This is a genomic window from Rhodanobacteraceae bacterium (assembly GCA_024234055.1).
In the GTDB taxonomy this organism is placed as follows: Bacteria; Pseudomonadota; Gammaproteobacteria; order Xanthomonadales; family SZUA-5; genus JADKFD01.
The window spans coordinates 1-115,343 of sequence record JACKOW010000007.1; the positions used below are offsets into that span (position 1 = coordinate 1).

The 115,343-nt window shown below is 63.8% G+C and carries 98 protein-coding genes (1 of these 98 running past the window's edge); 36 read left to right on the plus strand and 62 right to left on the minus strand.

Features of this window, described 5'->3' with window-relative positions; all coding sequences use genetic code 11:
* On the plus strand, positions 1–647 hold a 647-nt coding region (locus tag H7A19_12820), incomplete at its 5' end, for an IS630 family transposase (protein ID MCP5475709.1).
* A 107-nt stretch (positions 648–754) separates the two neighbouring features.
* On the opposite strand, the gene H7A19_12825 is transcribed toward H7A19_12820, so the two are convergent.
* The 7 genes from H7A19_12825 to H7A19_12855 form a co-directional block, all read right to left on the minus strand.
* The gene (locus H7A19_12825) at positions 755–2,458 is read right to left on the minus strand and encodes a hypothetical protein (GenBank protein ID MCP5475710.1); all 1,704 of its coding nucleotides are present in this window, start codon (positions 2,456–2,458) and stop codon (positions 755–757) included.
* 207 nt (positions 2,459–2,665) lie between these two features.
* Entirely contained in the window at positions 2,666–3,520 is an 855-nt protein-coding gene (locus H7A19_12830) for a deoxyribonuclease I (protein ID MCP5475711.1), read from the minus strand.
* 317 nt (positions 3,521–3,837) lie between these two features.
* Positions 3,838–4,500 (minus strand): GPP34 family phosphoprotein, encoded by a 663-nt coding sequence (locus H7A19_12835; protein MCP5475712.1) that lies wholly within the window; start codon positions 4,498–4,500, stop codon positions 3,838–3,840.
* Positions 4,501–4,564: 64 nt separating this feature from the next.
* Entirely contained in the window at positions 4,565–6,397 is a 1,833-nt protein-coding gene (locus tag H7A19_12840; GenBank protein MCP5475713.1) for a M2 family metallopeptidase, read from the minus strand.
* 389 nt (positions 6,398–6,786) lie between these two features.
* Positions 6,787–7,296, minus strand: a complete 510-nt coding sequence (locus H7A19_12845) for a DUF4442 domain-containing protein (GenBank protein ID MCP5475714.1) — start codon at positions 7,294–7,296, stop codon at positions 6,787–6,789.
* A 10-nt stretch (positions 7,297–7,306) separates the two neighbouring features.
* Positions 7,307–9,784, minus strand: a complete 2,478-nt coding sequence (locus H7A19_12850) for an acyl-CoA dehydrogenase (protein ID MCP5475715.1) — start codon at positions 9,782–9,784, stop codon at positions 7,307–7,309.
* Positions 9,784–10,635: an alpha/beta hydrolase gene (locus H7A19_12855; GenBank protein ID MCP5475716.1), complete on the minus strand. Its 852-nt coding sequence runs from the start codon at positions 10,633–10,635 to the stop codon at positions 9,784–9,786. Before H7A19_12855 ends, H7A19_12850 begins: the two co-directional genes overlap by 1 nt.
* Positions 10,636–10,768: 133 nt before the next feature.
* On the opposite strand from H7A19_12855, the gene H7A19_12860 reads away from it, so the two are divergent.
* The 3 genes from H7A19_12860 to H7A19_12870 all read left to right on the plus strand — a co-directional run bounded on the left by H7A19_12860 (position 10,769) and on the right by H7A19_12870 (position 13,839).
* A complete protein-coding gene (locus H7A19_12860; GenBank protein MCP5475717.1) occupies positions 10,769–11,374 on the plus strand; it encodes a TetR/AcrR family transcriptional regulator in 606 nt (201 codons plus the stop codon).
* 120 nt (positions 11,375–11,494) lie between these two features.
* On the plus strand, positions 11,495–11,938 hold the full coding sequence (locus tag H7A19_12865; protein MCP5475718.1) for a hypothetical protein: 444 nt from the start codon (positions 11,495–11,497) through the stop codon (positions 11,936–11,938).
* 158 nt (positions 11,939–12,096) lie between these two features.
* On the plus strand, positions 12,097–13,839 hold the full coding sequence (locus H7A19_12870; GenBank protein MCP5475719.1) for a phosphoenolpyruvate carboxykinase (GTP): 1,743 nt from the start codon (positions 12,097–12,099) through the stop codon (positions 13,837–13,839).
* A 319-nt stretch (positions 13,840–14,158) separates the two neighbouring features.
* On the opposite strand, the gene H7A19_12875 is transcribed toward H7A19_12870, so the two are convergent.
* Both H7A19_12875 and yhbY read right to left on the minus strand, forming a co-directional pair.
* Positions 14,159–14,533: a hypothetical protein gene (locus H7A19_12875; GenBank protein ID MCP5475720.1), complete on the minus strand. Its 375-nt coding sequence runs from the start codon at positions 14,531–14,533 to the stop codon at positions 14,159–14,161.
* 53 nt (positions 14,534–14,586) lie between these two features.
* Positions 14,587–14,880, minus strand: a complete 294-nt coding sequence (gene yhbY, locus H7A19_12880; GenBank protein MCP5475721.1) for a ribosome assembly RNA-binding protein YhbY — start codon at positions 14,878–14,880, stop codon at positions 14,587–14,589.
* Positions 14,881–14,952: 72 nt separating this feature from the next.
* On the opposite strand from yhbY, the gene rlmE reads away from it, so the two are divergent.
* The 6 genes from rlmE (at position 14,953) to H7A19_12910 (ending at position 20,993) form a co-directional block, all read left to right on the plus strand.
* Positions 14,953–15,573: a 23S rRNA (uridine(2552)-2'-O)-methyltransferase RlmE gene (gene rlmE, locus H7A19_12885; GenBank protein MCP5475722.1), complete on the plus strand. Its 621-nt coding sequence runs from the start codon at positions 14,953–14,955 to the stop codon at positions 15,571–15,573.
* 71 nt (positions 15,574–15,644) lie between these two features.
* Positions 15,645–17,546: an ATP-dependent zinc metalloprotease FtsH gene (ftsH, locus tag H7A19_12890; protein ID MCP5475723.1), complete on the plus strand. Its 1,902-nt coding sequence runs from the start codon at positions 15,645–15,647 to the stop codon at positions 17,544–17,546.
* An 84-nt stretch (positions 17,547–17,630) separates the two neighbouring features.
* Positions 17,631–18,473, plus strand: coding sequence for a dihydropteroate synthase (folP, locus tag H7A19_12895; protein ID MCP5475724.1), 843 nt, complete (start codon positions 17,631–17,633; stop codon positions 18,471–18,473).
* A gap of 111 nt (positions 18,474–18,584) precedes the next feature.
* Positions 18,585–19,946 carry a phosphoglucosamine mutase gene (glmM, locus tag H7A19_12900; protein ID MCP5475725.1) on the plus strand — a complete coding sequence of 454 codons (1,362 nt, stop codon included), beginning with the start codon at positions 18,585–18,587 and terminating at the stop codon, positions 19,944–19,946.
* A gap of 121 nt (positions 19,947–20,067) precedes the next feature.
* Positions 20,068–20,703 (plus strand): nucleotidyl transferase AbiEii/AbiGii toxin family protein, encoded by a 636-nt coding sequence (locus H7A19_12905; GenBank protein MCP5475726.1) that lies wholly within the window; start codon positions 20,068–20,070, stop codon positions 20,701–20,703.
* On the plus strand, positions 20,700–20,993 hold the full coding sequence (locus H7A19_12910; protein MCP5475727.1) for a hypothetical protein: 294 nt from the start codon (positions 20,700–20,702) through the stop codon (positions 20,991–20,993). The genes H7A19_12905 and H7A19_12910 overlap by 4 nt, the downstream gene beginning before the upstream one ends.
* Positions 20,994–21,127: 134 nt before the next feature.
* Here H7A19_12910 and H7A19_12915 read toward each other — a convergent pair whose 3' ends face one another.
* From H7A19_12915 to H7A19_12925, 3 genes are read right to left on the minus strand one after another with little or no spacing between them, the layout of a single operon-like run.
* Positions 21,128–22,333, minus strand: coding sequence for a VWA domain-containing protein (locus H7A19_12915; protein ID MCP5475728.1), 1,206 nt, complete (start codon positions 22,331–22,333; stop codon positions 21,128–21,130).
* A gap of 21 nt (positions 22,334–22,354) precedes the next feature.
* Positions 22,355–22,915 carry a hypothetical protein gene (locus H7A19_12920; GenBank protein ID MCP5475729.1) on the minus strand — a complete coding sequence of 187 codons (561 nt, stop codon included), beginning with the start codon at positions 22,913–22,915 and terminating at the stop codon, positions 22,355–22,357.
* On the minus strand, positions 22,912–23,451 hold the full coding sequence (locus H7A19_12925) for a PspA/IM30 family protein (protein MCP5475730.1): 540 nt from the start codon (positions 23,449–23,451) through the stop codon (positions 22,912–22,914). Before H7A19_12925 ends, H7A19_12920 begins: the two co-directional genes overlap by 4 nt.
* 468 nt (positions 23,452–23,919) lie before the next feature.
* Between H7A19_12925 and H7A19_12930 the strand changes: the two genes are divergently transcribed.
* On the plus strand, positions 23,920–24,624 hold the full coding sequence (locus tag H7A19_12930; GenBank protein MCP5475731.1) for a response regulator transcription factor: 705 nt from the start codon (positions 23,920–23,922) through the stop codon (positions 24,622–24,624).
* Positions 24,625–26,673, plus strand: a complete 2,049-nt coding sequence (locus H7A19_12935; protein ID MCP5475732.1) for a HAMP domain-containing histidine kinase — start codon at positions 24,625–24,627, stop codon at positions 26,671–26,673.
* Between the two features lie 198 nt (positions 26,674–26,871).
* Here H7A19_12935 and H7A19_12940 read toward each other — a convergent pair whose 3' ends face one another.
* The 5 genes from H7A19_12940 to H7A19_12960 all read right to left on the minus strand — a co-directional run bounded on the left by H7A19_12940 (position 26,872) and on the right by H7A19_12960 (position 31,293).
* Positions 26,872–27,486, minus strand: coding sequence for a DUF938 domain-containing protein (locus H7A19_12940; GenBank protein ID MCP5475733.1), 615 nt, complete (start codon positions 27,484–27,486; stop codon positions 26,872–26,874).
* Positions 27,483–28,382, minus strand: coding sequence for an acyltransferase (locus H7A19_12945; GenBank protein ID MCP5475734.1), 900 nt, complete (start codon positions 28,380–28,382; stop codon positions 27,483–27,485). Before H7A19_12945 ends, H7A19_12940 begins: the two co-directional genes overlap by 4 nt.
* Positions 28,383–28,536: 154 nt before the next feature.
* A complete protein-coding gene (locus H7A19_12950; protein ID MCP5475735.1) occupies positions 28,537–29,658 on the minus strand; it encodes a methyltransferase domain-containing protein in 1,122 nt (373 codons plus the stop codon).
* On the minus strand, positions 29,655–30,893 hold the full coding sequence (locus H7A19_12955; GenBank protein MCP5475736.1) for a TIGR03862 family flavoprotein: 1,239 nt from the start codon (positions 30,891–30,893) through the stop codon (positions 29,655–29,657). The genes H7A19_12950 and H7A19_12955 overlap by 4 nt, the downstream gene beginning before the upstream one ends.
* Positions 30,877–31,293: a VOC family protein gene (locus tag H7A19_12960; GenBank protein MCP5475737.1), complete on the minus strand. Its 417-nt coding sequence runs from the start codon at positions 31,291–31,293 to the stop codon at positions 30,877–30,879. The genes H7A19_12955 and H7A19_12960 overlap by 17 nt, the downstream gene beginning before the upstream one ends.
* Positions 31,294–31,876: 583 nt before the next feature.
* On the opposite strand from H7A19_12960, the gene H7A19_12965 reads away from it, so the two are divergent.
* The 3 genes from H7A19_12965 to H7A19_12975 all read left to right on the plus strand — a co-directional run bounded on the left by H7A19_12965 (position 31,877) and on the right by H7A19_12975 (position 35,089).
* The gene (locus H7A19_12965; GenBank protein ID MCP5475738.1) at positions 31,877–32,956 is read left to right on the plus strand and encodes a chromophore lyase CpcT/CpeT; all 1,080 of its coding nucleotides are present in this window, start codon (positions 31,877–31,879) and stop codon (positions 32,954–32,956) included.
* A gap of 58 nt (positions 32,957–33,014) precedes the next feature.
* On the plus strand, positions 33,015–34,259 hold the full coding sequence (locus tag H7A19_12970; protein MCP5475739.1) for a hypothetical protein: 1,245 nt from the start codon (positions 33,015–33,017) through the stop codon (positions 34,257–34,259).
* A 92-nt stretch (positions 34,260–34,351) separates the two neighbouring features.
* Positions 34,352–35,089, plus strand: a complete 738-nt coding sequence (locus H7A19_12975) for a DUF3011 domain-containing protein (protein ID MCP5475740.1) — start codon at positions 34,352–34,354, stop codon at positions 35,087–35,089.
* A gap of 76 nt (positions 35,090–35,165) precedes the next feature.
* Here the strand turns inward: H7A19_12975 and H7A19_12980 are convergent, their stop codons facing one another.
* The 6 genes from H7A19_12980 to H7A19_13005 all read right to left on the minus strand — a co-directional run bounded on the left by H7A19_12980 (position 35,166) and on the right by H7A19_13005 (position 41,069).
* Positions 35,166–36,041: a DMT family transporter gene (locus H7A19_12980; GenBank protein MCP5475741.1), complete on the minus strand. Its 876-nt coding sequence runs from the start codon at positions 36,039–36,041 to the stop codon at positions 35,166–35,168.
* A 35-nt stretch (positions 36,042–36,076) separates the two neighbouring features.
* Entirely contained in the window at positions 36,077–36,742 is a 666-nt protein-coding gene (locus H7A19_12985) for an SOS response-associated peptidase (protein ID MCP5475742.1), read from the minus strand.
* Positions 36,743–37,012: 270 nt separating this feature from the next.
* Positions 37,013–38,032 carry a 23S rRNA (adenine(1618)-N(6))-methyltransferase RlmF gene (gene rlmF / locus H7A19_12990; protein MCP5475743.1) on the minus strand — a complete coding sequence of 340 codons (1,020 nt, stop codon included), beginning with the start codon at positions 38,030–38,032 and terminating at the stop codon, positions 37,013–37,015.
* Positions 38,029–38,835 carry a metal ABC transporter permease gene (locus H7A19_12995; protein ID MCP5475744.1) on the minus strand — a complete coding sequence of 269 codons (807 nt, stop codon included), beginning with the start codon at positions 38,833–38,835 and terminating at the stop codon, positions 38,029–38,031. The genes rlmF and H7A19_12995 overlap by 4 nt, the downstream gene beginning before the upstream one ends.
* Positions 38,832–39,728: a zinc ABC transporter substrate-binding protein gene (locus H7A19_13000; protein MCP5475745.1), complete on the minus strand. Its 897-nt coding sequence runs from the start codon at positions 39,726–39,728 to the stop codon at positions 38,832–38,834. Before H7A19_13000 ends, H7A19_12995 begins: the two co-directional genes overlap by 4 nt.
* 12 nt (positions 39,729–39,740) lie before the next feature.
* Positions 39,741–41,069 (minus strand): hypothetical protein, encoded by a 1,329-nt coding sequence (locus H7A19_13005; protein ID MCP5475746.1) that lies wholly within the window; start codon positions 41,067–41,069, stop codon positions 39,741–39,743.
* A 365-nt stretch (positions 41,070–41,434) separates the two neighbouring features.
* Between H7A19_13005 and H7A19_13010 the strand changes: the two genes are divergently transcribed.
* Complete coding sequence (locus H7A19_13010; GenBank protein ID MCP5475747.1) at positions 41,435–45,061, plus strand: methylmalonyl-CoA mutase family protein; 3,627 nt, start codon at positions 41,435–41,437, stop codon at positions 45,059–45,061.
* Positions 45,062–45,218: 157 nt separating this feature from the next.
* Positions 45,219–46,898 carry a hypothetical protein gene (locus tag H7A19_13015; protein MCP5475748.1) on the plus strand — a complete coding sequence of 560 codons (1,680 nt, stop codon included), beginning with the start codon at positions 45,219–45,221 and terminating at the stop codon, positions 46,896–46,898.
* A gap of 276 nt (positions 46,899–47,174) precedes the next feature.
* On the opposite strand, the gene H7A19_13020 is transcribed toward H7A19_13015, so the two are convergent.
* The gene (locus H7A19_13020; GenBank protein ID MCP5475749.1) at positions 47,175–47,804 is read right to left on the minus strand and encodes a DUF2202 domain-containing protein; all 630 of its coding nucleotides are present in this window, start codon (positions 47,802–47,804) and stop codon (positions 47,175–47,177) included.
* Positions 47,805–47,878: 74 nt separating this feature from the next.
* On the opposite strand from H7A19_13020, the gene H7A19_13025 reads away from it, so the two are divergent.
* Together H7A19_13025 and H7A19_13030 are read left to right on the plus strand one after the other, a co-directional pair.
* Entirely contained in the window at positions 47,879–48,643 is a 765-nt protein-coding gene (locus H7A19_13025; protein MCP5475750.1) for a response regulator, read from the plus strand.
* Positions 48,640–49,968 carry a hypothetical protein gene (locus H7A19_13030; protein ID MCP5475751.1) on the plus strand — a complete coding sequence of 443 codons (1,329 nt, stop codon included), beginning with the start codon at positions 48,640–48,642 and terminating at the stop codon, positions 49,966–49,968. The genes H7A19_13025 and H7A19_13030 overlap by 4 nt, the downstream gene beginning before the upstream one ends.
* Positions 49,969–49,987: 19 nt before the next feature.
* Here the strand turns inward: H7A19_13030 and H7A19_13035 are convergent, their stop codons facing one another.
* From H7A19_13035 to H7A19_13060, 6 genes are all read right to left on the minus strand, one after another.
* Positions 49,988–51,505, minus strand: a complete 1,518-nt coding sequence (locus tag H7A19_13035) for a methyltransferase regulatory domain-containing protein (protein ID MCP5475752.1) — start codon at positions 51,503–51,505, stop codon at positions 49,988–49,990.
* A gap of 221 nt (positions 51,506–51,726) precedes the next feature.
* Entirely contained in the window at positions 51,727–52,860 is a 1,134-nt protein-coding gene (locus H7A19_13040) for an amidoligase family protein (GenBank protein MCP5475753.1), read from the minus strand.
* Positions 52,861–52,886: 26 nt separating this feature from the next.
* On the minus strand, positions 52,887–53,336 hold the full coding sequence (locus H7A19_13045; GenBank protein ID MCP5475754.1) for a hypothetical protein: 450 nt from the start codon (positions 53,334–53,336) through the stop codon (positions 52,887–52,889).
* Between the two features lie 152 nt (positions 53,337–53,488).
* Complete coding sequence (locus tag H7A19_13050) at positions 53,489–54,499, minus strand: hypothetical protein (GenBank protein MCP5475755.1); 1,011 nt, start codon at positions 54,497–54,499, stop codon at positions 53,489–53,491.
* A gap of 219 nt (positions 54,500–54,718) precedes the next feature.
* Positions 54,719–54,961, minus strand: a complete 243-nt coding sequence (locus tag H7A19_13055; GenBank protein MCP5475756.1) for a hypothetical protein — start codon at positions 54,959–54,961, stop codon at positions 54,719–54,721.
* An 83-nt stretch (positions 54,962–55,044) separates the two neighbouring features.
* The gene (locus tag H7A19_13060) at positions 55,045–56,643 is read right to left on the minus strand and encodes an NAD(P)/FAD-dependent oxidoreductase (GenBank protein ID MCP5475757.1); all 1,599 of its coding nucleotides are present in this window, start codon (positions 56,641–56,643) and stop codon (positions 55,045–55,047) included.
* A gap of 194 nt (positions 56,644–56,837) precedes the next feature.
* Here H7A19_13060 and H7A19_13065 point away from each other — a divergent pair, with 194 nt between their 5' ends.
* The gene (locus tag H7A19_13065; protein MCP5475758.1) at positions 56,838–58,022 is read left to right on the plus strand and encodes a PQQ-dependent sugar dehydrogenase; all 1,185 of its coding nucleotides are present in this window, start codon (positions 56,838–56,840) and stop codon (positions 58,020–58,022) included.
* Between the two features lie 189 nt (positions 58,023–58,211).
* The gene (locus tag H7A19_13070; GenBank protein MCP5475759.1) at positions 58,212–58,754 is read left to right on the plus strand and encodes a glutathione peroxidase; all 543 of its coding nucleotides are present in this window, start codon (positions 58,212–58,214) and stop codon (positions 58,752–58,754) included.
* Positions 58,755–58,839: 85 nt separating this feature from the next.
* Here H7A19_13070 and H7A19_13075 read toward each other — a convergent pair whose 3' ends face one another.
* A complete protein-coding gene (locus H7A19_13075; GenBank protein ID MCP5475760.1) occupies positions 58,840–60,366 on the minus strand; it encodes a DUF4080 domain-containing protein in 1,527 nt (508 codons plus the stop codon).
* Between the two features lie 154 nt (positions 60,367–60,520).
* Here H7A19_13075 and H7A19_13080 point away from each other — a divergent pair, with 154 nt between their 5' ends.
* Positions 60,521–62,947, plus strand: coding sequence for a response regulator (locus H7A19_13080; GenBank protein MCP5475761.1), 2,427 nt, complete (start codon positions 60,521–60,523; stop codon positions 62,945–62,947).
* Between the two features lie 4 nt (positions 62,948–62,951).
* Here H7A19_13080 and H7A19_13085 read toward each other — a convergent pair whose 3' ends face one another.
* Positions 62,952–63,503, minus strand: coding sequence for a Smr/MutS family protein (locus H7A19_13085; protein MCP5475762.1), 552 nt, complete (start codon positions 63,501–63,503; stop codon positions 62,952–62,954).
* A 76-nt stretch (positions 63,504–63,579) separates the two neighbouring features.
* On the opposite strand from H7A19_13085, the gene surE reads away from it, so the two are divergent.
* From surE to H7A19_13105, 4 genes are all read left to right on the plus strand, one after another.
* A complete protein-coding gene (surE, locus tag H7A19_13090; GenBank protein MCP5475763.1) occupies positions 63,580–64,332 on the plus strand; it encodes a 5'/3'-nucleotidase SurE in 753 nt (250 codons plus the stop codon).
* A 47-nt stretch (positions 64,333–64,379) separates the two neighbouring features.
* Positions 64,380–65,012 carry a protein-L-isoaspartate(D-aspartate) O-methyltransferase gene (locus tag H7A19_13095; GenBank protein MCP5475764.1) on the plus strand — a complete coding sequence of 211 codons (633 nt, stop codon included), beginning with the start codon at positions 64,380–64,382 and terminating at the stop codon, positions 65,010–65,012.
* 173 nt (positions 65,013–65,185) lie between these two features.
* Positions 65,186–66,091: a peptidoglycan DD-metalloendopeptidase family protein gene (locus tag H7A19_13100; protein MCP5475765.1), complete on the plus strand. Its 906-nt coding sequence runs from the start codon at positions 65,186–65,188 to the stop codon at positions 66,089–66,091.
* A gap of 570 nt (positions 66,092–66,661) precedes the next feature.
* Complete coding sequence (locus tag H7A19_13105; GenBank protein MCP5475766.1) at positions 66,662–67,603, plus strand: histone deacetylase; 942 nt, start codon at positions 66,662–66,664, stop codon at positions 67,601–67,603.
* 16 nt (positions 67,604–67,619) lie between these two features.
* Here the strand turns inward: H7A19_13105 and H7A19_13110 are convergent, their stop codons facing one another.
* The 10 genes from H7A19_13110 to H7A19_13155 form a co-directional block, all read right to left on the minus strand.
* Complete coding sequence (locus tag H7A19_13110; GenBank protein ID MCP5475767.1) at positions 67,620–68,339, minus strand: sel1 repeat family protein; 720 nt, start codon at positions 68,337–68,339, stop codon at positions 67,620–67,622.
* Between the two features lie 288 nt (positions 68,340–68,627).
* Entirely contained in the window at positions 68,628–69,758 is a 1,131-nt protein-coding gene (locus H7A19_13115; protein ID MCP5475768.1) for a peptidoglycan -binding protein, read from the minus strand.
* Complete coding sequence (locus H7A19_13120; GenBank protein MCP5475769.1) at positions 69,755–70,810, minus strand: flagellar motor protein MotA; 1,056 nt, start codon at positions 70,808–70,810, stop codon at positions 69,755–69,757. The genes H7A19_13115 and H7A19_13120 overlap by 4 nt, the downstream gene beginning before the upstream one ends.
* Positions 70,811–70,917: 107 nt before the next feature.
* Positions 70,918–71,907: a beta-propeller fold lactonase family protein gene (locus H7A19_13125; GenBank protein MCP5475770.1), complete on the minus strand. Its 990-nt coding sequence runs from the start codon at positions 71,905–71,907 to the stop codon at positions 70,918–70,920.
* Between the two features lie 255 nt (positions 71,908–72,162).
* Complete coding sequence (locus H7A19_13130) at positions 72,163–73,143, minus strand: DUF3365 domain-containing protein (protein MCP5475771.1); 981 nt, start codon at positions 73,141–73,143, stop codon at positions 72,163–72,165.
* Between the two features lie 14 nt (positions 73,144–73,157).
* A complete protein-coding gene (locus tag H7A19_13135; GenBank protein MCP5475772.1) occupies positions 73,158–73,406 on the minus strand; it encodes a hypothetical protein in 249 nt (82 codons plus the stop codon).
* A 41-nt stretch (positions 73,407–73,447) separates the two neighbouring features.
* Positions 73,448–73,576 (minus strand): cytochrome bd-I oxidase subunit CydX, encoded by a 129-nt coding sequence (cydX, locus tag H7A19_13140; GenBank protein MCP5475773.1) that lies wholly within the window; start codon positions 73,574–73,576, stop codon positions 73,448–73,450.
* Between the two features lie 15 nt (positions 73,577–73,591).
* Positions 73,592–74,731 (minus strand): cytochrome d ubiquinol oxidase subunit II, encoded by a 1,140-nt coding sequence (gene cydB / locus H7A19_13145; protein ID MCP5475774.1) that lies wholly within the window; start codon positions 74,729–74,731, stop codon positions 73,592–73,594.
* Between the two features lie 9 nt (positions 74,732–74,740).
* Positions 74,741–76,306, minus strand: coding sequence for a cytochrome ubiquinol oxidase subunit I (locus H7A19_13150; GenBank protein MCP5475775.1), 1,566 nt, complete (start codon positions 76,304–76,306; stop codon positions 74,741–74,743).
* Positions 76,296–76,472 carry a hypothetical protein gene (locus H7A19_13155; GenBank protein ID MCP5475776.1) on the minus strand — a complete coding sequence of 59 codons (177 nt, stop codon included), beginning with the start codon at positions 76,470–76,472 and terminating at the stop codon, positions 76,296–76,298. Before H7A19_13155 ends, H7A19_13150 begins: the two co-directional genes overlap by 11 nt.
* A 161-nt stretch (positions 76,473–76,633) precedes the next feature.
* Between H7A19_13155 and H7A19_13160 the strand changes: the two genes are divergently transcribed.
* Positions 76,634–77,959, plus strand: coding sequence for a sigma 54-interacting transcriptional regulator (locus H7A19_13160; GenBank protein MCP5475777.1), 1,326 nt, complete (start codon positions 76,634–76,636; stop codon positions 77,957–77,959).
* Between the two features lie 11 nt (positions 77,960–77,970).
* Here the strand turns inward: H7A19_13160 and H7A19_13165 are convergent, their stop codons facing one another.
* Positions 77,971–78,762: a hydroxyacylglutathione hydrolase gene (locus H7A19_13165; protein MCP5475778.1), complete on the minus strand. Its 792-nt coding sequence runs from the start codon at positions 78,760–78,762 to the stop codon at positions 77,971–77,973.
* 113 nt (positions 78,763–78,875) lie between these two features.
* Between H7A19_13165 and H7A19_13170 the strand changes: the two genes are divergently transcribed.
* Together H7A19_13170 and H7A19_13175 are read left to right on the plus strand one after the other, a co-directional pair.
* Positions 78,876–79,553: a response regulator transcription factor gene (locus tag H7A19_13170; protein MCP5475779.1), complete on the plus strand. Its 678-nt coding sequence runs from the start codon at positions 78,876–78,878 to the stop codon at positions 79,551–79,553.
* Entirely contained in the window at positions 79,553–80,878 is a 1,326-nt protein-coding gene (locus tag H7A19_13175) for a HAMP domain-containing histidine kinase (protein ID MCP5475780.1), read from the plus strand. Before H7A19_13170 ends, H7A19_13175 begins: the two co-directional genes overlap by 1 nt.
* Positions 80,879–80,926: 48 nt before the next feature.
* Here H7A19_13175 and H7A19_13180 read toward each other — a convergent pair whose 3' ends face one another.
* The 7 genes from H7A19_13180 to lexA all read right to left on the minus strand — a co-directional run bounded on the left by H7A19_13180 (position 80,927) and on the right by lexA (position 90,228).
* A complete protein-coding gene (locus H7A19_13180; GenBank protein ID MCP5475781.1) occupies positions 80,927–82,213 on the minus strand; it encodes a TolC family protein in 1,287 nt (428 codons plus the stop codon).
* Positions 82,210–82,524 (minus strand): DUF3240 family protein, encoded by a 315-nt coding sequence (locus H7A19_13185; protein ID MCP5475782.1) that lies wholly within the window; start codon positions 82,522–82,524, stop codon positions 82,210–82,212. The genes H7A19_13180 and H7A19_13185 overlap by 4 nt, the downstream gene beginning before the upstream one ends.
* Positions 82,521–85,586, minus strand: coding sequence for an efflux RND transporter permease subunit (locus H7A19_13190; protein ID MCP5475783.1), 3,066 nt, complete (start codon positions 85,584–85,586; stop codon positions 82,521–82,523). The genes H7A19_13185 and H7A19_13190 overlap by 4 nt, the downstream gene beginning before the upstream one ends.
* Positions 85,586–86,620, minus strand: coding sequence for an efflux RND transporter periplasmic adaptor subunit (locus H7A19_13195; protein MCP5475784.1), 1,035 nt, complete (start codon positions 86,618–86,620; stop codon positions 85,586–85,588). Before H7A19_13195 ends, H7A19_13190 begins: the two co-directional genes overlap by 1 nt.
* 313 nt (positions 86,621–86,933) lie before the next feature.
* Complete coding sequence (locus H7A19_13200) at positions 86,934–88,418, minus strand: DNA polymerase Y family protein (protein ID MCP5475785.1); 1,485 nt, start codon at positions 88,416–88,418, stop codon at positions 86,934–86,936.
* 415 nt (positions 88,419–88,833) lie between these two features.
* A complete protein-coding gene (gene imuA, locus H7A19_13205) occupies positions 88,834–89,517 on the minus strand; it encodes a translesion DNA synthesis-associated protein ImuA (protein MCP5475786.1) in 684 nt (227 codons plus the stop codon).
* A 75-nt stretch (positions 89,518–89,592) separates the two neighbouring features.
* A complete protein-coding gene (gene lexA, locus H7A19_13210; GenBank protein MCP5475787.1) occupies positions 89,593–90,228 on the minus strand; it encodes a transcriptional repressor LexA in 636 nt (211 codons plus the stop codon).
* A 282-nt stretch (positions 90,229–90,510) separates the two neighbouring features.
* On the opposite strand from lexA, the gene H7A19_13215 reads away from it, so the two are divergent.
* The 5 genes from H7A19_13215 (at position 90,511) to H7A19_13235 (ending at position 96,750) form a co-directional block, all read left to right on the plus strand.
* On the plus strand, positions 90,511–93,606 hold the full coding sequence (locus H7A19_13215) for a hypothetical protein (GenBank protein MCP5475788.1): 3,096 nt from the start codon (positions 90,511–90,513) through the stop codon (positions 93,604–93,606).
* A gap of 140 nt (positions 93,607–93,746) precedes the next feature.
* Positions 93,747–94,676 carry a hypothetical protein gene (locus H7A19_13220; protein ID MCP5475789.1) on the plus strand — a complete coding sequence of 310 codons (930 nt, stop codon included), beginning with the start codon at positions 93,747–93,749 and terminating at the stop codon, positions 94,674–94,676.
* A 17-nt stretch (positions 94,677–94,693) separates the two neighbouring features.
* The gene (locus tag H7A19_13225) at positions 94,694–94,831 is read left to right on the plus strand and encodes a hypothetical protein (protein ID MCP5475790.1); all 138 of its coding nucleotides are present in this window, start codon (positions 94,694–94,696) and stop codon (positions 94,829–94,831) included.
* 64 nt (positions 94,832–94,895) lie between these two features.
* Positions 94,896–95,729 carry an SDR family NAD(P)-dependent oxidoreductase gene (locus H7A19_13230; GenBank protein ID MCP5475791.1) on the plus strand — a complete coding sequence of 278 codons (834 nt, stop codon included), beginning with the start codon at positions 94,896–94,898 and terminating at the stop codon, positions 95,727–95,729.
* 67 nt (positions 95,730–95,796) lie between these two features.
* A complete protein-coding gene (locus tag H7A19_13235; protein MCP5475792.1) occupies positions 95,797–96,750 on the plus strand; it encodes an AraC family transcriptional regulator ligand-binding domain-containing protein in 954 nt (317 codons plus the stop codon).
* A gap of 22 nt (positions 96,751–96,772) precedes the next feature.
* Here the strand turns inward: H7A19_13235 and H7A19_13240 are convergent, their stop codons facing one another.
* The 4 genes from H7A19_13240 to H7A19_13255 all read right to left on the minus strand — a co-directional run bounded on the left by H7A19_13240 (position 96,773) and on the right by H7A19_13255 (position 103,106).
* Positions 96,773–97,690 (minus strand): GGDEF domain-containing protein, encoded by a 918-nt coding sequence (locus H7A19_13240; GenBank protein ID MCP5475793.1) that lies wholly within the window; start codon positions 97,688–97,690, stop codon positions 96,773–96,775.
* Positions 97,691–97,746: 56 nt separating this feature from the next.
* The gene (locus H7A19_13245; protein MCP5475794.1) at positions 97,747–100,458 is read right to left on the minus strand and encodes a serine/threonine protein kinase; all 2,712 of its coding nucleotides are present in this window, start codon (positions 100,456–100,458) and stop codon (positions 97,747–97,749) included.
* A gap of 66 nt (positions 100,459–100,524) precedes the next feature.
* Entirely contained in the window at positions 100,525–101,928 is a 1,404-nt protein-coding gene (locus tag H7A19_13250; protein ID MCP5475795.1) for a hypothetical protein, read from the minus strand.
* Between the two features lie 278 nt (positions 101,929–102,206).
* Positions 102,207–103,106 carry a YihY/virulence factor BrkB family protein gene (locus H7A19_13255; protein ID MCP5475796.1) on the minus strand — a complete coding sequence of 300 codons (900 nt, stop codon included), beginning with the start codon at positions 103,104–103,106 and terminating at the stop codon, positions 102,207–102,209.
* Positions 103,107–103,362: 256 nt separating this feature from the next.
* Here H7A19_13255 and H7A19_13260 point away from each other — a divergent pair, with 256 nt between their 5' ends.
* Both H7A19_13260 and sbcB read left to right on the plus strand, forming a co-directional pair.
* A complete protein-coding gene (locus tag H7A19_13260) occupies positions 103,363–105,957 on the plus strand; it encodes an EAL domain-containing protein (protein ID MCP5475797.1) in 2,595 nt (864 codons plus the stop codon).
* Between the two features lie 257 nt (positions 105,958–106,214).
* A complete protein-coding gene (gene sbcB / locus H7A19_13265) occupies positions 106,215–107,639 on the plus strand; it encodes an exodeoxyribonuclease I (GenBank protein ID MCP5475798.1) in 1,425 nt (474 codons plus the stop codon).
* A gap of 12 nt (positions 107,640–107,651) precedes the next feature.
* Here the strand turns inward: sbcB and galU are convergent, their stop codons facing one another.
* From galU to H7A19_13305, 8 genes are all read right to left on the minus strand, one after another.
* The gene (gene galU / locus H7A19_13270) at positions 107,652–108,545 is read right to left on the minus strand and encodes a UTP--glucose-1-phosphate uridylyltransferase GalU (GenBank protein ID MCP5475799.1); all 894 of its coding nucleotides are present in this window, start codon (positions 108,543–108,545) and stop codon (positions 107,652–107,654) included.
* 15 nt (positions 108,546–108,560) lie between these two features.
* On the minus strand, positions 108,561–110,450 hold the full coding sequence (locus H7A19_13275; GenBank protein MCP5475800.1) for a polysaccharide biosynthesis protein: 1,890 nt from the start codon (positions 110,448–110,450) through the stop codon (positions 108,561–108,563).
* Complete coding sequence (locus tag H7A19_13280) at positions 110,447–111,472, minus strand: glycosyl transferase family 4 (protein MCP5475801.1); 1,026 nt, start codon at positions 111,470–111,472, stop codon at positions 110,447–110,449. Before H7A19_13280 ends, H7A19_13275 begins: the two co-directional genes overlap by 4 nt.
* A gap of 7 nt (positions 111,473–111,479) precedes the next feature.
* Complete coding sequence (lapB, locus tag H7A19_13285) at positions 111,480–112,649, minus strand: lipopolysaccharide assembly protein LapB (GenBank protein MCP5475802.1); 1,170 nt, start codon at positions 112,647–112,649, stop codon at positions 111,480–111,482.
* Positions 112,650–112,655: 6 nt separating this feature from the next.
* Positions 112,656–112,895: a LapA family protein gene (locus H7A19_13290; GenBank protein ID MCP5475803.1), complete on the minus strand. Its 240-nt coding sequence runs from the start codon at positions 112,893–112,895 to the stop codon at positions 112,656–112,658.
* A gap of 14 nt (positions 112,896–112,909) precedes the next feature.
* Complete coding sequence (locus H7A19_13295; GenBank protein ID MCP5475804.1) at positions 112,910–113,233, minus strand: integration host factor subunit beta; 324 nt, start codon at positions 113,231–113,233, stop codon at positions 112,910–112,912.
* 88 nt (positions 113,234–113,321) lie between these two features.
* Positions 113,322–114,986, minus strand: a complete 1,665-nt coding sequence (rpsA, locus tag H7A19_13300) for a 30S ribosomal protein S1 (GenBank protein ID MCP5475805.1) — start codon at positions 114,984–114,986, stop codon at positions 113,322–113,324.
* A 157-nt stretch (positions 114,987–115,143) separates the two neighbouring features.
* Positions 115,144–115,343, minus strand: partial view of a (d)CMP kinase gene (locus tag H7A19_13305; GenBank protein ID MCP5475806.1) — the end only. It continues 481 nt past the right edge of the window; only the last 200 of its 681 coding nucleotides appear in the window; the start codon falls outside the window, past its right edge — the gene reads right to left on this strand; its stop codon occupies positions 115,144–115,146.

Consider the following 115,343-nt stretch of genomic DNA (forward strand, 5'->3'; position numbering starts at 1 on the left):
GGGGAATGACGCCTCAGCGTCCGATCAAGCGCGCGCTGGAGCAGCGGCCTGCGGACGTCGAGCGCTGGTTGGCGGTGGAGTACCCGCAGATCCAGGCCCGTGCGAAGGCAGAAAACGCTGAGATCTACTGGGCCGACGAGACTGCGGTGAAGCAAGATACCGCGTGGGTTCGCGGCTACCCGCCAGCCGGCAAGACCCCGGTTCTGCCGCACACAGCCCGCTGGTCGCACGTGACCATGATCTCGGCGGTGACCAACCAGGGATTGGTGCGCTTTGCCTTCTACCCCGGCGCGATCAACACCGACCGTTTCATCGACTTCATGGATCGACTGATCCAGGAAGCCGAAGGTCGCAAGGTCTTCCTGATTCTCGACAACCTGCGCGTGCATCACGCTCGACAGGTCAAGGAATGGCTTGCCGAGCGCAGCGAATGCATAGAGGCGTTCTATTTGCCGTCGTACACGCCCGAAGCCAATTCCGACGAATATCTGAACCGGGATTTGAAGGCGGTGCTGCGAAGCCAAGAACTCAAACGCACCACACACGACCTCTGGAGCGCCGCACGCGCTTTCATGGAAGTTCTGCAGCGCACCCCTGAGCGCGTTCGTGCCTCCTTCACCCATCCGTGGGCTCGCCATGCTCGCTGACTGACATAATTGGTTGCCGGGTTAATGAATGCTTTTGGGCCAGAAATCGTCTCGGGGAAACGAGTGTGTCGCAAGCTGGCGATGCAGCGCGCAGCAGGTCAACGGCCTTATTCTGACTCCTGGTCAGGGCTCAACTCGACCAGCGCGCTCGCCGATCGCAGGTCTGCGCTAATGCTCCGGTAGCCTGGCACTTCCAGTTCGAGGCTGGACTCAGTAACGCCGTTGAGGTGGATCTGGCCTTGGGGGTCGGTATCAATGGCGGAGGCGGGCAGGCCGCGGACGGGGCCGCGCAGGGAGACTGGGGCGCGCGCCAGGGGGACTCCGGCGCTGAAGACGGTGATGGTGACCGGGCGGCCGGGATCGGGGATCAGGCTGACTGGGTAGCGACCGCTGGCAGACTGAGTCTGGCTAGGCGTGGAATAGAGCAGAGACCACGGTGCTTGCAGGGCCACCAGTCGGTAGCGGCCCGGCTCCTGCAGGGATGCGGCTATGCCGTCGGCGATCGGGATGAAACGGTCAGCGGCAACGTCTGTCCATGCCCCGGACTGTTCGCGCTGGAGCACGAAGATGGGAAATGGATGGTTGCGCTGGGGGATCTTGGGAATTGCCAGTGTGCCGGTGCGGACCATCAGCCATTGCAGGGGTCGCAGTTCGATCGTCTTGTGGATCTGCCGGGACCTGAGGTTTGCGGGGGGCTCGGCGTCGGGTCTGAACTCGATGGATCTTTGATCGGGCCATCTGGGCAGCTCGTCGCTGGTCACTGGCATTTGCAGGTTGAATCGCTGAATCTTCTGGCGGTCGACGCCCTTGAAGCTCACGCTGCCGCGGGCATTGGTGGTGCGGGTCTGGTCGATCTTGCCGCCAAACCAGGTGACTTCGATATCGGGTATGGGTTGGCCCGAGCCTTCGACCACGAAATCCAGCTGCAGCTGCACCGACACGGCTTGCGCGACGGTCTGCTTGACGGGGTCGAAGCGCAATTCGGTGATGGTCCCGGCGCGAAGATCCGCGGGCAAGCGCTCGGCCTCGATGCCGTCGATCTCGAGAATGACGTCCAGTGGGCCTGGCGGCAGTGGCGCAAGGACGGCGCCGGGCACCACAGCTACCGAGCTATCGTCATAGGCGCCCAACAGCTGCGGCGCCTCACGCGCCATCAGCGATTGCCATTCGGCGCTGGCATCAAGGTCTGCCGTGCGGCGCAGCAGCACTCGGACGTCGGCATCGGGCGCGGGTTGGTGGACAATGCGCAAGCCCGCAGCCACGGTGGGAGTCACATTGACGGGATAGGCGTCGGCGCTGAAGGTGGCCAGATAAAAGTGCAGGGGGCTGGCTGATCGAGCCTGCAGCTCGTAACGATCAGCAGCTGGGATGGTGATTGGACCCACACGCACACTGCCGTCTGCGAGCCGCTCGGCCGGCAAGTCCAGCCAGCGTACGACGGTCGCGAGTTCGGCATAACTGGCTGGGCCCGCGCCTTCGGAACCGCCGTCCTTCCACGCTTGCCAGGTGCGGGCTTCGTCCGCTGAAACGTAGGCCAGACCCAGGCGCACCGAGTCGCTGCTGGCACCGATTGAGCCATCGGGCAACAGCAGGGTCTCAAAGCGAATCAGTTCCCGGGCCGGATTCGAGTCCACCGAGGAGGCGGTGTAGGGACCGAGCACGGCGTCGGCGGTGTGGATGGGCGTTGGCTGGTCTGCAGTGGCGACTGTGGTGACGGGCGTTGCAGGCGATGGGTCGCTCTCGTCTTGCAGATGCCAGACCATCAGGCTGACGAGCGCGATGGCGAGGGTGATCCAGAGTGCCTGGCGCATCAGGCGGAGGCACCGACCTGACGGACTCGGTATTCGCCAACTGCCGCGAGTGTCAGATTGCCGGTGTCTGAATTCATCGATCCTGCCGGGAAGCCGCTGCGCGGCACTCTCGGCCTGCTTTGATAATGGAAACCATGCGGAGCGGCGCACACGACCTTCCGGCCTTGCACCGCGGCTGCGTGCGGCAACCGCGGTGCACGGCGCTCGCTAGTCGGTATCGGCTGACGAATACAGCGACAGGAAGATCGGCGCGTGATCGGAAACATTGCGGAAGGCGCACATGTCGGCGATGTAATCGCGACCTGCACTCGAGAACTCGGTGACGTAGCTGCTCTGGAACCAGAAGTGGTCATAGGCGCTGGCGAAGGCGCAGCTGGTGTTGATCGAGGTCAGATCGTTGACCTTGTTGCTCACCGCCGGTGACTGGCCGATCAACGTGCTCCACCACGGAGAAGTGGCATCGCGGTTGTGATCGCCGAGCAGTATGACATCCTGATCGCTGCTGCTGCTCGACTGGATGGAACTGAAGACGGATGCGATCTGCTGAATCTCGGCCTGCCGTTCGGCGGTGGTGCCGAACACCGTGTGCCAATTGATGAAGGTGTAGTCGGCGCCGGTCTGGATATGTCGCAACTTGACGATCTGGGGCTCGCGTTCGAACTTGTCGCCGGTGTCGGTCCAGACCGAATGCGACAGGATCTGGACGCGATCGGTGCGGAAGAACACCGCGTAGCGCTCCTTGTAGCTGCTTCGGCCGATGGCAGCGGTCACGCGGTAATCCCAGGTGTAGCCGGTGACGCTGTTCAGGGCAGCAGCCAGACTGGCGGCTGCGGTGTCATACATCACTTCCTGGGCAAAGATCAGGTCGACACCATTGGATGCCGATGCGGTGGTGCCGAATTTGGTCCACGCCTGCGTGGCGTAGTCATTCCAGTCGGTTTGCCCGCTGTAACCGGCATGCAGCAGATTCCAGGAAACCACTCTCAGATAGGCGGCGGCAGACACCGTGCCCGACAACACCAGCAAACACGCCCCCAGCGTGATCCAGCGCAAGCTCTTCATGTCGTATCCCCATACGGCTCGAAGTGAGCTGGCGAAGCATGCGCTGCAGATGTGTCAGTCAAGTGAAAACATGTGTGCAACGGTGCACTGGTCGGCGATTGGTGTGCCTCGTGACAGGCCTCACGCCCATGGAAGCATGGTTCCGGAGGTTCCGCGGGCACACCGACCTGCTTCTTTTCGTAGGAGCGCCCTTGCGGCGCGACCGGCAGTGCCGAATTCCGACCGTTCTCGGTCGCGACGCGAGGTCGCTCCTACTCTGCATTTTTCGCGGCGCGAGCTCGCTCCTGCGCCGATTGAGCCCTGGCGCAAGCCCTCGCTCACATCACGTGTGGGAGTGCCTCGGCGATACCGGTAAGCAGGGCAATGGCGCTGTGGGTGTTGCTCCACTCGCGCGCCTCCGGCAGATGATGTCTGACTTCCTGGATGAGCGCGGTGGCTCGGGCGCTGGCTTCGTTGGCTTGAGCCGCGCTCAGCAGATGTCCGTTGGCGGCAGTGGCGTCACTGAGCAGCAACAAGGCCGTGCTGCGCATGGATGCACTGCGCCCGGTGGTGGCTTCCATCAGGTGCTCCATGGCTTCGTTGCGGGCGCGGATGGAACGCACCGGGTAACGGCGCTGGCCGAACAGCCAGTAGCTGCGGCGACTGCCTTCGTGCAAGAGTCCGCGAGTGATCAGGCTGTCGAGCAGTTGCAGACGCAGATCGCGCACCTCCCGGCCGATGGTGCGGATGGCATCGGCCGGATTGGCAGCCGGCGCCCGCCGCAAGGCATCGACAGACTGGCTGATCAGCCCATGGTAACTCGGCAACTCGTCGAAGATCTGCACGCCGTCTGGGTTCCAGCCTACCTGCTGGTGTACCGCCAGTTCCGCCAGCAGACAGGCCGCCAGAAAGGCCGGTCGCTGCAGGACTGCCAGACCTGGCAATGGCAGTCCGGAGCTCACATCCAGCGACAGCAGCAGAAAGTCCTCTCCGAGCAGCACAGATGATCCTCGACAGCGGTGTCAGGGCAGGGTGAGTCCTGCTCTCAGCGCTGGGAAGAATGCATCACCAGCCACAGCGTTGTCCTTCATTCTGCTGATCCAGCCAGGCTGACAGGGGTTGGAAATACTCAAGGATCGCGCTGGCATCCATCTGCTCACTACCGCTGAATTCCTTCATGGTCTGCTGCCAGGGCTGGCTGGCGCCGCGTTGCAGCAAGGCCCAGAAGCGTGCACCGGCTTCCTTGTTGTCGAAAATGGAACAATCGTACAGGGGGCCGTTGTCGCCTGCCGCGCGGCAGAGCTCACGCTGTATCTGGAACTGCAGGATATGCGCCAGAAAATAACGGGTGTAGGGCGTGTTGGCGGGTACGTGATATTTGGCGCCGGGATCGAAGCGGGTTTCATCCCTCGGCACCGGCGGCATCACGCCCTGGTAACGTTGCTTGAGCTCCCACCAGCTGCGATTGTAGTTTTCCGGCTTGATCGAGCCGTCGAACACGCCCCAACGCCACTGGTCGATGAGCTTGCCGAAGGGCAAGAAAGCAATCTTCTCCAGCGCCATCTTCATCTGGGCGTTGATGAGGGCTTCATTCGATTGTTTCGGGGCATCGATCAGGCCGATCCTGGCCAGATAGCCGGGCGTCAGCGACAGCACCACGGTATCGCCGATGGCCTCGTGAAAGCCGTCATGGGCGCCGGTCTGGAACAGCGGCGGCAGCTGCTGGTAGGCCAGGTAGTAATAGACATGACCGAGTTCGTGATAGATCGTGCGCAGATTCTCTTCGTCGGCCTCGATGCACATCTTGATTCGGACATCGCCTTTCATGTCGATGTCCCAGGCGCTGGCATGGCACTGCACGTCACGGTCGGCCGGCTTGGTCAGCATCGACTTCTGCCAGAAACTCTGCGGCAGCTCGGGCATGCCCAGCGAGGTGTAGAAACCCTCGGCCTGACGCGTGAGCTTGGCCGCGTCGTACTTCGCCTTCTGCAAGCCGCTGTTGACGTCCAGGCTGGCAACGCCGGGGTAGGGCTCGACCAGCGGATAGATGGCTGACCAGTCCTGTTGCCACATATTGCCGAGCACATGCCCGGGGATCGGGCCGGTCTTGGGCACTTCGGTATCACCGTAATGCTGGTTCAGCCGGGTGCGCACATAGCATTGCAGTGAGGTGTACAGCGGCTGCACCTGGCTCCACAGGCGCTCGGTTTCCAGCGAGAAATCCTCGGCCGACATGTCGTAGCCGCTGCGCCAGAGGTCGCCGGTGTCCTTGTATCCGTATTCCCGGGCGCCGTGATTCATCAGTTCGGCATAGCGCCGATAGTCGTCGCGCATGACCGCCGCGGTGTCGTGCCAATCGATCCAGGCCTGGCGAAGCGCGGCCGGGTCGCGGCTTTCCGCCAGCACCCGCGACAGTTCGATCAGATCGCGGCAGCTCTCCGGCTTGTCCGGATCGGGGCAGGACTTGGCAGAACCGTAGGCGGCCTCAAGGCGGGCGCCGATCGTGGTCAATTCGGCCTGCTCGGCAGCCGACGCCGGCGGCAACACCGTCTGGTTGAGCAAACGATCCAGCGACCGCTGGGTGCTGTTGTCCAGACGGGCATCGGTGTAGCGGCGGGCCTCGTCGAGCACCTTCGCCTGATAGGCCAGATCGCGCTGCTGGGCGCGCGCTGCCAGCAATTGGGTGTCGTCATTGATATAGGTGGCGGCCACCCAGCCGGCCGCACTGGATTCGCGCTGGCGCTCGAAGGCCTCGTCATTGATGCGCTGGACCATGGCTTTGGCCTCGCCGGCCAGCTTTTGCGCATCAGCGTCCGAGGGTGGAGCAGAGTTTGATTGCGCGCAGCCGCAAAGCAGTGCGATGCAGGCCGGAAGTGCCGTCCAGCGCCAATGATTCATGGTGACCTCCAGCGGACATCGATATGCAGCGGACCATGGACTCTAGCGGGGAAGAACGGGAAGGTCACGAAGGAGCAGGTCTCCGCAAGCGCATCAAAGGCCAGCAAACCATGGCCACTCGTGCATCGAATAGTGATACAAATCAGATGTATGGAGCTGATATCTGAAGTGACTTATCAGCTGCGTGTTCGAAGGTGCAACACTTCGGTACCTGCACGGTCATGGGAGTTTCCCGAAACGGGCACCACACTAGTGGCACGCTTGATGGCGCATCGGGTGCCGAATGATGGCGGCGTTCGCTGCCTTGCCTTCAAGCAGCGCTCCCGGGCGGAGACGCGGAAAAGCCCCGCTGAGCCGCTGCGCGGCGCAACGGGCTACGCGCTAAGTGATTACCCCCGCTTGGGACTCACCCACATGCTGATGTCGGCGCTGAACACCGTCTCGTTCTGGCGGTCCTTGATGACCACGCGGGCGATTTTCTCGGCCCCCTCGCTTAGTTCGCCGATATTGTCCAGTTGGGCCTCGGCGCGCATGGGTCCAAGCGCCTTCTTCAGGTAGCGCACGGTCATGCCCTTAGGAATCCAGCGCTGCTCGGCGGTCACCGCCGCGTCGGTGGCCAAACCACCGACGAATTCGGCCAGATTGCACAGGGCAATCGCATGCACGGTGCCGATATGGTTCTGCACGCTTCGACGTTGTTTGATCGAGGCGATCGCGTGTCCCGGTTCCAGCAATTCCAGCAGCGGCGAGATGCTGCTGAAATAGGGGGCCTGGAAGCAGATGGCGCGAGAGCACAGCCAGCGGCCGAAGCCGCTGTTGCCCCAGCGCCGGAACAGTCGCAGCGCCGCACTGCGAGCACCCGGGAGATGTTTGGGATTCTTCGCGGATTCGGCGCTCATCGGTACACCCTCAGGCAGCGCTGCGCAGATTGGCACGGGCACCGGCTTCGGTACGACGGCCGGCAACCAGATCGGCGGTGTCGAAATCATCGACGGCGATGATGTCGGCGGTGGCCGCGCGAGTACGTATCAGCAGATCTCGTTCGACCTCGGTGATGACGTTGTACTGCACGGCCTCGGCGAGTTGCGCCTCGGCATCCGGTGCGGTCAGCGTGCCCGCCTTGGCGGCCTTGGCCAGCTTGCGCTCGATCGGCTCGGCTTCGATGATCGATGCCAGCACGCTGTTCATCTGGCCGGCCGGGTTGTTGGCGGTGGGTGTCAGGTAGCAGAACTCGCCCAGTCGATCGCGGGCCTCGTTCGGGTACATCAGCAGGGTGGCGACGCGACGGCCCAGGCGGTCACCGGGCAAGGCTTCCAGACGCCCGATCGGGAACACCAGGGCCCGCAGCAGCCAGGCCGCCGGGCGCACCGGGAAATTGCGCAGCACGCCGTCCAGTGCCGCCTGGATGCGATGGATGCACTCGTGGAAGGCCCAGGCCAGGAAGGGACGGTCGAGTTCAGGACGGCCCTGATCTTCGAAGCGCTTGAGCATCGACGAAGCGATGTACAGATAGCTCAGCACATCGCCCAGCCGTGCCGAAATGCGCTCCTTCTGCTTGAGCTTGCCGCCGAGCAGCAGCATCGAGGTGTCGGCGACCAGCGCCAGCGCAGCGCTGTAGCGCGACAGCTTGCGGTAGTAGCGCTTGGTGTAGCTATCGCCCGGGGCAGTGCCGATGCGGCTGTGGGTCAAACCGTACAAGAACGCGCGGCAGGCATTGGACACCGCGAAACCGACATGCTTGAACAGCACGTTGTCGAACTCACTGATGCGCCGCTGCGGATCGGCCACGCTGGCCGCCTGCATCAGCTTGAGAACATAGGGATGGCAGCGTACCGCGCCCTGACCGAAGATGATCATGTTGCGGGTCAGGATGTTGGCGCCTTCCACAGTGATGCTGATCGGCGAACCCTGCCACTGACGCCCCAGATAGTTCTTCGGCCCGAGGATGATGGTCTTGCCGCCGTGGACATCCATGGCATCCTGGATGATCGAGCGACCCAGTTCGGTGGCGTGGTACTTGGCGATGGCCGAGGTGACGGCCGGCTTTTCACCCTGATCCACCGCGGCCGCGGTCATGCGGGAGACCGCGCTGACGGCGTAGGTCAGGCCGCCGATCCGCGCCAGCGCCTCTTCGATACCCTCGAAGCGCCCGATCGACATGCCGAACTGCTTGCGGATGCGGGCGTAGGCACCGGTGGCCAGCGCGGCCATGCGCACGCTGCCGGTGGAACCCGAGGGCAGCGAGATGGCGCGGCCCACCGACAGGCACTCGACCAGCATGCGCCAGCCCTGGCCAGCGTACTTGGTGCCGCCGATCAGCTGATCCAGCGGAACGAACATGTCCTTGCCACTCACCGGTCCGTTCTGGAAGGGAATGTTCAGCGGCAGATGGCGACGACCGACTTCCAGCCCCGGAGTGTTGCGCGGAACCAGCGCCAGCGAGATGCCGACGTCTTTCTTGTCACCCAGCAGGCCATCTGGGTCCAGCAGACGGAAGGCGAGGCCGATGACGCTGGCCACCGGCGCCAGAGTGATGTAACGCTTCTCGAAAGTCAGGCTGATGCCGAGCACTTCCTGACCATCGACGGTGCGCTTGCAGACCACGCCGTAGTCCGGAATCGAGGTCGCATCGGATCCGGCCCAGGGGTTGGTCAGGCCGAAGCAGGGAATCTCGCGGCCGTCGGCCAGGCGTGGCAGATAGTGCTTCTTCTGTTCGTCAGTGCCGTAATGCAGCAGCAGTTCAGCCGGGCCGAGTGAGTTCGGCACAGCCACGGTGGAACTGACCGTCGGGCTGATGCTGGAAAGCTTCTGGAGCACCACCGAATGGGCGTGCGCGGAGAAGCCAAGTCCACCGTATTCCTTGGGGATGATCATGCCGAAGAAGCGGTTGCGCTTCAGGAAATCCCACACCTGCGGCGACAGATCGTTGCGTTCGTGCGTGATTTCCCAATCGTTGATCAGTGCGCAGACTTCCTCGACCGGACCGTCCATGAAAGCCTTTTCTTCGCCGCTGAGCTGTGGCGCTGGCGCCTTGAGCAACTTGCTCCAGCGCGGGCGACCGGAGAACAGCTCTCCTTCCCAGCCCACGGTGCCGGCTTCCAGCGCTACCCTTTCGGTGTCGGAGAGCTGCGGCGCAATTCGCTGGTAGACATCCAGCATCGGCTGGCTCAGCAATTGCACTCGCAGCGGGCGGTAGTTCAGCACCACTGCAATGGCAGCGAACACCACCCAGGTCAGCCCCAGGGTCACCCAGGAGGCGCCGCTGTAGAGCGAGGCCAGTGTCAGGGCGGCGGCACTGGCCACGGTCCAGGTCTTGAGACCGGCACGGGTGAAGCCGCAGGCCAGACCGACCGCGATCAACGCGAGTAAGGGTAGGAATCCAGACATCACACTTCTCCTAGGGTGGAAACCTGCCGAGGCAACAGCCCTTGCAGGAAACGGGAAATCTCCCGAGTGAAAACATCATTGCGATCACCGACGACCATGTGCGTGGCATCGTCGATGCACACGTGTTCGGCATGCGGAACCAGTTGCAGGAATTCGCCGATGGTGTGTTTGGAGACCACGTCGCTGCGGCCGCCGCTGAGCAGCAGCACGGGTATCTGCACGCGTCTGGCCGCCGCCTGCAGTCGCGGGATGTAGCGCTCGGCTTCGGCCGCGACACGCTCCAGCAGGCGGGGGTCCCAATGCCAGCGCCAGCGGCCATCCGATTTCTGCCGCAATTGAGTACGCAGGCGCTCCGGATCGCGGCGTTCGCGGTGGGGCAGGTAACGCGCAATCTCTTCGGCGGCATGTTCGAGGCTGTCGAAACCCTCCGGATGCTGGGCCATGAACTTCAAGATCCGCCCAACGCCCTCGGATTCCCAGCGCGGCGTGACATCGACCAGCACTATGGCCTGGAACAGACTCTCCTGGCCTTCACCTTCGACCAGCAGTCCCAGCAAGCCGCCCATCGACGCGCCGATCAGGATCGGCTTTTCTGGCAAGGAGCGGGCAATGGCGGCCAGGTCCTCGGCGAAATGCTCCATTTCATAGTGACCATTCGGCGCCCAGTCGGAGTCGCCATGGCCCCGCCCGTCGATGGCCAGACCAAGCCAGCCTTCCTCGGCCAGTTGCGTGGCCGTGCCACGCCAGGCGTGTCGGTTCTGACCGAATCCATGGGCAAACAGCAAGGGCGGTGCGGACTCCTGGCCGTAGTGCTCGACGGCGAGAAACAGATCTCCTCGACCGGGATGCATCTGCACCGTCGGGGTAAGGGCGGAGCCAGTTTGCGTCATCTTGGTGCACTCCATACGGACGAGTATGTTGACGAGGCAGCCGCCTGTCAATACGCTTGCGTATGGATAGCCTTCACGTCTCTGCTACGTACCCATGACAAACGCACTGGAAAGCGCGTCGGCGGCCCCCGAACGCGCAGAAAAACAACGCCTGACGGCGCAGGACTGGGAGCTGGCCGCCCTGGAACTCATGGCCGAGGAGGGCGTCGCTGCCGTCGCGGTAGAATCGCTCGCGCGTCGTCTGGGCGTGACCAAAGGCAGCTTCTACTGGCATTTCAGCCAGCGTGACGCCCTGATCGAGGCTGCGCTGAAGCGCTGGGAAGAGACTGATACCCACAACGTGATCTCCCGGGTCGAGTCCATCGAGAACCCGGGCAAGCGCCTGCGTGAGCTGTTCCGGCTGACCAGTCGCGAGATGCGATCGCACAAGATCTACGCCGCGCTGCTGCGCGCCTCGGATCATCCGGTGGTGGCGCCGGTCATGGATCGGGTCTCCGAGGAGCGCATGGTCTATCTGGCGCGGGTGTTCCAGCAGGCAGGCATGAACGAGGAATCCTCGATGCATCGGGCTCGGCTGGCTTATTCGGCGTATATCGGTCTGTTGCAGCTGACCTTGCAGTTCCGCAGCACCCGGCTTACTCAGGAGGTCTTCGATGCCTATGTGGGACACATGATCGAGACGCTGATTCCGGCCGAGTAGGCGAGGCAGGGCGAGTCTGGCCGCCACCGGCAGTCTTCCGGAAGGTTCTCATCTCGTGCGAAAAGTCCGGTGGCTCAAGAGGTTGCGGCGTGTGTGCTGAGATTGAAGGAGTGATCGAAGATGCCGAGTCGAACTCTGGTGTATCTCGATGAATTGGTGATGGCCCATGAATGGGTCAGCAGTGATGGCCCCGTTGAGACCGCGGCTTATGTCTCACGGATAGACGGCAGCATCCATTGGCAGGGCGAAGGGGTAGAGGAGGAGTTGCCCGAGGATATCGAGGACGACACACGCTACGTCCAGGTACCGCATCGCCGCGACCTCGATCTGGGCAGCCATCTGGCCTTGCGATTTGCGGCGCAGCAGCTGCCGGATGCCGATTACGAACAGGTCAGGGCAATCTTCGGCCGGCGTGGGGCTTTCGGACGCTTCAAGGCGCTGCTGGACCATCGCGGAAAGTTGCAGCTCTGGTACGACTATCAGGATCAGGCGCTGACGGCAGCCCTCAGGGAATGGTGCGAGGACTCCGGTCTGGAACTTTCGGAAAAGCGACGCGAGCCGTAGCGCAGGCGGTCGGCCTGCGCTACCTTCTTGCTATGCGGTCACCGTTCGGCGCAGCGTGATGCGCCGAAGGTTTCATTGAATTTATTCGCCGCTGCCGCTATGTTGCCGCGCATGCGCTCGGCGCGAATTTATCAAGTCATTGATTTATCAGGAAATCTATGAGCTCTCAGCTTGCAATACTGAACCAGTGGGTTCAGGAAGTAGCCGCATTGACCGAACCGGACCAGATTCGCTGGTGTGACGGTTCCGAGTCCGAAAGGCGCGAACTGGAAGCCTTGATGGTGGAGAACGGCGATCTGCTGCCGCTGAATCCGGACACCCATCCTGACTGTTTCCTGCATCGTTCCGATCCTAGCGATGTTGCCCGCGTCGAGCACCTTACATACGTTTGCACCCGCCACGCCGATGACGCTGGCCCCAACAACAACTGGATGGCGCCGGACGAGGCGCACCAGAAGATGGATGCCCTGTTCAAGGGCTGCATGCGCGGACGCACGCTGTATGTGGTGCCTTACTGCATGGGGCCGATCGACTCTCCGTATTCGCGCTGCGGTGTAGAAATCACCGACAGTCCCTACGTGGTGGCCAACATGCGCATCATGACCCGCATGGGGGCGCCGGCGCTGGCGCGTATCGAGAGAGACGGGCGTTTCGTGCGGGGGCTGCATTCGATCGGCGAACTGGATCCGGCCCGCCGTTTCATCATGCATTTCCCACAGGAACTGATGATCCAGAGCTATGGCTCGGGCTACGGCGGCAATGCACTGCTGGGCAAGAAGTGCCACGCCCTGCGCATTGCCAGTTGGCAGGCGCGTCAGGAAGGGTGGCTGGCCGAGCACATGCTGATCGTGGGCATCGAGAATCCGGCGGGCGAAACCCATTATGTGGCCGCCGCATTTCCTTCGGCCTGCGGCAAGACCAATCTGGCCATGCTGATTCCGCCCGAGACCCACAAGGGCTGGAAGGTCTGGACCGTCGGTGATGACATCTGCTGGCTGCATCCGGGACCGGATGGGCGTCTGTACGCCATCAATCCCGAGTCAGGCTTCTTCGGCGTGGCGCCGGGCACCGGCCGCAAGACCAACCCCAACGCCGTGGCGACACTCAATCACGATGCGATCTTCACCAATGTCGCGGTGACCGAGGACAATCGCCCCTGGTGGGAAGGTCTGTCGGACGAGACCCCGGCCATCGACTGGCAGGGACGCGACTACGATCCGGCCAATGGCCCGGCGGCGCATCCCAACTCCCGCTTCACGGTGTCCATGCGCCAGTGCCCGAGCTTCACCGAACAGGCCGACAATCCGGCCGGCGTGCCGATCTCGGCGATCATCTTCGGTGGCCGGCGCGAGTCGCTGGTGCCGTTGGTCTTCGAGGCCCGCGACTGGCGTCACGGCGTGCTGGTCGGCGCCTCGATGGCCTCAGAGACCACTGCGGCAGCTACCGGTGCAGTGGGCGTGGTGCGTCGCGATTCGATGGCCATGAAACCCTTCTGTGGTTACAACTTCGCCGATTATTTCGGTCATTGGCTGTCCTTCGACGAGCGCCTGCAGAATCTGCCGCGGATCTTCCACGTCAACTGGTTCCGCAAGGGCGCCGACGGCAAGTTCCTGTGGCCGGGCTTTGGCGACAACCTGCGCGTGCTCCAGTGGATACTCGATCGCTGCGCCGGCAAGGCCGAGGCCGAGGAAACTCCCATCGGCTTCCTGCCGCGGCGCGAGGACCTGGACCTGCGGGGACTGGAGAAGCTCAACGGCGCGCTGGATACGCTGCTCACAGTCGACCGGGAAGGCTGGCGCCGCGAACTGGACGAGATCGGCGGTTATCTGGACAGTTTCGGAGACCGTGTGCCTGAGGCGCTGCGGTTCGAACAGCAGCGGGTGCGGGCGAGTCTGGGCTAGCAGGGTGCTGCCTTGGCGGGCGCCGCGCTGCGGCGCCGCCTTGTGCCGGCGTCAGATTGACAACGGCCGCGCAGGCGCGCGGCCCTCCTCAGGGCAGCGCCGCTTCACCGGCGAGCTCCAATGGCCCTGCGGGCGGACGAGTGGGCCGTCGTCCTCTGCGATAGTGCTGCAATCACAGCCTCTGGCATACAAGAACGCTTTTCTTCGCGTCCTTTCTGCTCTTCCTTTGCGTCCTTCGCGTCCTGCTTCTGCCCACGACCTGCCTCAGGGTTGGATCATCGCATCGCCCGTCGCGACGCGAGCTCGCTCCTACTATCGATCAATCCGCGTCGATCAGAAACGCCGCCAGCACCGCGCGGCCTTCGCCCAGCAGCACGTTGTAGGTGCGGGCTGCGGCAGCATTGTCCATGCACTCGATGCCGCAGCCGCGGCGCAGGATGCCGGCCTGCAGCGCGGGTGCCAGCAATCGGGCGCGCGGACCGGTGCCAAGCAGGATCACTTCCGGGCATGCATCCAGCAATTCGGACAGCGCACTCTCGTCTATGTCTTCCAGTCTCGCCGGCGTCCACGGCTGTGTGCGCCTGGCGTCAACCCAGAAACTGCGGGTTTGCCAGGTGGCGCCCATGCGCACGCGCTGGCCATCAATGCCGGTGATGGCGCGTGGACTTTCGTCGGGTTGCCACATCAGCTGCATGTGTTCGGTTCCTGGCCCAGGCTGTCAGGAGATCAAGAAGATCTGGCTGCTATTCAGGGGAATTCGATGCGCGGCTGTTCCGGATTGCGGCGGTAAATGCTCACCACGTGGCCGATCTTGTGGATGAGTTCGGCGCCGGTGGCGGCGATCATCTCGGCGATCAGCGCATCGCGAGCTTCGCGGTCTTCGGCGGTGACGCGAACCTTGATCAGTTCGTGGTGGGTCAGTGCGATCTCGACTTCCTTGAGCACGCTGGGTGCCAGGCCGCGATCCGCCACCATGACCACGGGGTTCAAGTCGTGGGCCAGACCTCGCAGGAACTTCTTCTGCGCATTTTTGAGAGCCATGACTTGTGCTCCGGGGGAATTGAGGGCGCGAAGGCTATCATGAAGCCGTTTGTCACTGGATTCAGCAAGGTCATGGGGCGCAGCAAGAGCAGCAGTCGATGGTTGAACGAGCATTTCTCCGATCCCTTCGTGCGCAAGGCGCAGACCGAAGGCATGCGCTCGCGGGCCGCCTACAAGCTGGAGGAACTGCTGGAGAAGGACTGCCTGCTGAAGCCGGGAATGGTCGTTGTCGATCTGGGATCGGCGCCCGGTGGCTGGAGTCAGGTGGCACAGGACTGGCTCAAGGGCCGCGGCCGGGTGGTGGCGCTGGATATCCTGCCCATGGATCCCTTGCCCGGCGTCGAGTTCATCCTCGGCGATTTCACGGATGATCGTGTATTGAGCGAGTTGGAAAAGTTGCTGGGCGAAGCGAAGGTGGACCTTGTGTTGTCGGACATGGCCCCCAACTTCAGCGGTGTGGCGACGGTCGACCAGGCTAGATCCATGGTGTTGGCCGAGATGGCCCTGGATTTTGCATGTGCGCATCTGCGACGCGGTGGTGCGTATCTGGTCAAGCTGTTCCAGGGAACCGAATTCGACCAGTACGTGAAAGTCTTGCGCACGAAGTTCGACAAGGTGAACCTGCGCAAACCGAAGGCTTCCCGGGATCGAAGTCGTGAGGTTTACGCGCTGGCGACAGGCTTTAAGGTCTAGTACATTCGAGGTTGGTTAACTGTAGTCGCAACTGGGTGCGACGCAGTTGAAAGGAGCGTGTTTTGAACGAAATGATGAAAAACCTGCTGCTGTGGTCTGTGATCGCACTGGTGTTGCTGGCGGTGTTCCGCAACTTCGGACCGACCACAGCACCCAGTGCCGGCCTGTCGTATTCCGAGTTCCTGGAGCGGGTCGAGCGCGAGCAGGTGGTCGAGGTCAAGATCGCTGCTGACCGCAAGATGACCGGCAAGATGCAGGACGGCAAGGCATTCGAGCTCTATGCCCCGGAAGACCCGCGCCTGGTCGAGACGCTGATCGCCAACAACGTCAAGGTCACGCAGACGCCGCCCGAGACCGGTTTCTCGCTGTTCGGGCTGTTGCTGAATCTGCTGCCAGTGCTGTTGCTGATCGGCTTCTGGATCTTTGTCATGCGCCAGATGCAGGGCGGCGGCGGTGGTCGTGGGGCCATGTCCTTCGGCAAGAGCCGGGCCCGCCTGCAGGGTGAGGATCAGGTCAAGGTTACCTTTGCCGACGTCGCCGGTGTGGACGAGGCGAAGGAAGAAGTGCACGAACTGGTCGAGTTCCTGCGCGATCCAGGCAAGTTCCAGAAGCTTGGTGGCAAGATTCCGCGCGGCGTGTTGATGGTGGGCCCGCCCGGCACCGGCAAGACGCTGCTGGCCAAGGCCATCGCCGGCGAGGCCAAGGTGCCCTTCTTCATCATCTCCGGATCCGACTTCGTCGAGATGTTCGTGGGTGTCGGCGCCAGCCGTGTGCGCGACATGTTCGAGCAGGCCAAGAAGCACGCGCCCTGCATCATCTTCATCGACGAAATCGATGCGGTCGGTCGTCATCGCGGCGCTGGCCTCGGCGGTGGTCACGACGAGCGCGAGCAGACGCTGAACCAGTTGCTGGTGGAGATGGATGGCTTCGAGGGTTCCGAGGGCATCATCGTCATCGCTGCCACCAACCGTCCCGACGTGCTTGATCCGGCGCTGCTGCGCCCGGGCCGCTTCGATCGCCAGGTGGTGGTGGGTCTGCCCGACGTCCGCGGCCGCGAACAGATTCTCAAGGTGCACATGCGCAAGGTGCCGTTGGGTGACGACGTGCGGCCCTCGGTGATCGCCCGTGGTACTCCCGGATTCTCCGGTGCTGATCTGGCCAATCTGGTCAACGAGGCTGCCTTGTTCGCAGCGCGCGACAATTCCCGCGACGTGGCGATGACCCACTTCGAGAAAGCCAAGGACAAGATCCTGATGGGCGCGGAGCGCCGCTCGATGGTCATGAGCGACGACGAAAAGCGTCTGACGGCCTATCACGAAGCCGGTCACGCCATCATCGGTCGGGTGGTGCCCGAGCATGATCCGGTCTACAAGGTCTCGATCATTCCGCGTGGCCGCGCGCTCGGTGTGACCATGTTCCTGCCGGAGGGCGATCGCTACAGCCACAGCCGTACCTGGCTGGAAAGCCAGATCTGCTCGCTTTACGGCGGTCGCCTGGCCGAGGAGTTGATCTTCGGCCACGGCAAGGTCACCACCGGTGCCTCGAACGACATCATGCGCGCCACCCAGCTGGCGCGGAACATGGTCACCAAGTGGGGCATGTCTGATCAGCTCGGGCCGCTGATGTATGGCGACGAAGAGGAAGAATTGTTCCTCGGCCGCTCGATCACCCAGACCAAGACGGTGTCGCCGGAGACGGCGGAACTGATCGACGCCGAAGTGCGGGCACTGATCGACCGCTGCTACAACACCGCCAAGACCATTCTGGTCGAGAACAACGACAAGCTGCACACCATGGCCGATGCCTTGATGAAGTATGAGACCATCGATGCCGTGCAGATCGATGCGATCATGGCCGGCAAGGACGTGCCGCCGCCATCGGACTGGACCGAGGGTGACGGCGGTGCGCCGTCGAATCCGACCAAGCCGACGGCGCCGGTCACGCCAAGTGCGACGCCAGCAGCGCAGACCTGAGCCCGACTTCGCGCAGTGTTCGAGGCGCCCAAGCCGACGCTGGATTGCCGTGGCCGACTCCTGATTCTGGATCGGCCGCGGATCATGGGCGTGCTCAACGTCACGCCCGATTCGTTTTCGGATGGCGGTCAATGGGACGATACCGGCGCGGCAATCGCCCGGGGACTGGAGCTGATCGACGCGGGAGCAGATGTCATCGACGTCGGCGGCGAATCCACCCGGCCCGGAGCGACACCGGTTGATGGGGAGGAAGAACTGCGCCGGGTCATCCCGGTCATCGAGGCGCTGGCCGCCCGCACCCAGGCCCCGATCTCGATCGACACCAGCAAGCCCGAGGTCATGCGTGCCGCCGTTGCTGCCGGTGCCGGGCTTATCAATGATGTCCGCGCCTTGCGTCAGCCTGGGGCGATCGAGGCGGCTGCCGAATCTGGTGCAGCCATCTGTCTGATGCATATGCAGGGTGAGCCCGGAAACATGCAGCAGGCGCCCAGTTACGACGACGTCTGCGCCGAAGTGCAGCGTTTTCTGACCGACCGCATTCTCGCCTGCCAGTTCGCCGGCATCGACAAGAAGCGCATCGTCGTCGATCCGGGCTTTGGGTTCGGCAAGAATCTGCAGCACAATCTGGAACTGCTGGCCCGACTGGATTCGTTCAAGGTGCTTGGATGCCCGATCCTGGCCGGGCTGTCACGCAAGCGCATGATTGCCGCACTGACCGGGCGCGAGGCCATGGATCAACGCACGGTGGGCTCGGTGGCGGCTGCACTGATCGCCGTGCAGCGCGGCGCGGCCATCGTGCGCGTTCATGATGTCGCCGCCACGCGCGACGCACTCAGCGTCTGGCAGGCAGTGGACGATGCCACGCCCGCCGCAGTGATTGCGGCGTCTCGACCATCAGCCGCCAGTCTCTGGGGTGACGACGACTGAGCCCTCTGCAGTGCCATCGCGCGTGGTCTGACTGAAGCTTGCAGATGACGACTCGATGGCAATCGGCTGGTGCCGCTTGCACAGCGTCGCCGCGTCCTCGAACATCCGCCCATGAACGAAAGACATTATTTTGGAACCGACGGCATCCGCGGACGCGTGGGTGTGGAGCCGATCACCGCCGAGTTTGCGCTGAAACTGGGTCGCGCTGCCGGCACCGTGCTGTCCCGGACCCACGAACGTCCCCGCGTACTCATCGGCAAGGACACCCGCTTGTCCGGATACATGCTGGAGTCGGCGCTGGAAGCAGGACTCGCTGCCGCGGGGGCCGATGTGGTGCTGCTCGGTCCGATGCCGACGCCGGCCGTGGCTTTTCTGACCCGCAGTCAGCGCGCCCAGGCCGGCATCGTCATCAGTGCCTCGCACAACCCCTACGAGGACAACGGCATCAAGTTCTTCTCGGCGCAGGGCGAGAAGCTCGATGATGAGGTCGAAGCAGCCATAGAGGCCGCGATCGATGCGCCGGCGCCGATGGTGTCGCCGCGAAATCTGGGCAAGGCCAGCCGTCTGGATGACGCCAACGGCCGTTATCTGGAATTTCTGAAATCGCGCCTGGATCGCCGGCTGGAATCGCTGCAGGGCCTGCGTCTGGTCATCGACTGCGCCCACGGCGCCGCCTATCGCGTCGGTCCGCGCCTGTTTGAAGAGCTGGGCTTTCATGTCACCGCCATCGGTGACGAGCCCAACGGCTTCAACATCAATGCCGGATATGGAGCCACCGATCTGACTGCGCTGCGCGCCGAAGTCACCCGCACCGGTGCGGCGCTGGGTCTGGCGGTCGATGGCGACGCCGATCGGCTGATGGCCGTCAGCGCCGATGGTCGACTGGTGGATGGCGATGACATCGTCTTCCTGCTCGCGCGTCACTGGCAGTCGCGCGGTGTGCTGCACGGGCCGGTCGTGGGCACGGTCATGACCAACCTCGGCATCGAGCTGGCGCTGAAGGAGCTGGGCATCGGCTTCGAGCGCGCAGCCGTCGGCGACCGCTATGTCCACCAACGCCTGCGCGAGACCGGCGGCATCCTCGGCGGCGAAGCCTCCGGGCACGTGATCTGCACCCACAAGGCCAGCACCGGCGATGGCCTGATGAGCGCCTTGCTGCTGCTGGAAGTGCTGGCCGACAGCCAGCGCACGCTCGGCGAGATGGCCGCTGATCTGCATCGCTTGCCGCAGCGCACGATCAATGTGCGCATCGCGGGCAATGCCAGAACCCTGCTTCAGAACCCGAACATTCTGGCTGGCAGGGCGGAGGTTGAGGCCGCGCTGGGGCAGGGCGGTCGCTTGATCCTGCGGGCCTCGGGCACCGAGCCGCTGATCCGGGTCACGGTTGAAGCCCGTGATCTGGCGGTGGTCGAGGCCCATTCGCAGCGACTGGCGGATCTGGTGAGGGTCACGGCGGAGACCACGGCGGCTTAGCAGGCGCTCGAACTGGCAGCGGACAGGCTGGGTATTCGTCGGGACAGGGCATGGTCCTTCAACGATTCTTCAAGTCGGTCTGGCTGCTAAGATTCACTGTGTACCTGGCTAGCGTGCCTTCATGTCTGCCTTGCATTTGTCCATCTTGCCGGCTGCGCAGCGTGCGCTCTGGGACGAACTAGCCGCGGTGCCGGAGCAGTTCGTGTTGTACGGTGGCACCGCGATCGCCCTGCAGTTGGGTCATCGACAGTCGGTAGATTTTGATTTCTTTGCGCGCCGCGACATCGATGCGCAGGAGCTCATCGAGCACTTGCCCTTGCTTGCCCAGTGCGAACCTTTGCAGATGGAGCCGAATACTCTGACTGTTCGCGTCTGGCGCCAGGACCCGATCCTGCTCTCCTTTTTCGGTGTGCCGCGCCTGCCCAGCCTACGCCCGCCACTGGCGGAGGAAGGTGCGCCCGTGCGCCTGGGAGATCTTCTGGAACTGGGCGGTATGAAGGCCCTTGTGATTCAAAAGCGCGCGGAGGCCAAGGACTATCTGGACGTTCATGCGCTGCTGACGCGAGCCAGGATCTCGCTGAGTGAGATGCTGGCAGCAGCGAAGGCGCTGTATGCGCCTAGCTTCACGCCTGAAATCACACTGAAGAGCCTGTGCTATTTCGAGGATGGCAATCTCGCCACCGTGCCTGAGGCGGTGCGCAGGGATCTGGCCAGGGCCGTTCGGGCCGTTGATCCGCGAAAACTCCCGGTGCTCTGATGTTCATACCCCTCAATGAGCACACGGCCAAATTGTCGCAGAAGCTGGTCTGGTTCGAGCCTCCGGGTCTCGCGCTGGCGAACCCGATTCGCTTCCTGGCGTATGCGTTTCGCTACGCCCGTTTTGAGGAAATGTCGCAGCTGCGCGAGTACCTCAGTGATGACGAACTGCGTCAGGCCTTGCGCCAGGCGCCGCCGGGCATCATCGACCCTCGGTCCTGGGCCTATTGGCATCTGATGCTGGACCTCGCCCCTCAGCCCTTGCCGGAGCGCGATCTGGGCACCCGGTAGGAAGCGGCGGCGCAGCGCGGCGCCTTCCGTGGCCATCACCTTCCTTCCGATATTTTTCTTGGACCTGTCACTATTGGCGACAAATCAATGGCTTGCACCATCGCATTGTGGAGTGCGCCGCGAAGCAGTCCTTCTCAGTGCGCCGGGGCCGCCTCGTCGTAGCTCAGGCCCTTCCTTGCCGCCTGGGCGCGGACGGCGCCGTAGATCTGGTAATCCAGCGACTGCGCCACGTCGGCGTCCTTCTTCAGTTCCTGCTCGATATAGGACTGACGCTTTTCGGCGAGTTCGGCAATCTCCTGCTTCAACGCTTCGCGGCGGCCCTGGGTCTGGGCGATAACCTTGCGTTTCTCGGCGGTCGACAGATCACGCAGTGGTTCAGGCAGTTGGGCGCTGTCGAGTCTGGCGAGATCAACGCGGCCCTGGGCGACATCCTCGACCAGTTCGTTCTCGCCGAGGAAATTCTTGCCGCCCGAAGCTGACGTATTGAAGGCGGCGCGCTGCGCCAGCGTGCTGGCTGAGCCCGAGCGACTGAGCTTGTCGGTGGCGGCCACTTTCGACGCGGCCCGTTCCTGTTCGGCAGCGTCACCATAGAACAAGCGGGTTTGATCCAGTTCCTTCGACAAGGTCGCCATGTGCTCGTCGTAGGGCGTAGTCACGGCAATGGCGTCACCGCCCTGGCCCACCTTGAAGTGCGCCCCCTGGCTGAGCTGGGCAATCTGCTGCCAGGCCAGTTCAGTCATCGGATCATTGCCCGCTTGCACCGTGTTGACGACGATGCCCCGCGCCGCTGCGGCTTTCAGGGTAACCGGAAACTTGACGTCATCGGGATAATCCATGTGCGGCTGCGCATCACCAACGAGGAAGATGGTCTGGTAAGCCTTGGGATCCTGGCTCCACTGGATCTGATGCACGGCAGCGTACAGCGCTTCGTTGACTGCCTCCGGGCCGTCGCCACCGCCGGAGGCGGCAAAGTCCATCAGACTGGCGTACATCGAGTCCAGATCCGCCGACAGATCGACCACCTGGGTGACATAGGCATCGCCGCGGTCACGGTAGGCGACCAGACCTACGCGGATCTCCGGCTGCGGCTGGGCCGAGGCCATGGACCGGGCGATGGCCCAGATGTTGTCCTTGGCCGCCTTGATCAGCCCGCTCATGCTGCCGGTGGTGTCGAGCACGAAGACCACTTCGACGATGGGTTTGGATTCCGGGATTGCCGCGATGGGTGCGATCGGGTCGATATCGGGTGCGGAAGCAGACGGTGAACTGGACATTGGCCAGGCGTAGACGACCACGGCGGTGGCCAGCAGGATGGCGGATACCAGCAGTTTGGTTTTCATGGTGATCTCCTTCAGGTGCACTCAGGAACGCAGGGACAGGCGTCGCAGCGCCGCTTCGGCGTTGCGATACGAGATATCGAAATCAACCTCGGCGGACGCCGCGGGGTGAGGTTTGAGGGGCCGGGTCATGGGCAGCAGCACCAGCAATGCCTGGATCAGGAAGTAGCTCCACAGGCTCAGGAACAGGCTGCCGCTGTGACGCGCGGTGGCGATGGCTGCAGCCAGCGCCAGCACGCAGATCAGAGCATCGATGGCGGCGGGAATCAGGCTGTTGTAACTCTGCAGCGAGCGCAGCAGCCAGATGAATCCGGTCAGCAACAGCAGCCACAGCCACAAGGCCGGGTTCAGCAGCATCAGCAATCCAGCCAGACCAAGACCGGCCAGCGTTGCCAGCCATCGACCGCTGCGCGCCGGGCTGCTGTGCAGCAGGAACAGCACATACGCCATCGTCACCGCCAACAGAGTCAGGCGAATCGATACGGACCCGCCGAGGATCATCGACAGCGTGCCGTGCAGCACCACGCCTAACACGCTGAGAGCCAGAGCCAGCAGCAGCTGCCGCCAGAAGGAAGGGGCATTCATGACGACCTCCGGGCCTGCTGCTCGCGCAGCAGCGCCAGGTCGATGTCGGCTTCGCTGATGCAGATGTCCTCAGCGCTCCAGCGGGACGATTCAACTGCAGGACTGGCGCAGTCGGTGTCGTAGAGGGCGGCCTTCTGGCGCATGGCCTCCAGACGCTGGCGCTGCTGCTCGACCAGCGGCGTTTGCTCGGCGACGTGTTCGTCCAGCCGGCACAGGCGCTGCTGCAGCATCTGGATCAGACGCTCGCCCTCCAGACGACGTCGCAGCGAGCGGCGGATCAAAGGCTGGTTGTCGGCCTGGAAACTGAGCTCGATCTCCTCATTGATCGCAACCAGCGCCTGCCGGATTTCATTGCTGCGGCTCTGGACTTGCGCGCGTTCTGCCTGCAGTTGCTTCAGCGCCAGGGTTTGTCGTGTGCAGGCCGCTTCCATCTCGCGGATGGCCTGGCGCAACTGGGCCTCAGGTTCTTCCAGTCGATCCAGCACGGCGTGGGCATCGGCCGCGAACAAGCGGGTGATTCGGTTGACGATCGCCATCGGGGCGCTCCGGTTGCGGAAGGTGCAGCCATCCTCCAGCGCCCGGCGCGCAGCGAACAGGACCGATCATGCAAACTCTGTCGCCGCGGGTTTACATGGAGTTTACGTGCGCCCATCCGAGCGGCTTGTTAGGCTGAGCGCAGATCGAACTCAGGTGGATCGCGCCACGGTGATACGGACAAGCCCAGCAGAAGCAGCGGAGCGAGCTCCGCTCTACCAGAGCCGCGGCGTACGAGGCTGTTGTAGTGCCGAGCTTGCTCGGCAGGATCTGCTTTTCGGCTTCAAGGCCAAGAGCACAAGCCCGGCAGAAGCAGCGGAGCAAGCTCCGCTCTACCAGAGCTGCGGTGTACGAGGCAGTTGTAGTGCCGAGCTTGCTCGGCAGGATCTGCGGCCTTTCGGATTCAACGCCAAGCGCACAAGTCCGGCAGAAGCAGCGGAGCAAGCTCCGCTCTACCAGAGCTGGCAGTCATGAGCCGCAAGCTGCGTATCCTGATCGTCGAGGACGAGATCGCGATTCGCAGCGGGTTGATCGACGTCTTCATCTATCACGGCTACGAGGTGGAAGCGGCAGCGGATGGAGAAGCTGGCCTGAAACAGGCGCTGGGCGGCCGATTTGATCTGATCCTGCTGGACGTGATGTTGCCGGGGCGCAATGGTTTTGACGTGCTGGCCTGCCTGCGCGAGCAGGATCGGGAGCAGCCGGTGATCATGCTGACCGCCAAGTCTGCCGATGAGGATATCGTGCACGGACTGGCGCTGGGCGCCGATGACTATGTGGCCAAGCCGTTTTCGATCGCGCAGCTGGTGTTGCGGGTGCAGGCCGTGTTGCGCCGGACTCGAGCGAAGGAGCCCGCGGACTCGCGATTGCGCCTGCGACCCGATCTCGAGGTCGATGTGCTCAATCTGTGCGCGCTCGGCAGTGACACCGAGGTGATCTTCACCCGGCGTGAAATGGAGGTGCTGCAATACCTGGCGCAGCACAGCGAGCGCCCGGTGCCGCGTGAGGAATTGCTGCACAAGGTCTGGGGTTACGCCCGGCACCTGGAGATCGAGACCCGCACCGTGGACATCCACATCGCCAGGCTGCGCCGCAAGATCGAGGTCGATCCAAAGCAGCCGCAGCAGCTGTTGACGGTGCGCAACGGCGGTTATCGTCTGTTGCTGGAGTCCTGAGTGGCACGGGCGCTCCGTTCCGGTTACACCCCGGCACGCCTGCGTGCTTTCCTGCTGCTGCTGTTTGTGGCGCTGGCGCTGCCGAGCGCGGTGCTGATCTGGCAGACACAAAAGCAGCTGCGCTGGGAGGCGCTGCACCAGTACCGGGCCTTGGCCGAAGACCTGGCAGTGCGTATCGACGCCGAGTTGCAGCGCCTGCTGGTCCAGGAAGAACAGCGCAGCGAGGGTGATTATCAGTTCCTGGTGCTGGCGGGCGATCCGGCACGATCGATGCGCGTGCAGCGCTCTCCACTGGCCGAGTTGCCCTCGACTTCATCCATTCCGGGTCTGATCGGCCATTTCCAGGTCGATGCCCAGGGTCACTTTTCCACGCCGCTGCTGCCCGACGAGCCGGGTGATGTCTCCGCGTTGGGTCTCGATGCCGAAGAAGTCGCGCAACGCACAGCCCTGCGTCAGCAGATCCTGGACGTGCTCAGTCGCAGCGAACTGGTGGTGCATGCCCGGAATCAAGCGAGTCCAGGCAAAGCTGCTGCGGCCGACCAAGACAGTCTCAGTTCCAGCAACACGGGGGCACTCGCCAAGCAGGAGCTGTACGAGCAGGAGGCGGCGCCGAAGGGCGGCGCCTATCCGGGACAGGCGGCTTTCGACAAGCTCAAGTCAGCGACTGCCCTTGCTGATCGCCAGGCCAGCAACCAGCTCGGGCGCATCGATGAGCTGCGCCTGGACCGCAGCTTTGCCGAGGCCGGCAAGAAGGATGCGGGTGGCGGCGTCGATCGGGCGCAAAGCCAGATGCTGGCCAATGCCAGTCCACGCGGCAGCCGTCGCGAAAAGAATGCGCTGATCGATGTTTCCGACCAACTCAAGCAAGGCGACATCAACGAAAGCCCAGGCCGGGTACGACTGTTCGAGAGTGAGGTCGACCCCTTTGAGTTTGGCTTGCTTGCCAGCGGTCATGGCGTGCTGTTCCGCAAGGTCTGGCGCAATGGCCAGCGCACCATCCAGGGTGTGCTGATCGATCGCAAGGCTTTCGTTGACGGCGTCATCAGCCGCAACTTCGTCGGTACCGCGCTCTGGCAGATGAGTGATCTGGTGGTCGCCTGGCAACAGGAGGTACTGCAGCTCATCCCGGGTGAAACCGCCAGCCGCAGCTACAGCCGGGCCAGTGAAGTGCGCGGGGATCTGCTCTACCAGACGCGATTGTCGGCACCGCTGGATCAGTTGCAATTGATCTGGAGCATCAAACGCCTGCCAGCTGGCCCAGGTGCCGGCATCGTCAACTGGGCCAGCGGCGTGCTGTTTCTGGTGCTTCTGAGTGGCTTTGTGCTGCTGTATCGACTTGGCCTCAGGCATTTGTTGCTGGCGCGGCAACAGCAGGATTTTGTCTCTGCCGTGAGCCACGAGCTGAAAACGCCGCTGACTTCGATACGCATGTACGCCGAAATGCTGCGCGAAGGCTGGGCCGGCGAGGACAAGAAGAAGAGCTACTACAGCTATATCCACGACGAGAGCGAACGTCTGTCGCGGCTGATTGCCAATGTGCTGCAACTGGCGCGCATGGAGCGCAATGATCTGGCGCTGGACCTGAAGCCCTTGCGGATATCCAGTCTGATCGATCTGCTGCGCTCGCGATTGCAGTCGCAGATCGAGCGATCCGGATTCGACGTGGATTACCGCATGGAACCGTCGCTGGCCGAGTCGGAGGTCAGCGTCGACGCCGATGCCCTGTGCCAGATCCTGATCAACCTGGTTGACAACGCCATCAAGTTCTCGCAGGCCGCGAGCCAGAAGCGAGTCGAAATCGGCCTGGCCGCAGAGCGTGCCGACCTGTTGATCAGCGTCCGGGATTTCGGACCGGGTATTCCGAAAGCCCAGATCAAGAAGATCTTCCAGCTGTTTTACCGCGCTGGCGATGAACTTACCCGTGAATCGCTGGGTACCGGTATCGGCCTGGCCCTGGTGCGGCAACTGGCGCGGGCGATGCAGGGCGATGTCGATGTGATCAACCGAGAGCCGGGCGCGGAATTTCGCTTGCGCTTGCCCTTGCTTTGATGCCGCCGCAGCCAGGCGCCCTTGGAGTGCGACCGGCCCCGCGAAGATTCTGTTCTGAGGAAGGGGTCGTCGCGGTGACGGTGGCGTAGCCGGTCGCGACGCGAGGTCGCTCCAACAACCCGCGGTTCATGGCCCTTGCTCAGTTTCGGGCCGACACAGGTGGCTCGCAATGACGCATCAAGAAATTGCGTTGAGGGACTACTTCGCGCTGTTCTGCCCGCGCTGCCACACCAGGCATCGGTTGTTGGCCGGCATCGCCCGATCCTCAAGCAAGCGCAGCCCGATCGCCTGCGCCAGCGCATCGACTGCCTCGAAGTCGCGGATTCCCCGGCGGGGGTCTTCGGCGCGCAGGGATAGGTCGAATTCGCGGTTGCTGTCGCTGGTAAAGGCGCCGTGGTAGTTGAAAGGGCCGTAGATCAGCAGCTTGCCATCTGCTTCCAGCGACCGGCCCAGTCCGGCGAACATCGCTTCGACCTCCGGCCAGCTCATGATGTGCAGGGTGTTGGCACTGAAGACGGCGTCGAATCGTTGGTCGGGCCATGGGCCGGCGACGTCGAGCTCCAGCGGCAGCGGCGTGTTCGGCAATGCGCCTTCTGCCAACCACAGGCGAATGCCTTCCAGGCGCTCGGCGCGGTCGGAACACTGCCAGTGCAGATGCGGCAAGGCCTGGGCGAAATGCAGCGCATGCTGACCGGTGCCACTGCCGATTTCCAGAATCCGCGCCGGATGGCCGAAGTGATCGGCCAGCACCTCCAGAATGGCGTCCCGGTTGCGTTCGGTGGCCGGTGCGTGTGGCTTGTCGGCAGGGTTCACGGTGTAGCGCCGATCATCTGCTCGATCTGCTGATCCTTCTCGGCCCAGATCTGGTTGATCCAGTGCTGGAAGCGCTCGCGCGCCGCCGGATCGTTCTCGTAACTGCAGCCCAGCAGCTCTTTGGGGAGCTCACGACGGCGCACATGCACGCGTACCCGATCGACCTTGCCGGACAAAAGGTCGACCAGCGTGGGCTTGCCATCCGGGTAGACGATGGTGATGTCGATGATGCTGTGCAGCAGTTCGCCCATGGCTTCCAGCACAAAGGCCACGCCGCCGGCCTTGGGTTTCAGCAGATGACGATAGGGCGACTGTTGGCGGCTGTGTTTTCCTTCGGTGAATCGCGTGCCTTCGACGAAATTCATCACCGATACCGGTAATTCCGAGAACTTCTCGCAGGCCTTGCGGGTGGCGGCGACGTCGGTGCCACGCAGTTCCGGGCGCCGTTCCAGCTGCTCCCGGGTCAGGCGCTTCATGAAGGGAAAATCCAGTGCCCACCACGCCAGCCCGAGGAAAGGCACCCAGATCAGCTGGCTCTTGAGAAAGAACTTGAGGAAAGGCATGCGCCGGTTGCTGAGGTACTGCAGCACCAGAATGTCGACCCAGCTCTGGTGGTTGCTGAGCACCAGATACCAGTCCTCGCGACGCAGCTGTTCGATGCCCTGGATCTGCCAGTCGGCGCGTGAGAACAGCCGGATCAGGCCGTTGTTGATCGCAATCCAGGTCTCGGCGACCGCAATCACGCCACGACCCAGCAGACGCCGCGCGGCGGCAAACGGCAGCAACAGCTTGATCAGCGCCAGTACCAGCAACACCGGTACCAGCACCAGGGTGCTGGTCAGCGCCAGCGTCGAGGTCAGGATCAGGGTCAGGGGGGCGGGCAGAAAAGACAGCATCGAAGACGGCGATTGGTCGTTGGGGAACACGAGGAGATCGCGGCCGGTGTTGGGCCTGCACCCAAGGCCGACGCGGCGACTGCACGGAGGCTACCATTGTCGCATCCGGGGTGGCGCCATTCGGGCTGGGTCTGCGAGCCTCATGCGAACCGTCTCAATCGCCGCTGGCGCGCTTCAGCATCACCACGGTCTCGAAATGCGTGGTGTGCGGGAACATGTCGAAGACCTGGGCGGTGCTGATCCGGTAGTGGCGCAGCGAGCCCAGATCCCGGGCCAGCGACTCGATGTTGCAGCTGGAATAGAGCACGGTCGCTGCGCCACTCTGGTCGATCCAGTTGGCCAGGCGTGCGCCGATGCCGCGACGCGGCGGATTGACGATGACGCAGTCCGGGGCGGTGCGCTGGGCGCCGGTCCAGTCGGTGGCGTCGGCGCAGATCCAGCGAATCTGATCTTCGCTGGCCTCGGCGGCAGCAATGGCTTCCGGCGTGGTTTCGACGCCGGTGACAGCGCGGCCGGGCGCGGCGGCATGGCGGGCGAAACCACCGACGCCGCAATACAGATCCCACACGGTTGCCGGTTCGGCTTGCGCAATCCAGTGACGCGCCTGGCGATACAGCGCTGCCGCGACTTCGGTGTTGGTCTGCAGGAAACTGCGTGGCGTCAGCTGAAAGTCGAGCTCGTTGATGCGACAACGGACCTGGGAAGTGTCGGTCAGCAGGATCTCGACGTCGCCCTCGGTCACAGCCTTGTGCTCGGGCAGCAGATTGGCCGAGACCACGCGTAGCGCCGGCAGGGCGGCCAGCAGCGCCGGCACCTGCTTGCCCAGCCTTTCCACCGCTTCGCGTGAACGCAACACGAAGCGCAACATCAGCTCGCCGGTGCCCGGGGCCTCGGTCAACAGCACATACTTGCCCTCGCCACGGCGCATCGCCAGTTCATAGGGCGGCACCCGCGCGGCGATCAGCGCCTCGCGGATCGGCACGAAGGCTTGCTGCATGGATTCGGGGTACAGCGGACACTGCATCAGATCGACGCCATGGCCACCTGGCTCCAGCAGCCCCAGCGTGGGAGCCGTGACCGAGCCACCAATGGCCATCTTGGCCTTGTTACGGAACCCGGATTCGGCACTGGGTACCGGCGGCAGCCAGGATGCAGTCGCTACTGCGCTCAGGCGGGATTGGGCCTGGGCCTGCTTGTGGGTCAGCTGTTCTGTGTAGGGCCGCGGCAATTCCGTGCACGATCGGCACAGCGCCTCGGTGTAGTAGTGACAGTTCACGCCCGCGCCGCCGCGGCGCCGGCCATGCGTCCGCTGGCAAAGCAGGCGGTCAGCAGATAGCCCCCTGTGGGCGCCTCCCAGTCGATCATTTCACCGGCGCACCAGACTTTGGGGCGTCGCCGCAGCATCAGTTCCGGTGTCAGCGCATCGAAACGCACGCCGCCTGCGCTGCTGATGGCCTCGGCCAACGGCCGCGGGCGCAGTAGCGTGATCGGTAGCCGCTTGATGGCATGACCCAGCGTCACCGGGTCGGCCAGCGCTTCCTTGCCGAGCACTTCATACAGCAGCGCTGTCTTGACCCCGTCGATGCCCAGCGTGCGCCGCAGATGCTCGCTCAGCGTGCGCTTGCCACGATCGCGGGCCAGGGCCTGGTGCACGGCATCGGCGCTGCGTTCGGGAACCAGATCGAGCAGCAGTTCGACGCTGCCATCAGCGGCAATGGCATCGCGCAGCCGGGCCGAGAGGGCGTAGATGGCGCTGCCCTCGACGCCATAGTCGGTGACAATGAACTCCCCGACGATCGCGCTCTTCCGTGGCTGACTGGCCAGGCGCACACTCACCGACTTGACCGGTTTGCCGGCGAAGCGCTCCTTCAGATGCGCGCTCCAGCCGCGTTCGAATCCGCAATTGGAGGGTTGCAGCTCAGCCACCTCGATGTCGACCTGGCGCAGCGTCTCGACCCAGGCGCCATCGGCGCCCAGTTCAGGCCAACTGCCACCACCGGTGGCCAACACCACTGCGGTGGCGTCAACCGAGATCTCGCCCTCGGCAGCAGCGATGCGCAGCTGACCCTGCTCGTTCCAACCCAGCCAGCGATGGCCGACGTGGATCTCGATACCCTTGCCGCGCAGGCGTCGAACCCAGGCGCGCAGCAACGGTCCGGCCTTGAAGTCGGCGGGAAAGACCCGACCGGAACTGCCGATCACGGTTTCATAGCCCAGATCATGCGCCCAGGCGCGCAGCGCGTCGGCGCTGAACGGCAGCAGCCAGCTGCGCACTTCAGCGGTGCCGCTGGGATAGCGCGACACAAAGTCGTCGAAGGGTTCGCTGTGAGTGAGATTGAGGCCACCCTTGCCGGCAATCAGGAATTTGCGGGCCACCGAAGGCATCTGCTCGTAGACAGCGACTTCAGCGCCGGCATCACGAGCGGTTTCCGCGGCCATCAGACCGGCCGGGCCACCGCCGATCACCACCACCTTGCGCGAGTTCATCATCGGCTTACCACTGTCCGACATTGGGCATCGAGGTCCAGGGTTCACACGGGGGCAGGGCGTCACCACGCTGCAGCAGTTCGATCGAGATCTGGTCCGGCGAGCGCACAAAGGCCATGCGCCCATCGCGCGGCGGGCGGCTGATGGTGATGCCGTGATCCATCAGGCGCTGACACAGACTGTAGATATCGTCGACGGCGTAGGCCACATGGCCGAAATTACGCGCCGAGCCGTAGTCCTCGACATCGTAGTTCCAGGTCAGTTCCAGCTGTGCATCCTCGTCTCCCGGAGCCGCCAGGTAGACCAGCGTGAAGCGGCCCTTGGGGTAGTCGGCACGGCGCACCTCACGCAATCCGAGCAGTTCGTAGAAGCGCAGCGAGGCGTCCAGATCGCGCACGCGCACCATGGTGTGCAGATATTTCATAGAGATGATCGCCAGGAGGGAATCCGGCCATGATCAGGGAAGGGGGGCGGAAACCCAAGCGCTTTCCGGAGACAGACTGCGCTATCGGCTGTTCCGTGGGATCGCCGACTTGCAGTCGGCGCTGTTGCTCTTCGCTGTTCCGGGGCCAGGAGCGGCCGAGTGCAACTCGGCGATCCCGGCGGCGATCCCGGCGGCGACCTGGGATCGCCAACTTGCAGTCGGCGCTGTTGCTCTTCGCTGTTCCGGGGCCAGGAGCGGCCGAGTGCAGCGCGGCGATCCCGGCGGCGATCCCGGCGGCGACCTGGGATCGCCGACTTGCAGTCGGCGCTGTTGCTATTCGCTGTTCCGGGGCCAGGAGCGGCCGAGTGCAACTCGGCGATCCCGGCGGCGATCCCGGCGGCGACCTGGGATCGCCGACTTGCAGTCGGCGCTGTTGCTCTTCGCTGTTCCGGGGCCAGGAGCGGCCGAGTGCAGCTCGGCGATCCCGACGGCAAGAGCAGCCGAGTACAACTCGGCGATCCCAGCGGGCGCTGGCAGTGTCATCATCAGGGCCCGGATCAAACGCCAAGGTGTATCTCTGTCGATGCCTAACGGAAAGTGGTTCCTGAGCCTGGTCGTACTGCTGGCAGGTTGCGTAACGGCGCCCATCCAGCCCAAGGCCAGCGATTTTGCTCAGGTAGAGGCGGCCTCGCCAGCGCCGGCGCCGCTGGATCTGGACGCCAACCTGGCACGACTGAGCGAGTGGTTTGCGGGCGAGTGGGACAACTTCGAACAGGTACAGCGCGATGCCGAGGCACCACGCGGTTCCGGCGTGACGCCGCACGAGCGCATCCATGCGCTGTTCCTGCCGGTGTCGGTGCCGGCCATCGGGGGCTCGGTCTTCTACGCGCGGCAGACCCTGGACGATGATCCAACCCGGGTGTTCCGCCTGCGGCTGTATCGCTTCACGGTCGATCACAAGGCCGACGCCATCCGCCTGGATCAGTACAGTTTCAATGATGAGAAGGCCTGGAACGAGGCCCACCGCTACCCGGAACGTCTGGCCACGCTGACCAGTGCCCAGCTGCGTTATGCCCCGGATTGCGCGGTGTACTTCAAGTTTGACGCCAGTGCCGACGAGTTTGTCGGCAGCACTCGCCCCGGCGCCTGCATCGTCGGGTCGGAGCGGCTGTCGAAGGCGGTCGTCGTCGAAGACCGTATCCAGCTGGGTGCGGACAAGCTCTGGATCCTGAGCACGGCGAAGGACCAGAGCGGGCGGATGATCTATGGCAACGCCGAGGGCGTGCCGCACCAGCAGCGCAAGGTTCGCTATTTCAGCGGCTGGGTGGCGATCAATACCGCCGGTGCCAACGCCAGGCCCGAAGATCGGGCATTCCACACGATCACGCCGGTGATTCTGCATAGCGAGGGCCGGCGCGCGCCGATAACCTGGGCCGACGGGCGCCGCAGCGGCTATTCGGTGCAATTGGCGCGCTTGAGCGTGGATGCCGGCAAGTCACAGGTGCTCACGCTGAAAGTGCTGGATGACGCCACCGGCTTGCCGGTGTCCTACTCGTGGTCAGACCCGGAAAGTCGGCGCATCGGCATCAGCCTGCGCTGGTTCCAGAGCGATTTTTCCGAGATCGAGGGCGATTCGCGCTTCGAACCGGTGCCAGGGTCTTGACTCCCGCTTAGCGTTTGTCCGGTTAAGCTCGATCGAATTCAACGATCGGAGCGCTCGGATGCCTTTGGGGAATCGTTTCAGTCTGCTGTTCGCCTCTGTCCTGTGCCTCGGCACCCTGCCAGCCTGGAGCGCTGATCAATCGCCGGCCGCCTGGACTCTGGGTGCCGCACGGTCGCCCTCTACACTCAGTTCTCCGGCGGCCGTGCGTGCGGTCACCGTGCATTTGCGGCAGCAGGCCTTCGACGGCACCGCCAGCGTCCTGCATCTGGATGTTTTCGGGCGCCAGTATCAGTTTGTCGATGGTCGCAAATCCGCAGCATCTCCTGAACGCTACAGCTGGACTGGACATCTGCTCGGGCAAGCCGACTTCCAGGCCCAGCTGAGCGTGCGTGATGGGGCGCTGGCCGGTCTGATCTCGCTGCCCGAAGGCGTGTTCGAACTGGTGCCGAGCGCCAGCGGTAATCTGCTGGTCGAGCTCGACCCGAAGCGCTTCCCGGAGTGCGCCGGCGGCGTCGATGCCGAGGGCGCTGTCGCTGTCGAGACAGTGGCGCCGACGCCGACCTTGCGGGCGCTTCAGGATGTGGGCGAAGAAATCAAGGTGCTGGTCATGTACACACCGGCGGCGCGCGACGCGGCCGGCGGCGTTGCCCAGATCGAGGCACAGGCCCAGGCCGCGGTGGACAACGCCAATCTGTCCTTCAGCAACAGCTCCATGCGCATGCGTTTCATCGTTGCCGGCATCGAGTTGCTGGATGGCTGGGTCGAGGGCTCGGCATCGGCGTCCACCGAACTCTCGTTGTTCCGCAACAACGCCACCGCCCAGGCTCGCCGCGATGCCCTGAATGCCGATCTGGTGAGTCTGCTCGTGGCCAATCTGCCCAGCGCCTGCGGCATCGGCTATGTGATGCGCAACGTCAGTGTAAGCTTCGCGCCCAGTGGTTATCAGCTGACCGATCGCGACTGTGCCGTGGGCAATCTGAGTTGGGCGCACGAGCATGGCCATAATGTTGGATTCGAGCACGATCCTGCAAACGGCACTTCTCCTGGAAATGCTTCCCAGCCCTGGTCCTTTGGCCACTATGTCGAGAACGGCGGCAGTTCATACCGCACGGTCATGTCCTATCAGTGTCCTGCAGGCGGCTGCACCCGCCGCCCTTATTTTTCCAATCCTGAGGTGAGTTTCAACGGTGCGCCCACCGGCATTGCCGAGCAGCGTGACAACGCCCGTACCGGCGACTTCGTCGCCGACATCGTGGCCAATTTTCGGGTCGAGGGATTCAGTTTCAGGGATGGATTCGAATGACCCGGAAACTCGCGCAGGGGCTGTCACGCTGGTTATGATGAGGCCAGGAGCGGGGTTGGGTTGACTCCGCATCGATACCCCGGGGAGGTCTTATGCGTTACTCGATCCTGCTGCTGGCCGTGATTGCGATGTCGGTTTCCATTCCCGCAGCTGCGCAAAAGTATGGCGGCGGCGGTGGCAGCGTGACCTGCGAGAGCCGCGAGGGCGGCTACCGGGAGTGCTACAGCGGCTTCCGCTCCCCGCCGGTGCTGGTGCGTCAGCTGTCGGACTCCAATTGTGTGGAGGGTCGCAGTTGGGGCCATCGACCGGGCGCGATCTGGGTCAGCCGCGGCTGTCGCGGCATTTTCGAAGAGGGCCGAGGTGGTTTCTCGGGCGGCGGTCGTGGGGGTGACGACATCATCTGTGAAAGCCGCGACAACCGTTACACCGAGTGCGCGACAGCCTTCCGCGGCCCCGTGGAACTGGTTGAGCAGTATTCCTCCAGCCAATGCGTGGAAGGCCGCAGTTGGGGCCGCATCCGTGGTGGCATCTGGGTGGATCGCGGCTGCCGCGGTCGTTTCGTCCAGTACTACGGCGGCGGTGGCGGACGTCCCGGCGGCGGACATTCGGGTGGTGGCTACTGGCAACAGTCGGGCAACTACACGGTTGAATGCGAGAGCAAGGACAACCGCTATCGCAACTGCAGCTGGGACTGGAATTCGGGCACGCCCTATCTGCTGGAACAGTATTCCCTGAGTCCCTGTGTGCGTGGTCGCAGCTGGGGCTACGATCAGCGCCGCAATACGCTGTGGGTGGACGAGGGCTGTCGGGCGCTGTTTGGTTCGCGCTAGAGGAGCGGGGGCAGGGGACGCAGCTTTTCTGCTCAGGTCTAGTTTGAGGCGCGACTCGCTCCTCGATCTGCTTCCCTCAGCGCTGGGCCGTGGTGCTGTCGCGTCCGGCCTGTTCGTCGATGGTGATGCGTCGCGCCAGTACCGCTTCACGATGGGCGATGTAGGCGGTCGAGGTAAAGATCACCAGGGCCCCGATGATGGTCCATTGGTCGACACGCTCGCCGAACAGCCACCAGGCCAGCGCAGCGACGACCGGCAACTGCAGGAAGTTGATCGACTGCAGCGCCGAGACATCGCCGAGCTGGTAGGCGCGGGTCAGCGCCCAATGCCCGGCGGTGCCGAGAAAGCCCGTGAGCACCAACCAGGGCCAGATGCTGGCGCTGGGCCAGATCCAGACTGGCACGGCCGGAATCAGCGACAGTGGCGTCATGATCAGCACCATGTAGACGACGATGGCATTGGCCGGCTCGGTGCGGGACAGAAACTTGATGCTGATGGCGGCGCTGGCAGACAGGGCGGCCGACGCCAGCGCAATCATGGCCGGGAATGAGACCGCGGCGTAGCCCGGGCGCAGGATGATCAAGGCACCCAGAAAGCCGACGATGATGGCGCTCCAGCGGCGAATGCGGACCACTTCACCCAGCACCAGCACGGCGCCGATGGTGACGAACAACGGCGTGGTGTAGCTGAGCGCAATCGCCTGTGCCAGCGGCAGATGCACCAGCGACCAGAAGCCGCAGAGCATGGCCGACAGGCCGATGACACAGCGCAGGACGTACAGCCCCAGGCGCTTGGTACGCAGGATGTGCACGCCGGCGTGCAGCAGCAACGGCAAGGCGAACAGCAGTCCAAACAGATTGCGGAAGAAGGCGATTTCGAAGGCATGCAGTTGCGCCGAGGCTTCGCGGATGGTGATCGCCATGCCGGCAAAGCACAGCGTGCTGAGCACCATCAACAGGGTGGCGCGCGTGCTGTGGGCGGCAGCCGTCACGAAGCGGCTTCCACCGGCTCGATCAGTTGCGGCGAGTTGTTGCGCACATTGCCGACGGCGCGCGACACCGGATAGGCGCGCATGCCGCCATCGGGCCAGGGGCGGATCAGCGCCTTGACCTCGGCTGGATCTCCATGGATCCAGCTCTGGTAGGCATCCTGCTGCAGGATCACCGGCATTCGCTCATGGATCGGTGCCATCAGGGCATTGGCGCTGGTGGTGAGCACGCTGCCGGTTTCCAGCACCGAACCATCGGCTGCGGTCCAGTGCTCCCAGAGCCCGGCGAAACCGAAGCAGGGATCATCCTCGGGCACGATCGCATAGGGTTGCTTGCCCTTTGCGCCGGGCTTCCACTCGTAGAATCCACTGGCCGGAACGATGCAGCGGCGATACTTGAAGGCGCCTCTGAAGGCTGGCTTTTCGGCAACGGTCTCGCCACGTGCATTGATCAGTTTCGCGCCGATCGACACGTCCTTGGCCCAATGCGGTATCAGCCCCCAGCGCAGCCAGGCCCATTCGTTGTCCTCGCCGTGCGCGCGCAGCACCAGCATCGGCTGCGTCGGCGCGATGTTGTGACTGGCGGTATAGACCGGGTACTTGTGCATGCGAAACTGCTGCGCCAGCAGTTCCGGAAGGGTGTCGAGGAAGTATCGTCCGCACATGCTCGCAGTCTATCGAGCTGTGGCGCGCGGGACATGCGCTTTCGCGGGCGGAGCGCCCGATTCCTGCGCGGATGCGGAATCCGTTCAGGCTATGTGGCAGGCGAATCCGCTGCGGCTGGCGCTCTGCGGGTCCAGACTTGTCCGGGCGCTCCTGGTCTGCTGCTGGAAAAGCGTCCAGATAGATCTGGACCTACGCGAGCTCTCCCAGCGATCGTGATTCGTAGGTCACGTTGCCCGCGCAGCGGGCTACGTGACATTGGGTGCATCGGGCTACGAGCCGCCCAGCTCGGTCCAGCGCTGCTTGCGCCAGCTGCGCGCCTGTTCCTCGCTCATGAATGTCCAGGCGAGGAAGCGGCTTTGCTTCTGTCCCTGTGCCATGGGCGTGCTGACGATCTCGCTGGCACCCAACTGGCGCAAACGGTTGCTGAGCGCAGGCAGATGCGCTGATTTCGAGACCAGACTGCTGAACCAGTACACCCGGGTCGCCAGTTCCAGGCTCTCGTCGCTCATCCGCTGAATGAAGCCCAATTCGCCGCCGGGGCACCACAACTCATGTCCTTGACCGCCGAAATTCAGCTTCGGACGCTGGAACACTCGCCCCGATGGGGCCGGGCGATCCTGCAATTGGCGCCACTTGCGAGCACTTTCCTCGGCCACAGCCTTGGCCGATGGATGAAAAGGTGGGTTGCACATCACCAGGTCAAAGCACTCGTCTGCGCCGACCACACCGCGAAACACCCGCTGACGATCGAGTTGTTGGCGCAACTCGATGTGTGCCGAGAGAGCGGGGTTGACCCGGAGTATGGCTGCGGCAGCCCTCAGTGCATCGGCGTCGACATCAGAGGCGACAAAGCTCCAGCCGTACTCACAGTGCCCGAGCAGGGGATAGATGCAACTGGCGCCGGTGCCGATATCGAGTGCACGCACTCCGCTGCCACGGGGAATCTGCCCCCCGTGTCGGTGTGCCAGCAGATCGGCCAGCCCATGCACATAGTCGGCGCGACCGGGAATCGGCGGGCACAGATAGCCGGCCGGAACGGTCCAGTCGACAACCTCGTAAGCACTGCGCATCAGCGCGCTGTTCAGAGCGCGAACGGCGTGCACATCAGCGAAATCGAGGGTGATCTCACCATCGGGGCGAGTGGTCAGAAAAGGCTTGAGCGCGGGGTAGTCGGCCACCAGCCTCGGGAAATCGTAATGCCCCTGGTGGCGATTGCGCCGATGAAAGCGGTTGGAAACGCCGCCCGCGTTCGGGCGACGCCCACCACCCGCCGGCTTGCGGCGGCTCATGCCGAGTGACGGCCCGCAGCGGCGCTGGCCTGATCCCTTGGCAGCTGTCCCGACATCACGAGCAACACCCTGCCGACGATCGCGCACCCTGCGAGCGTCCACACGATCATGGCGCCGCTGGGCAAATCCAGCACCGCCGACATCGCCAGGCCGAGCACATAACCCAGAACGCCGATGCTGTAGGACATCAGCAGTCGACGACGGCCGCCTAGACCCACCGTGGCCAGCGCCGGGACGATCAGGCTGGCAAAGACCAGATAAACCCCCACCAGTTGCACCGAGGCGGTGATCGCCAGCGCGAACACGGCGTAGAAGAGCAGTCCCGAGAGGCTGCCCGTGCGCAACCAGATCACGCCCAGCAAGACCGCCGACAGCAGCACCGCGGGTATGAGCTGGCCATAACTCACCCAAAGGATCTGCCCCACGAGCAGGTCCTTGAGATGCTCGCCGCCATGCGGGTTGTTGGCCAGCAGCAGCAAACCACCGGTGGCCGCCAGCACGAACAGCGTGCCGATCAGCGGTTCCTGGTATTCGGGCCAGCGTTTCTCGGTCCAGGTCAGCAGGCCCGCGCCCGCCAGCGCTGCCAGGGCTGCAGCAGCCTGCACGCCGTAGCCGTGCTCATCAATGCCGAAATACTGCGCCCCTATGACACCCATGGCTGCGACCTGCGCCAGAGCGAGGTCAATGAAGATGATGCCGCGCGCGAGCACCTGCTGGCCCAGGGGCACGTGCGTGGACAGCACCAGCAGACCGGCCAGGAAGGCCGGTCCGAGGATGCCGATATCCAGTCCATCCCAGTTCACTTGATCGCGCCGAGCAGCAGGTCGATGGTGGAATCGTACAGGCCAAACAGATCCTTGGCCTGATCATTGCCGCCCACGGTGAAGGGCAGCACCACAGCTGGTACGCCGGTACGTTCGGACAGCCATTCGCCGGCCTTGGGGTCCTGATAGGCGGCGCTGATGATGGCCAGTGTGGATTGCGATTTGCTCAGCTCCACCAGACTCGCCAGATGGCCACTGGTCGGCGGCACGCCGGGCTTGGGTTCCAGCGCGCCGATCTGTGCCATGCCCAGCCACTGCAGCAGATAGATCCAGCTGGCGTGATTGACCACCACCTTGCGGCCTTTCAGCGGTGCCGCCTGGGCTTCCCAGCGTGAGATCGCCGCCTGCCAGCGCGTCGAGAAATCAGACAGGCGCTCGGCATAGTTGCCGGCGTGAGTGCCATCCAGCTCGGTCAGGCGCGCACTCAGCGCCTTGGCGATGGTCAGCATGCGGTAGGGATCGAGCTGCACATGCGGGTTGCCCTGCGGATGCACATCGCCGTCGGCGCGATCAAGCTGGCTGGGCTTCTCCAGGGTCTCGACCTGTTCCGCAGCCATGAAGGCACCGGCACCCGATGCCACCTTGTTGTTACCCGACTGCCGAATCAGTTGCGGCAGCCAGCCAGCCTCCAGCCCGGCTCCTGAACACACCACCAGATCGGCGCGACGCATCCGGGCGATCAGGCTGGGCTTGGCCTCGATCTGGTGCACATCCTGCAGCGCACTGGTCGCGCTCTCTACCGTGGCCAGATCACCCGCCAGTTCCTGCGTCAGCGAGGCCCATTCGGGCTCGCAGGCAAACACATTCAGTGCCTGTGCCGGAGCACTGGCTCCCAGGCCCAGCAACAACAGCGCGAACCACAGGCTTTTCATGGCGAATCCTTGTCAGAACTTGTGGGCCCCATGGGCGCCCAGACTGGTTTGATATTGCAGATAGACCGCATTGTCGGTGTCGAATGCATTGGGCTCGTCCTGGCTGAACTGCAGCCGGAACAGGCTGAATTCGCTGTTGCGCCAGGTCAGCATCAGGCTGTGCCGCACCGGATCATGATCGCTGGCCAGCGGGCCGGAATCATCGGCCCAAAGCCGATCGTAGCGATAGCCGGTATCCCAGCGCCGATTGATGCGATACACGCCCTCCATGTAGGCGCCGCTGCGCCGCCCGTGCCAGAGGTCCAGCGTCCCGGATTCCGGGTCGGCAAGGCTGCCATCGCGATCATCGCGGAAATATTCCGCGCGCAAGGTCAGTCCGCCATCCTTGAAGTTGCCCCGTGGCGCCCATTTCCAGGTGGCATCGGCAATGTAGAGCTTGCTGTCGCCGCTGAAGCCATCCTCGCTCTCCACGCTGCGGGCATCCAGCATGGAAATGCCCGCCAGCCAGGACTGTTCAGTGCCGATGTCGCCGCCCAGATGGGCAAAGGCGGTGCGCACGCCCACGCCCTGCCTGGCGGCGCCGCCAGCCGGGTAGTTGTCGCCACGCATCAGCTCGGCTCCCACTTCCAGATAGAGATCAGTAGGCGCCACCCAGCGCAGCTGCACACCATCATCGCCGTATTGGTTGGCGAGGAAAGCCTGATAGGCCAACGGGCGGTCGACGAAACCGTCGGTATGTCGGTGATGGCTGTTGAGATAGCCGATATTGGAGTAGAAGCGTCCGGCACGCAGGGTGAAGCCATTGGGCAGCGCGGTGGTGTCGATGAAAGCTTCTTCGATGCCGACTTCGGTGTCGCCATCTTCGCTGCCAAAGGCCAGCGTCAGTTGGCCGTAGAACTTGTCATCGATATTGGACGACATCGATATCTCGCTCTCGCCCAGCTTCAGGCCCTGCTCGCTGGGCCGGCCTTCGCCAACCAGCGGAAAGCCGCTGCGTTGGTAGCCTTCCGGATCCAGCGAGTGATGGCTGTAAACGCCGTTCAGAATCAGGCTGATGGCCGGATTGAAGGCGTTGCTGCTGGAACTTGCCAGTGCTGCAGGCGCGGGCTGCGGCGCGGGTTCTGGCTGGCGTTGTGAGAATCTCAGCTGCTGCAACTCGGCCATCGCCGCGGCTGCATCCGCCTGCGCCTGCGCTGCCTGGGCGCGCAGCTGTTCGGCATTGGTCTCCAGCGCCTGGATACGCGCCGCCAGTTCCTGGATGCGCGGGTCGTCCGCAGCGCTGGCGGAGTTCAGTTTGAGCGTACACAACAGTGTCAGCGACAGCAGGGAAAGTCGATTCATGTCGGGATCTTGGTTTTCCGGGGTTGGCGCGCTGATGCATTTCGCAGGCCCGCGTAGCCCGGGCACAGGAGAACGCATCGGCGATCTCGATTGATGTGTTATAACATAACATTCTGCATTGACCAGAGGTCGCTGCTCCAAACTCGGCAAGCAATTGTGATGGCACAGGTGGTGCTGCGCCGAGCGTGCCGAGGAGCTGCCCCTGGCGCTGCGAACTGCGGCGGTGAACGTGCAAGGCGGGTTCCCTTGGCACGGCGGGCGCCGTACTCTCACGTGCAGACCGCAACACGCCGTCACGTCGGCAAACAATGCATGCAAGCCCGGGCTAGAATCGGCGGCTCAGATCGCCAGATTCCGGAGCCCGCATGAGCACGCCCGCCCACCAGCAACTGCCCGCCAGTGCGAGCGCCAGCGAACAGGGACCGCTGCGCTTCGTCACTGCAGCCAGCCTGTTCGATGGCCATGACGCCGCGATCAACATCATGCGCCGGCTGATTCAGAGTCAGGGCGCCGAAGTGATCCATCTCGGACACAATCGCTCGGTCGAAGACGTGGTCCGCGCCGCGCTGCAGGAAGACGCCGATGGCATCGCCCTGTCCAGTTACCAGGGCGGCCACATGGAGTACTTCAAGTACATGGTCGACATGCTGCGCGAGCGCGGTGCCGGCCACATCCGTGTCTTTGGCGGCGGCGGCGGCACCATCACGCCCGAGGAAATTGCCGAACTCCATGCCTACGGCGTCGAGCGTGTCTATCACCCCAACGACGGCATGCAGATGGGGCTGGTGGCGATGATTGAGGATCTGGTGCGACGTACGCGCAAGGGGCGGGAGCAGCGGGGCGCGGGGCAGGGGGCACGGGGCACGGGAGAGGCAGAAGCGGCGCATCGCGAGATCGGGATCGGCCATGTGCTGTCGACCATCGAGAGCAATGGCTACAGCGAGACCGAACTGGCGAGTTTGCGCAAGCAGTGGCAGCTGGCTGGCGGCCGCGTGCCCGTCATCGGCCTCACCGGCACCGGCGGGGCCGGTAAGTCCAGTGTCACCGATGAGTTGCTGAATCGATTCCTGGCCTCGTTCCCGGAGATGCAGATCGCGGTGATCTCGGTCGATCCTACCCGCCGTCGCAGTGGCGGTGCGCTGCTGGGCGACCGCATCCGCATGAACACGCTGCGTAGCCCGCGGGTGTACATGCGCTCGATGGCCACCCGTCGTCAGAACGTGGCCACCAATGTGGTGCTCAAGGACTGCATCGCTTATCTGCGCAGTGAGGGTTTCGATCTGGTCATGGTCGAGACCGCGGGCATCGGCCAGAGCGATTCGGAAATCGTCGACATGGTCGATTTCCCGGTCTACGTGATGACCAGCGACTTCGGTGCACCCAGCCAGCTGGAAAAGATCGACATGCTCGATTTCGCCGAACTCGTAGTGCTGAACAAGTTCGACAAGCGCGGTGCCGAGGACGCACTGCGCGATGTGCGCAAGCAGTGGAAGCGCAATCGCACGGCTTTCCAGATGAAGGACGAAGACGTGCCGGTCTACCCGACCATCGCCAGTCAGTTCAATGATCCCGGTGTGTCGTGGATGTTTGTGAATCTGTGCCGCTTGTTGAAGGCGAAGATGGGGCACGGGGCAGGGGGCACGGGGCAGGGGGAAGAGCGCCCTCGCTCCATCGGCAGCGTACGCTGCGACTTCGAGCCGCGCATCGATACCTCGCTGAAAGAACCGCGGGCGACGGTGCTGATTCCTGGTGCGCAGGTGCGTTATCTGGCGGAGATTGCCGAGCAGGGCAGGGGCGTCAATCGCGGTATCGACGCTCAGGCCGAGGCGGCGGCGCGCGCCGAGAGTTTCTATCGGGTGTTGGGCGACATGGGCGATGCCCTGCGTCCGGAACCGCTGCATCTGTATCCCAACGACGCGTTGATGGCACCGGCCAGCCAACGCTCCGACACCGAGACGGTACGCAGCGATCGCAGCAGCTATCTGCTGGACGACCGGGCCCGCGACGCGGCTGCCGACGAGCACGCCATCCGCGTGCTGCGGCAGCGCTACAACGATGCCGTGCGCGCGCTCAGCAGCGATGCCATTCAGCTCTTGCAGGAATGGCCGGATCGACTCAAGTCCATCGTCGATCCGGTGACCGAATACCAGGTGCGCGACAAGGTCATCCGCGTCGAGAATTACCGCGATTCGCTGTCGCACCAGAAAATCCCGAAGATCGCCGCGCCCACCTTCAAGGACTGGTCCAGCCTGCTGCGTTTCTTGATGAAGGAAAACCTGCCGGGCGCCTATCCCTATACCGGCGGCGTGTTTCCCTATCGCCGTGTGGGTGAAGATCCCACCCGAATGTTCGCCGGCGAAGGCACGCCCGAGCGCACCAATCGGCGTTTCCATTACCTGTCGGTGGGCCAGCCGGCAGCGCGGCTGTCGACCGCTTTCGATTCAGTCACGCTGTACGGCGAAGACCCGGCGATCCGTCCCGACATCTACGGCAAGATCGGCAATTCCGGCGTGTCCATAGCCACCGTCGACGACATGAAGAAGCTCTATTCGGGCTTTGATCTGTGCGATCCGACGACCTCGGTGTCGATGACCATCAACGGCCCGGCGCCGATCATCCTGGCGATGTTCATGAACACCGCCATCGATCAGCAGGTGGAGAAATACCTGCGCGAAGACGGCCAGCGCTGGGAAGCGGCACGCGAACGTATCGCTGCGCTGTACCAGGATCGCCCGCGCCCGCAATACGCCGGCATGTTGCCCGAGGGCAATGATGGCCTGGGGCTGGGCCTGCTTGGCGTCACCGGTGATCAGGTGGTCGATGCCGAAACCTACGCCAGGATCAAGGCGCGCACGCTGAAGAGCGTGCGCGGTACGGTGCAGGCCGACATCCTGAAAGAGGATCAGGCCCAGAATACCTGCATCTTCAGCACCGAATTCGCGCTGAAGATGATGGGTGACATCCAGCAGTTCTTTGTCGACAACGCCGTGCGCAACTTCTACTCGGTGTCGATCTCCGGCTATCACATTGCCGAAGCTGGCGCCAACCCGATCAGCCAGTTGGCTTTCACACTGAGCAATGGATTCACCATCGTCGAGTACTACCTGGCGCGCGGCATGAAGGTCGACGATTTCGCGCCGAACCTGAGCTTCTTCTTCAGCAACGGCATGGACCCGGAATACACCGTGATTGGCCGCGTGGCCCGCCGTATCTGGGCTCGCGCGATGCGCGAGCGCTACGGCGCCAGCCCGCGCAGCCAGATGCTGAAGTACCACATCCAGACCTCCGGCCGTTCACTGCACGCCCAGGAGATCCAGTTCAACGACATCCGCACCACGCTGCAGGCCCTGTACGCGCTGTTCGACAACTGCAACAGCCTGCACACCAACGCCTACGACGAAGCCATCACCACGCCCACCGAAGAGTCCGTGCGCCGCGCGGTGGCCATCCAGCTGATCATCAACCGCGAGCTCGGCCTGAACTTCACCGAGAACCCCTGGCAGGGCAGTTTTGCCGTCGACTACCTCACCGATCTGGTCGAAGAAGCCGTGTACAAGGAATTCGAAGCCATCAGCGAGCGCGGCGGCGTGCTCGGTGCCATGGACACCATGTACCAGCGCGGCAAGATCCAGGAAGAATCGATGTACTACGAGCACAAGAAGCACGACGGCAGCCTGCCGCTGATCGGCGTCAACACCTATCTGCCCAAGGACCACGCCGGCGAAGTCGCCACCACCATCGAACTGATCCGCAGCACCGAAGCCGAGAAAGGCCAGCAGATCGCCAACGTCAAGGCCTTCCAGGAAGCCCGCAACGAGGTCGCGCTGCCCAATCCCGCCGAAGGCGGCAAACCCATGAAACGCCTCCAGGCGATCGCCCGCGCCCGCGAGAACCTGTTCGCAGCGCTGATGGAGGCGGTCAAGACCCACTCACTGGGGCAAATCAGCCATGCCCTGTATGACGTGGGCGGGGAGTATCGGCGGAATATGTAAGCGGGGATGAGCGCACCTCACCGCATCCTGCGCGGGCTTCTTGCAGGAGCGGGCTCTGCCCGCGAGAGTTGTTGTTTCGGCGCGACCGCGCTCGTTTCGGGCTGAACCTGTTCTGGGAGACGTTTGCGTGCTTCGACCTTGGATATTTCTTGCTCTCTTGACCCTGGGATCCAGGAGTTTCGGTTTTGGCTGGAATCCGGACCTTGATGCGAGGGAGCATTTCCCCGACGACGTCGGCTTTGTTGCGGTGCAACTGGTTTCGAACGTCGAAATCGACTGGCTCAACTTCCGTGGCTGGACGCGCCTGGGAGTGGAGCGGATCGATGGCAAATCCAAGAGCTACACCTTGCCCGTGAGGCACGAAGGGCTGAGCAGCGGACAGATATTTGTTGGCGCCTTGCCGGCTGGCGAATACCGCATGACCGAATTCTGGGGACGCGTCATGCAGGTGGGCGAAGAGAGCGAATACAAGGTCTCTGTGCCCGAGAGCCTGGGCAAGTTTCGGGTCGAGGCGGGCCGGTTCAGCGACGCGGGGGCCTTGGTTTTCCACTTTCTGCCTGACAGTGAGCGCAAGCGGGTCTGGCTCCAGTGGCAGACCACCGGTGTCATGGTTCGAGTGCCGGCGCTTCCCCCGCTGCACCCTTGGTTCGGTGCCGCATTCCCGCGACTGGCAGAAGTCCCCGCGGCGGAACACGCATTGGAGCCGATCCCCGAGTCTGGCTTTGACGCCACCGGAATCGCGGCGACGAAGCTCGAGCTACCACCGGCCTTGCGCGACGCGGCAATCACTGGCCGACCGCGCCGGCTAGCCGATGGTCAGCTGGCACTTCCGGGGCAGCTGGGGCAGCTCTGGCTGCGCAAGGGAGATGCTCACTGGACGTCCATCGATACGCCCTACAGCACCGAGATCAATGACGTGCTGGCGATTGACGGGAGTCTGCTGATCGTTGGCGATCGCGGCCTCTTGGCTCGCCGGTCTGCCGACGGCGCAGAGTGGGTGGACGAGAAGCGCATGCCGGCCAATTACGTGCTGCACTGGATCGAGCGACTGGAAGATGGCCAGATCTATGTCCTTGCCAGTTCTCAGACGCGTGCGATGTTGCTGCGCGTATCCGTGACTGATCTCAGCTGGCAGGAACTCGCGAGTTTCGGTCGGGAGGAGGGTTTTGAACCGGCGGATCTCAGGCCGGATGGAATCTTCGTCAGTCTCAATGAATATCGACAGTTGACCACCAGTCCGCTGCCCACCCGTCTCAACGTGCTCGGAAGCGATCACGGCGGCATTCGTCTCGCCATCGGGGCCAAACGCTGGCGCTTCAGATTCGAGGGCGGTCAGGTCGAAGCCATGGACAGCGGTCAACCTTTGATAACCGCATTCCAGCAGCCGAATGGTTATCTATTCGGTCTCAGCGGAAAACAGGAGGATGCCGTGTATTCCCTGGATGGCGGGAGCAGTTGGCTCAAAGTGCAACGACCTCAGCGCACCCATATCGGCGGACAGCTCTCCGAGATCTGCCCACCCTACGTGGTCGACAAGAATCGCGTGATGCTGGTTGGCCCCAAACTGACCCGCGACAGCCGCAAGCGTATCAAGGCGAGTTCGCAGCCCTATCTGCTCGAATCGACCAAACCCAAGGATCGGTTCAGCTGGAAGGCACTGAGGGTAATGCCAGCCACTTGCTACGAGCTGCTGAGCGGCATCTCCACCGATCAAGCCTTGTTCCTGCGCTGCCGAAACCAGGCCATCTTGCGCAGCGCGGATCAAGGCGAGCATTGGCACATTGACAGGCATCCCTCCGCGGGCGATCAGCCGATCGTCAATCAGAAGACGCTATGACGAGTGGCGGCCCGACCGGTCGGGCGAGACTGCCATTCCGTCAACGTCGAGTGGCGACTGTTCCTCTTCAGCGCTGGTCCGAGGGGCGTGACGCCGGCGCATCTTGTGGACTCCCTGCTCGAAAGCCGGCGCCTTGGGCTCTTGTAGCCCGAACTGCGCGTAGCGCTGTCCGGGCGATGACGCGAGGTGGCGGCAGAACGCCTGGGTGTCCGGGCATCTGCCGAGTCGTGGTTTCTGGGATCGTCCGGGTTTCTGCCACTACTTACCCGCGCCGACTCAGTTGCCGCAGCGCTCCTGCGGCGTGGACACGATGGCATCCACCTCGGTCTGCGGCAGCAACTGCGCGGAATAAGGCAGCCCTGTGGCGAGCACGATCTGTCCCGCGAAGGCGCGCAAGTGATTGCGCGAGCCGCACAGCAGGTTGCCGTAGACCCGATCAATGTCGGCGTGCTCTGAACGATCGATCGCGGCAACGATGTCGCGCATGTCGGCTTCCTCGATAAACCCGCCGACCTTCAGCGCCGTCAGTGCGCTGTTGTCGCCGAGCGCCAGCAGGTTGTCGTGCAACGCCTGTAGGCTGGAATCGGCGAACTGGCCGATTGGAGAACCAGCGACCGGGTCGGACACGCGGTAGCGCTGCAGCACCTGCAACATCGCGTCCATGTGCCGCTGCTCGGAAGCGGCGATGTTGGCGAATGGCGGGATCGCATAGCGCTCCTCACTGTGCAGGTAGATGTCGCGCGCGAGCTTCTCCTCCTGACGCATGAACACCAGGTCAGCCTGTTCCATACTGGTCAACGACGGGACCCATTGACCTCCGCCACCACCGCGGCCGGCCTCCACCGGGTGGGCAATCATGCTGAGCGTGCCAGACAACGCCAGCGCCAGAATCCATTGCCTGTTCATGATGGTCTCCTTGAATGGGGTTGAGTTCAGTGTCCAGGCAAGCTGTTGCCACCCGATTTCTGACCGGTAACAGCATGTTTCAGCTTGTTTCAGGTCAGCGTCTCGGTTCTCCTTCCGCTTACCATTCCGCCATGAGCGAAGAACTGGGCCAACGCATTCTGGTGGTTGACGACGACGCGGCGCTACGGGAACTGGTGGTGGGCTACCTCGGCAACCACGGGTACCGGGTCGATGGGGTCGGTGATGGGCGCGCGATGCGCGAATCGATGGCCCTGCATACCCCAGACCTGGTGGTGCTCGACTTGATGCTGCCGGGTGAGGATGGGCTGTCGCTGCTGCGCAGCCTGCGCGCCGGTGGCGGCCCGCCGGTGATCATGGTCTCGGCTCGCGGCGACGAAGTCGACCGCGTAGTCGGACTGGAGGTCGGCGCTGACGATTATCTCGCCAAGCCCTTCGGCCCGCGCGAACTGCTGGCGCGGGTGCGCGCGGTGCTGCGTCGCGGCGCACCGGCGGCCGCACCGGAGTCCAGTCGCTTCGGACCGTTCCGGCTGGATCGTGCCGCCCATGTGCTGCTGCGCGACGAGGTCGAAGTGCCGCTGACGACCGGCGAGTACAACCTGCTGCGGATCCTGGTCGACCACCCCAATCAGGTTCTCACGCGCGACCATCTGGTCTCGCTTTTGCGCGGCTTCGAACGCACGCCTTTCGACCGCAGCATCGACGTGCGCGTGACCCGGCTGCGACGCAAGATCGAGGAATCCCCGGAATCACCGGTGTACCTGCGCACGGCATGGGGCGAGGGCTACCTGTTCGCGCCGCGCGGAGACACGCGCCCATGAGGCGCCAGAGCCTGTTCGCGAATGTGTTGTGGACGGTTTTCGCTGGCATGTCGCTGGCGCTGGCATGCGCCGCCTGGCTGGCCTATGCGCTCGCATTGCGCCCCTTGGCTGAACGCAGCGCCGATGACCTTGCTGCGCTGCTGCTGCTTTCGGGCGAACGCTACGCCGAGCTTCCTGCGGCAGAGCGCGCCGGATGGGCGACCGAATTGCGTCAGCAGAACCAGCTGGGGATCGCCGAAGTGACCCGCCCGCTCGATGATGGGGTGCGTCATCATCCTTTTCTGAACTTGCTGCGCGAGGCCCTGCGCCTGCGCGTCGGCGCTGCACGCGTGCATGTCAGTGAGACTCTGCCGCAGCGCTTCCAGGTCGAGATTCTATTCGACCGGCAGTGGCTGCGTTTCGACTTCGGCAAGACACGCTTGCCGCAGCGTCCAGGTCGGGCCGTGCTGCTGGCGATGTGCGCGATCTTGCTGCTCAGCCTGGCGACGGCCGCCCTGCTGGCGCGGCGGCTCAGTCGACCCGTGCGCGCCCTTGCCGTGGGCGCCCGCGAGATTGGCCGGGGCGGCGCGCCCGCATCCTCGCTGCCCAGTCGTATCGAAGAGTTGCATGCCCTGGACCAGGCGATACACACCATGGCGCAGCAGATCGCAGCGCAGCGCGAGCAGGAGCTGACCCTCATGGCAGGCATCTCGCACGATCTGCGCAGTCCGCTCGCAAGGTTGTCGATGGCGCTCGGCGTGCAGCCCGGCATTGACGAAGCGGCGCGCCGGCGCATGGAGTCCGACATCGCCGGGATGAACCGTCTGATTGGCGCACAGATGGAGCTGACCCGCGCGCGCCAGGCCGAACCGACTCAACCGCTCGACTTGTGCGCGCTACTACAGGACGTCGCCGACGGCGCCGAGGCACAGCTCCCTGGCAGTGTGCGACTGCGACTGCACGCGAACGCCTGCGCTGCAACCCTGCCGCCATTGGCGCTGGAGCGGACGGTGGCAAACCTCGTTGCCAATGCACAGCTGCACGGCGGCGGCAAGCTGGATCTCGTCTGCCGTCGCTTGCGTGGTGTCCTCTGCATCGGCGTGCGCGACCGCGGCCCCGGCGTTCGAGCCGACCAGCGCGAGGCTATCTTCCGCCCCTTTCACCGCAGCGACCCAGCGCGCCAGCACTCCAGCGGCGGCAGTGGCCTGGGTCTTGCCATCGCCCGGCAGCTTGCATGCACTCATGGGTGGACCCTGGGCCTACGCCCCCGCCGCGGCGGCGGCAGCAGCTTTTGGCTATTGCTACCGCCGAAAGTCGCTCAGGGAATCTCTGAACCAGCGTCGTGAGTCGCGTTGCGAATAGGGCTCAGGTAGCGCCGAACAGATCCAGCGAGCGGTAGTACTCGTCGCCGTACTGCAGGAAGTTGCGCGCTTCGCGTTGCAAGTCAGGCAATGCCGATGGAGTGGCCGTGGGCCCGGTGCTGATCTGCAGCACGTTTTCGGCATACGAGGCCAGTGTATCGGGATTGCTGTGCCCGTTCTGCTGGGCCGCGAGGAAGAGTTGGTCGTGATAGGCGATGGCGACAGCTGCGGAATGTGCGGGCGATACAAAACCGGACAGGCGTTCGCCGGCATGCAGGCGTTTGAGCAAGGCCTTGTTCAGGGCATGCACGCGGCCTCGGGTTTCGACTTTCGGGGCCGTTGCCGGGCCGAGGTAACCGAGGCACAGCATCAGGTTAAGCGTTTCGCGGATGCTGGCCGGACTGGCGTTGGCCAGGGCAGGCAGTGCCCTCAGGGCAGCGATGGTTTGCGGGCCGCCGGCGAGTGCTGCCAGTAGCGCGTCGACCACATCATCCTCCAGGTGCAGGGCCGTGATCGGCGTGCGCACATGACGCGCACAGCTGGCGGGAGGGCGTTGCAGGGCGAGCAGGGTGGCGTCGTATTCCTGCTCGATCTCGGCGGCATTGAGTGTACGCGGGCTGCGCAGGTACACATCGCGGCGCAAGGGCGTTTGCATGGCGAAATCACGCAGCAGTTCGCGCATCCCTGAGTCTTCGGTGGCATCGATCACGGCGCGCAACTCGGGCGGTAACGACCATTGTGGAAAGTTGGAAAACAGCTTGGCAGAGGCGGCAAATTGCAGGTCGGCGCGGCCCATGTCGGCGGCGACATCGGTGCAGTAGAAGGGTGTCCAGCCGCGGGGGGCAAATTCGTGCAGCAGATAGGCGTCGCTGGCGTTCGCGATCTCGCGCAGCGCGGTGCGCGCGCCGGGGTTGTTGGCAAAGAAGGCGGCGTCGGCGGCGTCCAGTTGCCTCAGCAGATCGCGTGCCGCGTGGAAGCCTTGCAGTGCGCTGCCGCGGCTTTGCCTTTGCGCGGCTTCGCTCATCAGGCGTTGCAGCGGCGCCTTGTGGGCCCAGCCAGGCATGCAGTTGTAGGACAGGTAGACCACGCCACCGGGTTTGAGCAAACGCGCGATCAGCGCAACGATGTGGGCGCGATTGTCCGCATTGACCCAAGAGTAGACGCCGTGCAGGACAATGAAGTCCATGGGCGGCAGATCGCGCCCGCGCAGTTGGGAAAAGCTGTCCTGCACGAGTTGCAAGTTGCTGAGTCCGGCCTGATCGGCAAGCGCTTGCGCGGCGGCCACATGCGCGGGCATGAAGTCATTGCCAAAGAATCGGCCCTGCGGGTGTGCGGCGGCCAGCATGTTGAGACCGAGGCCCTGACCGAAACCGAGTTCGAGATAGGTGAAATCACGGTCAGTGTTGGGCGCGGCCAGCCCGGCCTGCAGCAGTGCCAGACGCAGATGCGCGGGCGCCATTTCGGGGAAATGGTTCACGCTGTACGGCACCTCGGTGACGTAGCCGTCAGTCCAATCATCCATGCTGATGGTGGTGTGATAGGCGTGGGGCGGCGATGGTGCCGATTTATCCACCGCCGAACAACCGGCAGGGCCTTTTCGGGGGCCGTGCAAGTCCGTGTTCGAGAGAGTGCTGGGGCACCCAGCCCGAGTAGCTTGCCGTGAACGTCGTTCTCGCGAGTATCGTCGTTCCCTCCGGCACCTTTCCCATGATCAGGATGGTCTCGGAACTGTCCGGCTACGGGTCAGCGGTCCGAGCCATCGTCTTCGGCGTGGTCGGAGGCCGCCCTTGCCAGCCAGTAGTCCCGATGCGCCGCGCTCATCGGTATTCTCTCAAGCAGAGATGCCAGCGACAGCCCGGTCCACGAAGCCGGGTTCGCTGTCGAAGTCAGGTCCGTGCAATGGCGCAGCAGTGCCGCGAACAAGCCCGCGGCGAGCAGCACAGCCTCTGGATCCAGGTACGCCGGCAGTATTCGGACCTCGAAGGTGTGCAGGGACTCGCGGCCATAGGCGATGTTCTTCAGATTGAAATCGCAGTACTTGCTCAGCCCCAGGGTGCGCAGGCGGGCCTGCGCCTCGGGCCAGGGCAGGCTGCGGAAATCGATCGCATTGACGCATGACAGCAGGGCACCGGGCCAAGTGCCGACACGCCGGAAGTGCGCGGGTGTCTTGCACAATCGACGCAATGCAGGTCCATGAGTCGACAACAGCAGCACCAGGTTTGCGATCGCCTCGGCGTTGCAGAGTGGCGCCGCGTCGAAATGCAGATGGGTGGCGCCTTCGCGGGGCACCGTGAACCCCAGACGCCTTGCAAGTTCCAGCAGCCGTGTCAGTGCGCGCGCCTGTCCTGCGCGCATCGGCGGCGTGATGAGCTCGCATCCACGCTCGCGCTCGCCAGGCAGCGGCGCCGCCAGCGCCAGCGGTGCCCCGGCGGGATCGATGAGGCGATAGACCCCATCGGGAACGGGCAGCAGTTCGGCCGCAAACACGGGCAGCACGGTTGCCAGCGCTTCTGGCAATTGCGCGGCGGGATCGACATGCCGACCGATCAGACGCAGCAGCCTGGGATCATCGCTGAGGATCCGCCACCAGCCGGGCTTGGGGGCGGCGTGCCGATGCAAATCGTGTTGCAGCGTCAAATCATCGACGCAGCGAACGACCAGATTGCCCGCGGCATCGTAGACCTCAAAGCCTTGGGTGAGGTTCTCAAAGACCCCTTGAGCCCCGACCAGGCTGGGCTCTGTATCCTGGTGCCAGATGCTGCGAACGCGGCCTGCGCAGGCGTCCGCAAGCGCCCGCGCATAGTCGGCCCGGCTGCTGCCCGGCGGCGCGATCAGCTCGATCTCGACGCCGATTTGCCAATCGATATCAGCGCTCACGATGGCGGTGGCGCAAGAGCCTTGACTCAGCGTCCGGGCGGGCCGTCGTCGTAATAGACGCCCGGGGGCGCATATCGCGCATCCCCAATTTTCACCTTGGCCAGCAGCGTTTCCCCGCGCGACGCTTTTTTGGTCAGTCCCGCTTTCGCCTCGTCCACGCTGATTTTCCAGTACTTGGCCAGGACTTCGGCGTCGTCATAGGTGAACTCGGTGTCGGCGAAGCTGCACTGCAACCCGTTGCTGCGGGCCTGATTGGCTTCCTGCATCAGGATATCGTCGTCGCCCCAGCCGAGCTTGCGACCGATCCTGCCCTTCGCGTCCTCGGTGGCTTCACCCCAGTACTGCCCCAGGACGACGGCGTCGCAATAGGTGTACACACTCCCCAGGAATCGATCGAAGTCCTCGTCCGCAAGCGCCGCTGGGATAGTGGCTGCCTGAAACAATGCGACTCCGACCGTTGCTGTCAGCTTCTTCATGCGACGGACCCCCGCGATGGTGCGCAAAGACCAGCATAACCCTGAACAAGGGCGCCAACCAAGCAGCCCGCATGCGGGCAGGGACAGCGCAGCCCAACTTCGTTGACGCCGCAGAGTCCCCGCCGTTGGGGTTCGCTGCGCTCACCGCCAACCTATTCTTGACCAGAGTCGGGAATGCGCGTGAATCGGGCGCGGGCGCCGGGGTAGTCGACGTCGACCACAAACCAGCGCAGCAGCGAACCGCCGAGGGCGCCCTCTACTTTTCGGTCCATGAAACTGGACATGTACTCGTGAAAATTGGAGTCCGCGCGGCGGGTGAACCACACCGGGCCGACCGTATGTCCGGCGATGCTGACTGCTGGCACCTCGATCATCGCTGCCCCCGCGGCCGCGCCGCTGCGCACATCGGCATTCTCGACCACCTGCCAATCGGGATGCTTCTGGCGCCAGTCATCGAACACGCTGGCGACGATGAAACTGGTGCCGCATTCGCCAGCTCCCTTCATGCCGATGGCTTGCGCCGCCTCGGCGGAGGCCGAGATGGTGGCGCCGGTGTCGAACAAGAAGGGCAGCTCAACGCCGTCGACCGTCGCCACGATGCTGGGGAAGCTGGCCTTGCGCCGACCGGATTCGTCCGTGGGGAAGCCAAGTGGAACGACGTGCGGGTCCCGGGCATCGATCGGCGTTGCCTCTACCCAGAGCTGGCCGCTCGCGTAGTCGAAGGTCCAGCGGCGACCGGCGAACCAATCCTGCCCGAGCATGCCGTCGCCGAAACCTGCGGGCGGATCGCCGGGCATCACGTAGAGCCTGCCCCGGGCGGGCCCGCTGCGCGGATCGCTGTCCGCATCCAGTGCCGGAATTCCCTTCCCGGCGGCAAAGTCGGGCAGTGCGGCGAAGCGCATCGGCTTGTCGTTCTCGGTCAAGGTCACCACATCCAGATCCAGACGCTGGACGGCCGCTTCCGACAGCCACAGGCCACCACCGGTATCGGTGTACAGCCGCAGCTTTGCGCCATCGGCGGTCTTGGGCTCGACGAAGAAACGGTCGCAGCGAAATTCGACCGGCAGCGACACCGGCTTTGCGAGAGCTGCGCTCGCGTAGCCACCCACCATCCCCAGGCCAAGGCTGGCCAACACAGACGCGAGAGCAAATCGTCCGCTCATCCCTGAGACTCCTTCATGCTGGAAGTCGCAAGTCTCGGATTGGTCATCCGAATCAGGCGAGTGCCGGTAGTCCTACGCGGAAGGGCAGCGATGCTCAAGCTCGGCAGCGGGCGAAAGCAGACGCTCGTCTGATGGATCAACCCGAGACCTGCCCGTATTTCAAAAGGCTGACCCCTGAAATCCAGATTCGACGGATGATTGGCTCAGCCGGCGTTTCGCTCAGCGCGTGCGCAGTTTCTGGCTGAGTTCGTCAAGGCGCTGGCGCATGACATCGTCGACTTCCTGCGGTTGGATGCGCTTGATGATGCTGCTCAACACCCGAACCTCGTCCGGATCAAAGACACCGTCGCGCTCGGCGATGGCTACGAGCTTGCCCAGTTCCTCGGCGTCCAGCTTGCCATCGTTGGCAAAGCACTGAATGGATTCGAAGGCGATCTGGATATGGTCGCGTCTGGTGCTCATGATGGCTTCCCGTGCTTCTTGACGAATTGTTGCGTGAAGCATTGTCGCAATACGCGCCATTGGCAAGTCCGCTCGAATCTGATTCATGGTTCCCCGACCATCGCCAGCGCCACTGCCTGTGCCACTTCGATGCCATCGATGGCGGCGGAATAGATGCCGCCGGCGTAGCTGGCGCCTTCACCGGCCGGGTAGAGGCCGCGGGTGTTGATGCTCTGGAAGTCGGCGCCGCGCTTGATGCGGATGGGCGAGGAGGTGCGGGTTTCGACGCCGGTCAGCAGCGCATCGGCCATGGCGAAACCCTTGATCTGCCGGTCCATGGCCGGGATCGCCTCGCGCAGGGCTTCGATGGCGTAATCGGGCAGGGCGCTGTCGATTTCGCCCAAACGCACTCCGGGGGTGTACGAAGGCAGCACGCTGCCGAATTCGGTGGACGGGCGTCGGGCCAGGAAGTCGCCGACGCGTTGACCCGGCGCCGAATAGTCGCCGCCACCCAGTTCGAAGGCCCTGCGCTCCCACTGGCGCTGGAATTCGATGCCGGCCAGCGGACCGCCGGGATAGTCCTCAGGACTGATGGCGACCACCAGTCCGGCATTGGCGTTGCGCTCATTACGCGAGTACTGGCTCATGCCGTTGGTGACCACCTGGCCGACTTCGGAGGTGGCGGCGACCACGGTGCCACCGGGGCACATGCAGAAGCTGTAGACCGCGCGACCATTGCTGCAGTGATGAACCAACTTGTAATCCGCCGCACCGAGCAGCGGGTGACCGGCCTGTGGGCCGAATCGAGCCTGGTCGATCAGCGATTGTGGATGCTCGATGCGCACGCCGATCGAGAACGGTTTGGCTTCGATGTAGACCCCGCGCGCGTGCAGCATCTGGAAGGTGTCTCGGGCGCTGTGACCGACCGCCAGGATCACGTGTTCGGCAGCCAGTTCCTCACCCGAGGCAAGTCGCACGCCGCGCAGTTGCCCCGCTTCGATCAATACATCTTCAACCCGCTGTCCGAAACGGATCTCGCCCCCCAGGGCTTCAATGCCGGCGCGCATCTTTTCGATCATGCTGACCAGTCGGAAGGTGCCGATATGCGGCTTGCTGACGTAGAGGATCTCCTCGGGCGCGCCGGCCAGCACGAACTCTTCCAGTACCTTGCGCCCGTAGTGCTGCGGGTCCTTGATCTGACTGTAGAGCTTGCCGTCGGAGAAGGTGCCGGCGCCGCCCTCGCCGAACTGCACATTGGATTCGGGGTCGAGCTTGTGTGCGCGCCACAAGCCGAAGGTGTCCTTGGTGCGCTCGCGCACCGCCTTGCCACGCTCGAGCACGATCGGCCGGAATCCCATCTGCGCCAGGATCAGTGCCGCGAACAGACCGCAGGGCCCGAAGCCGATGATCACCGGGCGTTGTTTCAGCGTGTCCGGTGCCCTGGTAACGAAGCGATAGCGCATGTCCGGGCTCGGGACGACGTGTTTCGGCGCCCGCGCAAGCACCGATGATTCGTCGCGCAGTTCGACGTCTACGGTGTAGATCAGCAGGATCGCGCCGCGCTTGCGGGCATCGTAGCTGCGCTTGTAGACCGAAAATCCCAGCAGATCGGCGTCGGCGATCGCCAATCGCTCCAGTATGGCCGCCCTGAGTGCCGCCTCTGAATGATCCAGAGGCAGCTTGAGTTCTGTCAGTCGCAACATGATCTGGCCGGAATATCAGAATAGGCGGATGCTCGGCCAGCGTACTCGATGGTGCAAGCCAAAGCGGAGCACCAAGCCTCGCCACAGACTTTCCCATGACATGGGCAGGTCTATCTTCAACCTTCACATTTGTGTAAATCATGCCCGCACGCTGCGAGCCGCTTGAGCCGCGCCGATTCCTTTGGAGACCTTCCATGAGCAGACAGCTACTGACTACGGCCCTTGCCGGCCTTCTTCTGGCGTCCTGTGGCAACGCCACGCCACCGCAGGCTGTGGCCGCGCCCGCGCCCGTTGCTAGCCCGAGCCCGGCAACCGCGCCGGGCGACAGCGCTGCCACAACCGAGTATTCGAGTTTCGTCGCCACGGACATGGGGCGATTCAACGAGCCCTGGGCGATGACCTTTCTGCCAGACGGCCGGCTGCTGGTAACCGAAAAGCAGGGCGTGCTCAAGCTGCACGCGCTCGACGGCGCCACGCTTGAGATCGGCGGCGTGCCGACAGTCGCCTATGGTGGCCAGGGCGGGCTCGGGGACGTGGTGGCGCATCCGAAGTTTGCCGACAACGGTCTGATCTATCTCAGCTATGTCGAAGCCGGCGAGGGCGATACCTTCGGTGCCGTGGTGGTGCGGGCCAAGCTCGTCACCCATGACACGGGAGGAACGCTGGAGAATGTCGAGCGCATCTGGGAGCAGACGCCAAAGATGAGCGGTCGTGGTCATTTCGGACACCGCATTGCCTTTGCACCCAATGGCGATCTCTACATCAGCTCGGGTGAGCGGCAGCACTTCGATCCGGCCCAGGACATGAGCGGCAACCTGGGCAAGATCGTGCGCCTGAACGACGACGGCAGCGTTCCCACCGACAATCCCTTTGCCGAGCAGGGCGGTGTGGCCGCGCAAGTGTGGTCGCTGGGTCATCGTAATCCGCTCGGTCTGGCTTTCGATCCCGCCGGTCAGTTGTGGAACATCGAGATGGGACCCAAGGGCGGCGATGAGCTCAATCGCGTGGTGCGCGGCGCCAACTATGGTTATCCGATCGTCTCCAACGGTGATCACTACGACGGCCGTGACATCCCCGATCATGACACCCGCCCGGAATTCTCGGCGCCAGCGATCAGCTGGACCCCGGTGATCTCGCCTGGCGATGTCATCTTCTACACCGGCAACCAATTCCCCGCCTGGAATGGCAACGCGCTGGCGGCAGGCCTGTCATCGAAATCGCTGGTGCGGATCCAGATCGACGGAGAATCGGCGCGCGAAGTGGAGCGCTTCGACATGGGCCAGCGCATCCGCGAAGTCGAGCAGGGGCCCGATGGTGCGATCTATCTGCTGGAAGACGGTGCGAACGCGCGACTGCTGAAGCTGACGCCGAAGGTCTGAATCGGGTAGACGCTGGGATCGCCGACTTGCAGTCGGCGCTGTGGCTCTTCGCTGTTCCGGGGTCAAAAGCTGCCGAGTACAACTCGGCGATCCCAGTGGCGATCCCGGGCTGAAATGGGCCGGCTGTCTTCACCCGCCCATAATCCACACAGTGCTCTACTGGCTGCCTCTGATGAGGAATTCCATGCCATGTTCGCTCGCCTGACCTTTGCTGCCATGTTGTGTTGCGCCTCGCTGTCGGCTTCGGCCGCCTGTACGCCTTTGCTGGATCGCGAATTCCGGCCGCTGGCAGGGAAAGAGCCGGTGAACCTCTGCAGCCAGTTCGAGGGCAAGGTCCTGCTGGTGGTGAATACGGCCAGCAAATGCGGCTTTACCCCGCAGTACGACGGCCTCGAAGCACTGCATGCCGAGTTATCGGATCAGGGATTTGCCGTGCTTGGATTCCCGTCGAATGACTTCGCCGGTCAGGAGCCGGGCACTGAAAAGGAAATCCTGGAGTTCTGCACCCTCACCTACGGGGTCAAGTTTCCGATGTTCGCCAAGACCGTGGTCAAGGGCGAGGGCGCTGATCCCTTCTACAAACAGCTGGCAACTGACGGCGGCGGCGAACCCGGCTGGAACTTTCACAAGTACCTGATCGGCAGGGATGGCAAGGTCATCGCGAGCTTCCCGAGCAAGGTCAAGCCGGATTCACCGGAGCTGCGAGCAGCGATCGAAGCAGCGCTGCACTGAGCGAGTCCCCGGCGCTGCAGGGGGACAAGGCCCCAAGCGGCCGCACAGCCAGACCTTGCGTCATGTTTGGACGCTGACCCAACCGTCAAGCCGTCAAGTGCCTCGCCTGTCGCGCCGGCGTGGAGCCGCTCTGACGTTTGCGCGGTGGCGGCAGCACCACGTCGCCCGACTCGAAGCTGAGACGCGAACGGCCGCCGGCCGAGCGATAGTCGTCGATCAAGGCCTGTTCCGCTTCCGCAGGTGTTTCGACCTCGGTGCTCAGAAATTGCTGCAAAAGATGCACCAGTCGATCGTGCGCCAGCGCGTGGGTCTGGCCGGTATTGGCATAGAGCCAGTCGGAAAAGGCCATGAAGCGCGCGAAGGGGCTGGTGCCCAGCAGCCAGGGCAGGGTCTGCTTGAAGCGTCCGGAGTTGGCGATCAGATCCCAGTAGCGGGCGAAGCGTGAAACCCGCTGCAAGGTTGGAAAATCGAGGCAGTCGGTGGCCAGAATCTGATACGGCGGGTCTGGCGAGAAGCGCAAGTCGAAGTCCAGGGTGTGGCGCGCAATCGGGGCGCCACGCAGGCGCTTGAGAATGCCGAGCTGGATTTCATGCGGTCCCAAAGCCACCAGACGGTCAAAACCCGCGGCAAAACTGGCCAGGTTCTCGCCGGGCAGACCGGCAATCAGATCCACGTGCAGATGGGCCTTGCTGTGGGTGCGCAGCCAGCGCAGATTGTCTTCTGCCAGATGATTCTTCTGGCGGCGCGAGATTCGGGTCTGCACCTCGGGATTGAAGGTCTGGATGCCGATCTCGAACTGCAGCGTGCCGGCCGGAAAGCGGCTGATCGCGCTCTTCAGCCGTTCCGGCAGATGATCGGGGATCAGCTCGAAATGCACGAAGGGCGGGTCGTCCGGGGTCGTGTCGATGCGGGCCAGGAAGAACTCGAGGATGGCCAGCGATACATCGACCTTCAGATTGAAGGTGCGATCGACAAACTTGAATTGGCGCACGCCTCGGGCGTAGAGCTGCTCCAGTTCGGCCAGAAATGGGTTCAGTTCAAAGGGCCATGCCGTCTTGTCCAGCGCCGACAGGCAGAACTCGCATTTGAAGGGGCAGCCGCGTGAGGCCTCCACGTAGATGTAGCGGCGAGCGACATCCTCATCGGTATATTCGGCATAGGGCATGGACAGCGCCGCCAACGGCGGTTGCTCACCCTTGATCAGTTTATCCGGCGGCGCTTCGCCGGCCAGGATCTGTCGGGCCAGGCGCGCAAAACTGAGATCGCCCCAGCCACTGATGACGTAGTCAGCCTGGGCGCAGATGGGCTGCACCTCAGGTTCGTGGCTGACTTCCGGCCCGCCCAGCACCACGATCAGATCGGGAGCGACCAGCTTGAGCAGCGCGACCAGACGGGTGCATTGCTCCACATTCCAGATATAGACGCCCAGACCCAGGATTCGGGGTCGATCGGCCAGCAGCTTCTCGGCCATCTCCTCGGTCTTCTGACCGATGACGAATTCGCGGATGGCACTGCGCCCGTGCAGTTCGCCCAGGTTGGCGCGCAGGTAGCGCAAACCGAGGGCGGCGTGGGCGTAGCGTGCGTTCAGGGTGGCAAGGACGATGTCAGGCATCGGCGAAGTATGACCGCCGCGCCTGGATTTCTCACGTCGGCCGACAGAAACATCCGCCGGTCTTCGCGTCCTGCCGGGAAATTCACGGCGGACAATCAGTTGCATTTGCTATGCTTCTGGTACGCCGGCCTGCGGCGCTTACGAGGCATATTTGGTGGGGCAGCGATATGAAGTCGTCACCCGTTTCGCGGCAGGTCTGATTGCGGTCTGGATCAGTTGCTGTGCCTCTCTGCCGGCTCTCGCCAATGACCCTGCCGACACGTTGACCGCGGCGGATTCTCTCCTGCCGCGACATGCGCTGGAGATTGAGGCGCTGACGAATCCTGCCGGTGTGCTGGAGCTTCTGCCGGCTGCACTGGAACAGGCCAAGGGGCGGGGAGATGGCCGTGAGGTCGCCTTGCTCTATCTGGCGCGCGCCAACGCCTGCCGGATGACCGCAGACTGGCCCTGCCAACGCGACGCTGGCGCAGCCGCCTTGACCTACGCCGATGCAGCCGCCGAACCCATCCTCGCCATACGCGGCCTCATCGCCGAATCCCGGGCCAGCATCGCGCTGCAGGACTACAGTCGTGGTGAGCAGGCACTGATCGAATCGGAATCACGATTGCGCCGGTCGCCGTCCCCAGAGCTCAAGGCCGACGTGGCGCTGGCCTATTCCTCGCTCAGCAACATGCTGGGCAAGCACCAGCTGGCCCTGGAATACGCCGATCGCGGTTTGGCAGAGTTGGCACCCCAATCGGCGCAGGGCATGCGCATCCGGCTGTTGCGCAATCGGGCCCGCGCCGCGGCCAACCTCGGAAATCTGGCGCAGGCGCGGGAGTCCTTGAGCCAGGGATTGGCGCTGTCGGCAAACGTGGTCGATCCCAAACTCAAGGCGGAACTGCATCTGGAGACTGCCCGCGTCGCCCGGGCAGACGGCGATCGCCTCCTGGTGCGGGCCAATGCCGAGCAGGTGCAGCGCATTGCCGCTGATTTGAAGAACACCCAGTTGTCGGGCCAGGCCCACGAGTTGGTCGGACTCGCTGCGCTGGACGCAGGCGATCTGGGCGAAGCCTTGAGCGAATTGCGAGCATCGGTGCGTTCGTTCAACGAGCTCGATCTGGCCCGCGACGAGCTGCGGGTGCTCCGATCCCTGGTCGGTGCCGAGTTGCAGAATGCAGCGCCTGCCGAGCAGTGGAGGCCCGAACTGCAGCGCATGCTGCAACTGGAGACCAAGGTCTCGAGCCGCGATCGCGCCGAGGCCTCGGACGACTTCGAGGCCCGACTCGATTACGCCGAGCAGAAGCTGGAGATGGCACGTTTGGAGCAGGACGCCACGCTGGCGCGAGAACGCTCTGAAGCGATGGCGCGACAGCATCGGCTGACCGGCTTTGTGATTGTGCTGAGTATCGCCATCGTGCTGGCTCTGGCCTATTTTTTCCATGTCCAGCGCCGGCTCAATCGACGGCTGCAAGCGGCACTGGATGCACGCTTGCGCGCTTTGACCCACACCAGTCATGAGCTGCGCAATCCCATCAGTGGCGTCATTGGACTCTCGGAGCTGCTGTTGGCCTCGCCACTGAGTCCAGCGCAGAGAAATATGGTTGTTGCGGTGCAGAGCGCCGGCCGTACGGTGGAAAAACTGGCACAGGATCTGCTCGATCGTGGCCATATCGAGTCCGGGCAGTTGGAACTGCAGCTGCGCCCGGCCAGTCTGGCGCGCATGGTGACTACCGTGCAGCAGCTGTACCTGCCGAGGGCGCGGGAAAAGGGTCTGAACCTGCGCCTGGATCTGAGCCCCGACTTGCCAGAAGCTGTCATGCTGGACGTGGAACGCCTGCAGCAGGTACTCAGCAATCTGATCGGGAACAGCCTGAAGTTCACCGAGAAGGGCGAGGTTTGTCTGGGTGTCAAATTGATCAGTGCGCCACAGGAGGTGCCGGCCCGGGTGCGATTCAGCGTGCGCGACAGCGGCCCGGGTATCGATGCCGATGAAATTGGCACGCTGTTCGAACCCTTCGCCCGGGGTCGGGCGGGGCAGCGACACCGGGCTGGCGTGGGCCTGGGTCTGGCCATCTCCTCGGACCTGGTCAGGCTGATGGGCGGGGAGATCCGGGCCGAGAGTACGCCCGGCGACGGCGCCTGCTTCCAGTTCACGCTCTCCCTGCAACCGTGCGCCGAAGCGGCGGCAGAGACGCCGCCACAAGGGCTGCGACGGGAATCAGGGATGGCGGTGCTGGTGGTGGATGATGATGAAGACGTCTCCTTGACCCTGCGCAGTCAGCTCGAAGTTCTGGGCTGCAGGGTGGATGTGGCCAATTGCTCGCGCGATGCACGCAGCAAGGTGGCGGTCAGCCATTACGATCTGGTGTTGCTCGACGTGGAGTTGCCGGACGGACAAGGACCGGATCTGGCTCAATCGCTGCGCCTGTCCGAGCCGAACCTGCACCATAGCCGCTTTGCCATCGTTTCCGGCCATCAGGCGCCCAAGGTGCTGCCGGCAGGCGTCGACGAATGGTTGTGCAAGCCGGTGCGGCTGGATCGACTGAACACCCTGCTGGCTCACACCGGCGCCGCAAGTGCCGCCGACCGCGCGGCTTGATCGATCACGGTTTGGGAGCCTGCAGCAGCGCAATCACCGCGCCGGTGCCGCCATCCTGCGGTCTGGCCGAGGTGTATCCGATCACATCGGCACGTTGGCGCAGCACGCGATCAGTCATGGCCTTGATGACACTGCCCGATTCGGAGTTCCTGGCCTTGCCATGCACGATGCGCACGCAGCGATGACGATCACGTCGGCATTCCGCCAGAAAGCGGCTGAGCAGGGCGCGCGCTTCGGGAACCCGCAGATGGTGCAGATCCAGTTCCGCCTCGATGACAAACTGTCCGCGGCGCAGTTGCCGGAGCAGCTTTGGCGGGTAGCCCTCCTGCAGGTGAGCGAGCACCTCACCGCTGGATAGCCCGATCAGGGCCATATCGTCCGAGAGCAGTTCTGCCAGTACCTGGCGCTCATCCGCCTGCGACAGTCGCGGCTCAGGTTCGGGCAGAGGGCGGCTTGATCGTGCTGGATCATCCTGAGTCGGCAATGCCCGCACTGGCCCTATGGCTTGGCGAAACAGGGCCGCATCATCCAGTTCAGGCTCGGGTGGAAGCGGCAATTTGCGCTGTTTGCTCACATCAGTCCTGTCGAGCGACGGCGTTGCTATTATCACTGGTTGGTCCTAGAGAGTTCGTATGCACGTTCTGATCAGCAACGATGATGGCGTAGACGCCCCAGGCATCCAGATTCTGGCTGAACACCTGGCCACAATTGGTCGTGTCAGCGTGGTCGCGCCCGATCGAGACCGCAGCGGCGCCAGCAATTCGCTGACCCTCGATCAGCCGATCCGAGTAGTGCAACTGCCCGACGGGCGCTATCGCGTGGCCGGCACGCCGACCGACTGCGTGCATCTGGCACTGGCGGGACTGCTCGACGCCGATCCGGCCATCGTGGTTTCCGGCATCAACAATTCCGCCAATCTGGGCGATGACGTGCTCTATTCGGGCACGGTCGCCGCGGCCATGGAAGGGCGATTTCTGGGTTTGCCGGCGATTGCCGTGTCGCTGGTCACCAAGGATCATCAGGGCCAGCACTACAACACCGCGGCCAGCGCCGCTGTCAGGATCGTCTCGCGCCTGCTGGAAGATCCGCTGCCGGCCGACACCATTCTCAACGTCAACGTACCCGATCGCCCCTGGAGCGACATCCGGGGATTCGAGGTCACGCGCCTGGGTCATCGTCATCGCTCCGAACCCTGCATCGCCCAGAGCGATCCGCGCGGACGGCCCATCTACTGGATAGGTCCCGCCGGTCCCGAACAGGACGCCGGACCGGGCACCGATTTTCACGCCGTCAGGGCCGGATACATCTCTATCACTCCGATCACCGTGGACCTCACGCGCTACACCGCGCTGGAAAAGGTGGCCAGTTGGGTGAGCACACTGTGATCAGACGCTATCAGTCGCCCATTCCGGTAGAGGCCCAGGGCGTGGGCATGACCTCCCAGCGCGCGCGCGATCGCCTGGTCGAGCGGCTGAAAGCCCAGAAGATCAGCGATCCGCGGGTGCTGGAAGTGATCGGACGTGTGCCGAGACACCTGTTTGTCGATGAGGCGCTGGCCAGTCGCGCCTACGAGGACACGGCGCTGCCCATCGGCATGGCGCAGACCATCTCGCAACCCTACGTCGTGGCCCTGATGACCGCGGCGCTGCTGCGAGACGGCGTGCCGAAGAAGGTGCTCGAGATCGGCACCGGATCGGGCTATCAGGCCGCAGTGCTGGCGGAACTGGTGCCGGAAGTGCATACCGTGGAGCGTATCGATGAATTACTGCGCCAGGCACGTAAACGCTTTCGACATCTGGGGTACAAGAACATCCGTTCGAAACACGACGATGGCAATATCGGGTGGCGTGAGAATGCGCCCTTCGACGCACTGATCGTGACCGCAGCCAGGGACGCACTGGATCCCGAACTGCTGTCGCAGATCGAAATTGGAGGCGTGGCTGTGGCCCCGCTGGGCCCGGCTGGGCAACAAAGTCTGATACGCATGGTTCGGGGGACGGAAGGATGGTCGAAGGAGAATCTGGGCGCGGTGAGCTTCGTTCCGCTGGTGCGAGGCGTGCTGTGAATCGCGCACTTGGGGCGGGTTGGATCTGTGCTGCGCTGATACTGGCGGGGTGCCAGCAATCGGTGATGGTTCGTCCTGCGCCCTCCGTGGACCGCAACGAACGCCCAGTCCAAAGCAGTCCCTCGTCCTCTTCAGATGCCGGAGCCAGCTACACCGTGCAAGCGGGCGACACGCTGTACAAGATCTCTGTTCAGTACGGGGTGGACTATCGGGATCTGGCGCGCTGGAACGACATCTCTGCGCCGTACACGATCTACCCAAAGCAGGTTCTGCGAGTCGGTGCCCGCAGCGGCGAGGCTGAACCGGTGATCGCAGCCACTGCGCCAAAGCCTTCGACTGCCACCGTCAGCGCATCGGCGCCGAAGCCACCCGCGGGGGCCGATCGTGTGGGTTCAGCCGCCGTTTCGAGCGGCACGCAGGCGTCTCCCGGCTATGATGCCAATCTGGGTGTGACCCTGCCCGAGGGGGCCGAACCGATCTCCACCGACCCAAGTTCGACGAGCGCGCCGGTGTTCCAGCCGGAAGTGCCGACCGTGGCAGCCACCGCGCCGCCCGCCGCGGCCAGCGCCGCCGCCCAGACCGTCACCACCTCCGCGACTGCCGCCACGACTGCTGCTGCACCGATCGCGAGCAGTCCTGCAGCAGCGACAGCACCGTCGGCAGCGGCTGCAACGCCCCCGGCCAGCGTTGCAGCGGCCCGGCCGAGTGCGGCCGGTTGGATCTGGCCCACCAGTGGCAAGGTCGTGGTGACCTACGCCAACGGCGATCCAACTCGGCAGGGCATTGATATTGCAGGGGAATTGGGGCAACCAGTCGTTGCAGCCCGGGATGGTGAAGTGGTCTACAGTGGGGCCGGGCTGATTGGCTATGGCGAGCTGGTGATCGTCAAGCACTCGCCCGAACTGCTGTCTGCTTACGGACATAATCGCACCCGTCTGGTCAAGGAAGGCGACAAGGTCAAGGCCGGCCAGACGATCGCCGAAATGGGCAAGAGCTCCAGCAATCGGGTGCTGCTGCACTTCGAAGTGCGCAAGAACGGCAAGCCGGTCGACCCGATGCCCTTGCTGCCGGCGCGCTGAGGCCTGAATTGACGGTACTGCAATCCTGACGCGACTCACGAATCCTGCAGGAGCGCCCCTGCGGCGCGACCTTCGAGGCACGAGTCCGGTAGGAGCGCCCTTGCGGCGCGACCTTCGAGGCACGAGTCCGGTAGGAGCGCCCTTGCGGCGCGACCGGCATCGCCAGAATCCGGCCCTGAGGCAGGCCGTGGCCACAAGCTGGACACAGCGAACGCAAGGGACAAACAGAGAGAACACGAAGAAGAGCGTTCAGATCGTGGAGATGCCCCGAAAAGATCGTTGTTTCGGGCCCGATTTCTTCGGCCAGCCGCAGAAAGCGTGGGACAATCCGGCGTCATTGCGAGCCACCTCTGTCGGCCCGAAACTGCTCACGGGCGATGACCCCCCCGGCGTCATTGCGAGCATAGCGAAGCAATCCAGGGATGTACGGCACTACCCTGGATTGCTTCGTCGCTGCGCTCCTCGCAATGACGCATCAACAACTTGCGATATGGGTTCATGGAGAGCGCAGCGAAGCAATCCAGAAGCTAAGTTGCACATCACCGGATTGCTCCTTCACTGCCAGCCGCGATGAACATCTACACCAGCGATCAATTCGTGCTGCCGCTTCCCGAGGGACATCGCTTTCCGATGTCCAAGTATCGGCTGCTGCGCGAAGCGGTTGAGCGGAGGGCGTCGGGGTGGGGCGCGCAGATGCTGGAGGCCCCACGTGCCGATGATCTTGCGGTGCTGCGCGTGCACACGCCAGAGTACCTGGCCAAGGTGCGCGATGGCGAGCTCAGCCCTGCCGAGCAACGCCGCATCGGCTTTCCGTGGTCGCCGGCCATGGCCGAGCGCACCCGACGGGTGTCCGGCGCCAGCATGGCGGCCCTGGAGACTGCGATTCGGGGCAAGAGAGTCGGCATCAACCTGGCCGGTGGCACCCATCATGCCTTTGCCGACCACGGCGCCGGTTACTGCATCTTCAATGACAGTGTCATCGCGGCGCGACACGTGCAGGCCCTGGGCTTGATCGAGCGGGTGTTGATCGTCGATCTGGACGTGCACCAGGGCAACGGCACGGCAGCGATCTGTCAGGACGATCCGAGCATCTACACTTTCTCGATGCATGGTGCCCGCAATTACCCGGCCGTCAAGCCGCGCGGCGACCTCGACGTGGAGCTGCCGAGCGGCACCGCCGACGGCGAGTACCTGCGCCTGCTGGAACTCAATCTGGCCTATGCCCAGTCCCGATCACGCGCCCAGGCCGTCATCTACCTGGCAGGCGCCGATCCTTTCGAGGGCGACAAACTCGGCCTGCTGGCCATCAGCAAGGCCGGTTTGCGGCGGCGTGACCAGCTGGTGTTCGAGCATTGTCGACGATATCGGCTGCCGGTAGCCGTCAGCATGGCCGGCGGCTACGCGCCGGATGTGGCCGATATCGTCGACATTCACCTGGCGACCATCGAAGCGGCTGCGCGGTTGGCACAATCGGTCGAGGAGATCGACGGTCAGCGACCGTCGCCCGCATAGTGGGCAGGGCGATCGGCTATTCCCGCGCCGACGACTCCGACGCGTCCTCGGTGGTCACTGCCCCCACTTCCACGCGGCCGCGGTAGGGCTCCTGCCACAGCTGATCCTGCCACTCGAAGTACTGCTCGGGCTGCCAGAACTTGTCGCTGTAATACTGTTCGGCATCGAGACTGATCCAGTTGCCATTGCCCGGCAGCAGCACGGTGAGTGCGCCCTTGAAGCCGGTGCGGCTGCCGGTGGTGCCGCGGCGACCCTTGTTGATGGTCTTCTCCAGGCGCGGCTTGGCCACCTCGTCACCGTAGTCGGCATAGACCTGCTGACCAATCTCCAGCGCCCGCTTCTGTTCTTCGGGGCTGAGCTCGGACCAGTAGTGCTCACGCACCGCGAGGAAATCCTTGTAGCCGCGTTCAGCCGCCAGATCCATCCAGGCATAGGCCGCGGCCCGGTCCACGGGCGTGCCTTCGCCCTTCCAGTACATCTCGGCCACCAGCGCCTGTGAGCCCTTGTCGGCATAGCGCGCCGAGCGCTTGAGGGCTTCCAGCGCCAGATCCAGGCGACCATCCTCGTAGTGGCCCAGCCCCTCCTTGCGCCAGCGCAGGTCCGGGTGATACTGCAGAAAACCCTCTGAAGCCGCCGCCACATGGGCAGGGTCGGGTGCCGAATTGGCGGCCTGTGCAGCCGCACAGGCGCCGATACTCAAGGCGATGGCAGCGACGATCGGATGGAGCTGCTTCATGTCGACTTCCTCATGCGCTCAATTGATGACGGTTTGTAAAGACGGTTGACAGTCTCCACTAGTTGCAGCCCAGAGCATGGCGATACAGATATTGACATTCATGTGCCAGAAGGCGGGATGAGGGGCAGGAGGGCGTCAATGCGAGCCACCCGTATCGGCCCGACACTACGCACAGGCCGTGATCCCTGTGGGAGCGGACTCCGTCCGCGATCGATCCAGCGACGGACTTGAAGGTCCCGGATCGCGGCTGAAGCCGCTCCCACAGGGTTCATGGCCCTCGCGCCCCCGCTACCGATTCGTCAACTGAATCTCGATACGTCGGTTGATGGCGTAGGCCACAGGTGTGTCAGCCGGATCCAGCGGCTGGAACTCACCGAAACCGTTCGCCGCCAGTCGGTGGGCCGGGATGCCGGAGACCACCAGATGTTTGACGATGGCGACGGCGCGGGCCGTGGACAGTTCCCAATTCGACGGAAATCGTGCGGTATTGATCGGGCGCTTGTCGGTATGGCCGTCAATGCGCAGCACCCAGTCGATGTCCTTGGGGATCTCGGCGGTGACTTCCTTCAGCGTTTGCGCCAGCTGATCCAGGCGCTGTTGCGCGGCCGGGGTCAGCTCGTCACTGCCGGAGCCGAACAGCAGCTCCGATTGCACCACGAAGCGGTCGCCGACGATCTGGATATCGCTGCGGTTGCCGAGAATGGTGCGCAGCTTGCCGAAGAAATCGGAACGGTAGCGCTGCAACTCGTTGACCTTGTTCGCCAGCGCGAGGTTCAACTCCTTGCCCAGCTCTTCGATGCGCACATCCTTGGCTTTGGCCTGGGCCTTGGCCAGATCCAGCGCCGAGGACAATTCGGCCAATTGGGTGCGCAGCGCGGCCATCTGCCGGTTCAGCAACTCCACCTGGGCGGCCGACTTGGCCGAAAGCTCGGTCTGAGTGGCGAGTTTGTTCTGATTTTCCTCCAACTCCGCCAACTTCGAGGCGATCTCGCTTTCCAGCTGCCGCCGCAGTTCGGCCAGCGCGTTGATGTCGGCAGTCAGTTTCGCGACTTCGGCTTCGCTGCCTTCCAACTGGGCCTGGGTCTGGGTCAGCGTGGCGCTGGTGCTGTCCAGATTGAGCCGCAGGGCATCGCGCTCGCCGCTGGTACTGGCCAGCGAGGCCGAGAGTTCCTGGATGGAGTTCTCGGCCTTGAGCTTTGCCTCCTTTTCCATCGACAAGGTCTTGGCCAGCTGCGCCAGTTCCAGATTCAGCGCGGCCAGAGCCTTGTCGCGGCCGCTGAGCGCATCAGACAGCACGAACTGACCGATGGTGAAGATCATCAGCACGAACACCAGCACCATCAACAGCGAGCTCAGGGCGTCGACAAAGCCCGGCCAGAAATCGATCGAACGGCGGCGACGGGAGGCGAGGGTGCTCATGACGGCCGCTTGTGATCCATGGCCGCGGCGATGGTGCGCGTCAGCAGCCGGAACTCGGCCCGCAGTTCATCGCTGAGCTGATGGCCGCCGCCGGCCGATTGGGCAATGGTCTGCACTGCGGCGCGAAGATCCTGCTGCGAATGGGCCAATTCGCTGATGCCGCGCGATTCCCGCGCCAGCAGCTCGCTGAGCTTGCCGAGCTGGGCATTGAGCACACTCAATTGTTCGGCGCTGGCGCGGCGCTCGCGCTCGCTGTCGACGATCGCCCGCTGCATGCGTTCCAGACCATCGGCAGTCTGCTCCAGCAGCGCCTGCACATAGGCCGGCACCGAAGTATCGCCCTCGACCGCCATGCCGCCGCCGCTGCTGAGCTTGGTCATGCCCGAAAGCCAGTCTTCCAGCTCGGTGTAGAAGCGATTGGAGGTGCGCCCGGATTGCAGGTCGAGAAAGCCCAGTACCAGCGAACCAGCTAGACCGAAAAGCGAGGTCGAGAAACTGGTCGCCATGCCGGACAGCGGTTCCTGCAGTCGCGTCTTCAGGATCTCGAACATGGCGACGGCGTCGCCGCCGGCGGTCATGCCACCGATGATTTCGCCGACCGATCCAATGGTGCGCAGCAAACCCCAGAAGGTGCCCAGCAATCCCAGGAAGATCAGCAGGCCCACCAGATAGCGCGACAGATCGCGCTGCTCTTCCAGGCGCAGGTGCACGCTGTCCAGGATCGAGCGCATCGAAGCGGTCGAGAGTGTCAGCGGGCGCCGATCGCTGCGCGCCAGCATCTGCGCCATCGGCGCCAGCAGCACCGGCGGGGCATGCCCGCGCTCCGGATTGGAGCGGCGAAAGTGCGTGATCCAGTCGACCTCGTGCTGAAGTCGCGACACCTGCCGCAGATTGGCCAGCACACCCACCAGAAACACGGCGATGATGACGCCGTTGAAGGCCGGTGTGGCCGAAAACGCTGACAGCAAGGGTCCTATCAGCAGTACGCAGACCGCCACCACCAGTCCCAGGAAGCCCAGCATCCACACCAGGGCACGATTCGGTTTGCTCATGACGACTCCGTTCCTTGCGGCGCCGGGCCATCCTGCCCAAGCGCACCTGAACAAAGACGTGCAGAACAGACGTTCGGTTAGCCCCAGCCGGGGCCAAACTGTCGCAACTACTCGAATCCGTTCAGCAACAGAAACTCGTTCGGGCCGATGAAGTCACCGTGGACACGCGGTGCGGGGCCAACGGCGATGGTGTCGATGACGTTGCGCGTCGCCGTGTCAATCACCGATACCGTGTTGTCCAGCGTGTTGCTGACATAGAGCTGGTCGCCTTCCTTCGTCAGTGAGAGGCTGCTGGGGGCGGCGCCGACGCTGATGGTGTCGAGCACCGCAGGTGTGCCACTGGTATCGACCACCACAACTGCATTTGCCGCGGGCGTGGCGATGTAGGCCAGGCTGCCATCGGAGCTCACGGCCAGTTCACTGGGGGCACTCTGCAAGGGCAGCATGTCAGTGATCATGAGTGTCGCCAGGTTGACTGTGACGAAGGTCGATGGCATTTCGCAGGTGATGCGGAGCGAACTCCCGTCGGGGCTCACGGCGGCATCGACGGGATGCAGACAGTCCGTCCAGCTCCACGGACTGCCAGGCGCCCAGGTGTTGAGGTTGACGGCGACCAGCGCGAAGTTCGGGTAGGAGAGATAGGCCCGTGTGCCGTCCGGCGACAGCGTGATGTTGTTCGCGCCCACGGTCGAAACGCCATTGATGAAGGACAGCGTGGTCGAGTCGTAGGCTGCAAATCCACTGTCGCCAGACAGATAGACGGCGGTGCCGTCGGCGCTGACAGCCGCGGCCCGGGAGAAGGGGCTGTCCAACTGACCCACGGGCTTGTTGGTAGCCGCATCAATGACCAGCAGACCGCGCACATTCGCGACGTAGACCCGCAGTCCATCGGAACTGATGGCAATACCGCTGGCCACGGAGTCGGTGGGGATGGTGGCGATCACGGCGCGGGTGCTGGTATCGATGACGGAGATGCTTCCGTCTCCGCTGTTGGGCATGTAGGCCCTGGCCGCAGCAAGGGCGGCCGATGACGCGATGGCCGATAACAGTAGTGCCAACAGGCAGACTCGGAACAAGGCGTTCATCAATCCGGGCATGGCTTTGAGATCTCCGATTCTGAGGGAGCCAGCACGTCTGATCGCCAGTTGGCCGTTTGACAGGGGCGAGGCGGTTCCGGCTTGCATTGCGACGCCCAGAATCGCGACGATCTGGTCGCGATCCGGCTTCGGAAGATCATACATGTCTTGCATTGTAACCGCCAACTCGGTTCTGAGGCGGGCATGAACCGGCGCAGGACCCAGGCGCCGGCAGCGTGACTCTACTAGCACAGCCCCACGGCCATCAGTCGCGGGTCACGGCAAGGTCGTGAGCTGCGGCCCGGTCGTCTGATCGCTGCTTTCGATGCGGAAAGTGACATGGCAGGCGGTGCATTGACCGGTGGCCTGGGCAAGCTTGCCGAGAATGACGTCCGTTCGCTGCTGGCCTTCTGCTTCGTCGGCGATCTCGTTCATCGCGCGGTGCATGGGGCGCGCGAAAGCAAACCAGCCTTCGGGCAGGGCACTGCGGAAACTGTGTGCGCCACCGCGACCGGGACCCTGCGAGCGTGCCACCTCCGCCACCCTAGGCCAGTCCTTTTCGGCAAGCGCACCAATCAGTTGCTGCACGGCTTCCAGGTGAAGGCGCATTTGCGCGCGCAATGCCAACTGCTGTGATCCGCTCATGGACAGCGCATGGCGCGGATCCGCTGGCGGCGCGCGATCGGCGACTTCCGCCCAGATCAAGCCACGCAGCTCGCCGACGGCGAATCCCGTGGCCTGATCGTCGGGATAGTGTCGGGCGATCGCCGCTGCCACCTCGGGCGCGATGCTGCTCGGGTCACCATGGCAGAGCAGGCAGGGCGGATCCACGCGCAAGCCCTTGGCCAGTTGCAACTGACCGGCCTCGTGAGACCGGTAGCTCAAGGTGCTTGGATCGGCTCCGGCCCGTGTTTGCTCGGCAAACTGCGCCAGAGCCGCTTGCTGCCAGGCCTTGGGCGCATTGGCCGGATTGCGCTGGCGTACACCGCTGCGGCCCACGACGACCCCGTGCTGGCTGCTGACCGCAGCCGCGATGGCCGGCGCCTCGGTGGCACAGAAGTCGACCGCAGCCACCACGCCATTGCGAGTAATGGTGGCCTGCAAGGCTGCGCGCAGGCGCTGGCCCAGGTCCGCCATCGCCAGTTGCGCGCGCGCCAGTTCCGGATCGGCCCCTGGGCCCGGGTCCTGAGCGATGCCGTCAGAACTGCCTGCGAGCACGAGGGCGAGCGCAAATATCAGAGAGCGTGTTCGAGTCATGCCGGATTTCCTTGTCAGTGGGCGCTGATCAATCGCAGCGCGAAGAGCAACAGTGCCACGTAGCAGGCCGCGCTCGACCAGAGCCAGCGCGCCCAGCGACGGTGCGGCACAAAGCCGACACCGCGAACGAATCCCGCGCTCATTGACCAGAACAGCAGGCTTGCGGCCAGATGATCGACCTTGCCACCGACGATCAGTAGCGGCGGCCAGACCGTCGCCACCCCGGTGATGATGAGGGCCAACGCCAGCGGAGCCAGGGCCATGCCCGGCGCGGCCGAATCGGCGCTGGCGGCGAGCTCGCGACTCATGACGTGGGCTCCTGTGGTCCGCGCTTTGCCGCTGCGCGATCTTCTTCCAGCTCACCCCACATGGCGTTGAGGATGGCCAGAAGCACGGCAAATCCCACACCCAGTATCCAAGCGAAGTACCACATCGCGACTCTCCTGATTCAGTATGCCGAATGTTCGTTTTCGCGGATGTAGGCGGCAGTGACTTTGCCGGACATCACGCGATAGGCCCATGAGGTGTAGATCACGATCAGCGGCATGAAGATCATCGTTGCCCAGAACATGATGCCGAGCGTCAAGTGGCTGGAGACGCTGTCCCAGACTGTCAGGCTGGCATTGGGTTGGCTCGATGAGGGCATCACGAAGGGAAACATCGAGGCCCCCGCCGTGCCAATGACACCCACCAGCACCAGGGAGGAGGCCACGAAGGCCAGCCCGGTGCGACCGCGGGCCAGAGCGGCCACCGTTGCTGACGCAGCCGCGTAGACCAGGAAGGGCAGCAGCAAGGTGGCCGGCGCGATGTGATAGTTGCGCAGCCAGGCACCGGCCACGCGCTGTACGGTCTTCGCCGTGGGGTCGGGCAGAGCTGCCGGGTCGAAGGCGGACGTGATGACATAGCCCTCAATGCCCAGGCTCAACCAGAATCCGGCCGCCGTGAACGCGAGCAGCAATACAGCCAACGCACCGTAGGCGGTGCGCACCGCACGGCGCTGAATCTCGGCTTCGGTGCGGTGCGCCAGATAGACCGCGCCGTGCGCCGTGATCATCGCCGAGCTGACCACGCCGCAGAGCAGCGCGTAGGGATTCAGCAATTGCCAGAAACTGCCGGTATAGGTCGAGACCAGATTCTCGTCAAAGCCGAAGGGCACGCCCTGAAGCAGGTTGCCGAAGGCGACGCCGAAGATCAGTGGCGGTACGGCGCCGCCCACGAACAGGCCCCAGTCCCAGGTCTGACGCCAGCTGGGGTTGTTGATCTTGCTGCGGTAGTCGAAACCCACCGGCCGGAAGAAGAGTGCCCACAGCACCGCCAGCATGGCCCAGTAGAAACCCGAAAACGCCGTGGCGTAGACCAGCGGCCACGCCGCGAAAATGGCGCCGCCACCGGTGATGAACCACACCTGGTTGCCATCCCAGTGCGGTCCCACGGTGTTGATGATGACGCGTCGCTCGATGTCGTTCTTGCCGATGAAGGGCAGCAAGGTGCCTACGCCCATGTCGTGGCCATCCATGATGGCGAATCCGACCAGCAGCACGCCGACCAGCAGCCACCAGATCACTTTCAGAGTTGGGTAGTCGATCATGATCAATCCTCAGGCATGTGCAGCTTGCAGGCGGTCGCTGGCGTAGCGCCCGGTGCCCAGGCTGCCCGGACCCAGGCGCGCGTACTTGATCATCAGGAACATCTCGACGATCAGCAGCACCGTATAGAAGCCGATGAACCCGGCCAGGGAGCCGTAGAGGCTCTCCACGCTCAGCGTCGAGACCGAGAGGTGGGTAGGCAATACGCCGTAGATGGTCCAGGGCTGGCGTCCGTACTCGGCCACAAACCAACCAAGCTCGGACGCAATCCAGGGCGCCGGCAGCATCCACAAGGCCCAGCGCAACAGCCAGGGCCGCTGTGCACAGCGGGTCTTCAGCGTGCTGATGAAGGCCAGCGCGAACAGCACCAGCATGGCAAAGCCCAGGCCGACCATGATCCGGAAGGACCAGAACATCGGCGTAACCCGGGGAACTGTGGAGTCGACCGCCTGCTGGATGTGCTCGGGCGTGGCCTGGCGCACATCGGTGACATAGCGGCGCAGCAGCAGGCCGAAACCAAGATCTGCCTGATGCTGCTGGAGCAGTGCCTTGGCCTCGGTGTCGGCTGGGTTCTTGCGCAACCGTGACAGGGCGTCCACGGCCTCGATGCCGGAAATGATGCGCTCTCGGTTGCGTTCCTTGATGTCCTTGATGCCGGGGATTTCCTTGCTGATCGAGCGCGTGCCGATCAGGCCCATGACCCAGGGAATCTGCAAGGCCCAGTCGTTCTTCTGTTCGGCCTCATTGGGCCAGGCCAGCAGATTGAACGGGGCTGGCGCCTGGTCGGTGTCCCACATGGCTTCCAGTGCCGCCATCTTGGTCTGCTGGGCTTCACCCACGGTGTATCCGCTTTCGTCGCCCAGGACGATCACACTGAGTACGGAGGCCAGCCCGAAAGCCGCGGCAACCCGGAAACTGCGCTTGGCGAACTCGATGTCCCGACCCTTCAGCAGGTACCAGGCCGAGATCGACAGCACGAACATCGCTCCGGTCACGTAGCCGGCCGACACGGTGTGCACGAACTTGGCCTGTGCATCCGGGTTGAACACCACCGCCCAGAAGTCCACCAGTTCCATGCGCATGGTGGCGTAGTTGAACTCGGCGCCCACCGGGTTCTGCATCCACCCGTTGGCGATGAGTATCCACAGCGCCGACAGATTGGTGCCCACCGCCATCAGCAAGGTCACCATCAGGTGCTGGGTTCTGGACAGGCGATCCCAGCCGAAGAAGAACAGGCCGATGAAGGTGGATTCAAGAAAAAAGGCCATCAATCCTTCGATGGCCAAAGGCGCTCCGAAAATGTCCCCCACATAGTGCGAGTAGTACGCCCAGTTGGTACCGAACTGAAATTCCAGGGTGATGCCGGTGGTCACGCCCAACGCAAAATTGATGCCGAAGAGCTTGCCCCAGAAGCGCGTCATGTCCTTCCAGATCTGCTTTCCGGTCATCACGTAGACGCTTTCCATGATGACCAGCATCCAGACCATGCCCAGCGTCAATGGCACGAACAGAAAGTGGTACATCGCGGTGGCCGCAAATTGCAGCCGGGAAAGATCCACCAGGTGTTCACTGATCATGAGTTGCTCCCATTTCTGTTGGCAGGGCTGTGCTGAGCACGGTTTCGGGCTGCACGGTGACCTGGCGACCGTGGACGAAGGCCCACCAGAGGCCGGTCAGCACGCCCAGCTTGAGGGCAACAACGATCAGCAGATGGCGTAGCAAGCGGCGTTCGATAGCGGACATGAGTACCTCCTGCGAGCGATATCGCAGCTTTCGTGCCAGCTTCTTGTGGAACTCAACAGTCATTTAATCAATGACTTGCGCGGAGAGCACGGGCACGGAAGTGACACAGGCGGTGTCAAAATGCCAAAATGACACCCTTTGGTGGCACCTGGGTTGGAGAAATGTCAGAGCTGATCGAGCTGGTGTCCTACCTTGAGGGTCAACCCGAGCCCCATATCGTCTGCGATCTGCATTACCGAATCGTGGGTGCCAATCGCGCCTATCGCCAACGCTATGGCCTTGGCCTGGGCGAGATCGTGGGTCGCACCTGCCATGCGGTGTCGCACCGTTCGCCGGTGCCCTGTGATCAGGCCGGCGAGGCCTGCCCACTGGCCAGCGCGCGATTGTCCGGTCAGCGCGAGCGCGTGTTGCATGTGCATCACACGCCACGCGGCGAGGAGTACGTCGAGATCGTGTTGACGCCCATTCATGATCGGCAGGGCGTGGTCGTCGGTTTCGTGGAACGCATGGATGGCCTGGAAACGGCCACGCCGACTGCCCATGCCCAGGGACTGGTCGGACGCTCCGCCCGCTTTCGCGAGATGATGGCACTGGTCAGCCGGGTGGCGCCGTCCCCTGCTGCGGTGCTGCTGTGGGGCGAGTCCGGCACTGGCAAGGAACTCGTTGCCCAGGCTCTGCATGCTGCCAGCCCCCGAGCTGCGGCTCCCTTCGTGCCTGTGGATTGCTCAGGATTGCCCGAGACCCTGTTCGAGAGCGAACTCTTCGGCCACGAGAAGGGCGCCTTCACCGGGGCCGCCGTGGCCAAGGCCGGGTTGGCGGAAATTGCCAGTGGCGGCACGCTGTTCATCGATGAACTGGGCGATATCCCGATGGCCGTGCAGGTGAAACTGCTGCGCCTGCTGGAAACCGGCACCTACCGGCGCGTGGGTTCGACCGAACAACGCCGCGCCGATCTGCGCATCATCTCGGCCACCCATCGGGATCTGCGCCAACGCATCGCCGATGGTCTGTTTCGCGCCGATCTGTACTATCGCATCAGCACCTTCCCGATCCGCCTGCCGCCGCTGCGGGAACGACGCGAAGACATCCCGGTGTTGATCGAAGCGCTGTTGAGCCGGCTGGCACCGAGGCGCGGTCTGCGTGTGGCCGGCCCGGCCATGCTGGCGCTTTCGGCCTTGCCTTATCCCGGCAATGTGCGCGAGCTGCGGAATCTGCTGGAGCGGGCCATGTTGCTGTGCGACGGGAAAGAGCTCACGGCTGCGCATGTCGAACAGGCGCTTGCCCTGGAATCGGCCCTGGCCAGCCGACCCGACCAGACGGAAAGTCTGGTGACACGGCGAGTGAAGGGCCGATCTGATGAGGTGGATCTGCCAAGCATGTTGATCGCCTTCGAGGGCGACCGCGAGGCGCTGGCGAAGCAACTTGGCATCAGCAGGCGCACCCTGTTCCGACGTTTGGCCAAGGCGCGTACGACTCACTCAGACTGACTGATCTGGCGCTACCAGCGATTGCGCAACTCGCGTAGCCGGGTGAACACCGTCTCGGCATCCGGCGCTTCCGGCAAGTCTGGAAAGCTCTCGCGAAGTCCGGCGATGATGCGGGCGTTGTCCAGACGGAAGAAACTGTTGAACAGCCACTCCTGCGCCAGGGTAGTGACCGCAGCGCGGGCCGGATCATTGCCGCGGACGCGTTCCAGCCACGCCGCGGCGTCGCCATTGTCGGGCTCGCGCGAGAGGCTGAAGGCCAGATTGTTCTCGATGTAGTCGTGGCCCGGAAACACCCGCGTGGCGGCCGGCAGTCGCATCAACTGGTCGACGAAGGTGCGATAGAGCGCATGCACATCACCGCCGTTGTGAACATTGCCGGCACCGGCATTGAACAGGGTGTCGCCCGAGAACAACGCCGGTTGCTCGGTGTGGGCCAGCAGGCAGACATGGCTGAGCGTGTGACCCGGGGTATCCAGGCATTCCAGTTCCACCGCCTTGCCCACCCGGATGACATCGCCAGCACCGACGCCGCGATCGACACCCGGTATGCGGCCGGCAGCCCCGTGGTGGGCGATCACCTTGGCGCCGGTGGCCGCCACCACCGCCGGGTTGCCGCCGATGTGATCGTGGTGCTCATGGGTGTTCAGGATCTGCGTGATTTGCCAACCCTTGTCTCGGGCCAGGGCAAGCACGCTCCGGTGATCCAATGGGTCTATCGCCAGAGCCTCGCCGCTCTCCGGGCATGCCAGCAGGTAGTTGAAGTTTCGGAGTGAATTCCCCACCCAGAGCCGTTCAATCAGCATCGCCAGTTCTGGCCTGTGTTGCCCAACGCCCGCCAAGATCACGCATCCTGCCAGCCGGTGCAAGTGCTGCGTCGGCCTGAGCGCAGAGGCATGCGTGGCATACTCCGGGCTCTATGCGATTACTGCTTGTCGAAGACTCCGAACGTCTGCGCCTGGCCTTGGTGCCCGCGCTCACCCACGCCGGATTTGCCGTGGATGCTGCCGTCGATGGTGCCGAAGCCCTGGGTTTTCTGTCCAGCTTCGACTACGAGTTGATCGTGCTTGATCTGATGCTGCCCAAGCTGGACGGTTTCTCCGTACTGACTGCGCTGCGCGAACGCGGTCTGCGCCCACGGGTGCTGGTATTGTCCGCCCGCGATCAGGTGGGCGATCGGATTCGCGCGCTTGATCTGGGTGCCGACGACTATCTCGTCAAGCCTTTTGACCTGGATGAATTGCTGGCGCGCCTGAACGCGCTGTCGCGGCGCAGCCTGGAACAGACCCAGCCGATGCTCGAAGTGGGCGGGCTGGCGCTCGATTCACGGCGTCGAACCGCGGGCTACGCTGGCCAGACCTTGAGCCTCACGCCCAAGGAGTTTGCCTTGTTGGAATGCCTGATGCGCGAGCCCGATCGAGTCTTCACTCGCGGGCAACTGTTCGAACGCGTCTACAGTGGCAGCAGCGACTCCTCGGACAAGGTCATCGAGGTCTTGATGAGTGTGCTGCGCGGCAAACTGAGTCGGGCCGGCGTGCCGGAGTTGATCGAGACCCGGCGCGGCTTTGGCTACCTGATGCGGACGCTCGCGACTTGATGTCGCTGCGCTCCCTGCGTGCCCAGCTCGGGCTGGCCCAGACACTGGCGCTGGGCGGGGTGCTGCTGCTGCTGTTCCTGGTGCTCGACAAACTGATCGACAACGCCCTGTACTCGCGTTTTGACGCGGCCCTGCTCGACCGCGGTCGAGCCGTGGCTGCGATTGCCGAGGGTGCGGATGGCCGTCGCAACCTGGAGCGAGCCTGGCCGGGTTATTCGCCGGCAGGGCACGAAGATTTCTACGAGATCGTCGATGGTAGCGGCCAGGCGCTGGCGCAATCTGCCTCCAGCGGCGACCGTCGCTTGCTGGCGCCGTCACCCTGGCCGCCGTCGCAGACCCCCATGCTCTACGACCTCCTGCTGCCGGACGGACACCGGGGCCGCGGTGTGGTTCTGACCCTGGGGCAGCGCGAGGATATCGGTGCGCGCTGGCTGCTGGTCGCCGCGGAGCGCGAGAGTCTGGATGCGCTGGAAGCTCAGATGCATCTGATCCTGGTGCTGGGAACCACCGTCGGCCTGCTGCTGGCCATCGCCGCCAGTTGGCTGGTGATTCGGGGCGGATTACGTCCGGTCGACGCGCTGGGGGCAAGTGCTTTGGCACGGGTGAATGATTCCGCCGCGCCGGCATTGCCTGTGGCACGGTTGCCGCTGGAGTTGCAGCCGCTGGGACATACCCTGGAAGCCGTGTTGTCGCGACTGACCAGCGCACTCGATTTCGAGCGACGTCTGGCGCGCGACATGGCCCATGAGCTACGTACGCCACTCGCAGAGATTCTGGCCCTGGCCCAGGCCACGCCGGTCGATGCGCTGCAGGACGCGCGTCAGCGTCAGGAAATCGGCCACGCCGCCAGAGCCCTCACCCAAAGCGTGGACGCTTTGTTGACAGTCGCGCGCATCGAAGGCGGCCTGCAAGCGCCGGTGCTCGACCCATTGGACCTGGCGGCATTGCTGCGTGAGTCATTGCCTTTGGCTCGGGCGGAACTGCCTTCTCGCGAGGTAGTGTTTGAAGGCCCGCCCGAGTGCTGGGTGCTCGGTGACGCGGTCTTGCTCAAGCCGATTCTGGTGAATCTGCTGCGTAACGCGGTGGAATATGCGCGACCGGAGACCGCAGTCGGCGTGCGCCTGAGCGGCGCCGCCGAAGCGCCGTGCCTCGTGATCAGCAACGCCCTTGTTGAGCATGCGGCCCAGATGCCGGCGACGACGAAACACGCCGGGCGCGGGCTGGCCATCGCACGCAATCTGGCTCGTGCCATGGAAGTCGTGCTCAGCGCCGAGGAAGAGAATGGGTGCTTTGTGGCCCGGCTGGACGGGTTCAAACCCATCTGATGGTGCCAATCCGTTCACCTCAATGGTTCGCAGATGCTGTCCGCGGACTCAGCGTGTCACGTCGTGCTCGCAGCCATGCTCCGCGTCAGGCGTGGATTCTGCGCAGACCTCGGCGCGGGCCCACAGACTGTGCGCATCGATCTGCAGCCGGCTGAGCGCGCGATGCGCCTCGATCCGGGCTTCGGCCTCAGCGCGCACGGCCTCATCCTGCGCCCGCATCGACAGCAGCTTTTCCAACATTCCGATTTCACCCAACTGATAGGCACGGGCAGTCCTCAGTGCCTGCGCGTCGGCTGCCGCCGCGGCTGCCCGCTGCTGCTGCCACGCGGCCAGTGCGGCGCGGGCGTTGCTGCCATCGGCTTGCGCCGTTCCCGCCACCTGTTGCTCGATCTGCTGCAGCTGTGCCTGGGCTGCCTCAGCCATGCTGATGGCGCTGCTGGCTTGGGCACTGCGAAAGTGTCCGCCCAGCGGAATGCTCAAGCTCAGACCCAGCGCGTTTTCATCGCCGCGCGCTTCGCGCAAGGCATACAGACCGATCACTGGATCGCCGCGTCGGCTGGCGCGTGCATGATCGGCGCGCGCCCGGGCATAGTCGAGTTGGGCGCGCGCCAGACTGATCTCGTGGCTGTGCTCGCGAATATCGCGTTGCAGCTCACTGATCTGCGTGTCGGTCGCCTCAGGCTCAGGGACCATCACGGCGGCATCAACCGACATCCCCGGGAATTCGGTGGCGAGCAACAGGGCGTCCGTGCGGGCTTTGCCTTGTGCCTGCATCTGTTGCGCCTGCGCTTGGGCCAGGGCCATGTTCACTCGATCCAGATCCAGCGCCGAGGCGTCGCCGAGGCCCAGGCGCTTGCGGGTGGTGATCTGTTCCGATTCCAGGCGTTCTACCGCCAAGGACAGACCGCGCGCCTGAACACCGCTGAGCAGGGCATCGAACCAGCGCTGGTGCAGGGCCAACGCGATCTGATGGCGGGCGTCGGCCAAGGCCTCGACAGCGCTCTGCTCCAGGGCCACGGCCGAACTGCGATCCGCCCGGGCCTTGGCTGGCAGCCGCAGGCCGCGACTGATTCCGTATTCCCATTCGGCAAATCGGCCTGCGCCAGCAATATCGCGCTGTTGCAGGCGGGCGTTGATCGTGAACTCGTGCGGCCCCTGTCGCAGGGCCTGGGCATCGAAACGGCCGGCATCGCGCACGGCCTGGGCTTGTGCCACAGCGGGATGGGCATCGATCGCTGCCAGGGCTTCGGGCGGCGCTGGCAGATGGCTGCTGGCGGCCGCAACGGAAGCGCTCAGGAGCAGCGGGGCAAGGCTTCGCCACAGGATGCGGTTCATACAAAACTCCCGAATTCTTCCACTGGCTCGATCCACCAATGCACATGCGCGGCAGGTGTGGCCCTCCGCAGATCCTGCAACAACGTCTGGATGCGCTCGCCCGGCAAGACCATGAACAGCACGCAACGATCCACCCGACCGCGCACGCGCTCACGCACGCTGGCCACCGAGAAATCAGCGCCGTGACCAGTCGCTGACAGACTGGTGAAGCCCGGCAACGGCGGCTCCATGGCCAACAGCTGCTCGACCAGTTCGGTTTCGATGTCGGGCGGGTAGACCAGTGTCAGACGTTTCAGTCCGGACATGCTCATGTCGGCTCTCCATAGCGACGGAACAGCAGCGGCAACAGCAGCAACGTGAGCGGCGTGGCGCTGAGCAGGCCGCCGATCACCACGATAGCCAGCGGCCGCTGAATCTCACTGCCGGGGCCGGTGGCAAACAACAGCGGGACCAGACCCAGCGCCGTGATGCTGGCGGTCATCATCACCGGGCGCAGACGGCGGATGGCGCCTTCACGTACCGCCCGATGCAGAGACAATCCGGTAGCCCGCAGCTGCGAGAAATAGGCCACCATCACCAGCCCGTTGAGGACAGCGATGCCGAGCAGGGCGATGAAGCCCACTGACGCTGGCACTGACAGGTACTCGCCGGTCAGCCACAGGGCCATCAGGCCACCGACCAGGGCAAAAGGCACATTGGCCAGGATCAACAGAGCCGGGCGCAGCGCGCCAAAAGTGCTGAACAGGATCAGGAAGATGCCCGCCAAAGCCACTGGAACAACCAGTGCCAGTCGCGCTGCCGCACGCTGCTGGTTCTCGAACTGGCCACCCCAGACAACCCGGTACCCCGGCGGAAGCTGCATGCGTGTGGCCACCTGTTGCTGGGCGTCGGCCACGAATCCGACCAGATCCCGACCACTGACACCGCTCTGGATCACCGCAAATCGGCTGCCGTTCTCGCGGTCGATCTTGACCGGACCGTCCACGCGCTGGAACTGGACCACGCGACGCAGCGGAATCTGGCCACCGTCATCCAGGGTCATCACGCCGTCGAGGAAGCCGTTGACATCCGAACGTACCTGTTCGTTGCTGCGCACGATCAGTGGCACGCGCCTGCCGGCGTCAATCATCACACCAGCCGGCACGCCTTCCAGCCTGGAACGCAGTTCATCCTGGATGGCCAGCACGCTCAGACCCTCACTACTGGCACCGGCGCGATCGATCTCGGCCGAGAGATACTGCACGCCTTCATTGGCGACCAGAAACACATCCTCGCTGCCCGGCACACCCCGCAGGATCTGCGCCAGCTCCTGGGCCAGACTGCCGAGCTGGCGCAGATCGGGACCGAAAATCTTGACCGCGACATCGCCACGCGTGCCGGTGAGCATCTCGGAAACGCGCATCTCGATCGGCTGGGTAAAGCCATAGCTGACGCCAGGAAATTGATCCAGCACCTGCCGGATGCTCTCGATCAACGCCGATTTGTCTGGGGCTTGCCATTGCTCGCGCGGCTTGAGCTTGAGGAACATGTCGGTCTGATTGAGACTCATCGGATCAAAGCCCAACTCATCGGAACCCACCCGCGCCACCACATGTTCGATGTCGGGAATGCGTTCGAGGAGGGCTCTTTGCACCGACAGATCCAGCTCCTGCGAGGCTTCCAGCGTGATCGAAGGCAGCTTTTCCAACTGCACCAGCACATCACCTTCGTCCAGCGTGGGCAGGAAGGTCTTGCCCGTGGCCAGATAGGCGCCCACAGCCAGCCCAAAACCGAGCACGGCCACTGCCAGGGCGCGGCGCGGCTGCGCAAGACTGGCGTCCAGCACCGGCAGGTAGAGCGCATGCAATCGGCGCATCAACCACGGCTCCGGCCCCTGATGGGCCTTGAGCAGGAAAGAAGACAGCACCGGCACCACGGTCAGTGACAACAACAGCGAGGCAGCCAGCGCAAACACAATGGTCAGCGCCACCGGCGTGAACAGCTTGCCCTCCAGCCCCTGCAGCGTCAGCAGTGGCAGGAACACCAGAGCGATGATCAGCACGCCGGAGGCCACCGGCAGCGCAACTTCCTCCGTCGCCCGAAAGATCTGGTGCAGATGCGGAATCCGCGTTGACGCCTGCTCTGGCTGCAAGCGACACAGCGCGTTCTCGACCACCACCACGGCACCGTCGACCAGCAGGCCAATGGCAATCGCCAGACCGCCCAGGCTCATGAGGTTGGCACTGAGCCCGAAGGTACGCATCAACAAGAACGTGGCCAGGGCCGCCAGTGGCATCATCAGCGTCACCACCAGGGCAGCGCGGACGTCGCCGAGAAACAGCAGCAGCATGATGATCACCAGCACACTGGCTTCGATCAGCGCCCGCGACACCGTGCCGATGGCGCGATCCACGAGCACGCTGCGATCGTAGAAGGTCTCGATGCGCACACCGCTGGGCAGGCTGGGCTTGAGCTCCTCCAGGCGCGCCTGGACGGCCTGGATCAAGCTGCGCGCATTGGCGCCACGCAGCCCGATGACGATGCCTTGTACAGCTTCGCCGACGCCATCCCGCGTGACCGCGCCATAGCGCGTCAGACTGTCGATCCGGACATCAGCCACATCACCCAGGCGCAGTGACTGGCCGCGCGCATCCTTGAGCCGGATATCGCCCAGCTCGTCCATGCTGCGCAGCGCACCTTCGGTGCGCAGGATCAGTGTCTCCTCGCCCTCGATCAGGCGTCCGGCGCCGTCGTTGCGATGATTCATCTCGATGGCATCACGCAAATCGGCGGCGTGCAGACCGGCTTGCGCCATGGCGGCGGCTCTGGGCACCACCGCCACCGCTTCGGCGCGTCCGCCCAGTACGTTGACATCGGCAACTCCCGGAATGGTGCGCAGCATCGGCCGCAGCGTCCAGTCGAGCAGCCGCCGCCGCGCCGCCAAGTCCAGATCGCCCCCTTCGATGGTGAACATGAACAAGTCGCTGAGCGGCGTCGCAATCGGCGCGAGTCCGCCCTCTACACCCTCGGGCAGCAGTCCGCCGACATTGGCGAAGCGCTCCGCGACCTGTTGTCGCGCCCAATAGACGTCGGTACCTTCCTCGAAATCAATGGTCAGATCGGCGATGGCGTACTTGGCCATCGAGCGCAGCACCCGCTGACGCGGGATGCCGAGCAGTTCCATCTCGATCGGCGCCACCACCCGGGTCTCGACTTCTTCCGGGGTCATGCCCGGCGCCTTCAGGATCAGCTTGACCTGGGTGGGCGAGATATCTGGAAAGGCGTCGATGGGCAGACCCGAGAACGCCTGCCAGCCAGCGGCTATCAGCGCCAGGGTCAGTGCTGCGATCAGCAGCCGCTGCGCCAGCGAAAATTCGATCAGGCGGGCCAGCATCACGGCGCCTCGCGCAACAGCTTGAGCGCAGCAATCCCGCGAACAACCACCTGCGTACCTTCGGCCAGATCGGCGCGGACAATGACGCCGTCTGCATCCTGCTCGATGACTTCAACGGCCATCTCCTGGTAGCGCGTCGGCGCCAGAATCGCAAAGACACGGGCCTGATCGCCGTCGTACCACAATGCCCCGGGAGGCAAGCGCAGACTGCCTGGGGGGGCACTTGTGACCAGGCTTGCTGATTGACGCTCGCCGGCGCGCAATTCATCGGCTGCCGTGATTCGCGCGCGCACCAGTACGGTTTGGCTGGACGCATCCAGCACCGATCCCACCGCCACGACCTCTCCCCGGCCAGCACCGATCTGTACCGTATCTCCCGGTCGCACCGAGGCGCTGCGGGTGCCGGGCACCCGCAGCGTGGCGACCAGCTGGGAGGGATCGGCGATGACGAAGGCGACCGACCAGGCGGGCGCCATGCTGCTGAGCTCCGTTGCCCGCGCACTGATTTCACCGCTGATCGGGGCCAGCAGCGCAAATCGGCCAGGCCCCAGATGCCTGAGATCGGGCTGCGCCGCAGATGCGCCGCGAACCCGGGCCTGGGCTGCGTTGGCTTGCGCTTGACTGAGTTCGGCACGGCCGGCGGCGATGATGCCCTCAGCCAGCAGTTGCTCATCGCGGCGCGCCTGACGTTGTGCCTGATCCGCCTCGACAAGAGCCTGCTCCAGCTCGGCCCGGGCGCTGGCGTACTCTGCGCTGACAAATTCCGCCAGTACCTGCCCGCGTTCTACGCGGGCACCAAGGTCTGCCTGCACGGCGACAGCCTGCGCGGCGTAGGGCAAGGCCACCGCGCGCTGCGCCTCGGGTGCAATGGCCAGTTCGGCCTGCAGCTGGCTGATCGTGATCTTGCCGGCCGTGGTCACCGGCGCGCCGGCCACACCCAGAAGCTGCGCCTGTTCGCTGGCAATCTCGATCTGCGCCGAGGCGCAGATCGGCAGCACCAGCATCGAAGCGATCATGCATTGCCAGAACTTCATCGCTCACCCGTCTGTTGATGGTTCAGCGCAGAGCTTGCATGCGCAAGCTTTGGTTTTGCTTTGGTGCCTGGGTGTCAACCGTCAGGGATCCTCTGAACAGCTTCCGTGGCCGCGATGGTGGCTGCAAAGGTCGCCAGCATGGAGGGCGCCGCGCTGCGGCGGCGCTCTGGTGCATCAAGCAGGCCATAGCCCGAAAGCGCGCGAAGCGCTCTGCCGGAAACTGTGCGGAAATGCATGGGAGCCGCTGCGCGGCACTCTCACGCCGGTTCAGGGTCTCCACGACGCCGTCGGTAAAACTGGCGGTTTGCCACGATCACCCAAACCAGCCCTGCAGATACCAGCATTCGGGTTGGCGCAGGTCCTGGTAGACCCAGGCGCGGGCGCCGACGCTGAGCTGGAACTGCTCGCGGGCGGAAGCGCCGCCGACGGCAGCCATGGATACGCTGGCGTTGAGCGCCTGGCGCGAGCCGGCGTACAGGCGCTGCACATCGACGATCTCGGCCAGATAGTAATCGCGGCGCACATCGCCATCGTCCCACCAGCCGCTTTCGATGCGCTCGGCACTGGAGATCAGCACCACGCCGGCTATGTCGATGGGCAAGGGGTCGGGCAACAGATGATTGGGCCGTGCGGCATAGGGCGGCGTGCCTTCGGGCGGACGCAGCAGGGCAGGGCCTTCGGCGCTGGGGCGCCAGCGACTGGCGCGCTCGGGGCGGTGGTCGGCTATCCATTGCGGACGCAGCAGGGCGGCATCACCCAGCCGTGCACTCAGTCGTTCGATCAGGGTATTCAGACCCTGGGCGCTGTCACCCACTTCACCGAACAGATCCTGATGCCTGGGCACAAAGGTCGGCAGCCGCGCCACTTCCAGATGAATGCCCAGCACCGGGCGCGGAAAACGCATGCGCTCCAGGCGCGCGCGGGTCAGCGTGTACAGATGCTCGGGATCACGGCTGGCCTCGATCAAGCCCACTTCCAGTCGGCACAGATCACCGATGCTGCTGCGCAACTCGCTGCTGCGGCGGGCCGATTCCAGGGCGAAGCGCAGCATGAAGTGCTGCACGCCGCCATCGCGGGCGCTGAGCACGGCAGCCAGATCGCCGAGCATGCGCTTGAGCGGGAAGGCCAGGGCCTCGGTGCTGGCGCAGGGTGCCGGCAGTTCCAGCCAGGCATGGTAGCTGTCGGGCGGGCGATACAGTTCCAGGGCTTCGGGCAACTCGCCGCGCAGGCGCCCCAGATAATCGAGCGTACCCTGGCCAAAGCGCCGGGCGATGCCTGAGCGTGGCAGTTTGGCCAACTCGCCCAGGGTGCGGATGCCGGTGGCCTGCAGCGTGGCCACGGTGCGCGAATCCAGTGCGCTGTCACTGAGCGCAATCGGCGCCAGCAGATACAGCTGGCCGGAACGCGCCGGATCACGTCGCGCCACCTCGGCGCGCAGGCGCGCGGCCGCCGGCGTGGCGCCATAGCCAAACAGCGCCAGGAAACCGAGGGTGTCGAGGTCATTCTGCAAGGCTGTCTGCAAAGCTGCCTGGCCGCCAAAGAGTTTGCTGCTGCCGGCCAGCTCCAGCAGCAGCGCATCGTGGCCATCGAGACTGACCCGGCTGGTATAGCGATAGGCCCAGCAGGCCAGCCGCTCCAGCGCCTGACGCTCGGCCAGTCGGTCACGTCGATGAATCGTCAGGGCCGGCGCCAGCGCCTGCGCCGCCGCCAGACGTTGCCCCGGGCGCACGCCATGAGCCGCCGCAACCGCATCGGCCAGATGAATCTCGGCGCGCTGTTCCGGGCCATCGATGACCACCCGCGGCATTCCTGTGGGAGCGGCCTTTGTTCGCGATGCTTCTGCCTCCGGGAAGACCTCAGATCGCGGACGAAGTCCGCTCCCACAGGGTTCGCCGCCCACGCAGGCCCGATCAATCAGATCCAGTGCCAGCCGCGGCAGCGCGATGCACAGCCAGGCGTGGTCAGTCATGGCTGCGGGGAGCGGGGCAGGGGGCACGGGGCAGGGGAAAAGCTCGCAGGTTGGGGTCTTTGTCTTGCGTTGGTGGGTTCGGACTTGTCCGAACGCGGTTGCTCTCCTGGTATCCGGGCAGAAGTACTGCTTCTCGGGTGCCCTGGCAGAAGCGTCCGGACAAGTCCGGACCCACAACAGCGCGGGGGCGTACACCTCTCTGCTTTTCCCGTGCCCCGTGCCCCGTCTTCCCCCCGTGCCCCGTTCACGACACCCGCACCCTGAGTGGCTGGGCGCTGGAGCAGGGCAGGCCACGGGCCTTGAGCACGCTCAGGGGCGCGCGTGCCAATGGGCGATCGATGCGGATGCGCAGGGCCGCCGGTGAAACCTGTGCCTGCTGGGCGATGGGCCTGAACACCAGCGCCAGCGAACGACTGCCCTCGGCAGCCAGCGCCAGACGCCGCAGCGCGCGCTCATCGGCCTGCTCGGCCCAGAGCAGCACGCTGCAGGCGCTGCCGCAGCCGAGTATCTGTTCGCTGGCCCACAAGGCCTCGCGCTCATTGGCCGGCGCGATCAGCAGCACCCGATCCAGGGCCACACCGGCGCGGGCCAGCGCCGGAATATTGGGCGGGCAGGGCGGTCGCACATACACCAGGGTTTGCCCCAGTTGGCTGCGCCGGGCCAGCAGCGGCAACAGCAATTCGATCTCGCCCAGACCCAGTTGCGGCAGCAGGATTTCGCTCAGACGGCCAATCGGCCAACCCTGGCCCGGCAGTTGCGCATCCAGTTCGGCGCAGCCGGTGGCTTGCGTGGCCAGTTTCTGCTGCGAGCCACTGCGGGCGCGCCAGATGTCCTCGCGTTGCAGCAACTCCTGCGTGGACAGCGCAGTTGGCGCCAGACCCGATTCCAGCGAGGGAAGCAGTGTGGGCAGGGCATGCAATGCAGACATCGGAATTCCTCGTGGGTGGGTGTCTGCTACAGACTCGACAATCCGGTCTCAGCGGCTGCGACTGCAGCCCGCCGCTCACCAGCGCCGCAGCACCCCGACTGCCAGACCTTCCAGCGCAAAATCATCCCGCGCCGGATCCACCTCGATGGGCTGATAGGCCGGGTTCTCCGCGCACAGGCGCAGGCTTTCGCCATGGCGCTCCAGCCGCTTGACCGTGACCTCCTCACCCAGTCGCGCCACTACAATCTGACCCGATTCAGCGCTGGCGCTGCGATGCACCGCCAGCAGATCACCATCCATGATGCCGACATCGATCATGCTGTCGCCGCGTACGCGCAGCAGATAATCGGCCACTGGATGGAACACGCTGGCATCCAGCCGCACTTCTGATTCCACGTTCTCCACCGCCAGAATCGGACTGCCCGCCGCCACCTGACCGATCAGGGGCAGGGATCGGCTGCGCTGGCCGCCAACTGCGTCGGCATCCACGGTTGATTTCAGCACCCGGATGCCACGCGAACGCCCCGGCGCCATCGCGATCGCCCCCTTGCGCACCAGAGCCCGCAGATGTTCCTCGGCCGCATTGGCCGAGCGGAAGCCAAAGGCCGCAGCAATCTCGGCCCGCGTTGGTGGCGCCCCCGACTGACGCAATCGGGCGTCGATGAAGTCCAGTATCTGGCGCTGGCGTGGTGTCAGATCGTCTTTGCTCATAACTGTATATTCGTACAGTTCCGGCGAGCCGGCAAGCAGTCACCACGACTGTTCGCGATCGCGAACGAAAGACCGCGCAGTGCCGGCCACCTGGTTCGCCACAGGGAACGCGAACGTGCCGGGTGCCAGAGCGGCGATTTCGCACAGGATGGCAGAACTCGCACAAAAAAAACCTGCTGTGACAATGACTTGTGGAAACTTGCCGGGAGTGGGCTGGCCTCGACCAGGCCGCTGGCACAGTGGTTGCTGAGCACAGCCCTGTCTCCAAACTGTGTCCAGACCATGCCTGTCTTCCATCCCTTGCCTTCGCGGCATCGCCCCCTGTTGTGGATTTGCTTTGGGCTGCACCTGCTTGCAGCACTGCCCGCGCCAGCGCAACCCACCGCCTTCGATCCCGGCTTCTCAGGCAACGGTGAGTTGGAGAACCCATTTCCCACCCTGGCCACTCCCGTGCGGGACCGGGTATTTCAGCGCATGGGTCTGGACCATCAGCAGCGCATCCTGATCGCAGGTCGCGAGGAGACTCTTCCGGGCAACATCCGCAGTCTCTATGCCGGACGCCTGCTTGCCGACGGCAGCATTGACCCCACGTTCGCAACCTCCGGGCTTTATCAGTCCGAATGGGGTGATGACCTGTATGTGCGCGATCTGGCCGTGTTGCCGGATGGATCCGCCTATCTCTGCGCCAGTTCCGAATCGGCATCCTATCTGTTGCGATTCCTCGACAACGGTGCGCTCGATACGCAGTTCGTCGACCCTGTTGCACAGACCGCCGGTTACCTGCGTCTGGAACCCTTTGTGTGCGACTCCGTCGAGGTGCTTGCCGGGGGGCGTGTGCTGGTGGCCGCGAGCGAGCGCCTGGGGCCCAATCAATACCGAGCTGCCGTGCGCGTATTCCTGGCCTCCGGCGCTCCCGATCCGGGCTTTGCCGGCACCGGCGTGCAATACCTGAATCAGGGTCGATTGACGCTGGCGGCTGCGGAGCAGCCAGGGCGGGGCATCCTGGTGGCCACTTTGCCCTTCCTCGGCGGCCAACTGCAACTCATCCGGCTGAACATGGATGGCAGTCTGGATGACAGTTTCCAGCCGATTCTGGTGGAGGATGTCGATTCGACCGCCTTCAATGGCGGCGACGCCCTGGGCGTGCATCCCGACGGCCGAATTCGCCTGACCCTGCCACGCTACAACGAACCGCGCGTTTCCAACGAACTGTGGCCTCGCGACGGTGCTGCCCAGCCCGATGTGAATGGCTTTTTCACGCCGGCCAGCAGTCCAGCCGATCGCTTGAGCTTCGGCGCCGTCACCGAGGGGCCTGATGGTCGGACGCTGATCGGCAATGTGCTGCGCAAGGCGCCCGACAATTGCCGGCGTACCCAGCACTTCCAGCATCTGACCCGGCGCCTGTACGGCGTCAGTGGCTTTCAGTTGCCGGGAGACACCAGCTTTGCACCGCAGGAGGGGCAGTACGCCTGGTACCCGGTGCAACCGCTGTTCAACTTCAGCAACTGCAACGAAGGCGTCATCGCCTTCAGGGATGTGGCGCTGCAGCGCGATGGGCGGATTCTGATCCTCAGCAGCATTCAGCAAGACTGGCAGAAGCCGATGCTGACCCGCTTGCAGGGCAACGCCTTCGTCGCCGCACCCTGGGACGTCGCGCCAGCCGCAATGAGTTTTCCGGCAGCCAGCGACCGGCCTTACACCACGGTGACCTCGGATGTGGTGATCGTCGACGGCCTGGGGACTGATGTGCAGGTGCCCGCCTACGCGCTGGGTGCCTTGCTCAGTCTGAACTACGGACCTTATCGCGATGCACCCCTGTGGGTGAAGAACGGCGATGTGCTGCGCCTGCGCACCACGGCGCCAGCACAGTCGGGCCAGAGTCGAACGGCCAGCCTGTTCGTCGGCGGTATTCGTGGCAAGAACAGCTGGGCGAGTCTGGGAGATCGAGTGCAGGCAGACTTTGTCATCACCGCCAGTCAGCCCAGCCTGCCCGGTGCACGCTGCAGCGGAAGTGCCCTGAACAGCAACTGCAGTGCCGCCATTCCTGATCAGGGCAGCGTCGAGAGCAGCATCAATTTCGTCAATCCGGGCAATTGCAGCCATGTAGGCGGGGTGCGCGTCGGAGTCGATCTGGAGCACAGTTATCTGGGCGATCTGCGTCTGACCTTGACCGATCCCAACGGGCAGGTGTTCATCGGCGGCAGCGAAGGGATCGTGAGCCTGCTCAACCGCCCGCAGGCCAACGTCGCCGCCAGCGCCGGCAGTTGCGCGCTGGACGATCTGCTCGCCACCTTTGCCGATGATGCGCCGGTCGAGGCGCAGATCGGCTGTGGTCAGCCGCAGAGCCAGCCTGGCTTGTCGGGGACACTCAGCCCCAATACGCCACTGTCCGAGCTCTACGGCCGCCGCACGACGGGCAACGACGGTGCTGCCACCAGCGGATTGTGGCGCCTGAAGGTAGAGGACCTGGCGAGCGGCGATACCGGCCAGCTGCGTGATTGGTCACTGGATATCGAGTGTCTCAGCAGCGCTCCGGCGCTGTCGGATCTCAGCGTGGAAGTGACACCAGCAGCCGCCATCGTTGCCGGCGCTCCGGTCAACTTGAGCTGGACTGTCACCAATCTCGGACCATCACCGACCAGCAATGGCCGCTTCAGAGCCAGCTTGCCGAGCGGACTGCGAGATGCCATGGAGAATCCTGCCTGGGGCTGCAGCACCTCCGCCGGCGGTAGTTGCACCCCCGCGATCGGCTGTTTCGGCGCCTGCATCGGCAATGAAATCGACATCGGCTTGAGCTTGCCGGTCGGTGGCACCGCCACGGTCTTTGCGACCGGCACACTCACGCCGCTGGGCAGCGGCATGTTCAGTATCGGCGCGCGCGTCAGCACCCCCTTGGCCATCGGTGGCAGCCGCGACAACCATCCGGACAACGATCAGGTGCAGTTGCAAAGCCCGATCGAGCGCCGGACCGATCTGCAGATCAGCTCGATCAGTCACAGCTGGAATGGCGCCCAGCTCGAAGTCCGGGTGACGATCGCCAATACGGGCCCCAGCCTCGCCTCCGGGTTTTCAGCCAGTATTGACCTGCCCGATGGCCTGGATCTGCCGATGATCGGGTGCAATTGCCCCGCCAACATTGTTGTCGCTGCCGGTAATGTCGTGCAGCTCAGCGGCGGCGCCCTGCTGCCCGGCACCTCTACCGTCGAGCTCATCGCGCAGGCTGGCTGGAGTGGCGCCGGATCGCCGGGCACGGTGCAGGTGCAGGTCATGCCTGACAGTACCGCCATGGATCCCAACCCATCCGACAACCAGGCCAGCCAGGCCATCAGCGCGCCACCGCCGAGCGGCCCTCTGATCTTCAGCAACGGATTCGAGTAGTGCAGAGCGCCTGGCAGCCTTGACCGCTGTCAATCTGACTGATCCAGGTCTGTCTCATATTGCCATTCAGTGGCATATGCAGGGGGTGTTCCATGGACAGTTCTGCAAGATCAGTGGCGGGATGCGCGCTGGCGATGGCAATGGCATTGGTGACAATCTCGGCCGCCAGCGCTCAGGAGGTGGGCCAGTGGGTGCTGGGAGGCCGCGAAGAGCAGATCAGCGAGCCGCCGGACAACGCCAGGCCACATTGTCGCTGGAGCGGGGAGACGCGCGATCAGGGTGCCCGCTACTCGATGAGTTGTACCTCGCCAGTGTCGCAACAGACGGTTGTGACCAGCGGCCACGTGGCCTGGCACTTCGACGCGCGGCTGGATCGCCTGCTACCCGGACAGCTACTGGAAGGCAAGGGCGTTGTCGATAACACCAGCACGGCCTCGATCGGGCCGACCGCAAGCTGCACCCTGGCCTGGAATGCGGCGGGCTTCACGCGGGGCGAGATCGTCATCGCCGGCAAGGCCGGAAGCTGCAGCGGCAAGTTGACCGTGCCGCGACCCGGCATGCGCAGTGACGGCTCCCTGATCACGCAGAACCGCCTCTACCAGATCATGGAGTTCAGCAACGGTGCCAAGGTGACACGGGCATTGGTCTATGACTGGCGGACAACCCCGGTGACGCCACAGGGCTCTGCCCCCACCGAGCCAAAGCCGGATACGTCCAGTCCCGGGTCTGACGCTGTTGCGCCAGCTGATTTCTCCGGCCGCTGGGTGGTCGGCACCGAGGACCCGGCGCTGACCGAGGTCACCTGCGTCATCCATCAGGATGGCAATCGCGTGTACGTCGAGGGTCGTATGGTCTACAACCGCACCGAGGTGCTTTGGGAAGCCAGGGGTACCATCCGTGGACGGGAAATGGACACGGATCTGGTCTACACCAAACCCTATCCCGCCTGGGGCAACGCTGGCGACGGCAAATGGGTGATGACACTCTCGGAGGATGGCCAGACCCTGCGTGGCTGGTACCGCAATCGACTCGGCCAGACCGGCGAATCGCACTATATTCGAAGTCGCTGACGACATGGCCTTCAGGTTTGGCCGAGCTGGAAGAAAAGCTCGGTGACTGGGCATACCGCGGCCTGCTGCCGGGCACATCAACCGTCGAGGTCATCGCCCACAGGCCGCTGGTGCGGGCTGGCGCCGTCTGCATGTACCTTGGCGTGATCTGCTGATGACCCTTCCGCGGCATCCGACTACGCTTGCCTCCATCATCACGGCACGGCAGGAATACCTCGGATGGCAAACACTCAAAGGCAAGCAGTCGCCCTGGTCACCGGCGCTTCATCGGGCATGGGCAAGGCCTTCGCCCGCGCGCTGCTGGCAGATGGCATGGTCGTCTACGCCGCCGCCAGACGCATCGAGCAGATGACTGATCTGGCGGCCGAGGGTGCAATCACGGTGAAGATGGACATCACCCGCGACGACGAGGTCATCGCTGTCGCCGATCAGATCAAGTCTGCGCACGGCGCGGTCGATTTCCTGGTCAACAACGCTGGCTTCGGCCTGTATGGGGCCATGGAAGACACCGCCATCGCCGATGCCCGCTATCAGTTCGAGGTCAATCTCTTCGGCGTGGCCCGTCTGACCCAGTTGCTGCTGCCGGGCATGCGCGCCCGTCGATCCGGCCGGATCATCAACATCTCGTCGATGGGCGGCAAGGTCTACACGCCACTGGGCAGCTGGTATCACGCCACCAAGCACGCGCTCGAAGGCTGGTCTGATTGTCTGCGGCTGGAACTCGCGCCCTTCGATATCGATGTGGTCATCATCGAACCGGGCGCCATCCGCACCGAGTTCGGCGATGTCATGGTCGGGCCCATGCTGGAGCGCTCCGGCAACAGCGCCTATGGGCCGATGGCGCAAGCCATGGCCAGGGTGACGCGCAGTGCCTACGAACGCGGCGATTCCTCGCCACCCGAGGTCATCGTCGACCTGCTGCGCAAGGCCGTGCGTGCCCGCCGACCGTCCACCCGCTATGTCGCCGGCAAGTACGCCCGGCCGATGATGTTCATCCGCAAATGGTGCGGTGATCGCATCTTTGATCGCATCATGGTGTCAATGCTGCGCTGAGGACTTGGCCGTGAAACAGGCCCTGCGATTCACCGTTGCCCGCGGCTGGGCGTTGCTCATTCGTGACATGGGACTGAGCCCGGCAACAGTACTCACGCTGGCCGGGTTGCCGGCGGATCTGTTCGCGCGTGCGGAAGCCAGTCTGAGTGCCGCCCAGTATTTCGACCTCTGGCGAGGGTTGGAACAGGCCGCCGCCGATCAGGAGCTGCCACTGCTGATCGCTCGCACGCTGTCGGTTGAGACTTTCTCGCCGCCGATCTTCGCCTGTCTCTGCAGTGCCAACCTCAATCAGGCCTTGCAACGGCTGTCGGCGTTCAAACGCCTGATCGGGCCGCTGACGCTGAGCGTGGAGTTGCACCGCAGCCATACCCGCGCCGAGATCGGCTGCTACGGCCACGACGGACGCTTGCCTCGTAGTCTGGAGGCCACGGAACTGGTGTTCCTGACGCAGCTGGCCCGCTTGGCGACGCGCCAGCGCATCCACCCGATGAGCGTTCAGCTCACCGAATTGCCGCCTGACATCCAGCCCTACGAGCATTTCTTCGGAACTACCCCGGTCCTGGGTGCCACCGCCTGCGTCAGCTTCGCCGCTGACGATGCAAGGCGGCCTTTCCTGACCGAGGACACCACCATGTGGCGGTTCTTCGAAACCAACCTGCGTCGGCGGCTATCGGATGTCGATGCCACTGCCAGCATCAGCGAACGCATTCATGCGGTATTGCTGGCCATGCTTCCAGCTGGCCTGAGCTCCATCGAAGAGGCGGCAAGGCGGTTGGCGATCAGCCCGCGCAGCCTGCAGCGGCTTCTGCAACGGGAATCGGTGAACTACCAGGATGTGCTCAATCACACCCGCAGAGAGTTGGCTCACCACTATCTGGCGCGCTCATCGATGAGTCTCGGCGAGATTGCCTACCTGCTCGGTTACCGCGATGGCAACTCCTTCACCCGCGCCTTCAAGCAATGGACGGGTGCGACCCCAGGTGCCTATCGAAGCACCGAACAGGCCGGAATGCCGGCCTGACCGAGAGGCAATTGAACGCGACTCAGGCTTGCCTGGAGAGCATCGCCGGGGTGAACAGCACCACCCGATTCCTGCCCTGATGCTTGGCCTCATACAGCGCGTTATCGGCCTGCGTGATCAGTACCTCGCGGGTATATGACTCGACCAGATTGCTGTCGCCGCTGATGCCCAGACTGATGGTCATGGGAATCACGGTGTTGGCGTAGGCCACTGGTGCCGCGGCCACTGCTTCACGAATTCTCTCCGCCATCGATTGCGCCTGCTGCTGGTCTGTCTGCGGCATGATGATGCCGAACTCCTCGCCGCCGTAGCGGCAGAGCACGTCACCTTCGCGGATGTGCTCCTTGATGACGACAGCCAGATGCACCAGGGCGGCGTCGCCGGCCAGATGACCGTGGGTATCGTTGAGCCGCTTGAAATGATCCACATCCAGCAGGATCAGCGACAGCGGCGCATTGCCGCGCTGATGCCGCCGCAGTTCCTCATCCATGCGGCTCAGAAAATAGTGCTTGTTGTAGATCTGCAGTGCCTTGTCCAGTTGCGCCTGACAGTAAAGCTCTTCGTAATAGGGCTGTTCTGGACTGTCGGCGGCTATGAACTTCAAGCGGCTGTCGCCGATGCCGATCAGATCCTGATCCTTGAGCGTGACCTCCTCGATCTGCTGTGAATTGACGAAGGTGCCGTTGGTGCTGTCGAGGTCAGCCAGCACGAATTGCTCGTCATTCAGACGCCGGACCAGGGCATGGCGTCTGGACACGCCTGCTCTGGCCAGACGCACGTCCACATCGTCGGCCCGGCCGATGATCATCTCGTCCTTGTGCAACAGAAACTTGTTGCCGGTGCCGGCCCCTCGCACCACCACCAGACAAGCGGTCCACAGCGTGTTGTCCACGAGCTGACCGCCGTCAGGAATGGTGAATGTGGTCTGGTCGGAAGTCATGGCTGAAGAATCCACAAGGCAGGTTCGCCTGGCAATGGTAGCAAAGCTGCCCGCACTCAAAGGCCGCGCGATTCGAGCGTTGCAGCGTCGGCCGGGCGATCGGCGGCTCGCAGGGATTTCGCGTAATCGGCAATCAAATCCGGCAATTGCGGATTGTCCTGACGTTTGGAGCCGCCAGCGGTTTCCAGGATCTCCAAAGCTTCGGCGTAGTAGGGCAACGCATCCACGGCGCGATTCTGGTCGCGCAGGCAGTTGGCCAGACTCCAGCGGGCGAGGGCGCCGGCAAATCCGGGTTTGCCATCCATGGGGAAGATGGCGACGGCCCGGCGCAGCACGAGCTCGGCCTCTGGGTAACGCTGCAGCCCGTCACTCAAGACCCAGCCGAGGTTGTTCAGGGCCTCGCCCACCCACTGGTGGCTGGGGCCGACTGCAGCTTCGTAAACTGCCACCAGCCGACGGAACACACCCTCGGCTTCCTGCCACTGGCCCTGATTGGCAAGCAGCATGCCCAGACTCTGCAAGCCGCGGCTGAGACTGATGTGGGTAGGCCCCAGTGAGGTCTCGACCATGGCGAGACCGGTGCGTAGCTCCTGCGCGGCTTGCTCGGCCTTGCCCTGCGCCGCATAGACATTGCCGAGTGCGAAGTGACTCTCGGCGATCAATGGATGATCGGGCGCGTAGACCTTGCGCTTGATCGCCAGGCTGCGCAGATACAGCGCCTGCGCCTCGGCATTGCGCCCCTCGCGGCCGTAGAGATCGCCCAGCAGATCCAGGCTGAGTGCCACCAGGAAGTGGTCCGGACCCAGTGCCGATTCGCGGATCTTCAGCGCCCGCGACAGAAAGGGCTCGGCTTCCTGGTAGCGCTCCTGGTTGTTCAACAGATAGCCCAGATGCGAGAGATTGGCGGCCACATCCGGGTGGTCGGGGCCTAGGGCGGATTCGCGAATGGCCAGCGCACTGCGGTACAGGGATTCCGCTTCGTCAGACTTTCCCAGCAGAAAGCAGGTCAGGCCCAGCTGCATCCGTGCTTCGGCCAGATCCGGACTGGCCGGTCCCAGGCTGCGTTCCAGAATGGCGACGGCCTGGCGCTGCAGGGGCTCGGCCTCCTGATAGCGTCCTGCGCGGTTGTACAGCGTACCGAGGGCGTTGAGACTGCGGCCCACGTCCGGGTGCTGGTCCCCGAGTGCGGCGCGGCGCGCTGCCAGTGCCGCCTCTTCCAGCGGCACGGCTTCGGCATAGAGCCCGAGATTCTGATAGACGCCGCCCATGGTCCGCATCAGACGCGCCCGGACGATGGGTTGATCCTGCAGTTCGACCTGGATGCGGTGGGCGGCCTGATCCAGCAATTCACGGGCAGTGACGGTGTTTCCCCGGGCCTCGCCGGGATCCGAAACTTCAAAGACCCGAGTCAGAAAGGACGACACCTGCCGCGCCGCCTCGGCTTCTCGGGCGGCCTTGATCATGCCGACCGAGGTGCCGACGATGCCCAGAATCAAGGCCACGAGCACCATGGCCGCCGCAGCCACCGCGAGCCGATGCCGGCGCACGAACTTGCCGGCGCGATAGCGGAAAGTCGGGGGCCTGGCCTCCACCGGCTGGTTGGCCAGAAAGCGGTTCAGATCGGCCGCCAGTTCCGCCACCGAGGCATAGCGCTGATCGCGATCCTCGGCGATGGCCTTGGTCACGATCCAGTCCAGATCAGCGCGCAGGTGCTCGGCCAGCTCACTCTTGCTCATGCGCCGTTCTTCGGCGATGGCCCGAACCCGGGTTTCCTCCAGCCCCGAAATGCGCACGGTCAATCGCTTGGACTCAGGCCGGCGGCCGCTGGCATTGAGCTTGACCAGGGCAGCGCCGGAGACATCATGGGGGCGCACACCCACCAGCAATTCATAAAGCACGATGCCCAGCGAATAGACGTCGGTGCGCGTATCCAGATCCGAGTTGGCCGCGAAGGCCTCGGGGCTCATGTAGGAGGGTGTGCCGATGGCGCCAGCACCGGTGAGTTCGGCCTCGTCGCCCAGCGGCTGATCCACCGCCTTGGCGATGCCGAAATCGATGACCTTGGGCACGGCCTGGCCGTCGATTTCGGCCACCAGCAGATTGCTGGGCTTGAGGTCGCGGTGGATCAATCCCTTTTGATGGGCGTGGTGCACGCCCTGGCAGATCTGCACGAACATCGCCACCCGTTCGCGGATGTCCAGACGCTTCAGATTGCAGTAATCGACAAAAGCCTTGCCGGGCATGTATTCCATCGCGAAGTAGGGAAAGCCATCGCGGGTGGTACCGGCCTCGTAGAGTTGTGCCACATTCGGGTGCGAAAGCCGCGCCATGGCCTGGCGTTCGGCGGTGAATCTCGCCAGCGCCATCGGGCTGCGCAGACTGGCATGCACCAGTTTCAGGGCGACCTGACGCTTGACGGGCTCGCTCTGCTCGGCCAGATAGACCGCACCCATGCCGCCTTCGCCGAGCAGCCGCAGAATTCTGAAGGGGCCGATCTGTTCGGGATGCTTGAAGGCCGGCTCATCGTCAGCCTCCCGCGGCGGGAGCTCGTCCAGTTTCTTGGTGGGCTTGCCTGCGTCGGTCGACAGCGCGTCCAGGTTGACGGCGGTGACCATCGGACAGGGTTCGGTTTCCTGCTCCGCCGAGGCATCGCCATCATCGCCCGACGCCCGTCCACGGACCGTGGGATCTTCGGCAGAAGCAGCACCCAGACCCAGATCGGTGGTCGCGTCTACACTTCCGCTTCCGCGCGGGCGAGCTGCAGTCATCGGCTGGCGCTTCGAAAAAGCTGCACCGGCAAGCACTTCAATGCGGTTGCGAATGCCATGCCGTCTTCATCGGGGCGGTTGAGTCACGCCGCTGCCGCCGCCCGGACAAATCCCTCGTCCATCAATAGCGTCGTAGCCGTTGCCGTCGATGTCATAGTCGAAATCCGAGCCCGCGGGCCGACCGTCACCATAGATGGCGCTGGCGATGGCGTAACAGTAATTTCTCGGGGCATAGGGAGTCAGCCGTCCTACCGAGACATCGGACCCAATCTGGCGGAAATTGAACACGATCTCGTTCGACAGCACCTCGCGACCCATCAGACTGGCATCGACGGCACTGACGACGCCATCGCCGTTCATGTCCACCACGGTGTCCAGATAGTCAAGCCGGTTGGAGACCGAGTTCCAGACCGGCGCCACCACGAAGGCACGTAGTTCGACGATCGACTCATCATTCGGCGTGCTGCTGTCGTACGGCGTTGGTGGACCACCGTCCACTCGCTGGACTTGCGCGCCGCTACAGTCGATCGGCTCGCCAAGGCTGTTCAGTGTCACGGTACCCACACAGGGATCCTGGATACGGATGTGCGAGAACAGGAAACGGGGCACGATCAGGGTCGAGGTGATACTGGTTCTGCCCAAGGTGTCCGACAACTCGTAGCCCACCGCGTTGGTCAATCCGGCCAGATTCCGCGCTTGCCTGGGAAATACCGGGGTCCAGCCGTTGGCCAGATCTGTCATGACGATACCGACGCCGACATTGGACAGGACGACCAGACCCGGAAAATCGTCATCTGCGCCAAACTGGACGCCGTCCGCGACTGGCGTCTGCTGCGCGCCTCCACCCGGGTTGCCCTTGGGCAAAGGCCCGCCGAACTCGGGCCTCAGGGCAAAGCGCGTTGCGGGATCGTGGCTGTCCGGCGCGCTGTCGATGTTGTCCACGGCCCCGGAGAAATCGCCCGGATCGGGATAAAAATCGAGGATGAACTCATCACGCGGAACCGGCGGCGGCGGCACCGAAAATGACCATTGTCCATCTGGATTGTCGAAGACAATGGCGGCACCCTGGCCGACTTCGGCAAAAACCCAGCTCCGCACCTCAAAGCGCTGTTCGCCATACATTCTGCCTATACCCTGCATCTCATCGCCTTTGACGGACGCACGAAAGATCAGCGGCCAGCCAGCCCGGAACTGAATCGACGTGGAGCCGTTGGCGGGATCACTCAGCGGCGACAGCTGTTCCAGCAGAACCAGAGGTGGCGGTTCGGGCGGCGTGCCGGCAGCGCAGCCGATCACATTGGTCTCCAATCCATCGCAGAACACCAGGGGACCAAAACCGCTGGCTGCCTTGAGTGAGCTGTTCGTGCCGGGTGAACGCAACCACTGCGCGCTGGCACCAGTGGGCACACCCGTCAGAATCGCGCCGCACAGCGTCAATGCTGTCAGCAAGCAACTCGGGGTGCGGCTCACAAGAAGCTGCTCGGGAATTTCATGCATCGATGGACTCGCTGGCGCAGGCTGACGTCGAGGCCAGTGTATCAATTGCGCCAGTCGCCTGAGCGACGAAAGGCAATCGCAGATGTGAGCTTCTTGTGTAGAGCCTCCCTGGGAGCAGGGCACCGGATGCCGCGCTGATGCACCCGGCGAGCGCATCCCGCGTCGATAGGAAAAGCTGGCGCCCTTGGGACGAGTCCTTTGATTGCGAACTCCTTGAATCTGAATGGCCGGCGAGGTTTGCACCTCGCCGTTCAGTCCTCAATCTGCACGCGGTGGACCCGAACCGCGGTCGCCCGAGGAACGACAGGCTTGCCCCGATGTTTCAGGTGCGCGCGCACGAAGGCAGCGCCGAACAGCAGAATCCACGACGAGTAGTTGACCCATATCAGCAACATCACCAAGGACCCGGCCGCACCGTAAGCTGATGCTGCCGCAGAGCGCGCCAGATAGGCAGAGATCAGCGCGCGGCCCAGGGTGAAGAGCAGGGCAGTGATGAATGCACCGAGCAGTACGTCGCGAAAGCTCAGCACAACTTCCGGAAGCACTCTGAAGATAGCCGCGAAGAGCAGCGTGACGATGAGCAGTGACACGCCGAAATCAGCCCATAAGAGGACCAGTTCGTTCAGCGGCAGCCAGTCCTGGGCAAATACGATGACAGCGCGCACCACCACACTCAGCAACAACGACACCAGCAACACGAAGCCGATGGCCAGCAGGATAGTCAGCGACAGCAAGCGACTGAGCAACAGTCGCAGAATGCCGCTTCGATCGGGTTTGGGGGCGACATCCCAGATGGCATTGAGGGCATTCTGCATCTGGGTGAACACGGTGGTCGCGCCGACCAGGATCAGGGAGAACCCAAGCACGGTGGCCCAGGTGCCTTTGGTGTCGACTCTGGCGCTGAGCACCGCCGCTTGAACGAATTCCGCGGCCCGGACACCGATGGCGTCCTGCAGCTCGGCCATGATCTGACCCGAAGCGGCTTCGGGCCCCAGCACCACGCCGACCACGGCCACGGCAACGATCACCACCGGTGCGATCGAGAACACCGTGAAGAAGGCCAGCGCTGCGGCGTAGACGAAAGCCTGTGCAGCAGTCCAATAACCGACGGCATCGCGCAGGATTTGGTAGGTGCTGATCAGAAAGTTCATGGTTCCAGTATGGCTTTGGATCGCGCAGATTGTTCGATCCGATGAACAGAGTGGGTGATGCGGGCTCGAACAGGCCGGCCTGCTTGTCCGCTGTGGTGTATCCTTGAATTGACATAATACACATTAGGCGCACTTGTATGATCCAAGCGACGGCTTGAGACTCGGCACCAACAGCGCCTGCGGTACGACAACGATTCTCCCCGAGCCCATTTGCGGCTACGCTTAGCGCAATCGGTAGAGATCGAGGACCAGGGGGATGGACCGTGTCCTGTTGATCGAGGCATCGGCAACGCGCCGTCGGGCGCTGTCGACGATGCTCGCGCAGAAAGGTTACGAGGTGGCGATCATCGCTACCTACGCCGAAGGTTTGTCCACGCTCAGCAGTATCGAGCGCGAAGCTTATGCTGCGCTGGTGGTGAGCTGGCCCGAATACTCCGATCATCGTGCGGACGATGTCTTTGCCTTGCTGCGCGCGCGCGACTGGATTGCGCTGCCGGTGCTGGTCATGGCCGATTCCACCGACGCCGGTGCCGTCAACTGGCTGATGAAGCGTCCCAGTACGGCCTTGCTGCTGTGGTCTGACTATTCTGATGCGCCGGACGCGCTGAACAAGCTGATCCATCCGATTCAACGCGCGCCGGCGACCGATGACCGCTCCGACAGCAGCCAGCTGCGGGTGCTGTTTGTCGACGATTCGCCGACGGTGCGCATCGCCTTCAAGCGCTTGCTGGCGGCCGAGGGTTATCAGGTGGATACCGCGGTCTGCGCCGAGGATGGTCTGGTCAAGGCTCAGGCCAAGGACTACGACATCGCCATCGTTGACTACTTCATGCCCGGTGACAACGGTGCCATGCTGGTCAAGAAGCTGCGCGATGCGCCTGAGACCGCGAGCATCCTCGCCGCGATCATCACCGGCACCTACTCCGACCGCGTCATCACCGAATCACTGGGTGCCGGCGCTGTGGAGTGCATGTTCAAGTCCGAGGCTCGCGAGCTGTTTCTGGCGCGCATGCGCTCGCTGTCTCGCACGGTGCTGGACCGCAAGGCCATCGACAACGAGCGGCGGCGACTGCAGGGCATCCTTACCTCGGTCGGTGAAGGTGTTTACGGCGTCAATTCCCGGGGCGTCATCCAGTTCATCAATCCGGCAGCGCTGGATATCCTCGGTTACTCGCACGACGTGGATTTTGTCGGCGAGATGGCTGCCGATCGCTTCCACTACGCCTTCGAAGACAAGACCCGGATACCGCGCCAGGCCTGCTTCCTGAGCCAGTGCTACGAGAACGGCAACCAGGTGAGCGGCTGGCAGACCGTGTTCTGGCATGAAAGCGGGCGTTCGGTACCGGTCGAATGCACGGTGTATCCACTCGATATCGACGGCAAGCGCGAAGGCGCCGTGGTGGCCTTCCGTGACGTCTCGCAGCGGCGCCTGCTGGAAGAGGAACTGCGTTGGCAGGCCAGCCACGACGCCCTCACCAAGCTGCACAACCGCGCTCATTTCGAACAACAACTGCAGCAGGAAGTGGCCAGGCTGCGGCGTTCCGATCAGACCAGTCTGCTGCTGTTTGTCGACGTCGATCGCTTCAAGTACATCAATGACACCCTCGGCCATGCGGCCGGCGATCAGCTGCTCGTCGAGGCCAGTCATCGATTGCGCAATCGCTTGCGGGTGAACGACACCCTCGCCCGCATGGGCGGCGACGAATACGCGCTGATTCTGCGCAATTCCCATCAGGATCCAGAGCTGGTGGCCGATGAGTTCCGCAAGGCCCTGTCCGGACAACTCTTTTCCTATGGCGACAAGCACTACCGGCTGTCCGCCAGTATTGGCGTGGCCGTGCTCGATCGGCATGTGATGTCGCCGTCCGAGGCCATGGCCAATGCCGACATTGCCTGCCATATCGCCAAGAACCATGGCCGCAATCAGGTCCATGTCTATTCCTACGACACCGATCAGCGTGCTTCGATGGACGTGGAACTGAACTGGTCGGCACGACTGGAAGAAGCGATCCGCGACGATCTGTTCGTGCTGTGCTTTCAGCCGATCCTGCCGCTACCCAGTGTCGATCTGAAAGACCTGCCGGATGCCGAGGGCGAGCTCTGGATGCGACATTTCCAGGGACCAAGGCCGCGCCGCATCTACTACGAAGTGCTCTTGCGCATGCGTGGACCCAGCGGCGAACTGGTAGCTCCCAATGCCTTTCTGCCGACGGCCGAGCGTTACAACATGATGCTCGACATCGATCGCTGGGTGATACACAACGCCCTCAAGGCGCTGCGCGACAGCCACGCAGTTGATCCCGAACATCTGGTGGGCCTGTCGATCAATCTCTCGGCGCAATCACTGGGTGCCAACGGCATCGGCCGGTTCGTCATGGACAAGCTGGTAGAGTTCAACGTAGATCCTTCACTGGTCACCTTCGAGATCACCGAAACCAAGGCCGTGACCAATCTGGACGCCGCGCGCGAACTGATCCAGCAACTGCGGGGCCTGGGATGCCGTTTTGCACTCGATGATTTCGGCTGCGGATTCTCCTCGTTCACGCATTTGAAGCATCTGGACGTGGATTTCCTGAAGATCGATGGCGCCTTCATCCAGGGCTTGCTCGAAGATCCGGTGGATCGGGCCGTGATTGCCGCCATCAATGACATCGCTCACTCGGTGGGCAAACGCACCGTGGCCGAGTATGTGGATCGGCCACAGGTGCTGTCTGCCCTGCTCGCCTGCGGCGTCGATTTCATCCAGGGCTACTATGTGGGACGCCCGACCTCGGATCTGCGTACAGGCTACCTGCGCGCGCGCAGTTCCAAGCGCGCGCCCGCCCTGCCCCCGCTGGCAGCGGCCGGATGACGGCCGCTGCGACGCCTGGCCCGCATTTCTCACACCTGCGCGTGCAGATGCCGCGATTCCGTTGCAGCGCAAGGCAAATCGGTGGCCACACAGCAACTGCAGAGTGTACGGCTTGCATCTGCCCGCTTTGCGGCCCTCGCGCGTTCTTTGCGACTATCGCTGCATTGCTCCTCCTCGCCATGGAATCACCATTCCTCGTCGTCGCGCCTTGCGCTAGTCGCAAAGCACTGCGCGATCTTCCGCAACAGGTGTGAGACGTGCGGGCTAGCTTTCTCTGGCACGACTACGAGACCTTTGGCGCCAACGTCCGCGTCGATCGCCCGGCTGAATTCGCCTGCTGGCGCAGCAATGAGGACTTCGAGCCGATCGCCGAACCGGTGGCCTTTCGCTGTCGGCCAACCCTGGATTACCTGCCCCAGCCCCAGGCTTGCGTGATTACCGGCATTGGTCCCGAGAGTGCCTGGCGTGAGGGTCTGACGGAACCGGAATTCGCCGAACGCGTGCTGGCCGAAATGGGCACGCCGCAGACCTGCGTGCTGGGCTACAACAGCATGCGCTTCGACGACGAGATCACCCGCTACCTGTTCTGGCGCAATTTCATCGACCCCTATCAACGCGAGTGGGCCAACGGCAATTCACGATTCGATCTGATCGATCTGGCACGTGCTGCCCAGGCCCTGCGGCCAGCCGGCATACACTGGCCCAAACGCGAGGATGGACATCCCAGCTTTCGCCTGAGTGACCTGAGTGCCGCCAACGCCCTGCCCCACCGGCATGCCCACGCGGCTCTATCCGATGTTGAGGCCACGCTGGCACTGGCGCGGCTGATCCGGGCATCGCAGCCCCGGCTGATGAGTTTTGCGCTCGGTCTGCGGCGCAAGGCGCGGGTGCTGGAACTGCTGGACTGGCGGCAGCGCACGCCGGTGGTGCACGTATCGCAACGTTTTCCGGCCGAACGCGGCTGTCTGGCCCAGGTGGTTCCGCTGGCCATGCACCCCAGCCAGAGCGGCAAGGTGATCGTGGTCGACGCCTATCAGGATCCGGCGCCGCTGCTGCAATGGACAGCCGAGAAACTGGCCGACTTGCTGCTGAAGCCGGCCAGCGATCCCGACCACGTATCCCTGGGACTGAAGCTGGTGCACGCCAACCGAGCGCCCTTCCTGGCGCCCTTGTCGGTACTGGAAGGGGTGGATCTGCAGCGCATTGCTTTCGATCGCGAGCGCATGGATCTGCACACACGCAAGCTTCAGGATGCGCCAGCGCTGGATCACAAGCTGCAACAGGTCTATGCCCTGCTTGATCGCGGTGAGCGCCCCGTTCAGGATCCCGACGAAGCCTTGTATGCGGGCTTCCTGGCCGATGGTGATCGCGCGCTATGCACCCGTTGGCGCGGCGAGCGGCCTGAAGGACTGCAGGAATTGTCGAAGAATTTCACCGATCCGCGACTGCAGGCGCTGGCATTCCGCTACCGGGCACGGCACCACGAGCCCACGCTGAGCGAGCCCGAGCGCAAGCTCTGGTTGCGCCATTGCCGGGATCGTCTCATCAGCGCGGATGGCACACTGGAATCATATCTGTCCGCTGTCCGTGAGATCTCGACGCAACATCCTGAGCTGTCGATTGAACTGACCCAGTGGGCGCAGCGACTCTGCGACCATGCGCAGATCCCCTGGCCGCCGTAGCAGCGGGCCAGGTCAGTCGCTGGTGGCACCCTCGTGCAAGTCGGCCAGCAACTGGCGCATGTCAGCGCCGATTTCAGCATCATCCAGCGCCAGTCTCAGCGTGGCATGGACGTAACCGAACTTGGTGCCACAGTCATAGCGCACGCCGTCAAAGCGGTAGGCGCAGACTGATTGCTCGCCCAGAAGCGCGGCAATCGCATCGGTGAGTTGGATCTCGCCTCCTGCGCCAGGCCGGGTCTGCTCCAGGAGTTTGAAGATTCGGGAATCGAGCACGTAGCGTCCGACTACCGCGAGATTGGAGGGCGCCACATCCGGCCGCGGCTTCTCGACGATGCTGTCGATCCGCATCAGTCCCTGCGACAGTTCGGTCCCGGAGACGATGCCGTACTTGCCGGTGTCCTTCCAATCCACTGGCTCCACCGCCACCACGCTACCGCCCTGACGGGCCTGCACCGCGGCCATCTGCGCGAGGGCGCCCGGGCCCTGACGATTGATGATGAAGTCATCGGGGAGAATCACGCCAAAAGCGCCGGAAGCCACCGCCGGTTGCGCGCACAGCACGGCATGGCCCAAACCGCGCGCTTCCGATTGGAGCACAAAGACCGGGCGCACATGCGAGGGCAGCACGTCATGGACGATCTGCAGCAACTCCAGTTTGTTGCTGCGTTCCAGGCGCTGTTCCAGTTCGAAAGCCTGGTCGTAGTGATCACTGATGGCACGCTTGTTGCGATTGACCACAAAGACCAGGGTGTCGGCGCCAGCCTCAACCGCCTCGTCCGACGCCCACTGGATCAGCGGCTTGTCCATCACCGGCAACATTTCCTTGGGCACCACCTTGGTCGCCGGCAGGAAACGAGTGCCCAGACCTGCGACCGGAAACACCACCGTTTTCAAGCGCTCAGACATCGATCAGCTCCCTGTTCAGGCTCGCCGCAGCGGCAACACATTCTCGTCGTCGGACGATACCCGACCGGAAAACTCCGGCACAAATCGGTTCAGGATCTCACGCAGCTCATCAACACCGTAGCGCCGCACGGCGGCATCGCCCTGATGCAGCGCCTGGGTGAGTTCGTCGAGATTGACGGCGCGATGTTGCGCCAGAAAGATCTTCTGGTGACGGGTCTGCTGATAGCTCTCGTGTTCGTGGAAGAGTTCCTCGAACAGCTTTTCACCTTCACGCAAACCGGTGTACACGATCTGGATATCCTGTCCCGGCAGCTTTCCGGCCAGGCGAATCATCTGCTCGGCCAGATAGCGGATCTGGATCGGCTCACCCATGTCCAGCGCGAAGATCTCACCGCCCTGCCCCAGCGTCGCTGCCTGCAGGATCAGCTGGCAGGCCTCGGGGATGGTCATGAAGTAGCGGCTGATTTCGGGATGGGTGACGGTCACCGGCCCGCCCTGACGAATCTGCTCACGGAATAGCGGAACCACGCTGCCAGCGGAATCCAGCACATTGCCGAAGCGCACCGTCAGATAGCAGGTGCGCGAACGCTTGGCCAGGTTCTGGCAGAAGATCTCGGCGATGCGCTTGGTCGCCCCCATCACGTTCGCCGGATTGACGGCCTTGTCGGTGGAGATCAGCACGAAGGTCTCCACGCCGGCCTCGTCGGCGGCCAGCGCAATCGCCCGGGTGCCAAGCACATTGTTGCGGAAAGCTTCGCGCAACTGCTGCTGCAGCAGCGGCACATGCTTGTAGGCCGCGGCGTGAAACACCACTTGCGGGCGCAGAGTCTCCAGTACGTGCCTGCAGGTGGCGGCGTCGCAGACATCACCCAGCGCGGCATCCAGTTCCATATCCGGAAACTCGCGGCGCAGCTGCCGTTCAATCTGGTACAGGTTGTACTCGGACTGTTCCAGAATGCCGAGTGCCGAGGCCCCGAGGCGCGCCACCTGACGGCACAGCTCGGCACCGATGGAGCCGCCGCCGCCGGTGACCAGCACGCGCTTGCCGGACAGCGCCTGACGGATCGCCGTCCAGTCCAGTTGCACCGGTTCGCGACCGAGTAGATCCTCGATCGCGACTTCCTTGAGCTCATTGAAGGCTGAGCGCCCGGCGACCACGTCCTGCAGGCGCGGCACGGTCCTGAATGGCAACCCGGTTTCTTCGCACAGCTCCACCACGCGACGCATTTCGGCAGTCGTGGCGCTGGGCATCGCAATCAACAACATGTCCGCGGCCACTTCGCGGGCCAGATCGCGCAGTTCCTCGATCCGGCCCAGCACCGGCACGCCGTGGACGCGGGCGCCGCGCAGCAATCGATTGTCGTCAAGGAATCCCACCGGCAGATACTGGCCTTCGGCGCGGAGATCGCGCACCAGCATCTCGCCGGCGCGCTCCGCGCCCAGCACCAGCACGCGCTTGCGTGAGCTGCGCTCATAGAAATCGAGCCGACTGTCCTTCCAGAAGCGATAGGCCAGACGCGGCAGGCCCAGCAGCACCGACATCAATACCGGATACAGGATCAATACACTGCGCGGCACGTTCCCCAGGCGGTCGTAGAGAAACAGCGCGAGGCCCACGGTGAGGGCGCCGAGAATGGAGCCGCGTACGATGTTCCAGAGATCGGGCAGACTGGCAAAGCGCCACAAGCCCTTGTACAGGCCGGTCCACCAGAAGATGCTTCCCTGAATCGTCAGTACCAGCACGACTTCGCTCAACGTCAGTACGCTGAGCGAGGTATCGGCCTCGAAGCTCAGGCGGATCGACTTGGCCAGATACCAGGCGATCAGAATCATCGCCAGATCGTGCGCAACCACCGCACTGCGCGGGTGAATCAGGGCCACAAAGGCGCGCAAGGCCCGGCTCATGAACCCACCCTCGCCCGGCGCAAGGCGTAATCACGCGCAAGGCGCCAGAGCAAGGCGCCTGACAGATAGACAACAGCAGCAGCAATCAGCATGGGCAAGGGTCGCAAGGGGCCGATGAGCAGTACCAAGGCCGAGATTCCCACGCTGAATCCCAGATAGCTCAGAGTGGTCCGGGTGTGGCTCCAGCCAGCACGCGTAAGCCATTGATACAGATGCTCGCGGTGCGCAGTGTACCATCGCCGTGGGGGCCGACGAAGCATGCGCCAGGCCAGGGTCAGGCCGGTATCGAGAAACACCGCAGCGGCCAGCAGCAGCGCCGCAGGCAAGACCGGTCCGGCATCAACCAGGGGCATCAGGGCCAGCGCAGCGACGATGTATCCCAGACTGGCGCTGCCGACATCGCCCATGAAGGCGCGGGCGTCGGGAAAGTTGAAGGGCAAGAATGCGCAGACCGATCCGGCCACGACGGCGGCAAACCAGGCCGCGGGATAGTCGCCCGCCTTCCACGCCAGAGCGGCGATGATGGTGGCCACCAGCACCGCCTGGACTGCCGCCATACCATTGATGCCATCCATGAAATTCCAGAAGTTGATCGCTGGAATGATCAATATCAAGGGAAGGATCAGCACCAGAACCCAGGGCAGTTGCGCGGCCAGCCCGGGCCAGGCGCCAAGGGTCAGCAGCACGGCTGCCGTCGCATGCGCCAGCAGCCGCGGCCACACCGGCAGACCCTGGCGATCATCGAGCCAGCTGATCAGGGCGACGATGGCCAGACCCGCGGCGCCGCCCAGCGCCCAGCGACCCAGCGGATGTTGCACGCCCAGCGCCAGCCCGAGGCCGGTCCAGACGGCGGTGATGACGAGTACGAATCCCAGTCCGGCCCCACGCACCGTCGGAGCGCTGTGCATGCGCCGGGCTCCCGGCTGATCATGCATGGCTGCGCCCTGCGCATAGGCCAGGGCCAGACGGGTCAGCATCCAGGCTGGCGCAGCAGCCAACAAGGCGGCAAGCACAGCGCTCAAGGTCAGTTCACTCGCCCGGCACGCCGTGCACCGGCTTGATGCTGCCCCAGCTCTTGCAACTGGGACACTGCCAGTGCAAGGCACGCGGGCTGAAGCCGCAACGGCTGCAGCGATAGCCAGCCTTGCGTTCCAGCAGACGATGGAGCAATTCGCGGATGAGGCCGATGGCCTCTGCGCGCTCACCGGATTCGGAAGGAAAGGACAGGTCGACGACCTTGAGCACACCGCGTACCGACGGACGCTGATGCAGGCGGTCGGCGAGGAAGCCGACGGCCTCGCTGCGGCCATCGCTGCGCTCGATCATGGCACTGCGCGCCAGCAAGGCGGCCACGCCGCGATCACGCTGCATCATCAGGTCGAGAAAGGCCTGTGCGCGATCGCTGCGTCCCAGTTTTTCGTAGGTTGCCAGCAGTTCACTGAGAATCTCGGACAGAAAGTCCGGGTCGATCTCCGCGGCCTTCTCGAAATGGCGGATTGCAGCCTCATCGGCGCCGTCTGCCAGCGCCAAACGTCCCAGCAGCATGTGCGCACGGACGCAGCGGGCATCGACCGCCACAGCCTCGCGCGCCAGCTTGCGGGCTTCCTCGGGTTCCTTGCGCGCCCGCGCCTGCTCCGCCAATTCGCAGTAGAACTGCGCCACCAGCGGCGAGGTGCCATCGCCAGTGGCGGCGCGCAGGCGCTGCGCCATCTCGATGGCGCGGTTCCAGTCACGTTCCTGCTGGTAGATGGAAATCAGATGTCGCAGTGCGGTCGGTGCATGCTGGTCGATGGCCAGCAAATCGGTGTACAAGGCTTCGGCGCGATCCAGCAAACCGGCGCGCATGTAATCCTCGCCCAACTCCAGCAAAGCGATGGTGCGCTGATCGGCGGACAGTTTGGGGCGGCTGTAGAGATCTTGATGGAGGCGGATGGCGCGATCCGTTTCACCGCGACGCCGGAACAGATTGCCCAGGGCCAGCTGGGTCTCGAAGGTGTCACTATCGAGTTCAGCAATCTTGAGAAAGACTTCCAGTGCCTTGTCGGGCTGCTCGTTCAGCAGATAGTTGAGGCCGCTGAAATAGGTCTGGGAGAACTTGGAGAAGCGCTCACCACTGCTGCGTTCGCTGCCTCGTCGGCCCACCAGATAGCCAGACCAGGCTGCAATCGGCAAGAGCAGCCACAGCACTTCCCAGCCCATGATGGTTCAGCTTCCCGATCGACGTTGGCGGCGCAATTCGCGCTTGAGCCCAAGTACCACGGCCAGATACAGGCCCAAGGCTCCAGCGAGACTGCCGAGCGCGAAGAACCCCACCAAAGCCACGCCCAGCGGCAACGTGAAGGCGCCGACGACGGCATCGATCTGGGTCAGGGCCGGATTGAAAGCTGCAAACACGACGATGGCGGTCAAAACCACACCGAGCAGGATTCTGGCCGCAAGTTTCAAGCAGCTGCGCCTCGTCAGGACCGAGCAGTCTTGGGCGCAGGCACCGGTACCTTCTGGGCACTGGCGTTCACCCGCTCGCGTAATTCCTTGCCGGGTTTGAAATGCGGGACATATTTGCCCGAGAGCGCTACCACATCACCCGTCTTCGGGTTCCGGCCCATGCGCGGCGGCCTGAAATGCAGGGAGAAACTGCCAAAGCCGCGGACTTCGATACGTTCGCCGCTGGACAGGGAGTCGGCCATCTGATCAATGACAGATTTCACCGCGAGCTCAACATCCGGTTGTGCCAGATGCGTTTGCCGACCCGACAAGGCCAGGATCAGTTCCGACTTGGTCACGATCTTTGCTCCAGCAAGCCCGGGGAAGTTTCAAGACTACGTTGAAAGTGGGGGCGGCGCACGTCCGCCCCCACCAATACCAGAGAAATCAGCGGCTCAGCTGTTCCTTGAGCAGCGCGCCGAGCTTGGTCGTGCCGATGGAGGTGTTGTGGTACTCCTCCAGAGCATCGGCCAGTTCGTCGTCTTCCTTGGCACGGATCGACAGCTGCAGGATACGGCCACGACGATCGAGACCCGTGAACTTGGCTTCGATCTTGTCACCCACGGCGTAGTGCTGCGTGGCGTCGTCCACACGCTCCTTGGCGATATCCGATGCGCGCAAATAGCCCTCGACACCCTCGTCCAGGTCCACGGTCACGCCACGGGCATCCACTTCGCGAACGATGCCGTGAACGATGCTGCCCTTCGGATTGTTGGCCATGAAGCTGCCGAAGGGATCCTGCTCCAGCTGCTTGATGCCGAGCGAAATGCGCTCGCGCTCGGGATCGACGGCCAGCACCACGGCCTCCAGTTCCTCGCCCTTCTTGAAATTGCGGACCAGGTCTTCGCCGGTGCCGTTCCAGGAAATGTCGGACAGGTGCACCAGTCCGTCGATGCCGCCATCGAGGCCGACGAAGATGCCGAAATCGGTGATCGACTTGATCGAGCCCGAGACCTTGTCACCCTTCTTGAAGGTGCCGGCGAAGGCTTCCCACGGATTGCTCGTGCACTGCTTCATGCCGAGCGAAATGCGGCGACGCTCTTCGTCGATGTCGAGCACGGTCACTTCGGTTTCGTCGCCGATGGCCACGATCTTGGCCGGGTTGACGTTCTTGTTGGTCCAATCCATCTCGGACACGTGCACCAGACCTTCGACGCCCGGCTCCAGCTCGACGAATGCACCGTACTCGGTGACGTTCGAGACCTTGCCGAACAGACGGGTACCCTGCGGGTAACGACGCGAGATGTTCACCCACGGATCGTCGCCCAGCTGCTTCAGACCCAGCGAAACGCGATTGCGCTCACGGTCGAAGCGCAGCACGCGCACATCGATCTCGTCACCGACGTTGACCACTTCGGAGGGGTGACGGACGCGCTTCCACGCCATGTCGGTGATGTGCAGCAGGCCATCGATGCCGCCGAGGTCGACGAATGCGCCGTAATCGGTGAGGTTCTTGACCACACCCTTCAGCACCGCGCCTTCCTTGAGCTTCTCCATCAACTGCTCGCGCTCGACGCTGAACTCGCTCTCGACCACCGCACGGCGGGAGACCACGACGTTGTTGCGCTTGCGATCGAGCTTGATGATCTTGAACTCGAGATCCTTGCCTTCCAGGTACACCGGATCACGGACCGGACGCACGTCGACCAGGGAACCCGGCAGGAACGCGCGGATGTCCTTGATGTCGACCGTGAAGCCGCCCTTGACCTTGCCACTGATGCGACCGACCACGGTCTCATCCTTGGTCTGAGCTTCTTCGAGCTCATCCCACACCATCGCGCGCTTGGCTTTCTCGCGCGACAGCCGCGTTTCGCCGAAACCATCTTCCAGTGCGTCCAGGGCGACCTTGACCTCGTCGCCAACGCTCACCTCGAGCTCGCCCGCCTCATTGCGGAATTGCTCGATGGGCACCACGCCCTCGGACTTCAGACCCGCATTGACGATGACGACATCGCTGCGGATTTCCACTACCGTGCCGGTAACAATGGCGCCGGGCTTGAGCTTGCTGATGCGCTCGCTCTGTTCAAACAGTTCGGCAAAACTTTCAGTCATGGTTGATTCCAGGAAATCGGAAAGACGCCCGCAGCCCTTTGGATCCGGGTCCGCGTCAGCGTCGTTCCACCCTCTTTCGAGTGTGCGGATTGCTCCGCGTATGTTTATGAATCCCGAGAGAAATTCTCGAGCCCGTTCCCCCATTGCGAGGCCGAAGTCAGCGCTTCAAAGGCGCCGCCCAGGCGAGCACGATGGCAACCACATCATCGATGGACTGGGTAGTCGAATCGATGGTGCGGGCATCGTGCGCGGGAACCAGAGGCGCCACGGACCGGGTTCGGTCGCGCAGGTCGCGTTCTTCAATCTCGCGCAAGAGGGCCGGTAGAATAGCCGTTATTCCCTTTTCGCTCAACTGTT

Bases quoted from the DNA above. Each gene is read 5' to 3' on its own strand.
- H7A19_13130 (MCP5475771.1), bottom strand. From the start codon at position 73,143: ATGACTCGAACACGCTCTCTGATATTTGCGCTCGCCCTCGTGCTCGCA.
- H7A19_12930 (MCP5475731.1), top strand. From the start codon at position 23,920: ATGAGCCGCAAGCTGCGTATCCTGATCGTCGAGGACGAGATCGCGATT.
- surE (MCP5475763.1), top strand. From the start codon at position 63,580: ATGCACGTTCTGATCAGCAACGATGATGGCGTAGACGCCCCAGGCATC.
- H7A19_13185 (MCP5475782.1), bottom strand. From the start codon at position 82,524: ATGAGCATGTCCGGACTGAAACGTCTGACACTGGTCTACCCGCCCGAC.
- H7A19_13175 (MCP5475780.1), top strand. From the start codon at position 79,553: ATGTCGCTGCGCTCCCTGCGTGCCCAGCTCGGGCTGGCCCAGACACTG.
- H7A19_12915 (MCP5475728.1), bottom strand. From the start codon at position 22,333: ATGAAAACCAAACTGCTGGTATCCGCCATCCTGCTGGCCACCGCCGTG.
- H7A19_13245 (MCP5475794.1), bottom strand. From the start codon at position 100,458: ATGACTGCAGCTCGCCCGCGCGGAAGCGGAAGTGTAGACGCGACCACC.
- H7A19_13180 (MCP5475781.1), bottom strand. From the start codon at position 82,213: ATGAACCGCATCCTGTGGCGAAGCCTTGCCCCGCTGCTCCTGAGCGCT.
- H7A19_13240 (MCP5475793.1), bottom strand. From the start codon at position 97,690: ATGACTTCCGACCAGACCACATTCACCATTCCTGACGGCGGTCAGCTC.
- H7A19_12855 (MCP5475716.1), bottom strand. From the start codon at position 10,635: ATGCATCCCGGTCGAGGAGATCTGTTTCTCGCCGTCGAGCACTACGGC.
- H7A19_13135 (MCP5475772.1), bottom strand. From the start codon at position 73,406: ATGGCCCTGGCTCCGCTGGCGTTGGCCCTCATCATCACCGGGGTGGCG.
- H7A19_13050 (MCP5475755.1), bottom strand. From the start codon at position 54,499: ATGAGCGGACGATTTGCTCTCGCGTCTGTGTTGGCCAGCCTTGGCCTG.
- H7A19_13070 (MCP5475759.1), top strand. From the start codon at position 58,212: ATGTTCGCTCGCCTGACCTTTGCTGCCATGTTGTGTTGCGCCTCGCTG.
- H7A19_13170 (MCP5475779.1), top strand. From the start codon at position 78,876: ATGCGATTACTGCTTGTCGAAGACTCCGAACGTCTGCGCCTGGCCTTG.
- H7A19_12830 (MCP5475711.1), bottom strand. From the start codon at position 3,520: ATGAAGAGCTTGCGCTGGATCACGCTGGGGGCGTGTTTGCTGGTGTTG.
- H7A19_12860 (MCP5475717.1), top strand. From the start codon at position 10,769: ATGACAAACGCACTGGAAAGCGCGTCGGCGGCCCCCGAACGCGCAGAA.
- ftsH (MCP5475723.1), top strand. From the start codon at position 15,645: ATGATGAAAAACCTGCTGCTGTGGTCTGTGATCGCACTGGTGTTGCTG.
- lexA (MCP5475787.1), bottom strand. From the start codon at position 90,228: ATGAGCAAAGACGATCTGACACCACGCCAGCGCCAGATACTGGACTTC.
- H7A19_13060 (MCP5475757.1), bottom strand. From the start codon at position 56,643: ATGTTGCGACTGACAGAACTCAAGCTGCCTCTGGATCATTCAGAGGCG.
- H7A19_13075 (MCP5475760.1), bottom strand. From the start codon at position 60,366: ATGCCTGACATCGTCCTTGCCACCCTGAACGCACGCTACGCCCACGCC.
- H7A19_12845 (MCP5475714.1), bottom strand. From the start codon at position 7,296: ATGAGCGCCGAATCCGCGAAGAATCCCAAACATCTCCCGGGTGCTCGC.
- H7A19_13055 (MCP5475756.1), bottom strand. From the start codon at position 54,961: ATGAGCACCAGACGCGACCATATCCAGATCGCCTTCGAATCCATTCAG.
- H7A19_13105 (MCP5475766.1), top strand. From the start codon at position 66,662: ATGAACATCTACACCAGCGATCAATTCGTGCTGCCGCTTCCCGAGGGA.
- H7A19_13095 (MCP5475764.1), top strand. From the start codon at position 64,380: ATGACCTCCCAGCGCGCGCGCGATCGCCTGGTCGAGCGGCTGAAAGCC.
- H7A19_13035 (MCP5475752.1), bottom strand. From the start codon at position 51,505: ATGGATGATTGGACTGACGGCTACGTCACCGAGGTGCCGTACAGCGTG.
- H7A19_13045 (MCP5475754.1), bottom strand. From the start codon at position 53,336: ATGAAGAAGCTGACAGCAACGGTCGGAGTCGCATTGTTTCAGGCAGCC.
- rlmE (MCP5475722.1), top strand. From the start codon at position 14,953: ATGGGGCGCAGCAAGAGCAGCAGTCGATGGTTGAACGAGCATTTCTCC.
- H7A19_13030 (MCP5475751.1), top strand. From the start codon at position 48,640: ATGAGGCGCCAGAGCCTGTTCGCGAATGTGTTGTGGACGGTTTTCGCT.
- H7A19_12960 (MCP5475737.1), bottom strand. From the start codon at position 31,293: ATGAAATATCTGCACACCATGGTGCGCGTGCGCGATCTGGACGCCTCG.
- H7A19_12970 (MCP5475739.1), top strand. From the start codon at position 33,015: ATGCCTTTGGGGAATCGTTTCAGTCTGCTGTTCGCCTCTGTCCTGTGC.
- H7A19_12925 (MCP5475730.1), bottom strand. From the start codon at position 23,451: ATGGCGATCGTCAACCGAATCACCCGCTTGTTCGCGGCCGATGCCCAC.
- H7A19_13220 (MCP5475789.1), top strand. From the start codon at position 93,747: ATGGCATTGGTGACAATCTCGGCCGCCAGCGCTCAGGAGGTGGGCCAG.
- galU (MCP5475799.1), bottom strand. From the start codon at position 108,545: ATGTCTGAGCGCTTGAAAACGGTGGTGTTTCCGGTCGCAGGTCTGGGC.
- H7A19_13215 (MCP5475788.1), top strand. From the start codon at position 90,511: ATGCCTGTCTTCCATCCCTTGCCTTCGCGGCATCGCCCCCTGTTGTGG.
- lapB (MCP5475802.1), bottom strand. From the start codon at position 112,649: ATGGGCTGGGAAGTGCTGTGGCTGCTCTTGCCGATTGCAGCCTGGTCT.
- H7A19_13260 (MCP5475797.1), top strand. From the start codon at position 103,363: ATGGACCGTGTCCTGTTGATCGAGGCATCGGCAACGCGCCGTCGGGCG.
- H7A19_13275 (MCP5475800.1), bottom strand. From the start codon at position 110,450: ATGAGCCGGGCCTTGCGCGCCTTTGTGGCCCTGATTCACCCGCGCAGT.
- H7A19_13025 (MCP5475750.1), top strand. From the start codon at position 47,879: ATGTTTCAGCTTGTTTCAGGTCAGCGTCTCGGTTCTCCTTCCGCTTAC.
- H7A19_13150 (MCP5475775.1), bottom strand. From the start codon at position 76,306: ATGATCAGTGAACACCTGGTGGATCTTTCCCGGCTGCAATTTGCGGCC.
- H7A19_13125 (MCP5475770.1), bottom strand. From the start codon at position 71,907: ATGCCCGGATTGATGAACGCCTTGTTCCGAGTCTGCCTGTTGGCACTA.
- H7A19_13235 (MCP5475792.1), top strand. From the start codon at position 95,797: ATGGGACTGAGCCCGGCAACAGTACTCACGCTGGCCGGGTTGCCGGCG.
- cydB (MCP5475774.1), bottom strand. From the start codon at position 74,731: ATGATCGACTACCCAACTCTGAAAGTGATCTGGTGGCTGCTGGTCGGC.
- H7A19_13120 (MCP5475769.1), bottom strand. From the start codon at position 70,810: ATGAGCAAACCGAATCGTGCCCTGGTGTGGATGCTGGGCTTCCTGGGA.
- H7A19_13065 (MCP5475758.1), top strand. From the start codon at position 56,838: ATGAGCAGACAGCTACTGACTACGGCCCTTGCCGGCCTTCTTCTGGCG.
- H7A19_13000 (MCP5475745.1), bottom strand. From the start codon at position 39,728: ATGAAAAGCCTGTGGTTCGCGCTGTTGTTGCTGGGCCTGGGAGCCAGT.
- H7A19_12985 (MCP5475742.1), bottom strand. From the start codon at position 36,742: ATGTGCGGACGATACTTCCTCGACACCCTTCCGGAACTGCTGGCGCAG.
- H7A19_13155 (MCP5475776.1), bottom strand. From the start codon at position 76,472: ATGTCCGCTATCGAACGCCGCTTGCTACGCCATCTGCTGATCGTTGTT.
- cydX (MCP5475773.1), bottom strand. From the start codon at position 73,576: ATGTGGTACTTCGCTTGGATACTGGGTGTGGGATTTGCCGTGCTTCTG.
- H7A19_13165 (MCP5475778.1), bottom strand. From the start codon at position 78,762: ATGCTGATTGAACGGCTCTGGGTGGGGAATTCACTCCGAAACTTCAAC.
- imuA (MCP5475786.1), bottom strand. From the start codon at position 89,517: ATGTCTGCATTGCATGCCCTGCCCACACTGCTTCCCTCGCTGGAATCG.
- H7A19_12840 (MCP5475713.1), bottom strand. From the start codon at position 6,397: ATGAATCATTGGCGCTGGACGGCACTTCCGGCCTGCATCGCACTGCTT.
- H7A19_12920 (MCP5475729.1), bottom strand. From the start codon at position 22,915: ATGAATGCCCCTTCCTTCTGGCGGCAGCTGCTGCTGGCTCTGGCTCTC.
- H7A19_13190 (MCP5475783.1), bottom strand. From the start codon at position 85,586: ATGCTGGCCCGCCTGATCGAATTTTCGCTGGCGCAGCGGCTGCTGATC.
- H7A19_13255 (MCP5475796.1), bottom strand. From the start codon at position 103,106: ATGAACTTTCTGATCAGCACCTACCAAATCCTGCGCGATGCCGTCGGT.
- H7A19_12975 (MCP5475740.1), top strand. From the start codon at position 34,352: ATGCGTTACTCGATCCTGCTGCTGGCCGTGATTGCGATGTCGGTTTCC.
- H7A19_12825 (MCP5475710.1), bottom strand. From the start codon at position 2,458: ATGCGCCAGGCACTCTGGATCACCCTCGCCATCGCGCTCGTCAGCCTG.
- H7A19_13010 (MCP5475747.1), top strand. From the start codon at position 41,435: ATGAGCACGCCCGCCCACCAGCAACTGCCCGCCAGTGCGAGCGCCAGC.
- H7A19_12965 (MCP5475738.1), top strand. From the start codon at position 31,877: ATGCCTAACGGAAAGTGGTTCCTGAGCCTGGTCGTACTGCTGGCAGGT.
- H7A19_13020 (MCP5475749.1), bottom strand. From the start codon at position 47,804: ATGAACAGGCAATGGATTCTGGCGCTGGCGTTGTCTGGCACGCTCAGC.
- H7A19_13195 (MCP5475784.1), bottom strand. From the start codon at position 86,620: ATGAAGTTCTGGCAATGCATGATCGCTTCGATGCTGGTGCTGCCGATC.
- yhbY (MCP5475721.1), bottom strand. From the start codon at position 14,880: ATGGCTCTCAAAAATGCGCAGAAGAAGTTCCTGCGAGGTCTGGCCCAC.
- folP (MCP5475724.1), top strand. From the start codon at position 17,631: ATGGGCGTGCTCAACGTCACGCCCGATTCGTTTTCGGATGGCGGTCAA.
- H7A19_13230 (MCP5475791.1), top strand. From the start codon at position 94,896: ATGGCAAACACTCAAAGGCAAGCAGTCGCCCTGGTCACCGGCGCTTCA.
- H7A19_12870 (MCP5475719.1), top strand. From the start codon at position 12,097: ATGAGCTCTCAGCTTGCAATACTGAACCAGTGGGTTCAGGAAGTAGCC.
- H7A19_12945 (MCP5475734.1), bottom strand. From the start codon at position 28,382: ATGCTGTCTTTTCTGCCCGCCCCCCTGACCCTGATCCTGACCTCGACG.
- H7A19_12865 (MCP5475718.1), top strand. From the start codon at position 11,495: ATGCCGAGTCGAACTCTGGTGTATCTCGATGAATTGGTGATGGCCCAT.
- H7A19_12980 (MCP5475741.1), bottom strand. From the start codon at position 36,041: ATGGTGCTCAGCACGCTGTGCTTTGCCGGCATGGCGATCACCATCCGC.
- H7A19_13110 (MCP5475767.1), bottom strand. From the start codon at position 68,339: ATGAAGCAGCTCCATCCGATCGTCGCTGCCATCGCCTTGAGTATCGGC.
- H7A19_13115 (MCP5475768.1), bottom strand. From the start codon at position 69,758: ATGAGCACCCTCGCCTCCCGTCGCCGCCGTTCGATCGATTTCTGGCCG.
- H7A19_12905 (MCP5475726.1), top strand. From the start codon at position 20,068: ATGTCTGCCTTGCATTTGTCCATCTTGCCGGCTGCGCAGCGTGCGCTC.
- rlmF (MCP5475743.1), bottom strand. From the start codon at position 38,032: ATGAGCCGCCGCAAGCCGGCGGGTGGTGGGCGTCGCCCGAACGCGGGC.
- H7A19_12875 (MCP5475720.1), bottom strand. From the start codon at position 14,533: ATGCAGCTGATGTGGCAACCCGACGAAAGTCCACGCGCCATCACCGGC.
- H7A19_12955 (MCP5475736.1), bottom strand. From the start codon at position 30,893: ATGTCGGACAGTGGTAAGCCGATGATGAACTCGCGCAAGGTGGTGGTG.
- rpsA (MCP5475805.1), bottom strand. From the start codon at position 114,986: ATGACTGAAAGTTTTGCCGAACTGTTTGAACAGAGCGAGCGCATCAGC.
- H7A19_13005 (MCP5475746.1), bottom strand. From the start codon at position 41,069: ATGAATCGACTTTCCCTGCTGTCGCTGACACTGTTGTGTACGCTCAAA.
- glmM (MCP5475725.1), top strand. From the start codon at position 18,585: ATGAACGAAAGACATTATTTTGGAACCGACGGCATCCGCGGACGCGTG.
- H7A19_13160 (MCP5475777.1), top strand. From the start codon at position 76,634: ATGTCAGAGCTGATCGAGCTGGTGTCCTACCTTGAGGGTCAACCCGAG.
- H7A19_12850 (MCP5475715.1), bottom strand. From the start codon at position 9,784: ATGTCTGGATTCCTACCCTTACTCGCGTTGATCGCGGTCGGTCTGGCC.